Raw genomic sequence first — 113,128 nt, forward strand, 5'->3', positions numbered from 1 at the left:
GGTCGTTACCGGTTTTTTGGGAGCGCTGACCACCTTTTCCGCATTTTCGGCGGAAGTGGCGGCCCTGATTCAGCAAGGGCGACTGCTCTGGGCCGGCGGCGCCGTGGCGCTGCATGTCTGCGGTTCTCTGGCGATGACCTTTCTGGGAATGGGAACATTCAGCCTGTTGCGCCACTGCTGGAACGCCTGGCCATAGGGCTGTCGCCTTGTCTTGCCCGCTTGGGCGCCAGATCGGCAACGCGCGTCAGGGGCAAAACCGCCCTCCTGTCTGAAAACAGGCAAACCGCGTGATCTTTCAAGTCAAGCTGGCTGCCGACCGCAGCATGTGAAAGGCTGCCGCGAAAAAAAGCGGGACGGCATTTCAGAGGAAAGCCTGTTCCGCGTTATGCGGATGAGCCTGCCGCGCCGCACGGTCGCTTTTAGGCTCAGAGCTCATTAAAAAGCGTTACGGGTTTTGCTTGTCGATAAGGGGGCGATTTTTTCGCTCGCCGTCCGAAGCGGAGCGAAGGGCGGGGGCTGTTGTCACGAATCCCAAAAAAACAGAAATTTCTTCGCTGACAAGAAAATGGCGATGTATGGAGGGAGCGCGCTCATGCGCATGACCGACAAAAATCGCCCAGCGACGCGGCCAGCGCGAAACCGGTCGCTTTTGACGGATAATCGCGGCGGAATACAAGCAGCAACGCCCCAATCAACAGCGTAGCGACAGGGACTGGCTCTAATGCCCGACCAGGGAGGGAATGCGCCACCAGTACCAGAGACTGACCAGGGTATTGTCCTGAGGCTGCCACTCGCCGCTGTGTTCAAAATGGTGAAGAATCTGTTGTTCGATGCCGCTCAGGGGGCGGTTCGGGGCCTGATGCTGTCTGAGCCGAAAGAAGATGGCAAGGCACTCAAAAAGGCTGAAACAGTCCTCATCACTGGCAATGCCCGCACACAAAAGCTTGACGAACTCCTGGTAAAAGGGATTTTCCTCAGGCACACATGCGTCAAAGTCCGCGGCATGATCCATGAGAAATTTCAGTCCCTGGCAGAACAGCATTTGGATCGGCTCCGTTGAGGCATGCGCCACGCGAGCCGAATATAATTTTTCCATGTCGTTCCGATATGTGGAAAGGGGCATAATTCCGCTCCTGTCGGCTAATTTCGTACGAGTATATGTAAACTTTTATAAAAATCCATATTTTTTATATGTCACACGATATACATAAAAAATCAAATAGTTAGTAACGTTCCGTTACCGGGGTGGCATGTCGGGGGGCGCGTCGCCGCTAATTCGGGGCGCGACGGGGTTGCAGATACTGCGGTTGAAAAAAGAGACGGTACCTTTTGACCGGGGAAAGATGCGCCGGCTTGGCCACCTGCCCTTCGATGGAGAGCGGCTTGTCGGAAAGGCCAAAGGGCTGGAGTTGAGTCGGCGAAGGGGCGGCGCGCGCAAAACCCTCTCCGGTGAGATAAATGACCGGCATGCTGCTCGCGGCGCTGCCCGCCATCAATCTTGTGCCCCCGCCTGAAGAGTGGCTTCCGCCGCTGTTTCGTGTCGCCGTAGCGTTGAGCAGACTGGGCATGCGCACATCGGTGCGCCGCAGCACTTCCAGAAAATCATTGCCCGTGCGCCCCACAAACGTCAGCAGAGAGGAGCCGTCGTCAGACACCAGCAGGCTGACGGGCACGGTGCCGCCGTGAATGCCCATGTACGCGGGGCGCGCCCCGGCGGGCATTGTCACCCAGCCGTCATCGGCGCCCATTCCGTCAAGCGAACCCGCCGCGCAGAAGGCCGGGCACAGCAGAACAAGCAGCCACAACACATGAATATGACATTTTTTCATGATGTCATATAAAATTGCAACCAGTCCCGCCAGGCGCGCTGGCGGCGTCTGGCGCAAACCTGGCTGATGGCAATGGATATGTTCGCAAACCATTTTCTGCGTGCGCTGCATGCTCTGAAAGCTTTTGTATGCAGCAGAAAGCTAGTGATTCGCATTAGCCTTGTCAAGTCGCCTGTGCGAGCTGATGCAAGCCTTCAGCGGGCGCGCCGCTGCCGCGCTTTCGGGGCGGGCGCGGCTGGGGCGGATTGCGGCCGCGTCGGCGGCGTCAGGTTCGGCGGGGGCGGGATTACCGGCAAATTGTTGCTGCCGCCCAAAAAGTGCAGAAAAAAGTCGCTCAGCGCGTCATCCATACGTTCATGGATGGCATTGCGTTCTTTCGGGCTGACGGAACGGCAGAGTTCGGGCAACTCAGCGGCCAGGGTTTCTGGACAGGGGGACATCAGCGCGCCGGTATCCGCCCCCGGCAGGCTGACGTAACGGGCTTTGCCGTTCATCAGGCGGGCGATGGCCCCGGCGTGCAGTCCGGTACGGTTCAGGGCGTCGCGCCCGGCGGCGACCAGCAGCAGCGGAGGATGAAAATAGCGGAACGAGGCATGGCTGAACAGCATGCCGAAACCGGGAGCCACAGCGGCAATCGCCTTGATGCGGGGGTCGGCCAGGCTTTTGGTCAGCGGCAGGCTTCGGCAGATGCCGTTCACCCTGTCGCGGGCCCAGCGGTTGCAATAGATATCCTGCTGTCCGGCCCTGGCGCAATAGTCCGGCCAGGAGGCGCAATCGGGCAGGGCCCCACCCAGCAGCAGCGCGGCTGCGCCGCCCGCGCCGAAGCCCAGCAGGCCGATGCGGTTTGCGTCAATGCTGGCGGCAAGTTCCGCCTCATTCAGCAAAAGGTCGATAACGCCCGAAAGTTCTCTGGTTCTGCTTTCCAGCTGCTTCCAGGTGAAAAGCAGGCTCATGTCGTTCATGCAGTCCTGAATATGGGTGGGCGCGGCTACCACAAAGCCGTAAGCGGCCAGCCTGGCGGCAATGTCGTGGTAGGAAAAACGCGTGCCCGGCGACGCGTGGGACAGCAGCAGAAGCGGAAAGCGCCCTTCCACCGCTTTGCCGTTACGCGCCGCCGTGATGGTCCAGGGCGCGTAATTGAGTTCACGCGGGGGGCGGATGCTGGGATACCAGATATTCACGTCCAGACGCAGGTTGGCGTCCGCCGACCATTGCCCCAGCGTGCGAAAGCCCACCTGATAGGGGTCGGTCGCCGCGGCGGCGCGTGGCGGGACAAAAAGCTGCAACAAAAACAGCAGGGCGAACGTGATAAAACGTATGGGCATAGGCGTTGTTGTGCCACAAGCCGGCTTGCGGTACAAGGGTCGGGCCGCAACGCGGCCGCCCGCCGTGAAAGCCGGCGCGCAAGGAGAAAGCCTGGATGGAAATGATCAGCTATTTTCTGGATTTTGTGCTGCACATCGACGTGCATCTGTTTGAACTGGTGGAGCAGTACGGGCTTTGGGTCTACGCCATTCTGTTCATTATCGTTTTTTGTGAAACCGGTCTGGTGGTCACCCCCTTTCTGCCGGGGGATTCCCTGCTTTTCGCTTCCGGCGTGGTGGCGGGCGCGGGGCTCATGGGCTACGGCGAAATCATGCTGACGCTGCTGGCCGCCGGCATTCTGGGCGACGCCGCCAACTACTGCATAGGGCGGCATGTGGGGCCAGCCATCTTCGCCCGTGAGAGTCGCTTCATCAAAAAGGAGCATCTGCTCAGGGCCCACCATTTTTACGAGCGTCATGGCGGCAAGGCCATTGTGCTGGCGCGCTTTGTGCCCGTGGTGCGCACCTTTGCGCCCTTTGTGGCCGGCATAGCCCTGATGTGCCCCACCACATTCTTTTTTTTCAATATCACGGGCTGCATCCTCTGGGTGGGCGGCCTCGTGTCCGCGGGCTTTTTTCTGGGCAATCTGGCCTGGGTGCGCGAAAATTTCAGCAGTATTGTCTATCTTATCATTCTTATTTCGGTGTTGCCGGTGTTCATTGAACTTCTTCGAAGCAAATGGAGCGGCGGAAAAAAGAACGGGCGGGCCTGAGAGGGCGGGGCGGCGGGTCAGCGCAGAACCGTCAGACGCCCGTGTTCCATGCGCGCCTCGCGGTTGATGCAGAGGGGGACATCCTCCCTGTGATGCGTGACAAAGACCAGATGCGCGCTCAGCCCTGCGTCTGCCGCCGGCGCGGCAAGGCGATCCAGCAGGGCCAGGTAGCGGGCGCGGCTTTCCGCGTCCAGGCCGGAGCAGGGTTCGTCCAGCAGCAGAATGTCAGGACGCCCCACCAGGGCGCGGGCCAGAAACAGACGGCGCAACTGCCCGCTGGAAAGCCGGCGGATGGATGTTTCCGCCACGCGGGCCGCGCCCCCTTCAGGAAAAAGCCCGGCCATGACCCGCCGGGCCTCATCCCGCTCCGCTGCCGTAACATCCCGGTACAGCCCTATGCTGTTGTCAAAGCCGGAGCAAACCAGCTCCAGGCCATTGAGCGTGAAACCGTAAAGAGCCTGCGACAGATCTGACACCAGCCGCACGCCCTTGCGCACATCGGCCAGCATTTCCACAGGGCCGTCCCGGCCCGGCAGCCAGCGGCGGACGCTTCCCCCGGCGGCCGCAAATTCGTCCCCGGCCAGCAGGCGCAGCAGGGTGGACTTGCCCGAACCGTTGGCCCCGGCAATATGCCAGTGCTCGCCTTCGTGCAGACTCCAGACGATATCGTGCAGAACTTTGCGGCGGTTGATGAAGACCGAGGCATGCTCCAGCGCAAGCAGCATGCGGCCCGCGGCGTTGCGCGCCGGCCGCCTGGCCCCGACGCGCGCGGGAGCGCCCGCCCCGGCGGCGCGGGCGGACGGGGCCTGGGGCGGCGCGTCCAGCAGGCGGCCTGCCCTGACATGGCGACGTTCCGCGCACCAGGGGGGCAGGCTGTCGTCACGGTGCGCGGTAAAAATCACGGTGCAGCGCTCGGCGTATTCCCCCAGCAGGTCAAAAAAGAGTTTTTTATGGGGCGCGTCCAGGCCGTCGGCGCATTCGTCCAGCAGGAGCAGCGCGGGCGCGTGCAGCAGCGCCCTGGCCAGCAGCAGCAAGCGCAACTGGCCCTGCGAAAGCGTGGGCACAGGGCGCGCCATCAGGTTCCGCGCCCGCAGACGACCGGCCAGGGCCTCCACGGCGTCTTCTCCCGCGCCGGGCCGCTTGCGGAGCGTGGGCGCGTCATTCAGGCCGGCGAGCAGCAGGTCGCGGCCCGTAATATCCCAGGCCTGACGCTGAAAATTCTCCTGCTGCGCCGGGGAAACCAGCGCGCTCATGGCCCGGCCGGCCAGGGGGGATTCCTCCGCCCCGTCCGGGGTATGCCAGTAAATATGCCCCTGAGCGGGCCAGAGTTCGCCGCGCAAGAGGCGCAGCAAGGTGGATTTGCCTGAGCCGTTGGGGCCCAGCAGGGCGCAGTGACGCCCGCGTTCCACCCGCCAGTTGATATGGTGCAGAACCGTTTCCTGACGGGAATCGCCGGGCAGAAACAGGCTGACGTCGTCTACCGTGATCAGGGGGGCGGGACGGACGAGCGGCTGGCTGCGCGAAGACATGCGGCGGCTCTTCTTTATTACAGGGGCAGGGCCGTCATGCGGCCCCTGTCGAAAAACACATATTCCCTGAAGCCAAAGGCCCTGGCGTAGGAGGCCAGCCGCGCGAAGCCGTACGCCACATCGTCGGTGGCGTGGGCGTCCGAGGCGAAGCTGACGGGCAAGCCCAGCTCGGCGGCCAGGGCCATGATCGGCGGGGCGGGGTAGATTTCGCGGCAGGCTTTGCGCAGCCCGGCCGAGGATACTTCCATCGCCATGCCCGCGTCGCGCAGGGCCGTGAGGCAACGGCGAATCCGCCCCCGGCTTTCCGGCCTGGCCAGCCAGATGTGAAACTGGTCCACAGAGAAGATTTTGATCAGATCCGGGTGGGCCGCAATATGGAACAGGCCGGAGCGGATCATGGCCTCCCAGGCTGTGAAATAGGCCGTATAGCGGCTTTCGCATTCCTCCTGGGAGGCGTCTTTCCAGGGCTCCGCGCCGTCGTCGAAGCCCCAGCGCCCGAGAAAATGCACACTGCCCAGCAGGTAGTCGAAATCATAGGCCCTGCAGGCGGCGCGGGTAAAGTCCTCCTGCCCGTCCAGCCAGTCCATCTCCATGCCGAAAAGCACCCGGCAGGGGCCGTGCGCCCCTTCGCGCGGCGCGGCCTTGAGGGCCAGCACCTCGCGGGCATAGTCCGGCAGATGGCGGCTGAGTTGCTCCCGGTATTCGTGCCGGTAGTCAAAGCCCCGCGGACGCGGCGAGTGCTCGGAAAAACCCAGCAGGCTCAAACCCTGGGCCAGAGCCGCGGCGTACATTGCCGCGGGCGTGTCGGCCCCGTGGGAGTATCTGGTATGGATGTGCAGATCGCTTGTTATCATGTTTGGCCGTCCAGAGTGCGGCATGCGGAAAAGGGTAATGACATGTGTGGGAGAGGAGGCGCGCTCCTCTCCCACACTCAGAGTCGTCGTGCCCGCCGGCGCGTTGTGCCGGGGCAGAAACGCGGCGTCAGGCAAGCAGCCTTTTGACGATTTCCTGACCGGCCTTGCGCCCCGCGCCCATGGCCAGAATGACCGTGGCCGCGCCGGTGACGATGTCGCCCCCGGCAAAGACGTTGGGTATGGAGGTTTCGCCTGTTTCCTCACTGGTCTGGATGTAGCCCCATTTATTCTGCTCCAGATCGGGCGTGGCGTCCAGCAGAATGGGGTTGGAGCGGGTGCCCAGGGCCACGATGGCCAGGTCTGTGGGCAGGTCGTACACTTCGCCCTCCACAGGCACGGGACGGCGGCGGCCTGAGGCGTCAGGCTCGCCCAGTTCCATTTTTTGCAGGGTTACGGATTGCAGGCGCATTTCGGCGTCGCCGTTGAAGTGCAGGGGCGCCGCCAGCATGGCGAATTTCACGCCCTCTTCCTCCGCGTGTTCGATTTCTTCACGGCGGGCGGGCATTTCAGCCTTGGTGCGGCGGTAGACGATGTAGACGTTGTCCGCGCCCATGCGCAGGGCCGTGCGCGCCGCGTCCATGGCCACGTTGCCCGCGCCGAACACCGTGACGTTTTTGCCGGGAAAGGCGGGGGTGTCCTGCTTGGGGAAGTCATAGGCGCGGCCCAGGTTCACGCGGGTCAGGTATTCGTTGGCCGAGAACACGCCCACCAGGTTTTCGCCGGGCACGCCCAGAAAAACCGGCAGGCCCGCGCCCACGCCGATGAATACGGCGTCGTATTCCTTGCGCAGTTCGGCCACATCCAGCGTGCGACCGCCCACATAGTTCATGTGAAAATCCACACCGGCCTGACGCAGGCCGTTGATTTCAGTGGCGACCACGCTCTTGGGCAGACGGAAGGCCGGAATGCCGTAAATCAGCACGCCGCCCGGCTCGTGCAGGGCCTCAAAAACGTCCACCTTGAGGCCCGCGGCGGCGCAGACGCCCGCGCAGGTCAGCGAAGAGGGGCCGGAACCGATGCAGGCCACCTTTTTGTCGCAGCGGGGCGCGGCGCAGGCATTGGAGCCCGTGATCTGCTCACAGACGGTGGAGGCGATATAGGCGTCAGCCACAAAACGTTCCAGCCGGCCGATGGCGATGGGCTGGCCCTTGGCCTTCAGAATGCATTTGCCCTCGCACTGGTTTTCCTGCGGACAGACGCGACCGCAAACGGCGGGCAGGCTGTTGGTGGATTTGATGATTCTGTAGGCCGCGTCCATATTGCCGTTGGCCACTTCGCCGATGAAGTCGCGGATGGGCACTTCCACCGGGCAGCCCGATACGCAGAGCGGCTTTTTGCACTGGAGGCAGCGCGAGGCTTCCTGGATGGCCATTTCTCTGGTGTAGCCCAGGGCCACTTCCTCAAAGTTGGAACGCCGCGCTTCGGCGGGCTGACAGGGCATCTCCACCCTGGGGGCCAGCGGTTTTTTGGCTTTTTTAGTTTCCATGAGCGCACCTGCTGTAGGAGTCGAAAGAGGTTCTTTCCTGATCGCGGTAGGCGGAGAGGCGGCGACGCAGTTCGGGGAAGTCCACTTCATGCCCGTCGAACTCCGGCCCGTCCACGCAGGCGAACTTGGTTTTGCCGCCCACGCTCACGCGACAGGCGCCGCACATGCCGATGCCGTCCACCATGATGGGGTTGAGACTCACCGTGGTCTTGACGCCGAAGGGGCGGGTGGTGTCGGCCACAGCCGCCATCATGGGCACGGGGCCCACGGCCACCACCTCGAAGACGGTCTTGTCCTTTTCCAGCCGGTCGCGCAGCAGATCCGTGACAAGGCCCTTGTGCCCGTAGCTGCCGTCGTCGGTGGAGATCAGCAGCTCGTCGGCAAAGGAGGAGAGCTCCTTTTCAAAAAGCAGCAAATCCTTGCTGCGCGCGCCGATAATGCCCACCACACGGTTGCCCGCGCGGGAGTGCCCCTTGGCGATGTGATGCATGGCGGCAATGCCCGTGCCGCCGCCCACACAGATCACGGAGCCCTTTTTTTCAATATGGGTGGGGTGTCCCAGAGGGCCGCAGACATCCAGAATGCTTTCGCCTTCCTTGAGTTCTTCCAGAAGGGCGGTGCTTTTGCCAAGCACCAGATAAACGATGGTAACGGTGCCGTTGGCCGCGTCGGCATCGGCGATGGTCAGGGGAATGCGCTCGCCCGTGGGGGTCATGCGCAACATGACAAAATGGCCCGGGCGCGCCTTTTGCGCGATGTGCGGCGCGTGCAGGACCAGTTTGCTGGTTTTGCCCGGTATCAGGCTTTCCTTGTGCAGAATGGGTGTCGGCATATGCTCTCCTGTGCTTCAATTGGCCTTTGGCGGCAGACTGGCGTTGCGTCCGCGGGCCGGGATGCGGCGGGCGCGACGCAAGGCGTCGCCCTGAAGGGCGACGCGCCGTCCGAGGCGGCGGAGCGAGTCGAGAACTCGCGCCTCCGGCGAAACAATTTGTGGTATCGTAGCCGCGAATGAGCAGTGTGGCAAGCTTGCCGGGCGGATAAACTCCTTGTTCCGCATGGCGCTGACGGACGCCAGGGCACGGTTTGGTTGCATATTCAGTCAAAAAGAAAATTTTTTGCCCGCCCCTAAAGAGCGTGCCCAACGGGCCGATAAGACAAGTGTTGAGTGGGGAAAGGGGAGAACGTAACGCAAACCACAAGGAGGCGGATCGGAACCCCGTTGCAGGGAAGCAGTGATCCATTCAGGGAGGAATGGACATGTCGCTCTTATTTACTGACGCATCCCTAACGGCGAAGACCGCGCAGGATGACGCCGATCCCGAGGTCAGACAGGATATGGCCCGGCTCACGCGTTATCTTGCCATTCTGGAAGACAACAAAAAGGCCAGCCGCTTTGTCCCGGACGATGCGGCCCTGGCCCTGGATATGGCCGGTTTCGTGCGCAACCGGCTGTGCGGCGGGCGCGCCGCGCCGGAGAGTTCTCTGGCGCGACTGGCTCTGGCCCTGGCGCAGACCTGCCCTGACGCGCCGGCGCAATAACGCGCCACACCCACGCCATGCCCGCGTCACGCGCCGGCGTGGCGGAACAGCCGCGCCGCGGCATATGCCGCCGGACGGCATAACCGGAACGCATCACCTTTCCGTGACATGAAAGGGGTTGAAGCGCTGATCCGCGTTCCAGCATATCTCCACTCAGAATGGGAGGGGCCGTGGGGGCTCCTCCTTTTTTTGCGCGCGTTTTTTTCGCATGGAGCCTGCCGCGCCGCCGCGGGCAGAGGAAACGCGACGCAGAAAAGGCGCATGGCAATCGCCCGGTTCAGAGTTCATGCCCGCCTTTGCGTCGACCGTGGCTGAAGTCCGCCGCGTACAGGCGCGAGGCCGCGCCTTTTTGCAGCTCGCCGGGCAGAATCAGAAATACGGTCTGACGGGTGATGCCGCGCTCTTTGACGCAGCGCGCCAGGTCTTCCAGCCTTGTCCAGTAAAGTCGCTGATCCGGCCAGCCCACCCGGCAGGCGCAGAGCACCGGCGTTTCCGGGGGCAGGCTGCGGGCCAGTTCGGCCTGAAGCAGGGGGGCAGACTGGGCGGAAAGATAGACGGCCAGCGAAGTCTGGTGCGCGGCCAGCGCGGCCAGATGTTCATGATCCGGCATCGGGGTGCGGCCTTCCAGCCGGCTGATTATCAGACTCTGCGTCACTTCCGGCACGGTAAAGGTCACGCCCGCCGCGGCGGCGGCCGCACAGCAGGCCGTGACGCCGGGGATCACCCGCCAGGGAATGCCGTCGCCATCCAGCAGTCGGGTCTGTTCACGCAGCGCCCCGTACAGCGAGGGGTCGCCCGTATGCACGCGGGCCACGTTTTTGCCCGCCAGAGCCGCGTCGCGCATCAGAGCATGGCACTGTTCCAGAGTCAGCGGGGCGGAATCCGCCACCCGCGCGTCCGGCCGCGCGCAGGCCACCACCTCGGGAGGAACCAGAGAACCGGCGTAAAGCACCAGCCCGGCGTCTTCAATGGCCTTGCGCCCCTTGATGGTCAGCAGTTCCGGGTCGCCCGGCCCGGCCCCCACAAAAGAAACCAGACCCGCGGCCGCGCGGAGCGGCCTTGTTTTCCTGTCGCGCATGGATGTTCCTTCAGAGTATTTTGCTTTTGAAATTTGCAATTTCAAAAGCGCCGCGCCATCTGCCGACAGCGGGAGCCGATCCGCTTCAGACGCCGCCGGGCGCGGGTTTTTGCGCGGCCAGCAGAAAAACCGGATTCAGGGCCGCCAGATGCAGATCGCCGGCCAGTTCGCGGGCCTCGGAAGCCTGAATCTGCATGATTTCCAGCGGCCAGCCCAGACCCTCCAGAAAATGGCGGCAAAGGCAGAGGCTTTCCAGCAGCACGCAACTGGCCGCCAGACGTCCGCCGGGCGGCAGGCGGTGGCAGACGTGCCCCAGGATGTCCTCGGCCTCTTCGCCGGACAATCCCCCGCCGATGAAGACCCGATGCGGATCAGGCAGAGAGGGCAGACATTCCGGCGCGTGCCCCAGGCAGACATCCAGAATGGCGACACCGAAGCGGCGGCGGTTTTCCTGAATGCTCATGGCGCGTCCGGCGCTGCGTTCCACAGCCACCACCCGGCCTTCATGGGCCAGCACAGCCGCTTCCAGAGCTACGGCCCCGGAGCCGGAGCCGATATCCCAGACCACATGGCGGGGCCCCACGCGCAGAAGCGACAGGGCGGCGGCGCGCACGGGCTTTTTGGTGATCAGCCCGTCCTCCACGGCCAGTTCGCTGGCGTCCAGACCCAGATGAGGCCGGCGGGGATGCCTGTCGGGGATCAGCAGCAGCGTGCAGGCCGGACCAAAGTCGCGGCAGGCCGTTTCGGCCAGGCTCAGATGGCGCCGGGCTTCGTCGGGCGCGCCCATGCGTTCGAAAATGCGGGCCGTGAACCAGTCCACGCCCCGGTCAAGCAGGTGGCGCGCCAGCACGTCCGGGGTCATGCGGGCGTCGGTGAGGATGCACAGTGGCGCGCCTTTGCCCGCGGCCGCGTTCAGCGGGCCAAGGTCGTCGCGCCCGTGCAGGGAAAGGCAGATGACCTTGTGCCAGGGCAGGGCCAGGCGGGCGCAGGCCTGCTGCAGAGAGCTGACCGCCGGGATGAGGCGCACGGCCTCCGCGCCCAGCTGGCGCGCCAGGGTCGCCCCGATGCCGAAAAAAAGCGGATCGCCGTCAGCCAGCAGCAGAACGCGCTCGCCGGCCGCGCGCATCTGGCTCAGGCGGCTGAGCAGGGGTTCCAGCGGCAGGGTCAGCGGCAACAGGCGGGCCTTGAGGCCGTCCGCGTTTTCAAAGGACGCCAGCAGTTCACTGCCGCCGCACAGCACATCCGCCTTCTGAAGCAGGGCGCGTTGTTCGGCGGTGAGGGCCGCCGGTTCGCGCGCGTCGCCGCAGTTCAGCCCCAGCACCGTGATGGGCGCGGGTTCCGGCGTGGTCGGCTCAAAAACAAAGAGCGAATGGAGCATGTCCGCCATAGGCGGCCAGCCGTCGGCCTGCACCGCCGCATCAGCCGCAACGGGCGGCGCGTTTTCACGGCGGTGTTCGCCGTCTTCTCTGAGTCCGTCGTCCGCGGGCTCCGGTTTTTCCGTAAATGCGATGCCGGGAAGCACAACCTGTTTTTTCATAGCGCCAGCAATTCCCTGCCGTCAGTGTGAAAGAGGTGCAGAGCCACGGGGCGGCCCGCAAAATTCCGCGCGGTTCGGGCGGCCCGCCGGGCCACGGCGGCCAGCGCGTCCGGCCCGGCGGGGTCGGTCAGCAGCAGTTCCAGCGCGCGCGCGGCCGTCACGCAGGCGGCCACGGCGGGGGCGCAGGCCACGCCCGCTTTCCGGCAGAGTTCCGCCAGGGCGGCCATATCCAGCCCGGCGTCGCGGGCATGGGTATAGGCATGCCCCTGGGCCAGCTTGACGAGTTTGCCGAAAAAGCACCCCCAGATCAGCCGTTCAAATGGCAATGCGCCGGCTTCACGCAGCGAAAATTCCGCGAAATCGGCGGCCTGGACGAAACTCTGGGGCCTGAGATCCGAATAGCGGGCCATGAGCAGCTTTTCAGAACGCCGTCCGGTGGAGAGGCAGACTGTCCGGCAGCCTGTGGCCAGGGCCACGCGCAAGCCCTGCTCGATGGTGGCCCGCCAGGCCGCGTGGCTGTAAGGGCGCACTGTGCCCTGCGTGCCCAGAATGGAGATGCCGCCCACAATGCCCAGACGCGGATTGAAGGTATGCCGGGCCATGTCAGCGCCGCGCGGCACGCTGATGATGACGGTCAGGGGCGGGCAGGACGCGCCGAGGGCGGCCAGGCGCGCCGCCTCACGGCCCAGGGCGAAGCGTATTTGCTCTTGCGGCGCGGGGTTGATGGCCGCCGCGCCCACGGGCAGGGGCAGGCCGGGCAGGGTGACGCGGCCCACGCCGGGGCCGCCCTCAATGCGCGTGAAAGCCGCATCCTCCGGCGACAGAGGGCGCGCCGGGCGCTGACGCAGCACGACGCTGGCCGTTATCAGCGCGCCTGAGGTGGCGTCCGGGTCGTCGCCGCCATCTTTAAGAATGGAGGCATGCGCCGCTCTGAGCGCGCCGCGATCCGCCAGAGAGGGCGTTGGGCCTCGCGTCAGGCGCTCCCCGGCCTTCGGAAGCGGCTGATCCGCCAGTTCCGGGGCAAGGCCCGGCGCACAGCGCGCCACGGACAGCACGCGCCAGTCTCTGGCGCGACGGCCTGAAAAGGAATCTCCCCCGGCGGCGGGCGTGAAGGGCGGCAGAGGCACACGCACGCTTTGGGGGGCGCGCGCCGTGCGCAGCAAAATCAGGGCGGCCAGCGCCGCGCCCGCGGCCGCCGTGCCTGTGGTGAAGCCTTCGCGCAGGCTCTGGGGTGCAGTCCGGCTCACGTCGTCAAGCTCACGCCGCGTCGTCGGGCAGCCAGACCTGCCCCCGCGCCACCATGGAAACCGGGCCGTCCACGGCGGCCATGCTTTCCCCCCCCTCGTCGAACAGGCGCACATCCAGCGCCGAACCGCCGGGCTGCAGAATGGAAAAATCGCGCCGCCCGCCCGCGCGGAACAGGCTGAGGGCCAGAGCCAGCGCGCCGGAGCCGCAGGCGCTCTCCAGAAAAGTGGTCTGCGCGTCGCGCACATGCACCAGGGGCAGCATGTCCAGCTGGCCCTGGCGTTCGCGCCACCAGACGGCCCCCACGGCCGCTTCGCCGTCAAGGCCCAGGCGCTGGCGAAGCAGGGTCGCCGCCGTTTCGCAGTCTTCGGGGAAGGGATGCAGCGCGGCGTTGAGCAACACATGCGTGATGCCCGGCAGGCGCACCAGGGTCATGCCGTCGGCCAGAGAGCGCATGGGACAGGCCGGCAGGCGCAGCGCGGCCTCCACCCGCCAGTGGGGATGCGTGCCGCGCGCGCTCAGGCGTACCGGACTCGGCCAGCCGGAAACCCGCGCCTCATAGTGATATTCTTTTGCGGCGTCGGCGTCGCGGGCGGGCGCGGGCAGGCCCTCCAGCGCGGCCTGACGCGGGCCGGGCGCGTTTTCGCCGAAGGCCAGCAAGGCGCCGAAAGCCCGGCTGGCGTTGACGCAGAACTCTCCTCCGGCCATGCGCAATCGCCGCTGGCGAGGGTCCACAAAACCGGCCTGTTCGCCGCCCAGATGCTGCGGGTCCAGCGCCAGACGCGCCAGGCGCGCCTGTTCGGCGGCGCTTCTGCCATCCAGCGGGAAAAAAAGCGTGGTGTTGCCGCCGGGGCTCCATTTGGAAAAAGTCAATGCGGGCATGACTGCATCCTTATGTCTATCCGAAAAGTATGCCTGAGCCTCGCCTTACTGTCCAGCATGTCGCGCGTTCCGTAACGCGTGGTCTGTGTCCCGCGGGCGTTCCGGCCTGCCGCGCGTCCGGGGAGGCGTGGCGTTGGCTAATTATAGCTTGCGGTTTTTCGCGAACATGGTTATTGAAAAAACAGTTGCCGTCTCCACGCCCGTGTGGCAAGGAGCCGGCAATATTGGCGGGCAAACCGTGATTTACTGTGTTGACGGTAATCCAACGGCACAAAAAACAACTCTTTTGGGAGGCATTATGAAATCAATCCGTCTTCTTGCTCTTGCGGCCGCTCTGGTGCTGAGCTACGCCGTGGCTGCCGTCGCGGCCACGCCGGCCTGCAACAAAAAAATCGAAAGCTTCGACTTTGTTGTGGACTATTCCGGTTCCATGATGATGCAGAACAAGCAGCTTAAACAAGATAAAATCGTTGTGGCCAAAAATGTGCTGCAGCGCGTGAACGCGGCCATTCCGGCTCTGGACTACAACGGCGGCCTGCACACCATCTCGCCCAACGGCGCCGTCATCGCCCAGGGCCCGTGGGATCGCGCGGCCATGAGCGCCGGCATCAACAAGCTGCGCTCCGGTTTCCAGATTTTTGGCCGCATGACCAGCATGGGCAACGGCCTGCAGACCTATGAACCCTTCCTTTCCAGCATGAAGCGCGACGCCGCCGTCATTCTGGTGACCGACGGCGACAACAACCGCGGCACGGATGTGGTGGAAGTTGCCCGTCAGCTGTATGCCAGCCAGCGCAACCTGGTCATCCATGTCATCTCCCTCGCCGACACCCCCAACGGTGAGGCCGTTGTCAAGCAGATCGGCGCCATGAACCCCGGTTCCGTCGTGGTTCGCGCTGAAGAGCTGGCCACCAGCGACGCCGCTGTCGAACGTTTCGTGCTGGCCGTGTTCTGCCAGGATGAAGACGTGATCGTGCTGCGCGGCGTGAATTTCGCCTTTGATTCCTATACGCTTGACAGCAAGGCCATGGGCATCCTGAATGAAGCCGCCGGTCTGATCAAGGCCAACCCCAACAAGCGCGTGATCCTCAACGGCTGGACCGACTCCATCGGCAGCGACGCCTACAACAAGGTTCTGTCGCAGAACCGCGCCAACGCCGTGAAGAACTATCTGTCGAAGCAGGGCATTCCCGCCAGCCGGATGACCTCCATCGGTCGCGGCAAGTCCCACAAGTATGACAACAAGACCGAAGAAGGCCGTTACATGAACCGCCGCACCGAGATCTCCTTCGACTAGACGGAGCCTGTGGCGTAATTGCAGAGAAAGCCGGGCGGCGATTGCCGCCCGGCTTTGATTGTGAGGTTATCGCCCATGCGAATTTTTCTGGCTTTTATTCTGACCCTGGGGCTTGCGACCGGCGGCTGCGCCTGGTTCAGCGGCAGCGACAGTTCCGATACGCAAACGCCTGCGGCGCAGCCGGAAGAGCAGGCCGCCGTTGCCGCGCCCGAACCCGCCCCGGCCAAGGCGGCTCCCGCCAAGACCAGGGCCAAAGCTGAAAAGGCCGCGCCCTCCAGGAGCGGCAAGGCTTCCAAGGCATCCAAAGGCCCCAAGTCTGAAGCTGAAATCAGCGCCGAGCTGAATGCCGTGGGCCACAAGCTGGCGGCGCAGGCCGCGCGCACCGTCATGCCTTCCAAGGCCAGCAAGGAAGTGCGCAAGGATGGCAAGGGCTATGTGGCGAGCTATGTGGAGGTGGACGCCACAAACCTGACCACAGAGATGCGCCCCGGCGCCAAGGGGCAGTATGTGGGTTTTATCCGCTATCAGGAAAAGTTTTATGAGTGCCGCGGAGCCAGCAAGAAGGAGGCTCTCTCCGCTCCCTGCCAGCAGGTGCGCGCCCGCCGGCTCAATGAGCTGATCCGTTACGACGGCAAGAGCTGGCAGTTTTAGCCCGCGCAGGCTTTGGGGAGTGTTTGCGCTCTGCGGAAACAGGCTGGGGCATTGCGTGTTGGAGAACCGCGGTTCCGCGGGCGGCTTTGCCGCGTCGTAAGCGAGTGAGTTTCGTGTCTGTCAAGCCGCGCAAGCGGCCTGGACGGCGCAAATGCCGCAAAGCGGGCTTTGCCGTCAGTAACAGCGGGGTAACACCCCGCTTTTACTGTTTGCGTCACACAAAGCGGCGCGAGACGGTCAGGCGTCAGCGGTGAGCATATCCTGCGGCAGATGTTTGAGAATCCACCGGGCGCATTCGCGCGGGCTTTTATTCCGAACATCGCAACGCAGGCCCGCCCAAGCCGCGTACAGGGCCTCCCGCTCATGGTGGATGTCGGCCAGGGTTTGGCCTGGCGCAATGGCCAGCCCGCGTTGAGGGTTGCGGGCCACGCGTTCTTCAATCACAGCCAGCGGCGCGTCCAGGTGAACAACAGGCCCCAGGGCGGCAAGGTGGCGCATGGCCTCCTCGCGGTAGACCACGCTGCCGCCGGTGCCGATAACGGTGCGGTTGGCCTTGATGGCGCGGATTACGCCGCATTCCGTGTCCAGAAAGGCTTCTTTGCCCAGAGCGTCTGTCAGCTTTTGAAGGCGCGCGCCGTAAAGGGCTTCAATCAGATGGTCGCTGTCCAGAAAGGCCCAGCCCAGCTCACGCGCCAGGGCGTTGCCCACAGTGGATTTGCCCGCTCCGGCCATGCCGATGAGGATGATGCAGGGGGCCAGCCGAGCCGGTGTGGCCACGAGATCGGGCGAGGGCATATTTTCTCCTTGATTGCCGGTCGGGTCGGGATGTCGCTTATTCCCCGGAAAACATGATTTTCAGCTCAGTCACGACGTTTTGCATGCCATGCCGGATGGGGCAATGAAAAACAGGGCATGCTCCAGAATGGCATGACTTCCGTGAAAATGATTGTCAAGGAGCTTGCCCAAGCCGGGCCCGCCTGTCAAGAAGCGCGGCCTGCCGACGGCGGGCATGAAAAAGTTGGAGCGCCCCGGCGGGCGTGGTGGAGGCGTGCCGTGACTTTGCGTGGTTGCAAAAGCTGAAAGCCGATCTGCCCTAAAGTCCCGCATGACCTGGTCGATAAGCACGGTAGAGGTGTAATGTCATGCGCATGTTCATCATATTGGCTGTTTTTTTGTGCCTGGCCGCTCCGGCGCATGGTGTGGAGCCACGTTCCCTGCCGCTTTCCGCCGCGCCAGGCTATGCCGCCGCGCCGACGACGCCGCGAGTGGGCGCGCCAGTGGCGGGCGCTCCGGCGGCGCCGTTGCCGCCGCGCTTGCCCGCGCTGACGCCCTCGGGCGGCGTCAATCTGGATGAAGCCTGGATTCAGAACGGCGGGGCGCGTCTGTACTGGAACACGCTGGTGATTCCACGCCAGATACGGATGGGCGGCGCGCGCTTTGCGGATCCGGCGGCTGTGCCGGAGCTTCTTCCCTCTGACGGGCAAAAGGCTGTCCGGCCCGCGCGCAGGCGCAGCCGGCCCAAGCCCGCCGTCCCCGCGGCAACGCAGAAAAGCGCGCAGCGCACGCCGCCCGCGGGGGTCGCCTCCACCGCGCTCAGGCCGCCTGTCGCCGCGCCCGCCGCGAACCAGCCCGATGCCGGGCGAGACAAGGCCAGGCCAGACAAGGCCAATATGGCCGCCGGCGCTTCGGCGCAACAGGCCACGCCATACGGCGGGGCCGCCCCTGAGTCAGCCGCGTCCGCGCCCCTGCCGGACATGCCGGCAATTCCGACAGCCCCCAAAGCCCCGGCGGCCCCCCGTTGACCGGCGCTTGTCCGCTTTGATGGCGTTTCTGTCGCGCAAGCGGGTCGTCGCGCGGGAGTGCGCCTGATCCACGCCCCGCCTCCCGCCGCATTCCGCCTTTGCGGCCGGCGGCCTGACGCGGATCGAATTTTTTTCAGAGAACCCGCGCTGTCTGGCCGCGGGCGTTCGCCCCGTGTGCCGCGCTTGACGGGGCGGCTGCGTGCGTGTATGTAGCTTCTTCCATATTATTTACGTTCAGGGCGAAGACTGCTTTGCGCTGCGGCAAATGCCCGCCCGCCGGCGGCAAAGCGGGAAAGCCCGCAACGCCCGCCCCTGTCCCGGGCCAGAGCGCTCGGCGTGTTGAAACAGCGGGTGTGACGCATAAATCAGAGAAGGGAGCAGAGTCATGAAAAGAACATATCAACCTAGTAAAATCAGAAGAGCCCGCACCCACGGTTTTCGCGCCCGCATGGCCACCGCCAGCGGTCGGGCCATTCTGCGCCGCCGTCGCGCCAAGGGGCGCAAGCGCCTGAGCGCCTGATGTCCGGGGGCCTGAGCGCCTCTGCCGCACGCCCCGGGGGTTTTGGTGTCGCGTCTGAGCTTTCCACGGCATGTTCGCGTTCGTCGCAGGGCGGAATTCAGCGCCTGCTATGAACGCGGCAGGCGTTACCATACCGAGCATTTCCTCCTCTTTGTGCTGCCGCGAGAGCATGCCGGCGAGCTGACGCGCACGGGTATGGCTGTTTCCCGCAAGGTCGGCAATGCTGTGGTTCGCAATCGCATCAAGCGCCTGTTGCGTGAATTTTTTCGCCTGCATTCCGACCTTTTACCGGCCCATGCCGATCTGGTGGCTGTGGCGAAGCGACATGCCGGCGGCGACGCGCTGGACCTCTCCCGCGTGCGCGCCGAGTTTCTGCCGCTGCTGCGGCGCATAGTCCGACCCCGGCGAACGGTCGCGGCATGCGATTGAATCAAAAAAACGCCCATGAGCCGCGCCGGCGTTGCCTCGGCGGGCTTGTGGGCGGGCGTCTCGCCGGGAGACGCCGGGGCCTTGCCGTGCGCGGCGGCCCGAGGTGGGGTGTGATGAAAATACTGCTGCGCTGTCTTTGCGTTTTACCCATACGCGTATACCAGCGCTGCATCTCGCCCGTGTTGCCCCCCGCCTGCCGCTTTTATCCCACCTGTTCCGCCTATGCCGCGGAGGCCATTTTGCGCCACGGCATATTGCGCGGCGGCTGGCTGGCGCTGCGGCGTCTGGCCCGCTGTCACCCCTGGGGCGGTTCGGGCTATGATCCGGTTCCACCACCACGGCGTCGCCGCGGCGGCCCGCCTCTGTCTCAGGAGTAAACGTCCCCATGCAAGATAGTAAAAATCTGATTCTGGCCATTGTACTGTGTTTGGGCATTCTTTTCGGCTGGGGATACCTCGCTGAGTACATGGGGTGGGTGCAGAAGCCCGACCCGGCGGTGGTGACGCAGCAGCAGGAGGCCGCCCGCCAGGAGGCCGCCAGGGCGGAACAGCGCAGGCAGGAGGCCGCTCAGGCCGCCACGCTGCCCGTGTTTACCCCGGCTCCGGGGCGTGATCTGACTGTGGATTCCCCGCTGTACGAAGCCGTTTTTTATACCGGCGGCGGGCCCCTGCGTTCCTTCAGGCTCAAGAAATTTCAGACTGACCTCGCGCCCGATTCGCCCCTGGTGAATATGGTGGACGAGCGTACCGCCGCCGTGGCGCCGCTGGGTCTGGTGATCAACAGCCAGCCCTCGTGGAGCACCGGCCAGTGGTCGCTGGACGGCAACGAACAGGGGCTGAAGCTGAGCGCCGGGCAGGAGGCTTCGTTGCGCCTTGTGGGCGTGGTGGACAATCTGCGCGTGATCCGTGAACTGACCTTCAATGCGGATTCCTATCTCATCAGGGAAAAAATTCGCCTCATCAATGCCGGGGATCAGCCGCGCAGCGCGCGTGTGAGCTATACCGTGGCTTCCGACGCCGGCAACGCGACCGGCGGTCGTTATGACTCCATGCGTGTGGCCTGGGATAATGACGGCAGCCTTGCCGAAGAATCCTCGGGCAAAACTCTGGAAAGCACGGGCGTGCAGGTCACGGGCAAAATCTACTGGGCTGGCGCCATGAGCACATATTTTCTGGCCGCCGTGCTGCCCGGCGATGTCAATAACGTCACGGTCAAGGGCCTGCTGCAAAAAACCGTTTACCGCGCCGCCGTGGAAGAGCCTGAAAGCATGCTCGCGCCGGGGCAGGAAAAGGAACTGACGGTTTCCTACTGGCTGGGCCCCAAAGATCGCCTCCAGCTGACGGCCGTATCCGATCAGCTGGCCAAAAGCATTGATCTGGGCATGTTCAGCATCATTGCCAAGGGCCTGCTCTGGCTGCTGGAATTCTTCTACTCCTATGTGCATAACTGGGGCGTCGCCATCATTCTGCTGACCGTGGTCATCAAGGCGGTGTTCTGGCCTCTGACGGCCAAGAGCTACGCCTCCATGGAAAAGATGAAGAAGCTTCAGCCCATGATGATGAACATCCGGGAAAAGTACAAGGATAACAAGGAGCTCATGAACAAGGAAGTCATGGCTCTGTACAAGACCTACGGCGTTAACCCGGCCAGCGGCTGCGTGCCCATTCTGATTCAGCTGCCGGTCTTTTTTGGTCTGTATCAGGCCCTGCTCACGTCCATCGAGCTCAGGCATGCGCCGTTCATCACCTGTCTGCCCTTTACCGACACGATCTGGCTGGCGGACCTTTCGGCCAAGGACCCCTTTTACATCACGCCGATCATCATGGGCCTGACCATGTTTTTGCAGCAGCGCATGAGCCCGCCCGCCACAGATCCCACCCAGCAGAAGATCATGATGTTCCTGCCGTTGATCTTTACGGTGCTGTTCCTGGGCTTTCCCGCGGGTCTTGTCATCTACTGGCTGGTCAACAACATCCTTTCCATTTTCCAGCAGTGGCTGATGATGCGTAAAAACAAGCCCGGCGCGCGGGCGGCGGGCTAGCCTGACCCGTTTGCCGCGCCGGCATTGAGCCGGTTCCGTTGCGTCGTTGCGTGAGTGAGGTTTGTATGGAAGGCTTTAAGGAATTCCAGGGCAAAGACCTGGATAGCGCCATTGAGGAGGCCTGCGGCTACTTCAATACGGCGCGTGAAAAACTGGAGATCGAAATTCTGCAGGACGCCAAGTCCGGCATTTTCGGCATCGTGGGGGCGCGCAAGGCCAAGGTGCGCGCCCGCCGGGCGCATTTGCGCGAGGCTGTGGAAAGCATTCTGGGCAAAAAAGGCGGCGCGCCCGCCTGTGACGAGGAAGAAAATACCGCCCGCGCGTCCGCCCCGGACGCCACGACCGGGCAAAGCCGGCAGGCGCAGCCCAAAAACGGGCGCGAGAGGAGCCACGAGCGCGGGCGCAAAAGCGTCGCAGCCGCCGTGGATGCGGCGGCCCGCTCCTGTACGCCGGCGCGGGGCTGCGCCCGTGATGAGAACTCGCCCGATGGAACCGCCGCTGGCAACTCCTGTGTAACGGCGGAAGCCGCTGACCTCTCCGCCCCCCCGCCGTGGGAGGAAAGCCGCTCTGGAGGTCGGCGCGAGTCGGGCCGCGTCCCCGGCAGGGGCCGGGCCCGCCGCGAAGAGGGTTTGTCCCCCGCGCGGGACGGCGCGCCCGTTGACGCCCTGGATGGCGGAGAATACCTGGATGAGGCCGGAGAGGGCCTGCCCGTCACGCCGGTGGAAGAGCTGGATGCCGCGCGTCTGGAAGCCCTGGCCCAGGAGGCTGTGCGCGAGCTGGTGCGGCCCATTGTGGGCAGGAATGTGCGCCTTGATGTCGCGGTCGGCGGCGGTCGCGTTCAGGTGTGTGTGGACTGCGACGAAGATTCCGGCCTGCTCATCGGACGCGAGGGGCAAACCCTGGCCGCTTTGCAGTATCTGGCGTCGCGCGTGGTTTCGCGGGGCATGAATTCCGCCGTGCGCGTGCAACTGGACGCCGGGGAGTACCGCCGCCGCCAGGACGAGAAGTTGCGTGAAATGGCGCTGGCCCTGGCCGATAAGGTGCGCCAGAGCGGGCGTTCTTATTCCACGCGGCCCCTTTCCTCCTATCATCGGCGTATTGTCCATGTCTGCCTGCAGGATGTTGGCGACGTGCAGACCCGCAGCACCGGCGAGGGGCCCATGAAACGCGTGGTGATCATGCGGCGGAAGGCGGAGAAGGCTTAGGGGCCTCTCCAGTCCGGCTGCCGCAAAGCCGCCTTTCCATCCATGGCGTTGCAGGCGCGCATTGGCGTCGCGCGGCATGCCTGAGGGGCTCCGGCTCATGTTTGCCCTGTGGCCCGCGGATAAGGAGGATTCCATGGGACGCTTTCGGGCTGAAGATGTTTCAGCCCGCAGCGTTTCGCCGCGTAGAGGCAGAGTTTTTTCAGCAGGGCCGCAGGCCTGAAGATGCGTATAGCTTCAGACTGACCGCGCGACAGCTTCTTTTGCCGGCGCATGCAGTGAGCGCCCGGCTGTTCACAGCGCAGGGGGTTTGTGCCGTCCATGCCCACCATCGCCGCCATAGCCACGCCGCCGGGAGCCGGCGGCATCGGCATTGTGCGCCTCTCCGGCCCGCAGAGCAAAGCGTTGCTGGCGCGCATATTCCTGTCGCTGTCGCCGCGTTTTGAAAATTTCCGGCCCTGGTTCATGCACCGGGGCCGGGTGCTGGATCAGCACGGCGAAGCCCTGGACGATGTTCTGGCCGTGTTCATGCCCGGCCCGCGCACATTCACCGGTGAAGACATGGTTGAAATCCACTGCCACGGCGGGCCGCTCATTGTGCAGACCGTGCTGGAAAGTCTGTTGCGGCTGGGCGCGCGCCAGGCGGAGCGGGGCGAATTTTCACGCCGGGCCTTTGTCAACGGGCGGATGGATCTGACCCAGGCCGAGGCTGTGGCCGAACTCATCGCCGCGCCTTCGCGCGAGGCCCTGCGCTACAGTCTGAACCGTCTGGACGGTCTGCTGGGCCGCAGGGTGCTGGCCCTGCGGGAAGAGCTGGAGGCCCTGCGCGTTCAGGTTTGTCTGGCCGTGGACTTTCCCGATGAAGAGGTGGAGTGCCTCGCGCCGGCGGATTTCGGCCGGGCAGTGAGCCAGGTCGCGCATTCCGTGCGGGGACTGCTGGCCGGGCAGAAACGGGCGAAAGTCATGCAGCGGGGGGCGCTGGTCGTGCTGGCCGGGGCGGTCAATGCGGGCAAATCGAGCCTGCTCAATGCCCTGCTGGGGCGCAAGCGGGCGCTGGTTACGGATATTCCCGGCACCACCCGCGATTTTCTGGAAGAGCCTTGCGATCTGGACGGTCTGCCCGTGCGGCTTACAGACACCGCAGGCTTGCGCCCCGGCGGCAGCGGCGGGACGGACGCCGTGGAGGCTCTTGGCATGGCCTTGAGCCGGGAAAAACTGACCCAGGCGGACTGCATTTTGCTGTTGCTTGACGGCGCGCGCCTGGGCGAGGCCGGGGCCGCCGCCGAAACCTGCCCGGATGAGGCGGCCCGCCAGGTGCTGGAACTGGCCGGGAACACGCCGACGCTGCTGGTCTGGAACAAGAGCGACCTTTGCGCCCCGGCGGTCTTTCCGCCGCGCTGGTCTGGCGGCCGTTTTTGCTGTATGGTCAGCGCGCGTTCGGGCGATAATGTGGACTTTCTGGCTCAAGGCCTGCGAGAGCGGTTGCTGGCCGACGGTTGCGGCAATCCGCCTTCCGACGGTCTTGCGCCCAATGCGCGCCAGGCCCTGGCTCTGGAAGAGGCCCTGGCCGAGCTGGAGGAACTGAAGGCGGACATCCGCGCGGGCCGCCCCTATGACTGTTGCTCCGTGCGCCTGGACACGGCGGCGGCGCGGCTGGGCGAGGTGACGGGTCTTTCCAGTCCGGCGGAAGTGCTGGACCGGGTTTTTGCCCAATTCTGCATCGGCAAATAAATGCGTATGGATCTGACCCTGTTGCGCCGCCGCCTGAGCGGCGATGAAATCAACGCCATGCCCCTGCGCCACTATGAAGGGCCGGTGCATCTGATTCGCGTGCTGGAAGAGTGGAAGCAAGCTCTGCCCGACCTGCGCGCGGACGGCGTGCTGGGCTTCGACACCGAAACCCGGCCGACCTTCCGCAAAGGCAGGGTCAACGCGCCCTCCCTGATCCAGCTGGCCACCGAGCGCGCGGTCTACCTGATTCAGCTGTCGTGGCTGCCTTTTGGCCCGTATCTTGCCGAACTGCTCGCCGATCCGGCCATCATCAAGGCCGGAGTGGGCATCCGCGACGACATGCGCGAGCTGACCAAGCTGCATGCCTTCGAGCCCGCCGGGCTGGTGGACTTGGGCAATGTGGCCCGCGCGCACAAGCTTTCCAGCCAGGGCTTGCGCACGCTGGCGGCCAATTTTTTTGGCTGGCGCATTTCCAAGGGCTCGCAGTGCTCCAACTGGAGTCTGATGCAACTGAGCCAGCGCCAGATCGCCTATGCCGCCACCGATGCCTGGATCGGGCGTCTGATTTTTCTGCGCATGCGCGAGCTGGGCCTCGTCGTCCGCGCTGCGGGAAGTCCGGTCGTCTTGCCCGCCATGCCGACGCCGGAGAGCGGCGCATGAGCGACGCGGGCCAGAAAGCCGGGGCGACCTGCGCGTCTGTTCCCGTTTCCGGTCTGATTCCGGCCTTGGGGCCGCGTCTTGTTTTCTTCACCGGCGGCACGGCCCTGCGTGACCTGAGCCGCCAGTTGACCCGCTATACCCACAATTCCGTTCATCTGGTTACGCCCTTTGATTCCGGGGGCAGCTCCGCAGCGTTGCGCCGGGCCTTTGCCATGCCCGCCGTGGGCGACATCCGCAACCGTCTGCTGGCCCTGGCCGACAGTGAGCTTGTGCCGCAAAGCGTGCTGGAGTTCTGCGCCCGCCGTCTGCCCGCCCAGGGGGATGCTGACGCCCTGCGCGCGCAACTGCGGGCCCTGGGCGAGCGGGGGCATTCGCTCTGGGCCGCCATGCCGGAGATTTTCAGCGAGGCCCTGCGCCTGCACCTGGTTTTTTTTCTGGAGCGCATGCCCCGGGATTTTGATCCCCATCTGGCCAGCCTGGGCAATCTGATTCTGGCCGGCGGCTATCTGCACCACAAACGCAATTTCGGGCCTGTGCTGGCCTTTTTCAGCCGTCTGCTGCAAGCGCGCGGCGTGGTGCTGCCCATTGTGGGCGAAAGCCTGCATCTGGCGGCTGAGCTGGACGATGGTTCGCGCCTGGTGGGCCAGCACCGTTTCAGGGAGCTGACGCGGCCCGTGCGCCGGCTTTTTCTCACTGTGCATGAGCCGGAACGCCAGGGGCAGGCCGCCCCCCCCCAGACCCCCTGCCGCCCGCCTCTGGCTTCAACAGCCGCGGATTATCTGCGCTCTGCCGGGGCCATCTGCTACCCCATGGGCAGTTTTTATACCAGCGTGCTGGCTAACCTGCTGCCGCAGGGCGTGGGGCGAACCGTGGCCGCCGCGCCCTGCCCCAAGATTTTCATTCCCAATTCGGGGCATGACGCGGAGTTGCATGGCCTGTCCCTGGCCGGGCAGGCGGCCATGCTGCTGCGCCATCTGCGCGAGGACGCGCCTGAGGCGCGTACCGGCGACCTTTTGCGGCATGTGCTGGTGGACAGTCGGCACGGGCGCTATGAAGGCGGTCTGGGGCCTGATGTTCGCGCGGCTCTGGCGGATATGGGCGTGACCCTGGTGGATCGTGACATGGTGCGCGAGGATGACCCGCAACGCCATGAGCCGGAACTGACGGCGCGGGCCCTGCTGAGCCTGTTGCCCGGCGGTCGGCGGGGGGCCTAGTGCCCGCGCGCGAACTGCGTGTTGACGCCGCTCTGGCCGGGCTGCGGCTGGACCGGGCCCTGGCCGCGCTGACGCCGGAGCTGGGGCTGCGCGGTCGCCGCCGTCTGATAGCGCGTCATGCGATTCTGGTCGACGGGCGGGCCGCGCCCGCCGGTCGCCGTTTGCGCTTCGGCGAGCTTGTCACCCTGCGGGAACCGGCGTCGGAGGCCGCTTCCCGCCTGGCGGACACGCCGCGCCTGCTTGCGCGCCAGGGGGAGTACTGTTTTCTGTACAAGCCCGCCGGTCTGCACAGCACGGCTCTGGCCGGGGGCGGCGGCTCCAGCCTGGAGGCCGCTTTGCCCGCCTTGCTGGCCTCCGTGCCGGACGCCGGCGCGGCGCGGTTGCTGCAACGGCTGGATTACGGCACATCCGGCATTGTTTGCGCGGCCCTGACGCGGGGGGCGGCTCTGGCTTTCCGCCGCGCGGAACGGGAAGGCCGCTGCGAAAAGCGCTATCTGACCCTGCTGCGCGGCATACTGGCCGCGCCGGTCACCGTGAGGGCGGCTCTGGATACGGCAAATCGCCGGCGGAGCCGCGTGCTGGCGCTCACGGCTGACAGCTCGCGCTGGACGGAATTTTTGCCCCTGCATGTGTGGGAAAACGCCGCAAACCTGCCGCCGGAGCTGGCGGACGCTCTGGGAGCGGACAAGGCTCCGGCTGGCTTCCCCGCTGAGGTCGGGCTGACTTTGGCGGCCTGCCGCATTCGTTGCGGCGCTCGCCATCAGATTCGGGCGCATGCGGCGGCGCTGGGGCGTCCCCTCCGGGGTGACGGCCTGTACGGTTCCGCCATGGCGGAACCGTCGTCGGAGAGGGCGGGGCCCGCCCCGGCGTTTTTTCTGCACCACGGGGCCTTGCTGCTGCCCGACGCGTCTTGCGTGCTGCCGCCGCCCTGGCCGCTGCCCGCGCCCCAGGCGGAAGAGGTCAGAAAATGGCTTGAAAGCCCGCCTCAATAGGCTATACTGAAGCGCGGGCATAGCGCCGGTTCGGGAGCGGTTGTGACAGGATAACGGGCATCCCCGCCCGGCTTTGCCGCCATACTTATTAGGAGAGCGCATGTTTGCCGCCTTACTGCCCAAGTCCGCGCCTTTTTTCGCCATGCTGGAAGAACAGAACAGTCTGTTGCGCCGCATGGCCGGGCTGCTGGTCGAAATGCTTGAGGATACGTCCAAGATGGACGATGTTCACAAGGAAATCGCCTTTCTGGAAGAAGAGGCCGACCTTCTGCACACCCGCATCGTCCGGGCGCTTTCCCAGACCTTCATCACCCCCATTGACCGCGAGGACATTCTGCGCATCAATCAGGAGCAGGAAGAGGCCATGGACTGCCTGCAAAGCCTGAGCACCCGTCTGCATATTTTTGAGTTTGCGCGGGTGCGCTTTCCGGCGCTGCAAATGGCCCGGACTCTCAGCGCCATGCTTGACCTCACCCGGCAGATGCTGGAGGGCCTCACCCACCGGCGTGACTGCCACAAGACCCGCGCATTCCGCACCTTGCGCGGTGAAAGCGACATGCTTCTGGCCGTGGGCCTGGCCGAGTTAATGGACGAGCAGCAGGAAATCACGCCCGCCCGGATCATGCAGATTCTGAAATGGAGCCAGGCCTACGAGCGCATGAGCATGCTGCTGGAGCAGGTCAACACCCTGGCTGAAACCATTGAGGAAGCGGTGCTGAAAAATGTTTGAGGCGCCCCTTCTCCTGGCCCTCATCGTGCTGGTGGCCCTGGCTTTCGACTTTACCAACGGCGCGCACGACTGCGCCAACGCCATTGCCACCGTGGTGTCCACCAAGGTGGTCACGCCGCGTTTCGCCGTGGGGATGGCGGCTCTGCTCAATCTGGGCGGGGCGCTGCTGGGCACGGAGGTGGCCAGGACTCTGGGCGGCGGCATTGTGCTGCCGCAGGTGGTGGAAGGCAGCCATGTGCTGGTGCTGGCCGCCCTGGTGGGGGCCATCGTCTGGAACTGCGTCACATGGTATTACGGCATCCCCTCGTCCTCCTCACACGCCCTGATCGGCGGGCTGATCGGCGCGGCCGTGGCCGCCCAGGGCTTTGACGCGCTCAACGTCGGCGGCATTGTGGACAAGGTGCTGATTCCCCTGGTGGGTTCGCCTCTGGCGGGCTATGTCGCCGGTTTTCTGATCATGTGGCTGATTTACTGGATTTTTGGGCATGTGCACCGGCGCAGGGTCAACCGAACCTTTCGCCGTCTGCAACTGGTCTCCGCCGGTTTCATGGCCACCAGCCACGGTCTCAACGACGCTCAGAAAACCATGGGCGTCGTTACCCTGGCCCTGATGATTTTTGGAGAGATCGACAGCGCGGAAGTGCCCCTCTGGGTCAAACTGGCCTGCGCCGGGGCGATGGCCCTGGGCACCGCCGTGGGCGGCTGGAAAATCGTCAGAACCATGGGGCACCGCATCTTCAAGCTGGAGCCGGTGCATGGCTTTGCCGCCGAAGGCTCGGCGGCGCTGGTGATTACCGGGGCCTCCATGCTGGGCGCGCCTGTGAGCACCACGCACACCATTTCGGCGTGCATTTTTGGCGTGGGTTCCACCAAGCGGCTCTCGGCCGTACGCTGGAATGTGGCGGGCAGTCTGGTCACAGCCTGGTTTCTGACCCTGCCCGCCGCCGGGGCCGTGGGCTTTATTTCCTACAAGCTGCTGCATTGCATCTGGGGCTGACCTCCTGGGGTCAGCCCGGGATGCGGCGGCCTGCACAAAACCGCAATGCCCCAAAAAGCGGGCTTTTTCGCGCTGGCGGCGTCAGTGCGAGATGTTGCCCGGTCATGCGATTGAGCGCGCTCCCTTCAGAAAATTCCCGCTTTCTTGCAGGCAAAAAAAATGCCCGCTTCAACCGTCATAAGGCAGGAGCCCCAGCCGCAGGCGAACCCGTAAGCCGCGGATAAGGCCAGCGACGCCGCTATATGGTGAAGACGGCCATCGCCCGGTCAACTTGAAAATATTCCGCCGACGGCAAGCGCTTCAGACGCCGGAAATGCGGCCCGGCTCGCGTACGCGGCACGCGAGCCGGGCCGGGGCGTCAGCCAAAAGGACTGTCATTCGTCAGATGCGGATGCTGTCCCGCACATCTTCCAGACGGGACTTGGCAAAAAGCAGATAGGAGAGGATCAGCTCCCCGGAATTGAAGGACGAGGTGATATACAGCGGATCATAAGTGCAGATGCGGTTCAGGCTGTCCATGGCGGCGGCCATGTTCTCCTCGTTGTTTTTGGCGCGGATTTCCGGGTAGAGGCTATAGAGCGTGCTGATGAAGTCCCGCAGAACCAGGGCGATGCCCTGGACTTCGTAAATGCGGTTGTCCAGTTGATAGAAGGGCATGGATTGGGCGTTTTCCAGCAGGCCGATGGCGTAGCCCAGCATATTCTCGCCGGTCACAGTGACGAAAGAGGCGTACAAATCGTCGGTGCGGCAGTTGTAGACGCCCGTGCCGTTGTCCAGCGATTCCTTGTACTGTTCCAGCAGGCGCAGACCCTTTTTGTAGGAGCCCTCCGCCGAGGGGAACATGAAGCTGCGCGGGTCCATGGCAAAGCTGTTGATGCGCGCCTTGTACAGAAACTCGCTTTCGCGGTCGCTGGCCCCCAGCTTGGCTATCTGACTGGAATACAGATCCAGCAGGAACCTGGTGGCGTGGTAGACGCCGTACTGGCGGTAGGCGCGGTTATCCAGCATGAAGCGGTTAAAGATGATGTCGTTGAAGCTCCAGCCAAAGGTGGAATCCAGCTCGTAGCGCATCTGGCGGGTGATGGCGTCCAGCAGGATTTTGCCTTTTTCATTGTCGGGCAGTTGGGCGGCGTCGGCGGGAACGGCCGCCGGCTCAGGAAAGGTGACGGCGTCTGCCGTGGCGTACACGCGTTGCAGGCCCCAGGCCAGAACCAGAATGCCCAGCAGCAGGCAGAGCTGCGCGGCCAGGGTTTTCAGCACGACGCGAAATTTCAGAATGGTGGGCAATTCAGGCAACTTCATGAAAAATCCTCGCTTGCGGGACAGGGATATGCGCCGTTCCGGGCGGAACGGCGCTTTTTTGGTAAAATAGAGCCTTTTGGTCGAAAAGGAAGGGGAAAAATAAAAATCGTTTGAATTTTTTTGTGTTTCAGCCTTTGCGCGGTCTTCATCCTGTTGCGATGCGAGAGACGCTTCAGTGCCGGCGCGGCAAAAGCGAAAGAGACAGCGCCGGGCCCGCGGCGATGAGCCCGGCCCCGCAGACCACCGTCAGAGCGCCGCCAATACCCAGCCAGTTCAGCGGATCAGCCGGAAAAAAAGTCGGCGTGATCAGATGGAAAAACCGGGCGAAGGCCAGGGTGAACAGGGGCGTCAGCGTGAGGATGGCGCTGACCCTGGCCGTGTTCCAGCGGGACATGGCCCGGCTGAATGCGCCGTAAGCGACCAGGGTATTCAGGCAACAATAGGCCAGGCGCAGGCTCTGCGCGGTGTCCAGGCTCAGCAGGGCCTCGCCTTGCGCCCCGTGAGGCCGGCCTTGCCCGCCGGGGCTTTACCCGCCGGGGCCGGGCGGATACCATGCGGCATGAGCAACGCGAAACGCCGCGCGATTTTTCTGGATCGCGACGGCACACTCAATCAGGATACGGGCTATGTGCACCGCGCGGCGGACTGGCGCTGGCTGCCCGGCGTGCCCGACGCCCTGGCCCGCTTCAAGGCGGCGGGCTGGCTGCTGGTGGTGGTCAGCAACCAGTCGGGCATCGCGCGGGGCATGTTCGGTTCGGCGGAGCTGCATGCCCTGGAACGCTGGCTGGACGAGCAACTGACGCCGCTGGGCGCGGCCCCGGACGCCTGGCGTCATTGTCCGCATCTGCCGGAAATCACCGGCCCGTGCGATTGCCGCAAGCCCGCGCCCGGCATGCTGTTGCGGGCCGCCGAAGAAATGGGCATTGACCTTGCCGCCTCCTGGATGATCGGCGACCGGATGCGCGATGCGCGCGCCGGGCTGGCCGCCGGTTGCCGGGCCGTGCTGCTGCGTTCTGGCTGGGGAAAGCGGGAGGCGGCGGCGGTGCGGCAAAGCCTGCCCCGGACGCCCGTTCTGCCTGATCTGGCCGCCGCCTGCGCCTATATTCTGGCGCGGGACGCATGAGGCCCACGCGCTTCAGGCCGGGGCCGCGCCGCCTTCGGCGTCGATCAGCGCCAGCAGTTCGCCGGTCTTGTCCTCCAGCAGCGCGGGGTTGGCGCGGCTTTCCACATTCAGGCGCAGCAGGGGCTCGGTATTGGACATGCGCAGGTTGAAGCGCCAGTCGGCAAATTCCAGATTAACGCCGTCCAGATGATCCTCGTGCCGCGCCGCGCCGGCATAGCGGTCGCGCAGCTTTCGCATCAGGCCGGGCGCGTCGGGCACACGGCGGTTGATCTCGCCGCTGCAGGGGTAGGCGGCCATGCGCGCGCTCACCAATTCGGCCAGGGTCGCGCCCGTGCGGCTGAGCAGCGCGGCGACGAGCAGCCAGGGCAGCATGCCCGAATCGCAGTAGGCGAAATCGCGGAAGTAGTGGTGGGCGCTCATCTCGCCGCCGTAAACGGCGTCTTCGGCGCGCATCCTTTCCTTCATGAAGGCGTGGCCGGTCTTGCCCATGACCGGCGCGCCCCCGGCGGCCAGAACCGTTTCGCGCGTGTTCCAGTAGACCCGCGTGTCATGGATGATCTTGCCGCCGGGGAAGCGGCGCAGCAACTCCCCGGCCAGCAGGCCGATCAGGTAATAGCCCTCGATGAAACGGCCTTCGCTGTCGTAAAAGAAACAACGGTCAAAGTCCCCGTCCCAGGCGACGCCCAGATCCGCCCCGGCCTGGCGCACGGCCTGGGCCGTATCCCGGCGTTTTTCCGGCAACAGGGGGTTGGGCACGCCATGAGGAAAATGTCCGTCCGGTTCCATCTGGCGGCAGACAAACTCAAAGGGCAGAGCCGGGGCCAGTTGGCGCAGCGCCAGCCCGGCGCAACCGTTGCCCGCGTCGGCCACGATTTTGAGGGGGCGGGCCGTGGCGGGGCAAACGTTCGCTTTCCGCATGCCGCTGTAGTCCAGCAGCCAGTTCAGATAGTCCGGCCTGAAGCTGGCCCGGCGCACGCCGTCCGGCGCGTTTGCCGCCGCAGCGCCCCGCGCGGGGCCTTCGGCAAGCAGGCGGGCCACGCAATCCCTGACTTCGCGCAGGCCGGAATCGCCGCTCACCGGCACGGCCCCGGCGCGAACCAGCTTGAAGCCGTTTTCGTCCGCCGGATTGTGGCTGCCGGTGATCATGATGCCGGCGTCAAAGGGTTGATGGGCGGCGGCGTAGTAGATTTCTTCCGTGCCGCAGAGGCCCAGGTCAGTGACGCGCGCCCCGGCGGCCAGCAGACCCCCGGCCAGGGCGTCGCGCAGGGACGGCCCGCTCAGTCGCGCGTCGCGGCCGATGACCACGTTATGCGCGTCCAGAACTTCGGCCACGGCCCGGCCCAGGGCGCGGGCCAGATCAGGGTTGAGCGCGTCGGGCGCGCGGCCCCGGATGTCGTAGGCCTTGAAACAGGAAAGATCGTGAGTCATGGCGTCCTCGCAGACAGTGCGGCATGCCGGGGCGCAGGCCCCGGCGAGTGAGGTTTGAGGGCAAGCGGCGCGGCTTCTCAGCTTAACCCGCCCAGTTTTGCCTTCAACAGCGCCGCCCTGGCCGGGCCGATGCCCGGCAGGGCGCGAAGTTTTTCCACATCGGCCGCGCGCATGGCCTCCACACTGCCGAAGGCTTCCCAGAGCAGCCGCGCCGTGGCCGGGCCGATGCCCGGCAGGCGCATGAGCTCGCCGGAAAGCGCGGCCCCCTGCCGCGCCCGGCGGTGCCGGCCAATGGCAAAGCGGTGGGTGGCGTCGCGCACATTCTGCAAAAAGAGCAATTCCGGCCCGCCCTCACGCAAGGGCAGGGGATTGGCCCGTCCCGGCACAAAAATCCGGTCCGCCACATTGCCCGCCCGGCGGTCGGCCTGGCCGCGCTCGTCGCGCGCCTTGGCAATGGCCGCCAGGCTGAACAGACCGGTTTGCCCCGCGTCGGCCAGGGCGCGCTCCACAACGGCCAACTGGCCCCGACCGCCGTCGATCAGCAGCAGGTCGGGCCAGGGCGGGCCGCTCTCCAGCCGCCGCGCCACCCAGGCGCGCAGGGTTGCGTAATCGTCGCCGCTGTCCGGCATGGCATAGGCCCGGTAGTCGGGGCGGCTGGGCTGGCCGTCCGTAAATACCACCAGGCCCACCCTGGTCTGGCGGCCCCCGGTATGGGAAACATCCACGCATTCGATGCGTTGCGGCGGCGCGGCCAGACGCAGGGCTTTCGCCAGGCGCTCCAGGATGGGCTGTCCGTCCTGGTTCTGGCGGCGGCGGGCTTCTTCGCGGGCGTTGGACTGGGCCAGGTCAACAAGCTGATTATCCGCCGCGTTCTGCGGGGCCACAATGCGCACCGGCCCGCCCCGGCGATCCGCCAGAGCCTGCTCCAGCAGGGCCTTGCCGCCTGATGTTTCTTCAGAGCCGGCGGCCGCGTCTTCCGGCGCGCGGGGGGGCGTCGCGCCCGGCGCGGGGCTTGCGGCATCCTCCGCGCCGTCTTCGCCCCATTCCGCGTCCGGCGGCAGCCAGGGCAGCAGCACGCGCGGCGGCGGCGTGGCCTGGGCGTAGTACTGGCCCACAAAAGAACCCAAAAGTTCCGGCGCGTCCTCAAAGGTCAGGCCCGGCCAGTAAAAGGCGCGGCCATCGGTCACGGCCCCGCCGCGCACAAAAACAATGCCCAGAGCCAGCCCCTTGTCCGCCGGAAAAAGCCCCACCGCGTCCATGTCGCCGCCGCCGGGCAGAACGGCGGCCTGCCGCTCCACAGTGCGTTCCACGGCGCGAATCTGATCCCGCAGCAGCGCCGCCTTTTCAAATTCCAGCTCCTCGGCGGCCCGTTCCATCTCTTCGCGCAGGCCACGCAGCAGGGGGGCGGCGCGCCCCTGCAGCAACTCGCAGACCTTGTGCACCGCCTCATGGTAGGCCGAGGGCGTGATCAGCTCCATGCAGGGGGCCGGGCACTGGCCCATGTGGTGATACAGGCAGGGGCGCACGCGGTTTTTCATGGCCCGGTCAGAGCAGCGGCGCAGGGCAAAGGCGCGGTGAATCAGCTTCCAGGTTTCCCGCGCGGAAAGAGCCGAGGTGAACGGCCCGAAATAGCGCGCGCCGTCGCGCCGCGCCCGGCGCACGATCTCCAGACGCGGAAAGGAGTGTCTGAGGTTGAGCCGGAAGAGAACGTACTGCTTGTCGTCGCGCAGCACGATATTATAATGTGGCCGGTGTTTCTTGATCAGGCTCGCTTCCAGCAGCAGGGCCTCTTTTTCCGTGGTGGTGGTCAGATAGTCCAGACTGACCGCGTGGGCCAGCATGGCTTTGGTCTTGGCGGGCAGGCCGTCGGGCCGGAAGTAGGAGAGCACGCGCCGCCGCAGAATGCGGGCCTTGCCCACATAGATGATGCGGCCCCGGCTGTCCTTGTACAGATACACGCCGGGCGTGAGCGGTATGGTGGAAGGGTCGGGTTTTTGCACCTTTTGTTTGTACCCAAAGGGCGCGGGCCTGCCAAGCCCCGGAGCGGCCGAGGGCAGGCGCCCGCGCCCGCCCTGGGCTGGCAGGCCCGGTATTTGTCGTGATGGCCCGCAAGTAAGGCTGGTTCAGACGCGTCAGCCCTGTTTGGCACGCGCCGCCGCCTTGCGGGCGGCCTCGCCGCGTGCTAGAGTCAGGCCCCATGAATGCGCTGTCGGTCAGGGGATGAGTACACTCCCTCCAAAAAAAAATCGCCCATTTTCTTGCCGGCGCAAAAATTCCTGTTTTTTTGAGTTGTTGTGGCGACAGCCCCCGCCCGGCGCTCCGCTTCGGGCGGCGTGCGGAAAAATCTCCCTTTACCGACAAAAATCCATAACGTATTTGTTGACGAGGTTTGATCCTGGCGTCTAATTGCAAAAATTCCGCGCGGAATTCCGCGAAGAATTTTTGCGGAATCGTTGGCGAAAAAACGTGGTTTTCCGCAAATGAACCAGGCCACGCCGCCGCAGAACCCTTGCGGGTTTTGCAGTGTCTACCCTTGCAGGTAGACGCTGGCGTCAGAGGCCGGTCGGCGCGGCGTCCGCGCCGGCAAACAATGTCGCATGCAAGGAGTCTCACGCATGAAATTTTTTCTTCCGGCCCGTTGTCTCGTCCTGAGTCTGGCCCTGAGTCTGGTTCTGCTGCCCGCCTTTGCCGGCCGGGCGCGCGCCGCCGCCCCGGCATCCGACCCCGCCGTCAGGCTGGAGACGAGCCTCGGGGACATTGTGGTGCGCCTGGATGCCCGCAAGGCCCCCATCACCACGGCCAATTTCATTCGGTACGTCAAATCCGGGCATTACGACGGCGTCATTTTTCACCGCGTCATCCGCAACTTCATGATTCAGGGTGGCGGCCTGACCCCGGATATGAAAGAAAAGAGCGCCAGCGCGTCGATTCATAACGAGGCCAACAACGGGCTGCGCAACCGAAAGTACACTATCGCCATGGCCCGCACCGCCGACCCGCATTCGGCCAGCGCGCAGTTTTTCATCAATACCAGGGACAACGGCTTTCTTGACTTCAAGAGCCAGACCCCGCAGGGCTGGGGCTACGCCGTGTTCGGCAAGGTTATCAAGGGCCAGGATGTGGTGGACAAGATTGAGGCCGTGAGCACGGGCAGAAAGGGCTTTTACGAGGATGTGCCCATCACGCCTGTCATCATCAAAAAAGCTGTGGTCATTGAATAGCGGCAACAGAAGCTTTTTCGGTGAGAAGTGAAAGCGCCCGCGGCGTATTCAGGCAGGTGGGCGGCAAAAGGGGCCAGACGACGCTGCCAGCGCCGGACAGACCGCTTTTGATGAACCATCACGACAAATTACGAGCCGCCAAACGCAAGGCAGATGCGCTTTCTGCCCCGGGGCTTTGGCTGTCTTGTCAGGCTGGTTCGCCTGCGGTATGGTTTTTGAGGCTTGTGACGCGACTTCATGGTGAAGCCGTGCCGGGCCGTCAATCCGCAAGGAGAGAGTGGGATGAAAAAGCTTACGGCGTTGGCCGCGCTGCTGTTGGGCGCGGCTCTGGTTCTGCCCCAGACCCCGCAGGCCCGTCCGGCCTATGCCCCCAAGTACGAGTACAGGCTGAAAAGCGTCATGCCCGTGGCCGGTCGCCAGGGCGTGGCCTGCGACGGCAAGTACATCTATGTGAGCGACAGCAAGAAACTGTTCAAATACGATATGAACGGCAAGCTGCTGAAGCAGAATGACAACCCCTTTGAGGGCTACGCCATTCCCTCCAACCACATTGGCGACATCGACGTGTATAACGGCGAGCTGTACATCAGCGCCGAAAATTTCATGGACGGCGTGGGCAAGGATATCCAGATCGCCGTGCATGACGCGGAGACCCTGAAATTCAAGCGCACCTTCAAGTTCGAGCCCAAATCCGGCCAGATGGAAGTATCCGGCATTACCGTGGATCCGGTCAAGGGAACGGTGTGGATGTGTTCCTGGGTGGGCGAGGAAAGCGGTCGCCATCTCTATGAATACGGCCTGGACGGCAGATACCTGCGCAAGGTGCATTTGCAGCCCGTGCCACAGTGGGTGCAGGGCGTGTTCTACTATAATGGCTCGCTTTTTCTGACCGCCGACGACGGCACCGCCGACGACAATGAGCCTGACCACCTCTACCGCGTGGACGTGACCTCGGCCACCAGCGCGCCCGTGGTGTTGGAAAAGACCTTTGACGAGGCCATCAGGCAGGGCGAAATCGAGGGCCTGTGCGTGGACCCGGCCAGCGGCGACCTGCTGGTGCACATGAACCGCGGCGCGCGCATCGTGCTCGGCATGGGCAAGGGCTTCTACCCCGGCTATGACAAGGAAATTCACGAGCTGTACCGGTATTCCATGCAGCCCGCCGGTCAGCGCCCCCCGCGTCCGTAGCGAAAAAAAGCGCGGGGGAGGCCTCGCCGCGCGTTTTTTGTGATTTTCAGCGTACGGGATGCGGTTCTGCAAGGAGCCGCATCCCGGTTTTTTTAGTTGTCAGCGCCTCGCGAGAACGGCGAAGCGCCGCATGGTCAGGTGGCAGACGGCCACAGCCAGGGCGTCCGAAGTGTCCAGCGCCCAGTCCGCCTCGCGCGCGTTGAGCAGGCGTTTGACCATGAAGGCCACCTGTTCCTTTTCCGCCCGGCCCGTACCCACCAGCGTTTTTTTGACCAGAGTGGGCTCGTAATCGCTGATGCGCAGACCGCAGGCCGCGCAGGCCGCCACAGCCACGCCCCTGGCCTGGCCCAGCTTGAGGGCGCTGGTCGCGTTTTTGGCGGTGAAAACCTGCTCGATGGCCGCTTCGTCGGGCTTGCAGCGGCTGAGCGCCCTGGTCAGCTCGTGGTAAATGCGCGCCAGCCGGTCTGAAAATTCTTTGCCCGCCGGGGCGGTGCGCACCACGCCGCAGTCCACCAGGTGAAGAACTCCGGAAATTTCACGCACCACCCCCCAGCCTGTGCGCTGGGAGCCGGGGTCAATGCCGATGACTGTGACGGGCTGCATACTCTCTTGGGGTCTCGGCGCCGTCTTGCGGAACGCAATTACGGAAAGCGCTTGAAGTTTTCGCCGGCAAGACAGACGGGCGGCGCGCCTCGGAAGCACAGTCGTTCATGATGCCGGGGCGCGCCGCGAAGTTGATGCCGTCGGCGGCAAAAAAGCCAGGTTCAGAAGTCAGCCGCTTCGGGCATGAGCTAATCAGTGGGCATGTCGTCGGGAAAGTCCACATTGGCATAGACGTTCTGCACATCGTCATTGTCATCCAGCGCTTCCATCAGGCGCAGCACTTTCTGACCCATGTCCGCATCCACGGCCACCAGATTTTGGGGAACCATGGCCAGCTCGGCGGACTGCATCTCGACGCCCGTCGCTTCCAGAGAGTCGCGCACGGTCGTAAAGTCGGTCATGGCCGTCTGGATGGTCCAGACATCCTCGTCATCCAGCACATCGTCGGCCCCGGCTTCCAGGGCGGCCTCCATGATCTTGTCCTCGGCGTAGGCGGCTTTGTCCACACTTATGACGCCCTTGCGCTCGAACATCCAGCCCACGCTGCCGTTTTCGCCCATAGAGCCGCCGTGCTTGGTGAAGAGATGCCGCACCTCGGCCACGGTGCGGTTTTTGTTGTCCGTGGCCACTTCCACCATGATGGCGATGCCGCCGGGGCCATAGCCTTCGTAAAAGGCTTCCACAAGATCGCCGCCCGCGTCCTCGCCGGTGCCCTTGCGTATGGCGGCCTCAATCCTGTCTTTGGGCAGGTTTACGGCTTTGGCCGCGGCGATGGCCGCCCGCAGACGGGAATTGCCTGAGGGGTCGCCGCCGTTCTTGGCGGCGATGATGATTTCCTTGGCGGCCTTGGTGAAAACCTTGCCGCGCTTGGCGTCCTGGCGTCCCTTGCGGTGCTGGATGTTGGCCCATTTGCTGTGACCTGACATAAAACCTCCCAAAAACCGTAAAAGTATTGGATTTCCTCACCTGTACAATGATTCCGCGGCCCGCGCGCCGCGTTGCGGCGCGGATGCGCAAAAAACAGTATTTCGCCGGATGCCGCCCGGGCCGCGGGAGCTTCAGTCCAAAACCGGGGACAGCGCCGGCCCGGCGTCGCCGGCCCCGTTTGCGCCGCCGCGAAAGGACAGCGCCGTGAAAAAAGTCTCTTTGCTTTCAGCGCGCGAACTTTTGGGCTTGAAGGATTTGACTGCGCCGAAGGCCTTGCGCATGGGCGCGAGCAGTTCCTGAATATCCGGCCCCATAAAAATCTTGACCACAAAGTTGCCGCCCCGCTTCAGATGCAGGCAGGCCACGGCCAGAGCTTCCTGAGCCAGCTCCAGGGAACGGGCCTGATCCGTGAAGCGGGTGCCCGTGGTGCGCGGGGCCATGTCGCTGATGACCAGATCGAAGGGGCCCAGCTCAAGAAGCCTGGCCTCAAAGGCGGCGGAACGCTGAAAAACGTCCTCCCGCATGAAGAGCACCTGGGGGGGGAAGACCGTCTCCGTGCTCTGGATGTCGCAGGCCAGCACAAGACCCTTGGCCCCCACCTTTTCCGCCGCGCCCAGCGACCAGGAGCCGGGGGCGGCCCCCAGATCCAGCACGCGCATGCCCGGCCTGAGCAGCCGGAATTTGGCGTCCAGCTCTTTCAGCTTGTAGACCGAACGGGCCGGATAATTTTCCCGCTTGGCCTTGAGAAAGTAATGATCGCGATATTCCTTCATAAAAATACCAACACACAAACATACACTTTTTTGAGCTGCTCGCCAAGTCTTGGCGCCGGGGTGGAAACTGTCGGGCGCGTTATGCGTTTTTATTGAGCTATCCATATGAATTTTATATAAATCGGCAACGAGATTTTTCGCGCCGCGCGGCCTTGCGTTATGTGGTTTTGGGCGGCTATGCTGGCGCAACCTTTTTTTGCGAGGGATCATGCCTGACCACGCCCGAACGCCGCGGCGCGTCCGCCTGCCCGATTTCGCCGGGCGCGTTTTGAGCCTGCCTGATGCGCCCGAAGCCTGGGAGCGCCTGGGATCGGGCGCGGCGCTGCTTCTGCTGGGCCTGGGGCCGGGGCGGGCATGGGAACTGCCCTTTGCGCGCGGGACGGAGGTTTTTTGGCTGGAAGAAGCGGAAACCCTGCGGCGGCTGGAGGCTGAGCGCCCCGGAACAGAGGGGCGGCTTCCCGGGCATTGGCGGCGGATCACAGCCGAACAGGCCGTGGAGCTGGCCGGGCGTTGCAGCGTGCGCTTTTACCGCCCCGGCCTGCGGCTGGCCCCGGATTTCTGGGGGCCTCTGCTGGGCCGTCTGGGCGCGTCGCTTCTGGCTGAACACGGGGCGGCGGTGAAAACGGCGGAAGAGGGCGGGCGCGGCCCGGCGCTGCTGCCCGGCACGGAGCGGCAGCTGCTGCATCTGGAATTGCGTCAGGCCCTGGGCGAGGCCGGTTTTGAGCCCGTGCTGGAAACACTGCCGCCGCGCGGGGATGAGGCGCATCTTTTGCTTGCCTGGGAACAGTTGCTGGCCGGGCGCAGACCCGCCCTGCTGCTTTCCGTCAATCTGCGCGGGCTGGATCCGGAAGGGCGGATTTTCTATCTTTGCCGGGCCCTGGGCGTGCCGGTGGCCATCTGGTTTGTGGACAATCCCTGGCAGTTGCTTTCCAGTCTGCGTCTGCCCTGGTGGCGCGAGGCCGCGCTGTTTGTGACCGACGCGAGCTTCATCCCCGGCCTGCGGGCCGCCGGCGCGCGGCGGGTCTGGCATTTGCCGCTGGCTGTGGCCCCGCAGATGTGGCGGGACATGCCGGACGAAAAAGAGGCGGCGCGTCTGGCGCTGCATCCGCCCCTGTTCGTGGGGCGTTCGGCCTTTCCGGGGCGGGAGCGTTTTTTCGCGGCGGCCCGTGTGCCGCGCCCGGCGCAAGAGGAGGCCCTCTCTCTGCTGGAGCGGGCCTCCGGCCCGGCGGATGGCCCGCATTTTCATTGGTGGCTGCAAAAATTGGCTGCGTCTCCCTGGCCGGGGCAGGAGGCGCGTTGCGCCGGCCTGGGCGCGGAGCTGTGCTCGCAAGGCAACCGCGCCCGCTGGGTACGGGCCGGGTTGGCTGCCGGCATGCGCGTGGTGGGCGACGCGGGCTGGCGGGAACTGCTGCCCGGCTGCGATGTGCTGCCGCCTGTGGACTATTATAGGGAGCTGCCGGAATGCTATGGCCGGGCCGGGGCCGTGCTCAACGTGACCAGCCTTCTTTTGCCGCAGAGCCTGAGCCAGCGACATTTTGACGTCTGGGCCGCCGGCGGCCTGCTTTTGAGCGACGCCACGCCGGGGCTGGATATTTTTCCCAGTGCCCTGACCCGGCCCATGACGTTGCGCGACCCGGCGGATCTGCCGCGCCGGCTGGCGGTCCTGCGCGCCGACCCGGCCCAGGCTCTTGAGCTGCGCCGGAACTGGCGGGAGCGCCTGCGCGCGGCGCATACCTATGCGCACCGTGTGGCGCGCATTCGAGAAGTATTGGATGTCTGAGGAAGAGAGCGCGGGCGGAAGCGTGCGGCAGGGGTTGGAGAAAGGCTTGACACTTTGTGCCCTTTTGCCTAAAAAATTCTTTCCACAGCGTTTAACTTGTGGGGAAGTAGCTCAGCTGGGAGAGCATCGCCTTCGCAAGGCGGGGGTCGAGGGTTCAAATCCCTTCTTCTCCACCAAAGATTTCAGGGGTTGCAAGTTTTGCTTGCAACCCTGTTTTTTTGTCCCCGCGCCATTTCCCGCGCGAATTCGGAAAAACAGTTTTACACGCAGGTGTGGGCTGTCTACCGTTGCTTGCGGAATACGGCGGAGCTGACTATACTGGATAACCATAGCCCTTTAGAATTCTGCCCTTTGGTTTACCTGCTGGCGTATAAAAATATGCGCCCTTCTTCCAACGTTTCTGTCCAGAACCGCCATGCCACACAGTGATACCCGATTTTTTACCAATACGGAAAATAGTTCGCCGGTAACGCGCTTTGCGGCAACACTCAGGGAAGCGCGCTTTTTTGATGTGCTTGTCGGTTATTTCCGGGCAAGCGGCTTTCATCTTCTTTGCCATTCTCTTCAGGATGTCGAAAAAATACGCATTCTTGTCGGCCTGAATGTGGACGAACAGTTTTTTTCGGCCTCACAGGGCGCCATGCTTTCCCTGCCCGGCAATCTTCTCTCCCATCAGGAGGCGCGCAATCTTTACAGTCGCCAGGTGGTACAGGAGATGGAATCCGCTGAAGAGACGCAGACAACAGAAGAATCCGCCAGGATTTTTATGCGGTGGCTTCAGCAGGGAAAGCTTGAATTACGCGGCCATCCTAGCCGGAATATTCATGCCAAGGTGTATATTTAGCGGTATCGGGGGAATTTGCTGTACGGCAGTGTCATTACGGGTTCAAGTAATTTCTCCGCGTCAGGGCTTATGGCGCAATGCGAGTTCAATGTGGAGCTCAAGGACAGGCCGGACGTCGATTTTGCCCTGGAGCGATTTGAAAAACTCTGGCAGGAAGGAATTGCGCTCACAGATATTTTTGTTTCCACGGTGCGGCAGAAGACGTGGCTTTCAGAAAGTATCACTCCGCTGGAGCCTCGTCCCAAAGACTGGAAACCCGCGTATCCCGGTGAAAAATGGGTGGGACGCAAGGCAGGCTCATATAAGTGGTATGAAATTCAGGATAATATTGCTTATTATAAAGAATTTTTAAAGGAGAAAATTGTTGTTGCTGCCATGAGGCAAGTTTTTTTTGCTTTTTTGGATACGGGGAATACTCATGGAAATGATAAAACAACAATTATAAAAGCTATTGAAAGAATTTCTCTCTTATGTATACTCAACTCTAAATTATCCATGTTTTACATAAAAAGAGTTTGTTCAAAATGTAGTGGTGACACTTTTGAATTTAAACAACAATATTTATATCAAATCCCAATTTCAAAAAAATATATAGAGTATGCAGAAAAACTAAAAAATATCTATTATATTATAGAAAATATGCTTGCATGTGATCCAGCTGCTGATATTACGGCACAGGAACGCACGATAGACGAGCTTGTTTACGACTTGTATGGGCTATCAACGCACGAACGCGATATTATAGAAAACGATATACGGCAGAGAGGCTGACAATGACGGAAGAGACGCGACAGGATAATCACATGGCGACGGTAGTTGTCCCCGAAATGGATGCGGAGCTGGAAGGGAATGATACCAGCACGCCGCAGGAAGAAAAGGAAGAACGCATTACCCGGCCCTTTGATACGCGGGCCATCCGCATTGAGTCCAAGTCCGGCAATATGAATACCCTACTGTCCCGGCTGGAAAATGACGAGATTGACCTTGAACCAGATTTCCAGCGCCTGGGCGGTATCTGGAACAAAAAGAACCAGTCCCGTCTCATGGAATCGCTCATGCTGCGCATTCCCATTCCGGCGTTTTATTTTGACGGAACAGATGATGAAAGATGGCTTGTGGTGGACGGTCTGCAACGTCTGACGGCCATTCGCCGTTTTGTTATTGATCAGGATTTGAAGCTGTGCGATCTGGAGTACCTCAAGGAACATGAAGGCAAAACCTTTTTCGAGCTGCCGCGCCCCTTGCAGCGGGCCATCCGGGAGGCGGATATCGTCTGGTATCTCATCATGCCCGGAACGCCGGACAATGTGAAATTTGACGTTTTCCGGCGCATCAATACCGGAGGCCTGCCCCTCAGCTCGCAGGAAATCCGCCATGCCCTCAACGGCAAGCCTGTGACGGACGTTATCCGCAACCTGGCGGAAAGCGAAGAGTTCAAGCGGGCGACCGCGTACGGCCTTTCAGACAAACGCATGGACGACCGCGAATGCGTGACCCGCTTTCTGGTTTTTGCCGTGTTTCCGCCGGAGAGCTATGACAAGGACGACTTCGACGCCTTTCTGAATGCCGGCATGATGTATCTGAATGCTCACCCGGAATTGCTGGATGACTTGCAGCCACGTTTCCTGCGCGCCATGCGGGCGGCGGAACGCATCTTTGGCAATGACGCCTTTCGCAAACGCTATTACAGCAATGCCACGCGCTTTCCGGTCAATAAGGCCCTTTTCGAGAGTTGGAGCGTCAACCTGGATGCCTGCACTGATGAGGAACTGCAACTCCTGGAACAGGAAAAAGACAGTCTCAAGGGGGTCTTTATGCGCCTCATGCGCGAAGACAGCGTCTTTGAAAAGGCGGTCACACAGGGCACGGGCTCCATTTCGCGCGTCAAATGCCGTTTTAGAGAAATTCGCAAGCTGATCCAGGAGGTTCTGTATGCTTAAGGCTATGGGGCTGACAAATTTCAAGTGCTTCCAGCTGCAAAGGATCGCCTTTCGCCCGTTGACGCTGCTGACGGGCGTGAACAGCGCGGGCAAAAGCACGGTGATTCAGGCCCTGCTCCTCCTGCAACAAAATTTCGCATCCTGCGGGGAAGAGGTGGCATCCTCCTGCCCGCCAAAACAAGGTGAGGCAGGAGGGAAGCTGTTCCTGTCCGGGGGGCTGGTCAACCTCGGCCTGCCGGAGGATGTGCTTTACAGCAATGCCGATGATGATGCCTTTGGCATCGCCATTGAACGGGATGAAGCGACCTTCTCCCTGAAGGCCGTTCTTGACGGTGACGCGCTGCGCGCCGAGTGGGATATTATGGCTTGCCCGGAACTTGCGTACTTCCAGTATCTGCACGCGGATCGCCTGTGCCCGCAAACGCTTTTCCCCATGCCGAAGGCTGGGCGGCTCTCCTCTAACGCCATCGGCAATAAAGGCGAATTTGCCGCCTATCACCTGCACGCCTTTGGGCAGACAAAAATTGTTCACGCCGACACTTCCGGGCCAAACCTGCTGGCCCCTGATGCCGCCGGGGATTCCACAAGCCTGCACATACAAACCGAAGCATGGCTTTCGCAGCTGGGCGCGCCGGTACGCATCCAGACGGAACGGCCTGCAGGCACGGATGCCGTGGTGCTGCGTTTTTCCTTCCCGGATATTTCCCACAGCTACTACCGCCCCACCAATGTGGGCTTTGGCCTGACCTATGCTTTACCCGTCTTTGTCGCTGCCCTGCGCGCGCCGGCCGGCTCGCTGCTGATCGTGGAAAATCCCGAAGCCCACCTTCACCCCAGGGGACAGGCTCTCATGGGGCACTTTTTGGCACGCGCCGCCGCCTGCGGCGTTCAGGTCATCATCGAGACACACAGCGACCATGTGCTCAACGGCATTCGGGTCGCGGTCAAACAGGGCGCTATTGCGCATGACAACGTACAAGTCAATTTCTTTCACCAACAGGACGGCACAAGCTGCGTCAGTACCCCGCACATCGACAAGGACGGGCATCTTGATCTCTGGCCGGAAGATTTTTTTGACGAATGGGACAAGCGGCTTTCGGAATTGCTGTAGGGGGCGGGCATGGATCAGGTCTTCAACGAGCTGTCGCTTTCCGCTTCGCTGCCGGATAGCCATGTCGCCTACGCGGCCCTGCTGAAGCTGAAAAAAGCTTCCGACAAGCTGAATGCTTTGGGCTTTTCCCCGCAAATCCGCGTCACCGAAGATTTTGCCGCGCGCCACGTCACACCGGGCTGCACGATCCGCGATTACCTGAAAAGTCCCGCCGCCGGTAAGGACAAAACGCTGCGCCAATGGCTGTTGATGCGCTTTTCCTCTGTGCCCTATGTGGAGCAGCTTTGCGTCGATGCGGGAATGACAGTTCTTGAAGAATACGTCATAGACGAAGAACCATGCAAAGGTTTGGCATTGGCGTTCCTCTGGGACATCCCCGCGCTTTCTCTTGCCGGGGATGCCCGTTTTGTTCCTCCTCATATCACACTGACACGCAACAGCCTCAGTGAGGCTGATGCGCCTGTTTCCGAGGAGGAATGCCGTGTCGGACTTATTTGCGGGGAAGACGACATTCCTCCCCACGAGGAAAGCATCAAGGCCCTATTCTGCGAACCGGCCAACACGGGGCAGGAACTGCTGGACTATGCGCACCGCCGACTGACCCGTCTGCTTTTCAGCGCTGTAGCGGAAGGGCAACTCAAGGATATGCCGCAAGGCCATATCCGGCTGCCGCGTATCCGCAAGATACTGGAGGAGCTCCAGCGCGCCATGCAGGACGCTGTGGCGACGCGAAACTTTTGCCCCAAGGGATTCAAGTATGCCCCGGCAGAAGGGGCTACCGCTACCCAAGGCAGAAAAGGGCAAAAGCATACGTTCAGCTTTGTGGAAACCGATAAACAGGGAAACGACGCAGAACGCTCTCTGCTCTGCGAGTCCCATATGCGCATTGCCAGCGGTGATCGCGTCTACTTCTATGCCGATACCAGCAAGAAAACCGTCTATGTCGGCCACATTGGCGAACATTTGCCCGGCAAGAAGTTTGGGTAGACGAAGAAGCGTAGAGAAATGGCGAGGCGATAATGCAAATATAGCTCTTTTATTCCGGCAGGTTATCCATGCAAGTATCAGAAATGTCGTACCACATTTCTACCTACGGATATACCCACAAAATGTTTGGATGCAAGCGGACGAGGCTGGACTTCGGGAAACCGTACTGGAAAGAAAAAACAAAGAATGCCAAGGTCTTTTGGACTTTGGCATTCTTCTTTGTACCCAAATTTGGCGTCCCCAAGGGGATTTGAACCCCTGTCGACGGCGTGAAAGGCCGTTGTCCTGGGCCGGCTAGACGATGGGGACGCATGTGCTGGCTGGGCTGCAAGGACTCGAACCTTGATTAGCGGAGCCAGAATCCGCCGTCCTGCCAATTGAACGACAGCCCAACGCGAGGTGAAAACATAGATGAAGCGGTTGGGATTGTCAATTATTTTTCGTCTAAAATTCAGAAAGTTTTTCCAGCGGGGATGGTTACGGCGTTCTGACCAAAATGTCGCGAATGGGGTGATTCGCGGCTTGAAAGTGGGCATGTGGTTGTGTATAATGCTTACGGTTATTAGGCCGGATCAAAAGAGTGTTAACGGCGCTACGGCACACTCCGGCTGGTCGGACGTGTCTAAAAACAGTAGATGCTGACAGGAGGAAAGGGATGTCTCAGGAAAGTTCGGCGATTGTTGTCGACAGAGCAAAGTCGCAATGGTCCGATTTGTGGAAAAAGGAAGATTACTGGGCTATCTGGATTGGCTTCTTCATCCTGGTTGTGGCCCTTTGCACGGTCTTCGGCGGTCGGCAGGGTCTGGAGGACAAATACAACCAGTACGCGGCGGTCATGAAGACCGAGTCCGCCAAACCGTTCAAAACTGTGGCATGGTATGAGGCCTCCGCCGCTCAGAAGGGGCTTCAGGGGCAAAAACTGGCCTCTGTCAAGGCGATCATTGACCAGTTGAAAACGCCGGCCCGCTGGCAGTCCAATCCTCTGGACGCGCTGATGATGTCGAAGGCTCAGGCTGACAAGGCCAATGAAGCCGTTCAGCCGAAAGTTGACGCGGCCAAGCAGGCTGAAGCCGCCGCCCTCGCCCTGGCCAAAGAGGCTGAAGCCGCCGCCGCCGGAGCCGCGTTCGGCGACGCCACGCTGAACGCCGCCGCTGAAAAGGCCATCGGCGAGTGGCAGGCCGCCAAGAAAAAGACGGCCGACGCCGCCAAAAAGCTGGTCAAGCCCTTTAACCGCATTCCCTCGCTGATTGTGCTTGGCCTCGTGCTGGCGGTGCTGACCTCCATCGGCGCCATGTTCATGGGCTTTAACGTGGGCAAGTTCTTTGTCGGCTTCCTGGGCGTGTATCTGCTCTGCGTGCTGGCCAGCATTCTCGGCAATCAGAAAACCATGCGGCTTTACGGCCTCAACGCCGAAATCTGGTCCATCGCCATCGGCATGATTGTCGCCAACACCATTGGCACGCCCAAATGGCTCAAAGAAGGCGCGGAGGTGGAATACTTCATCAAAACCGGTCTGGTGCTGCTGGGCGCGGAAGTGCTCTTCCACAAGATCATGGCCATCGGCATCCCCGGCATTTTTGTGGCCTGGGTTGTGACGCCCATCGTGCTGATCAGCACCTATATCTTCGGCCAGAAGGTGCTGAAGATGCCTTCCAAAACCTTGAACATCGTCATTTCCGCTGACATGTCCGTCTGCGGCACTTCGGCGGCTATCGCCACGGCCGCCGCGGCGCGCGCCAAAAAAGAGGAGCTGACGCTTTCCATTGGTCTTTCGCTGACCTTCACGGCCATCATGATGGTCGCTATGCCGGCCTTCATCAAGGCCGTCGGCATGCCTGAAGTGCTTGGCGGCGCCTGGATTGGCGGCACCGTGGACGCCACGGGCGCTGTGGCCGCCGCTGGCGCGTTCATCGGCCCCAAGGCCCTTCAGGTGGCCGCTACCGTCAAGATGATTCAGAATGTGCTCATTGGCGTAACCGCTTTCTGCGTGGCCATCTACTTCTCCACCAAGGTTGAGGGACGGGCCGGCGAAAGCGTGGGCGCCATGGAAATCTGGCATCGCTTCCCCAAGTTCGTCATCGGCTTCCTGGCTGTCTCCGTCATTTTCTCGCTGATCAGCAGCGGACTCGGCGCGGACTTGAGCAAGATGCTGGTGGATAACGGCACCAACAAGATTTCCGTGCCGTTGCGCGGCTGGTTCTTTGGTCTGGCCTTTGTCGCCATCGGCCTGACCACCAACTTCCGCGAACTGGGCAAGTACTTCAAGGGCGGCAAGCCCATCATCCTGTATGTATGCGGCCAGTCCCTGAACCTGTGCCTGACGCTGCTCATGGCCTGGATCATGTTCTACAAGGTCTTCCCCGAAATCACGGCCAAGATCTAACGCTCATTGCATGAAGGGCCGCCGTGCTTCGGCGCGGCGGCCCTTTTTTATATGGGGGGGCCATGTCGCCTGTCATACGCAATCTTTTGAAAATGGGTGGCTTAGCCGTGGCCCTGTGGTTCTTTTTTGCCGTACTGACGCCGCGCCTGGTGGCTTTGTCGCCCGCCTGGCAGCGCTATGACGCGGCGCAGGAGCAATACGGTCTGGACAGTGGGGCATTGTACTACTCTAACGTGCCCGCCACCCAGGAGGCTGAAGAGGCTACGAGACGGGCTGTGCGCGAGGGCATGCGGCAGCGGCGCATGATGGCGGCGGAACACTGATGCCAGATGCGCCGCTCTATGTGGTCAGCGGCTGCCTGGCCGGTCTGGCCTGCCGTTATGACGGCGGCAGTAACCCCTGCGCGGCGGTGATCCGCCTGGTGGAAGAAGGGCGGGCTGTCCCGGTCTGCCCGGAAAGTCTGGCGGGATTATCCGTGCCCCGTCTCCCCTGCGAGCTGGCGGGAGGGCGTGTTCTTTCCCAGGACGGACGGGATTTGACAGAGAGCTTTCTGCGGGGCGCTCAACTGGCCCTGAGCGCAGCGCAACGCTGCGGCTGCACGGCGGCCATCCTTAAAAGTCGTTCCCCTTCCTGTGGTTTTGGCCAGATTTATGACGGCACGTTCAGTCGCAGATTGTGTCCCGGCGAGGGCATCTGGGCCCGGTTGCTGCGTGAGGCTGGTTTTGCCTTGTTCAGTGAGGAGCGCTTGCCGCCAGGCTTGGGCGGAAAGGATGCGACGAATCCCGGGACAGTGATCAGCCCGCATCAGGAATAGGGCGCACCCTCATAAACATTGGGGCTGTTCCGGCGTCGTTGATGCCTGCGAAATCCGCCCTTCGTGAAGCGTGCGGCGACCGCGAACATGGACGCCGACCCCTTGCCGCGCGCATGAGAACCGGCGAAGCGGCAAAGTGCCACATAGTGCAAACTATTGAGGCCCATAACGATATGCAAATGAGGGTTGAGCCTAATAGCGTTCCGGCATGAAATGCGGCGGCAGGCTGTTGTCCGGCTGTTCGGAAAGTTTTTCCCGCAACAGGCGGATGATGGCCAGAGCGCCGGCCAGTTCCCTCTCAAGCGTGTCCAGTTGAGACTGTTGGGCCGTCAGCGCCGCGTCCAGCTCTTGCAGGCGCTGTTCCTGAAAGAAACTCGCCTCTTCCAGGCGGTTCAGGCGTTGTTCCCTATCTGGCATGGTTTTCTCCCTGGCTCGTTATTTGCGTCACTTCGCACTCGAATTCGTTAATTTTGCAAAAAGTGGGGCAACACCCCGGTAAAAGCAAGGGCATTTCCACCGCCGACGCGAAAGAAATGTTGCCCGGGGGGAAGGCCTGTTTCAGCGCGGAGGCCTTTCAAAGGCTCACGCGAGCTGCGTTTCACCAGCGGAGGCGTTTCTGGCGTGGGGTTCGGGCATGCGCCACGCGCCGGGCAGGGGAGCCGCTATTTCCGCGGCATCGCCCAGATAGGGATTGAAGTAGCCGTAGCGCAGCCAGGGGCAAAGTTTTTTGAGCCGCTTCATGAAGACGGCCAGACCCATGCTCGGAGCCATGCCCAGGGCGTCGCCCGTCTCCGCGCCGCCGCTCATCAGCCGAAAATACCATTCCGGGTCAATGTTCAGGTTCCGCCACTGGATCATGCTCACGCCGTCCTCTCCCGCCAGGCGGGCCAGGGCCTCCAGTTCCTCCTCGGTATCCGTGACGCCGGGAAAAAAGAGAAGATTGAGCGAGACGAAGACGCCGCGCCGCCGCGCCTCGCGGATGGACGCGCGCACGTCGCTGAAACTGTAGTTGGCGGGGCGGTAGTAGCGCTGGTAGAGGTTTGCGCGGGCGCTGTTGCAGCTCACGCGCAGGCTGGTCAGCCCGGCTTCGGCCAGGCGGGCCACGGCTTCGGGGCTGGAAGCGTTGGTGTTGCAGTTGACTGTGCCCCGACCGCCTCCGGCGCGGAACAGGCGCACGCTTTCCACCAACAGGTCGGCGTTGGTCAGGGGGTCGCCCTCGCAGCCCTGGCCAAAGGAATAGACAGGCGTGGCCCTCTCCCGGCTCTGGTGCAGGCGCATGACCTCCACAATTTCAGAGGCGTCGGGCGTGAAGGCCAGGCGGCACTGGGGCGTCACGGCCACGGGCGAATCCTTGTCCTGGGCCGAGATGCAACCCACGCAGCGCGCGTTGCAGGCGCGCGAGGTGGGCAGAGGCGCTTCATAGCGGCCCAGGGCGAAGTTGCGCGCCGCCGGACAGTCATAGCGCAGTACGCAATTATTCAGAATATGGCGGATCAGGCGGTTGTCTGGATGTTCGCGCAACAGCCGTCGCACGTTCTGTTCAATGCGGCCGCGCGGAATGCGGCGGAACTGCTGGCGCGGGTCCTGATCCACCTTGCGGGCGCAGACGTAAAAGCGCCCGCGGGCGAAGCCCACCGCGCCGTAAGCGAAAAGGGGCAGCAGGGGCGCACCCGCTTCGCTTTCATAGGCGGGATGCGCGGAGAGCGTGTGCGCGGGCGCGGCAAAGGCGGCCACGGCCAGCTGATCCAGCGCCTCAATTTTGCCGCTTTCCGGATTCAGACCCACAGCCCGGCGGCCCGGCAGAAGAAAGAGTTCGCTTTCATCAGGCAGGGGCGTCAGTTCGTCCGGGCGCGGCAGACCCCATTGAGCCCCCCTGCGGCAGACCATCAGCAGATCGGGGTCGTCATAGATGTTGCCCTCCCCATCGGCCATGACCAGATGCGGTTCAGGACGCCGCGCTGTCATAAATCCTCCTTGCCCAAGCCGGGGTGAACGTATATAAGCGGAAAAGCGCGATACGGGCGGGCGTTCCCCGTTCGTCCGACGCGCACAGCGTTTTTGTGAGGCCCGCCATGTTTTCCATCATGTTGTTCATTTTTTTATGTTTTCTGGGCATGCTGGCTGTGCTGTTCCATATGCTGCGCAGTCAGGAGCGCCTCTGTCGCATCTTGCAGGACGAACACGCCCAGATGCGCGTCCTGCTGCGGGCCATGGAGTCGCGCCTGGATGCTCTGAGCGGCGTGGATGGCCCAGCGCCCCGGCCCACCGGCGCAGCGCCGGCCCATGACCCTCTTTTGCGTCTGAGCTTTGAGGAACCGCTTCAGCCGGGCCGTCCGGGCAAGGATGAAAAGCCCGCCACTGACCCCGCGCTGGATCTGCATTTTGATCCGCTCGCGGACGACCCCGCAAATCCCCGCTGATTCCGCCGCTGTTCAGCCCGCCAGGCCAAAGTCGCCTCTGGCCGCCGCCAGATAGGCCTGCTTGATGGCCGGCGCCGTCAGTTCCCCGGCCCAGAGCAGATAGGGCATTTTCAGACACTGCTCGCGGATGGCCTCGGCTCTGGCCTGTCGCGCGGCGATCAACGCTGTGGCGTCCTGCATCCAGAGATCACAGAGCTGATCCGTAAATGCCTGGGCCCGATGCCGCGCGCGATGCCCGGCATTGATCTCGGCCAGAGCCGTTTCACCGATATAGGTTATCAGCTCGGGGGCGTTGAGCAGCAGCCTGATGCGGAACAGCGCGTCGCCCACATCGTCCGGCGCGTAACCCACCAGATGTTCGCCGTCCACAAAAAGCCCGGCCAGGCCATGGCCCACGCGCGGCGTCAACAGGCAGCCGCCGCAGCCCATCGCCTCAAAAACCCGGAAATTCAGGTCGCCGTGCTCGCAATGATTGAGCAGGATGCGCCCCTGCGGGAAAAGCGCGCGATAGTCGCCGCGCTGCACATGCAGGCCCGGCAGGCGGCGCGCCAGATTTTGCAGAAAGGCGGCGCGCCGGGGCGTGTTTTCGTTGACCGTGCCCACGAACAGGCAATCCCAGAGTTTGGGCGCATCGGGGTTCGGCTGGTCCCCGTCCTGGGCGAAGGGGGGCGACCACCAGACCCGCCCGGGCGGCAGAAAGGGGCCGGAAAAGCGTTCCAGATGATCGCGCAGAGAAACCAGACAGGCGTCAAAAGCCTGGGCATACAGGGGCTGCCAACTGTGGATATGCGAATCCACACTGTAAAAAACCGTCAGGCAGGGAAAGCGCTCCACGCCCAGCACGAAAGGCGGGCGGCTTTTATCAGCCACCACCAGCACATCCGGCGTAAAACCGGCCAGACGCACCAGCTCCTCCCAGCAGAACACGCGGGCATCTTCAAAATTATGCAGGGCCACATCCTGCCAGCCGCAGTCGCGCAGGGCATGACAGAAAAACGGGCTGCCGATCCATAAAAGACGTTGCATAGCCCCCCAGAGGCGGCCAAAACCCGGCTGACGCCGTCCGCCGGGCTGTTGCCAAAGACGGCAAGATAAAATAGGTTTTCAACCTAGCCCTGACGCCCCGCGGCGTCAAGGCGCGGAACAGCGGGCGGCGTTTCGGCGTATTCGGCCGGGCGGGCGTTCTCCGCGTTCTTGGCGCTCAACAGCTTGAGCCGGTATCAATCATGTTTTTGAGTTCCTGCCGTACACGGCTTCTCTTGCGCATCTTTCTGGCGCTGCTGATTGGCCTGTCTGTTCTGCTGGCGACGGCCATCCATCTTTTGCAGCGCAACCCCGAAGCCCTCACCCGCCATTATCTGGACGAGCTTTCCAGACGCACCGGCCTGGTTTTTGCCGTGGAGGGCGTGGATGTGGCCCTTTTGCCCGTGCCCTCCATCGCGGTGAGCAACGCTTCGGTGGAAGGGAACGGCCTGCATTTCTCCGTGGCCTACGCCACCCTGCGCCCTGATTTCTGGGCTCTGCTGCGCGGGGCCTTTGAGCCGCGCAATGTTTCGTTGCTGCGGCCCCGGCTGCGCGGCGCGCTGCGCCTGCCCCTGGGCGACCCTGAGGCGCTGGCGGGAGGCTATGGCGGCGGGGGCGGCGCTTTGCCCGAACTGCCTGATGACTGCCGCGTGACCATTGTTCAGGGCGAGCTTGATCTGACGGGCGCGGACGGGGCGCGCCTGCAACTGGACGGCCTGCAATGCCGCCTGGATACGGAGTCTCCTGCCCGCGTCAGTGGCCGCGTGTTTCTGGGCGCGGCGCTGTTGCGGCGGCAGGGGGCGTCTCTGGTTCGTCTGGATCATTTTCTGGTTGAAGGTGAAAGCGATCTGCGCGAGCCGCTCACGGCCACGCCCAGGCTGCTGGTCAGCGGCGCGCTGCGCTGGCCGCCCCACCTGGAGCAATTCAGGCTGGCGCTCAATTTGCAGGGGGAATCCACAGGCTGGACCGCGCGCGCGGATCTGCGCGGGGCCCTGGCCAGAGATCGGGAATCGCTGCCCTTCGGGCTGGCCGGCACGGCGGCCATGCGCGGCGGCAAGCAAGGCGTCAGCCTGGAGCGCATACAGCTGGAATTTGGCCCGGACAGCGGGGAACTCAGCGGAACATTGCGTCTGCCGGGCATGGGGCAGGGCTTCAGCCTGGACGGCCGCCTGCTGCTGCACCGCGCGAGCCTGACCCAATGGCTGGGTTTTGCCCGCAACCTCGCGCCCGGCCTGCAGCTGGCCCTGGACAATCTCACCGACGGCAGTCTGGATTTTCATCTGGACGGTCAGGGCCTGAAAGTGCCGCGCATCGCGGTGCGCTGCGCCGGGGCGCGCTTTACCGGCTCGGGGGGCGTGGCCAGTTGGGCCAGACCGGAGGTGGCTCTTGACCTCAAGGCGGATCGCCTCAATCTGGGGCTGGCCATTCCCGAATCCGTGGGCAAGCCGCCGCCGGCGCCCCGTTTTTTTCACGAAGCGCTGACGCCCATGCCCGGCGAGCCCCTTCAGCCCGGCGAAACCGGCATAGGGTACGACATTCGTCTGGCCGCTGCCGGCGTGGATTACGGCCCCCTGTTCATCGAAGACGCCAGGGTGGTCATCACCCCCGGCAAGCTGGATAAAAACGGGCTGGAAGACACCCTGATCACGGCGGACGGGCGGCTTTACGGCGGCGACCTGCACGGAGAGTGCATACTGGGCGGCGGACGGGCGCACGCCTATGCCATTTCCATGCGCCTGCGTGACGTGAACGGCGCGCCCCTGGGCAGAGCCTTGCCCGTTTTGCCGGTCAAAAGCGGCCGCCTGCGGGCCAATGTGGAGATCATGAGCCAGGGGCGGGAGCTGGCGGAATTTCTGGGCAAGCTCAGGGGCGTCATAAACGTGCGCGGCGAGCGGGGCGGCCTGCGCCTGCCCGATGCCGCCGGCGATCTGGCTTTCAGCGATATGGAGGTGGAGCTCAGGGCGCGCTCCGCCGTGTGGGAAAAGGGGCGTCTGGGTCTGGACGGACAGTGGCGCGGCGCTCTGAACAGCGCGAACCTCAACGGGCGGGCCGATCTGGACGGCAGGCTCTGGTTCGGCGGCAGCGGCAATCTGGATTTCCGAAACCTGCCCGGCAATCTGAGCCTGCGCCTGAGCCCGGCGCTCAGCTCTCTGCCCGAAGGCTTGCAGGCGGATATCAGCGGCGATTTTTCCTGTCAGGGCGCGCGCGGCCTGTTTGCTGTCGGCAACGCGCACGCCAGCGCTTTGGGCGTGGAGCTTCGGGGGCAGGCCCAGATCAGCGGCGGCAAGGGCGGCCTGGCCTGGCAGGGTTCGGTTTCGGCTCTCAGCCGTAACCTGAACCGCACCCTGCGGCTGGCATTCAATACGGCGGCCAAACTGCCGCCGAGCCTGAACAGGGTCAGCCTTGAAGCGGATTTCAAGGGCGGCCCGGACGCTCTTTCGCTGAGCAATATCCGCGCCCGCCTGGATCAGAGCGTGATTGACGGTTCGCTGAGCGTCTCTCTGCGCGCGCCGCAGCCGGGGCTGCATATGGCTCTCGGCGTGGATACGGTTGACCTGAATCGTTATGTGCATGACCAAAAGGACGCACCGGCTCAGCAAAAGGGCGCTGCCGGGCCGTCAGGTGAAAAGTGGAATTTCGGCTTCATGCGCGACTTCAACGCCAGGGGCGAACTCCGCGTCAAGAATCTGATCGGCTGGCGCTTCAAAGCGCAGGAGCTCAAGCTGCCCTTCACGCTGGAGAACGGCCTGCTGCATTGCGGCCCCGGCACGGCCCGTTTTTATGGTTCAACCCTGCAAAGCCAGAGTAAAATCGACTTTACCAGGGGGCTGCGCTTTGAAAGCTCTCTGGCTGTGGCGGACTTTGATCTGGCCGCCGCCAGTCGCGACAGGGGCGGCGACGCGGTTCTGGGGGGCCGGGGCAGCCTCAGTTCCGAGGTGCGCGGCGCGCTGACCGGGCCGGGCCAGCTGCCCGCGGCGCTGGACGGGGCCTGGCGCTTTACGGTGCGGGACGGTTCCTATCAGAAACGCGGCGGCGACGGCAGGCTCAAGGGCAAGCCCACACTTTTCGGTCTGGCTTCGGCATCGGGTTCCATCACGGCGGGCGTGGTTCGCAGCCAGGACTTCATTCTTCAGGGGCCGGGCCTGAAAGTGCATGGCGGCGGCCGGATAAACCTGAACGACGAGACGCTGGACTGCAACTTTACCGTAAATATGAAAAATCTGCCTGATTTCCCCCTGCGTCTCTACGGCAGCCTGCACGACAGCAAGAGTTCCATCGGCGCGGGCAAGCTGATTCTGAACACCATCGGCGGCATCACCTCCGGCTTTGTGGACGTGCTGGGCGGCATTGTCGAAGGCGCCTGGAAGCTGTTTCGCTGAACCATGACAGGCGGCGGCAGTGCTTCATCGCGCGGCTGGTTGTGAAGCAATGCGCATGAAAGCCCCCTGCGCCGCTATTTTTTGTCGCAGCCTTTGCAGGCCGCGCCGTCGCCGCTTTTGAAAATGATCAGGGGGCAGTTTTTGCAGATATCCCCACCAGGAAAGTAATCCCCCGGCCGCGTCACGGAACTGGATCCGCTTTTTTCGATGCGCTGAAGCAGACGGCGCGCCACAGCCTCCAGATGCTCGCCGGGGATAAAGACATAGGTCTCGCCGCGTTCGGTCTTGCCCGCGTTATACGCGCCGGAGCAGGGGGGACAGTGGTTAAAGGTCTTCTGTCGCCAGCAGAAGACGGAACCGCCGCAGGCCGAGGAACTCATGGTGATCTGGGGACGCAGGGGATGCGTATCGGTGGCGGCCATGTAGTCCACGGCCAGGTGGTAGGCCTGTATGCTGTCGCAATAAAAATGAACCACATGCGGCGGCAGCGCCGCCTTGCCCAGCGGCCCCGCGGCCACAGCCCTGACGCCGTTCATGGGCAGACGCGGTTTGGAGAGAAGAAAGCGCTTGACCTGCGCCTCGTCCACGCAATACTTGAGCTGGGATTTCACTTCTTTTTCATCAATATCGCGCCAGCCGAAGCTGACCCGGGCGTTGGCGCAGGCGAGAGTTTCCGCCGTTCCCAGTACGGTTTTGCCCTGCATGCGCGCCGCCGTCTCCCACTGGCAGAAGGTCAGCGGCTTGACCGGAACCACATGCGGGGTGCTGCGCCTGAACTCTTCCACATCCTTGTCGGTAAACAGCCAGGTCACGGCTACGGGATGGTGGTAGAGGCGCAACTGCTCCATAAGAATGGATTCCATCTCCTGAAAAGACAGGGGCATGATTCCTCCTTGCGGGCAGAACTCGTGAACACGGCGTAAATGCGGCCGGAGTATTCACCAGGGGAAGCCGCGAGGCTCCCCGCGGCGCGGGATATTTCCAAGACAGCATATTCTAAAATATGCCCTGAGTAAACACGCGGCGCGATATCTCTGCCTAGGGCATAACCGGTTTGGGCCATTCCGCGTTCAGACAGAGCGGCAAAACGGAGCGACGGGGAAACACCCGGCCCGAAGGCTGAAGGGGGCGGGCCGCATCTCGCCGCCTTCCTCTCCGGTTGAGCGTGCCGGGCATGCGCATGCGGCGGGCGTGGCCTGTCTTGTCCGCACACGCCGTCCGTTCTTCGCCGCTCCCGTTGACAGGATGTTTTTTTCGGGCTAGAACCGCAGAGAGCGTGTTCTTTTTTGCACAAATCAACATCCGGTTCCGTCAAGGAGAGCAACCGTGAATATTCTGATTTTCGGTCCCAACGGCAGCGGCAAGGGTACCCAGGGCAATCTGATCAAGCAAAAGTACAATCTCGCGCACATTGAATCCGGGGCCATTTTCCGCGAACATATCGGCGGCGGCACGGAACTGGGCAAAAAAGCCAAGGCCTATATTGACCGCGGCGATCTGGTGCCCGACGACATCACCATCCCCATGGTGCTGGAAACCCTGAAAACCAAGGGCAAGGACGGCTGGCTGCTGGACGGCTTCCCGCGCAATATGGTGCAGGCCGAAAAACTGTGGGACGCCCTGCAGAAGGAAGGTCTCAAGCTCGACTATGTGGTGGAAATTCTGCTGCCGCGCGAAGTGGCCAAAAACCGCATCATGGGCCGCCGCCTCTGCAAGGAAAACAATAACCACCCCAATAATATCTTTATTGACGCCATCAAGCCCGACGGCGACAAGTGCCGCGTCTGCGGGGCGGCGCTTTCCACCCGCAGCGACGACCAGGACGAGGCGGCCATCAACAAGCGCCATGACATTTATTACAATACTGTGGACGGCACCCTGGCCGCGGCCTATTTTTTCAAGAATCTGGCCAGTCAGGGCAAGACAAAGTACATTGAGCTTAATGGCGAGGGCAGCATCGATTCCATCAAGGAAACCCTGCTTTCCAAGCTGGACTGAGCCGCAGCCGGCATGACCGCAAGCGCCCCGCAAGGGGCGCTTTTTTTGCCAAGGGGCAGGCAGCCGTCAGCAACTGCCTCATCAGCTAAAGGAGCGCTGTTCTGGCGAGAGAGCGATTGTCTTTCGCGTCAACGGCGATGCTTTTTATGAGGGCTGAACCCGGAAGGTTTTGCCTTTGAAAATGTCTGCCAGCCATGATTCCACGCGGGTTTCACGCCTCCAGCGGAGCTGACGCCGCAAGTGAGTGGCGGCCTTCGATGTGGCGCGGAGTCTCGCCCCGCCGGCTCCGTGAGCATTTCATGCGCGAAACGCTCTGGCTTCCAGTGAAAATGCCGGGAGGCGTCTGACCTGATCGGCATCTGGAGACTGGCTGGCGCAGCCCTCTGAAAGCCGAAAAGAATGTTGCATTCTGTCTGGCTGAACATTTCATAAAAATATTCTTATGAAATGTTCAGCCTATTATCGTGACAGCACAGGCCGTCATTGCAAACGCTCCGCGCCTGTCGGGAGCTGACGGCCACTGTGAGGCCCAAACGCTCCTTGCCGGCGCGAGGCTCCAATGCGGCGCGATATTGACTGTTGCACTGTGCAAGCTCAAAGCCCGCCTGTTTTAGTGATGGTGGTTGCAGCCGCCCCGGCAAAGCTGTTCAGTGCCGAACGCCTGCAGTTTGCCTTCCGCAAAAGCTCTCAGGGCATCGCCCACCGAGGCATGCCCAGCGCTGTAATACACAGTGATGCCCGCCGCCTGCATGGCGTTAAGCGGGCGCATGCCCATGCCGCCGGCCAGCAAGGCGCGCACGCCCTGCGCGGCCAGTTCCTGCACAGGCTGAAGACAATTGCCGTGTTCATGCCCACTGTTGGGCAGCACACGCACGCCACTGACAGCGCCGTTTTCCACAAAAGCCAGAGTATATGCGTCGCAGTGGCCAAAATGCGCGCTGGGCGCGGCTTCCAACCCGCCAGGCGCATCAGAGGGAACAGCCACAAAAATTTTTTCGCTCATTTGAGTTTCTCCTTGAAGATTGGTTTCCTCGGTCAAGGCGCACACGCCGCCCGCAATGCGTAACGCCCGCCCCTCAATCAGGGCTTGAGCCACACAGTGACGCGCCTTGCGCAGCAACCTGCCGAAAGTATGCCGCGAAACGCCCATGAGGGCGGCGGCCTCGTCCGTGTTCAGGCCCTGGTGATCCGCCAGCCGCACCGCTTCCAGCCCATCCACGGGCAGCACGATTTCCGCCAGTTCGCTCAGCGGAATGCCCCGGGGCTTGAAATAGACCGCTTTGGGCAAAGCGGCTATGCGGCGGCAATGGCAGGGTCTGGGCATGGCTCCTCGGTTATTTTGCTCAAATGAGCATTTAAGATGCCATCCGCGAATTGTCAAGGGCATCAAAAAATTGAGCGCTCCACCGCCTAACGCCGGTGGAGCGTTCAAATAATAATATAAGAGCGATGCCTATTGTGTTCGCCGGCCTTCTTCTCCACCAGAGATTTCAGGGGCAGATCGAGGTTGTCTCGCTCTGCCCCTTTTTTTGCATAAACCGGAATGAAGCGTGGACTAGAAGGAGTACACGAAGCTCAGGTTGACGTTCCAGGGGTCGCGCACTTCGTCGTCCTTGCCGTTCATCTTGCTGTGACCCCAGACGGACTTGGAGTGATCCATCCAGGTGGCCAGATAGGCGGCGTCCAGATACACGATGAAGTTTTCGTACATCTTGTATTCGTTGCTCAGGCCGATTTCCAGCGCGCTGTCATTGGTGGTCATGTACAGGGGGTTCATGCCCAGAGCGCCCTCGTTGGGACCATCGACAAACGAATGGTAACCGGGGCGATCCGCGCCGCTGAGATAGCGCTTGGCCATGGTCGGGCTGTTGGTGCCGCCGATGTAGTTCACGCGGAAGGTGTGCTTGAGGTCTTCCACAAAGCTTATGTCCTTCAAGCGCGCGCCAATGCCCCAGGTGCCGGACATATCGTAGCCCAGCGTGTTTTCACGGGCAATGTAGGGGTTGCCGTTGAAGGCGAAGTTGGAGAAGCCGTTATTGTTGTTGTTCACGCTCATGCTGGGCATGCGCTCGGAACCGTTGGCCGGGTTGTTGTCGTCGCCGGAAGCGTACCAGCCGTACAGGCCCGGGATAGCCCAATCCAGCTTGTATTCAAAGAGCAGCGAGGCCAGCCAGCCGGAGCGGTTCAGACGGCTGTCGTCATAATCCACAGCGCCGTAGTTGAAATCAAAGGCGATGCGGAAGGGATCCCAGTAAGTAATGTCGCCGGTCAGGCCAGCCCACCAGGCGGCGCCGTAGGCGCTCAAGCGTTTGCCATCCTTAAAGCCGTCCTTGTGACGGGCGCCGCCCACGGGGAACATGCCGGCCCTGGGGAACTTGGCGCTCGTGCCGGCAAAGTTGCCGTAATACTCGCCGTCAGTACGGAAGGCGTTGGGGCCGATGGCGGCCATCATGCCCCAGGGGGTCACTTTCACGCCGTCAAAGGACAGGGGCACCAACAGGCCGAACATGTCCACATTGTCCATGTAGTTGCCGTAAGTCTTGTTGGCGGTTTTGTAGCCATCGCTATAGCTGGCGTTGTCATTGAAGGGACGCGCCCAGAAAGCGGTGACTCCCACGTTTTCGTTGAACTGGTAGGAGGCCGCCACGGCGGCCACATCGTCATTGAAGACATTGCTGCCGGTGGTAAAGCTGGGCAGGGCCAGGCCCTGGATGCCCATGCGCACCTTCAGGTCGGTCTGCGGCGCCAGCCAGTCAATGTAGGCGTTTTTCACCTTGACGACATCGGCATTGTCAGCGCCCAGCGCGCCGCCGTTGCTTTTATCCTTGCCCCAGACCTGCGCGCCGATTTCAAAGAACACGGTGCCGGACAGGGCCTCGGAGGCCACGGCGTCCAACTGCAAACGCACGCGCTGCTTGGCCTGGAATTCGTCCTCCCCGCCATTATAGCCAGTCCGGCCGTTGCCGCCGGTGAAGTTTCCGTTTTGACCAAAATCATGATTTTATCATACTATATTGAAATAAAATAATAAAAATAAGAATAAGAAGAAAATACCCGCAACGATACCAACGCGGGAAGCGGCGCTGTGCCGGTCTGGCGACTCCATAACGGCACAGCGCCGGCTTGTTGGCTGTCAGTTCTCTGTCGACAGATCGTCGCAAGGTGAAGAAGCTCTGGCGTCGTCAGGTGCTGTCGCGTCGGCATGACCTGCCGGGCCCGCCCTCCATGCTCCGTCAGGCTTATCCCGCGAGCCCGCCGGCTGCCCCTCCTGATGCGCGTTGCGCAGGCGGTCAAGGTAGTTGGCCCATTCCTGCATCATTTTTTTGCGTTCCGGCAGGTACTGCGCATGGTTGTACGAGGCCCGCACCCGGTTTTTCTCGCAATGGGCCAGCTGACGTTCAATCAGGTCGCTTTTGTAGCCCTGTTCATTGAGCAGGGTGGAGGCCAGCGAGCGGAAACCGTGGAAGGACATCTGCTCCTTGTCATAACCCAGGCGGCGGAGCGCCTTCACCAGCGTCAGGGGGGTGATGCCGTTCTGGCTGGAACGCCGACCGGGAAAAAGAAAGAGGCCGTCGCCGTTATGGCCGCGCAACTGTTCAAGAATTTCCACAACCTGCCGGGCCAGGGGCACGATATGGGCCACGCGGTTTTTCATCCGTTCGGCGGGGATGCGCCATTCGCCCCGGTGCAGATCAAACTCCCGCCAGCGCGCCCCGGACAGTTCATTGGCGCGAACAAAAACATAAGGGGCCATCCGCAGCGCGCATTGAACCGGAAAACTGCTCCAGTAGCCGTCAAGGGCGCGAAGCAGGCGGCCGATTTCGCCGGGGTTTGTCAGTGCGGCAAGATGGCGGGAGCGCAGGGGGCGCAACGCGCCGCGCAGATCCGCGGCCACATCCCGCTCGGCCCGGCCGGTGGCGACGGCATAGCGGAAGATGCGTCCGCATTCGGACAGCAGCCTGTGCGCCTTGACCACGGAGCGGCATTCCACGCCGCGCAGAAGGTGAAGCAATTCCGGCGGGGTGATGCTCTTGATGGGGCGCGCGCCCAGCGCGGGGAGCAGGGTTTGCGTGAGGTCTCCCGCGATGGCGTTGGCGGTGCGGGGGGCCCAGTGCCCGGCGAATTTGTCCAGCCAGTCCTGGGTCACGGCTGCCAGCGTGTTGCGCGCGGCGGCCAGGGCTTCGGCTTTGGCCGCCCGTTTGGCCGCGCTGGGGTCAATATGCGCCAGCAGCATCTTTTTAGCCGCTTCGCGCCGTTGTCTGGCCTCAAGCAGGCTGAATTCCGGCCAGGGGCCGATGACCAGCAGTTTTTGCCGCCCCAGATAGCGGTAGGCCAACCGCCAGGATTTTCTCCCCTTGGGGGTGACATACAAAAAAAGCCCGCCGCCGTCGGCGTGCTTTTGAACCTTGCCGTTGGCCGCGACGGCGCGGACGGCCTTTTCCGTAAGTTTCATGCTCTTTCTCCTGCGGCCGGATGCCGCCAGGGAAGAAAAGGGCAGAAAGAGGGGAGATGCAAGATGTTATCCACCCGCAAGGCCGGGCGAAGATACCAACACTTGTACCAACAGGCGCGCGGAGGGAGAACCGCCGGGCAGCGGCAGCCTGAGCCTATTTGCTGAAAGCGCGCCAGCAATGAACGTCAGGGCAGGCCTGAATCAGATTGCCCGGGAGATTGGGCGGCTCAGGCCTGCCGGCGCAGAGAAAGCAGACCGTCCAGAATGCTCCAGGGATTGGGCGGACAGCCGGGCACGAAAACATCCGCCCGCGGGCCGTCTGCGCCCCCGGACTCTTGCAGACCGTCCATGCCGTTGCGGCATTGCGGGCTATCCCGAAACAGGCCGCCGGAAATGGCGCAGGCCCCCACAGCCACCAGCAGGCGCGGTTCCGGCGTGGCGGCCCAGGTATCCAGCAGCGCCCGGCGCATGTGCGCGCTTGCCGGGCCAGTGATCAGCAGGCCGTCGGCATGGCGTGGCGACGCCACGAATTCGATGCCGAAGCGTCCCAGATCATACGCCAGAGTGCCCAGCACATTGCAATCAGCCTCGCAGGCGGCGCAGCCCCCGGCGCTGACCTGGCGCAGCTTGAGGGAGCGGCGGAACAGCTTGTAATCGCGTGGGGGACGGGGCGGCTCATACGCCGGGGCCGAAGCGCCGGATTGCGAATCAGGAGCGGCTGAGACGAGCAGATCCTCGCGCTGGAAAACCGCCATGCGGTGTTCGCCGCTGAAACGGAAGGCCCCCTTGGAACAAGCGTCGCGGCAGGCCCCGCAGAAAATGCAGCGGCCCATGTCCAGGAGCGGCGTGCGCGCTCGTCCGTCGGGCCCGGCGGGGCCTGGCAGCAGCGCGCCCGTGGGGCAGGCGTCGAAACAGGCGCGGCAGTCGCCGCACTCCACGCTCGTGAGCGCGGGACGCCCCAAGTAGCGCGGCGAAAGCGCGGGGTTCTGCCGGGGATAGTCCAGGGTGCGATATTTCTGGTGCAGACGTTCCTTGATGATGCGCAACATGGGCATGCCTCACAAATCGTGGCCGCAGTATGAAAGATTGAAGCTCTTGTTGCAGAGGGGAAAGTCTGAAATCTGGCCGTTGCGCATGGCCAGAGCCAGACCGGGCCAGTTGTGGAAGGAGGGATCCACGATCTTGCAGGCCAGCAGCTCCCCGTCAGCGTCGGTAACAGCCAGATGACAGATCTCGCCGCGCCAGCCCTCCACCTGGGCCACAGCCAGCTTGCGGGCGGGCAGGCGGGCAGGAAGCGCGGGCGGCGGCGCGACATCCCGCGTTTCAGCACAGGCGGCCAGACGGGTCAGATCCGCCTCCAGCAGGGCCAGAGAGTCGTCCATTTCATGGCTGCGCACCAGGGCGCGGGCCAGCACGTCGCCGCCTTGTTCCAGGCGGGGCTGGTCGATGCCGCAGGGCAGATCAGACACGGGCGCGTGGAAGCGGGCGTCCAGAGGCAGGCCGCAGGCGCGCGCGGCCACGCCCACCAGCCCCAGGGCGCGGGCATCCGCGCCGCTCAGGGCGCCTGTTCCGCTCAGGCGGTCGCGCACGCTGGCCGAGTCCAGCATGATGTCAACGGCGCCGCGCGTGTCTCTTCCGGCGGCGCGCAGCCGTGTCAGCAGGTCGTCGCAGTCTTCCGGGGAAAGGTCATGGGCCGTGCCGCCGTACCGCAGCAGGCCGCGCCCGAAGCGGTTGCCGCACACGCTGGCGGTCATGTTCAGAAAATCGCCCCGGATGCGGCCATTCCAGGAAGAGGTGGGCAAAAAGCCCGTATCGCCGGCAATGGCCCCCAGATCGCCGCAGTGATTGGCCAGGCGTTCCAGCTCCAGCCCCACGCGGCGCAGAAGCCAGGCGCGTTCGGGCACATCCTGGCCGGTCAGGCGTTCCCACAGAACGCAATGGGCCGTGGCATGGGCCACGCTGGAATCCCCGGCGGCGCATTCCAGAAGCCGCAGACGGCGGGCGGCCGTCTGCGCCGCCCCATGCGCGGAAGCGGCGGCGAGCATGGCCTCCAGCCCACGATGCTGGTAGCCCAGAGCGATTTCCAAGTGCAGCACGTTTTCGCCGTAGCACTGAAAGCGAAAGTGCCCCGGCTCGATAATGCCGGCATGCACCGGCCCCACGGCCACTTCATGCACTTCGACGCCGTCAGCCCGGTAAAAGGGATAGGCCGCGCCTTCCCCCTCCTCTTCCGCGTCGGGCGTGCGCCGCACGGGCTTGAGCCAGGGATGGCCCACAGGTTCCAGGCCCCATTGTTCGTAAATTTCGCGTTCAAAATAATGGGCCTGGGGGCAGTCAGGCGTGAGAGAGGGAAACTGTTTCAGCGGGGGCGTGCGCAGGGCCGCCAGTCTGCGCGCGGCGTCATGAGCCAGAACGCAGCAAAGAGTCGCGGGCGCGCCGGCCCGCGTCGCCTCGGGCATGCCAAAAAAGGCCAGCATGCGCCAGCCGTCGTTCACGGCTTGGAGAACCCGCGCGCGCAGTTCCGCCGGGTTCAGGCGGGGCAGGCAGTCCAGGTCTGCGGGCCGCCGGTAGTCAAAAGAAAACATGTCCATGTTTCCTACCCCCCGATAAGCGCCGCGCCGCGTTGCAGAAAGCGCCACAGCCAGTCGGGCGTCCAGATGCCCAGGGTCAGCACGGCCAGGCCCAGAATCAGGGGCGACTGCACGCTCAGCAGGGTCTCGCGCCGGTTCTGCGGCATGTCCGCGGGCCGGGAGCCCTGCACCATGCGCAGCACCGCCACGGACATGCCGACGAAAATGATGGCCAAAGTCGTCAGATACACGGCGGCTACGCCGTGAGCGCCGCTTGCCAGCATGCCCTTGAGAATCAGAAACTCGCTGACAAAGATGCCGAAGGGCGGCGAACCGACTATGGCCAGAAAGCCCGCCGTCCAGAGCGCGCCGGTGACGGGCATGGTCCAGCGCAGGCCGCGCACGTCGTAGCTGGAGAATGTGTGGTACCGGGCCAGAATGTTGCCCGCCAGCAGAAAAAGCATGCATTTGGTCAGGGAATGGCAGACGGAGTGCAGCAGGGCGCCCTGGGCCGCCAGCCCGCCCAGACCCGTGCCCAGCGCCAGGATGCCCATGTGCTCCACGCTGGAATAGGCCAGCAGGCGCTTGTAGTGGCCCTGACCCACAATGAAGATGGCGGCGGTGATCAGGGAAAGCAGGCCGAAAAAGACCAGCAGGCCGCCGCTGAAGCCGCCCAGGCCCGCCGCCAGCATGATCTGGTGCCCGCGCAATATGCCCAGCAGGGCGCAGTTGAGCAGCGCGCCGGACAACAGGGCCGAAACCAGCGAAGGGGCCTGGCTGTGGGCGTCGGGCAGCCAGTTGTGCAGGGGCGCCAGGCCCATCTTGGTGCCATAGCCCACCAGCAGAAAGATGAATGCCGCCTTGAGCCAGGGTTGCGCGGCCGTTTGCGCGTGCCGGATGAACCAGCCGGTCTGATCCATGCCCCCGGTCGCCATTTCGCCGCCTCCGCTCCCGGCGGGCGCGTAAAAGGCGACGGAAAGCAGAATGTTGCCCAGCAGGGCCAGAGCGATGCCCACGGAACAGATGATCAGGTATTTCCAGGTGGCTTCCAGCGAGCGCTGGTGGCGGTGAAAATAGATCAGCGGCGCGCTGGACAGCGTGGTGGCTTCAATGCCCACCCAGAGCGCCCCCAGATGCGGCGTGGCGGTTACAAGAGTCATGGCCGCGAGAAAGAAGCAGAGACAGGCTGTGAAGCGACGCTCAGGCGCGTTGGTGAAGGGGCGGCCGTCCTGGATGCAGGTGCGTTCTTCAATGCTTTCTTCTTCGCGCAGATAGCCAAGGGCGTAGATTGAGGCCGCCAGAAAGAGCAGACTGGCCAGCGCCAGAAAGAGCGCGCCCAGCGGGTCGGGAGCCAGCAGGCCGCCCAGGGCCGCGGGTTTTTCCCCTTGAGCCACGCGCGCCGCCGTCAGCAGCGACAGGGCGGCGTGCGCCAGGCCAGTGAGGGGCAAAAGCCCCCGGCAGAAGGCGGCGTTACCCACGGCCAGCATGATCAGACCCGCGCAGAGCGGGAGAAAAAGCAGGGCTTCCAGCATGCGCGTCTAGTCCCTGAGGCTGCGAAAGCGCCCCACGTCAATGGATTCAAAGGTTTCGCCAATATGATTGATGGCAATGCCCATGACAAAAACCGCCACAAAAACGTCCAGCAGCAGGGCCAGCTCAAACCAGACCGCGCCGGAGGTCATCAGCGGCGCTCCCAGCAGAAAAATGCCGTTTTCCGCCACCAGATAACCGATGACCTGGGAAAGGGCCGTGGTTCGCCCCACCACCATAATCAGCCCGCAGAACAGGGTCGTCAGGGCCGTGGGCAGCAAAAGCGGCGGGAAAAGCCCCGGCAGAATGAGCAGCCGCGCTTCCAGCCAGAGAGAAAACACCAGCCCGGCCATGCCCGCCAGAATGCCCAGCCCCCGGTGCAGACGGGGCTTGAGGCCCGTGGCCGCGTGCAGGCCCTTTCTGGTGCGCAGCAGCAGGCCGGGAAGCAGCAGACCCTTGATCAGCAGCACGGCCCCGGCCAGCAGGGCGTGATCCAGACAGAGCAGCAGAGCCGCCAGCAGAATGCCCTGAAAGGCCGTGAGCCGGATCAGCCCCAGCAGGCGCGGTGCGCCCAGCAAAAGCAGGTTGTTGAGCAGGAGCAGAAAAAGAATGGTGGGCAGAAGTGTGGTCATGCTCTTCTCCGCGTGCCTATCGCGCCTGGGTCAGAATCAGCGCCAGAGACGCCATTGCCGCCGCGCCGCCCAGCAGGTGGGAAATGCGCGTCAGCCGCAGACGGGCCATGACTGACTCCACCACGCCCACGGCCACGGCCACGGCCAGAATTATCAGCAGGCACAGCCCGCCCTGTTGCCAGAGCGGCAGCGGCGGCGTCAGCAGCCCGGCCGTGAGTGCGGCGAAAAACCAGAGCTTGAGGGCCGCGCCGTAAACAATCATGGCCAGATTGGGGCCGGAATGATCCAGCACCATGACTTCGTGAATCATGGTCAGTTCCAGATGGGTATTGGGATCATCCATCGGGATGCGGCAGTTCTCCACCAGCAGCAGCACAAAGAAGACCGCCGGGGCCAGCAAAAGCTCCGCGCGGCCCGCCAGCCATGCCTCGGCGGCCTGTCCGCCGAACATGGCCGAGAGGGAAAAGGCCGTGGCCAGATCCACGCTCTGGTCAGTGTGGCGGCCAATATCCAGGCTCAGACTGGTCAGCGCCAGAAAGACCAGAAAGAGCACCGGTTCGGCCAGGGCCGAAAAGGCGGCTTCGCGGCTGGCGCCCATGCCCTCGAAGGACGAGCCGGTATCCAGCGCCGAGAGAACCAGGGCAAAGCGGCCCATGCCCAGCAGATAGGCGGCCAGCAGAAAATCCCCGCCAAAGCCCAGGGGCGAGGGCGCGCCGCCCAGGGGCAGCAGGGCCAGGGCGCAGAGCGTGGCTGCCAGAGCCACGCCGGGGCCCGCGACAAAAGTCCAGGTGGCTGTGCGGCCGAGCACTTCGCTTTTGCGCAGCAGACGGGCCAGATCATAGTATGTCTGGAGCAGGGGCTTGCCCCGGCGGCCCGCAAACTTGGCCTTGACCCGGTTGATGATGCCGGGCAGCAGCGGCGCCAGGGTCAGCGCCAGGAAAAGCTGAACGAGGTAAAAGACCATGCCCTGAGTCATGTGTGCAGCCCCCAGATCAGCAGGCCCACCACCGTGGCCAGAATATAGAGGATATAGAGATGTATCTTGCCGTGCTGGAGAATCTTGCAGGCATTGCACAGGCGTTCCACAGCCTCGAACAGGGGCGTGAACAGGCCGCTGCGCAGGCGGTCGGGCGCGGTCACGTTCAGGGCCGCGCGACCGGGAAAAAGGCCGCTTGCCGGGCGGCGGCAGGCCTTGAGGCCCATGACCGGGGCGAACACCTTGGCCAGAGGCTCCGAAAAAGAGGCGTCCGTATACTGGATGCGCGCCGCGCTCGCCTTTTCCGCGCGGAAGCCGCAGCCCCATGTGGGCGTCCGCCCCGCCCGCGAGGGCGGAAAGCCGCGTCGCCGCAGCAGCAGGCGGCGGCCCAGCAGCAGAACCAGCGCCAGACAAAGACCCGCCGCGCCCAACAGGGAAACCATGCGCAGACTGTCCCGCACCTGGGCCATGACCTCCAGCGCGCCGGCCATCAGCCCGTCGGGCGGGGGCGCCGCGTTCAGGGCCGTAAGCGAGGCCAGACCGAAAAAGAGCGGGGCCAGCAGGCCGCCCGCCACGCAGGCCAGGGCGGGCAGGGCCAGAGGCCAGAGCGTGCGCCAGGACACGGCATGGGCATTGGCCGCGAAGCCTGTGCGCGCCTCGCCCAGAAAGGTGATGCCGTAGGCCTTGGCATAGAGGGCGGCGGCCAGACCGCTGATCAGGGCCAGACCCGTCAATGCCAGCAAGAGGCCCATCTGCCGTTCCACACCGGGCAGCATGGGGCCGTCCAGCATGGCCAGGGCCAGCACAAATTCCCCGGCAAAGCCGCTCAGCGGCGGCAGGCAGGCAATGGACGCCGCGCCCAGGGCAAAGGCCGCGCCCAGCAGGGGCAGGCGTTTTTGCAGCCCCCCCAGCAGTTCCATGTGAACCGTGCCCGTGGCATGCAGCACTTCGCCCGCGCAGAGAAACAGCAGGCCCTTGAAGCCCGCGTGATTGAGCATGTGCAGCAGCGCGCCCGCGAAGCCCAGCAGGGCCACCCAGGCGTTGCCGGCGCTCTGGCCGATAAGCCCGGCCCCCACGCCCATGAACATGAGGCCCATGTTTTCCACACTGGAATAGGCCAGCAGGCGTTTGAGATTGCTTTGCGCCAGCGCTTTCAGAATGCCCATGAGGCCGGTGGCCAGACCCAGCAGCAGCAGACACCAGCCCCACCATTCGGGCGCCGCCCACAGGGTCGACAGCACGTTCAGGCTGCGGATCAGGCCGTAAAGGCCGGCATTGATCATGGCCCCGGACAGCAGGGCGGACACATGGCTGGGGGCGGCGGGGTGCGCTTCGGGCAGCCAGACATGCAGGGGCGCAAGGCCAGCCTTGGCCCCAAAGCCCAGCACGGCTAGAATGAACAGCGCGGCCAGAACGCCGGGGCCCGCTTCGCGCAGGGCCGCGCCGCCTTGCAGGGCCGCCAGGGAGGTGGAGCCGGCGCTCTGCCAGAGCAGGCCGAAAAAGGCGATCAGCGCCACAGCCCCCAGATGCGCGGCCACCAGATACACCCAGGAGGCGTCGCGCACCTTGCTGTCGCCGTCGTTAAAGTCGATAAGAAAAAAGGGCGCCAGAGACATGATTTCCCAGGCCAGCAAAAAGAGCACGGCGTCGCGCGCGCTCATGACCACCGCCATGCCCAGCAGAAGCAGGAGATAAAAAAACCAGTGCGCGCCCAGATTGTGTTCGCGCGGCGAGGTATGGCGCAGGGACAGGCCGCCGGAAAGGGCGCAGACCATGCCCAGGCCGAAGACCGGCAGCAGAAAGATGCGGCTCAGGGGGTCAAGGCCCAGAACCAGAGCGCCGACGGGCAGGCCCCAGGGCAGCTCCAGAATCAGGGTCGTGTCCCAGGGGCCGGCAAGCACGGCGCAAAGGCCGGTAAGGCAGCCCAGGGCCGCGCAGCCCGAGCCCAGGCAGTTGGCCGCGCGACAGTTGGCGACGCTGGGCGGGTAAAAGGCCGCCAGCGCCGCGAGCAGCGCCGTGGCCAGCGCGGCCGCCAAAAGAATCAGAAAGGCCGTGAGCAGCAGTTCCATGCGTTTTTCCGTGCCGGGCGGCTCAGGCCAGGCCCTGCTTCAGTTGGCCTTCAAAGTAGGCGATGGTTTTTTTGAGGCCGTCTTCCAGCGGCGTCACAGGTTCCCAGCCCAGCATCTTGCGGGCCAGAGAAATGTCGGGCCGGCGCTGTTTCGGGTCGTCGCCGGGCAGAGGCTCGTGGCTGATGACCGAACGGCTGCCGGTCAGGGCCACCACTTTTTCCGCCAGTTCCCTGATGGTGAACTCGCCGGGGTTGCCCATGTTCATGGGGCCGGTGAAGTCGTCGGGCGAGGCCATGAAGCGCAGCATGCATTCCACCAGATCGTCCACATAGCAGAAAGAGCGGGTCTGGCTGCCGTCGCCGTAAATGGTGATGGGCTCGTTTTTCAGGGCCTGGATGATGAAATTGGAAACCACCCGGCCGTCGTTGGGATGCATTTTGGGCCCGTAAGTATTGAAGATGCGTCCCACCTTGATGGGCAGGCCGCCCTGCCGCCGGTAGGCGAAAAAGAGGGCTTCGGCGCAACGCTTGCCTTCGTCGTAGCAGGAGCGGATGCCGTTGGGGTTTACATGGCCCCAGTAGTCCTCGGTTTGCGGATGCACTTCGGGGTCGCCGTACACTTCGCTGGTGGACGCCTGATAAATGCGCGCGCCCAGTCGCTTGGCCAGGCCCAGCATGTTGATGGCCCCGTGCACGCAGGTCTTGATGGTCTGCACCGGATCGTGCTGGTAATGCACGGGCGAGGCCGGACAGGCCAGATTGTATATTTCGTCCACCTCCACATAGAGCGGAAAGGTCACGTCATGGCGGATGAGCTCAAAACGGCGGTTGTCCATAAGGGCTTCCACATTGGCCCGCGCGCTGGAGAAAAAGTTGTCCACGCAGAGCACTTCGCGCCCCTGATCGAGCAGCCGCTCGCAGAGATGCGACCCCAGAAAGCCCGAACCGCCGGTGACCAGAACCCGTTTACGCAGATGCATGTTCCCCCCGGAAAAAGCTGAGGCGAAAGACCGCCAGCGGAAGGTCTGACGCCATACAGTGACGCTTTGTTTCAAAAAACGGAAGGATTCTAGTCCAAATGACGGCCGCTGGCAATGCCGTACTTGCCTCTCCCGCGCGCCGTTGCTATGTTTTTGCGCGAGGTACGCATGGGACATAAAAAAACGGAACGCATCGACCCCCTGACGCGGGCTTTGCCGCCGGGCGGGGTGGACAGCCATGCCCATCTGGACGGGCCGGAATTTGATTCGGACCGGGCTGAGGCGCTGGCCCGCGCTCGCGCCGCCGGCGTGTCCGGGGTGGGCAACGTCTTTCTGGGGCCGGAGGATTTCACGGCGCGCCGGGCTGTGTTTGACCGACACCCGGAAGTCTTTTTTCTGCTGGGCATCCACCCCTGCGACGGGCGGCGCTGCACGCCGGAAAGTCTGGAGGCCATGCGCGCGGCCTTTGCCGCGGAGTCGCGCCTGCGGGCCGTGGGCGAGATAGGTCTGGATTTTCACTGGCAGGACTGCCCCAGGGAATTGCAGTTCAAGGCTTTTGCCGGGCAGCTTGACCTGGCCCGCGAATTGGGCGCGCCGGTGGTCATCCATTGCCGCGAGGCAGAGGAAGATTGCCTGATGACTCTGGAGGCGCGCGGCTTTGCGGGCTACCCGCTGCTCTGGCACTGTTTTGGCGGCGGCCCGGCCCTGGCCCGGCGCATTTTGAAGAACGGCTGGCACATCTCTGTGCCCGGCCCGGTGACATACCCGGCCAATGCCGCGTTGCGCGAGGCCCTTCCCCTGATTCCGGCGGAGCGGCTGCTGCTTGAAACCGACTCCCCCTATCTTGCGCCCGCGCCCTGGCGCGGCAGACGCAACGAACCGGCCCTGACCGTGTTTACCGCCCGTGCCGTGGCCGAAGCGCGCGGCGTTGCGCCGGAGGAACTCTGGCTGACCTGCGGGGAAAACGCGCGGCGCTTTTTCGGCCTGGATGCGGCATGACAGGCGCATCTGAAAAATGGTGACTGCCCCAGCCCCGCCGGCAAAGTATTTGTCAGCGTCTGACTTCGCCCCCCCCCGGCGGGCTTCCTTCAAGCCCCAAAAACCCGGGAACGCGTCAGAGCTGACAACATGGCGCCTGCGCTTTCCCCCGCTGAAACGGCGTCATAACGCAGACGCCATGTTTTCCCCCTGGCGAAACGCGCAAAAACAAAAATTGCCTGCGGGAATGCGCCGCGTCTTTTGCCAGCCCTGGCATTTCGCAGGCAGGCACGCGCGCGTGATTTTTGGCATGTTCAAACCATCACCGGCAGGTGTATAAAGTTTTCTGACCGAAAATCCTGTATCCAGTTTTATACACAACATCTTCGGCGCATACGGGCTTTCGCCGGATCGGGGTAAACGAAAGAAGTCCTGAAATCCGCATGACGGCTTGATTCCAGGACTTCGTGGATGCAGAACTGGCGGATGGGGTGGGATTCGATTCTGACAAACTAATTATGTAAAATAATTGATTAAGCCTACTCCAGATTTCGTCAAAACTCAAATTTTATACCCTATTTTATACACACAGCCATTGAAATTCTGGAATGGCAGTGAAACCTGCGTGCAAGAGTCCATTCCAGCCCATCAACTCACTCTATCGGTATGGCCATTGGCCCATTCATTCTCCATAGCCTGCCTCGCGCTGGTGCTTGAGGGCCAGAATAAGCACGTTCTCTCCCTGCACCTCATAGAACAAGGCATAGCCGGAACCACCGAAAGGAATCAGCAATTCCCGGTGGTCCGGTTCCAGATCATCAGCGGGTCGGCCGGCATGAGGGAATTGTTCCAGAACATCCGTGGCCGCCTCAATGGCATCCAGGGCCTTTTGCGCCGCCTCGGCATCCACTTCCACCAGAAAGGCATGCGCCCGCACAAGCCCGGACAGCGCATTGTCTGTCCAGCGAACTATATATGGCATTTGGGGGCATCCGCCTGTTTACCCTGCCGGAGCAGGGCAATCCAGTCTTTGACTTCCGCCTGGGTGACGTGCAGCCCCGTTTGCTGGTAGTGCTCATGGGCGGCGAGACATTCCTGCCGGAGGGCTTCGCGCTTTTCCTCGCGTTCGACAAAGGCTGTCACCGCCTGTACCACCAGGGCATTGGTGGAACGCTGGCGCATGACGGCAAGGCCCTGCACCCGCGCTTTCAGCTCGGCAGGCAGACGGATGCTGATAGGACTCGTTTGTGCTTGCATGGCGTTTTTCTCCGTATTTGTAGCCAAAATAACTACTTGTAGCTACAAGGTCAAGAATTCTGCCAACGGAGATTTTTTACCTTATCAAGGACAAGAGCTTATCAATGACTTGTCCTTCCCTAACTGATTTGAAGAGCCACCTTTTTATACACAACATCTTCGGCGCATACGGGCTTTCGCCGGATCGGGGTAAACGAAAGAAGTCCTGAAATCCGCATGACTGCTTGATTTCAGGACTTCTTTATTTTTCTGTGGACATAAAAATGGCGGAGGGGGTGGGATTCGAACCCACGTACCGGCTGTTAACCGATAACTCGATTTCGAGTCGAGCGCGTTACGGCCACTTCGCTACCCCTCCGCAGGGAAGGCGAAACCGGAAAATTCTCTAGCCCACTTTCGCATGAAAAGCAATGTCGGGCGGAGGCTTTTTCGGCGTGCGGAGTGGCGCTTCGCCCAAGCGGCGGGGGCCGCGCCCCGCAAGGGCAAAAGGGACGCGCCGCGCGGCGCGTCCCTTTTGCCAAGTCATGAAGATGTTCCTGCTTTCTCAGCCCCAGAGCACCAGGCCGGTTTCCAGGGGCGAGCCCAGGCCCTTGTGCACGGGCGTGGCCCGGATGCCGTAACGGTAATGCCCGTTATGTGAGGGTATGTAGGTGGCGGAGTAGTTCATGCCGTCGTCGCCGTGGTCTGCCGGGCGCGGTTCAAGCCGCAGCACTTCAGGCTTGCCGATGAAATTGCCATTGACGTTGGCCTGGCCGATGACCAGTTGCACCAGAATTTCCTCAGGCCGCATCTGCCCCAGGTGCATGTGCAGACGGATGCTGACGGGTTCGCCGCAGGTCATGGTGTTGCCGTCCGCTCCGCTGATGATGATTTCCTCCATCTTCACCGTGCCGAAGCGCACGGGCAGATCGCGCTGCCAGGCTGCCAGGTCGCGGCACAGCGCCCAGTCGTTTTCGGCCAGCATGTCGCGCTGCCTGGCGCAGGGCAGATATGCCTGACGGATATAATCGTCAAGCATGCGGTTGCTGCTGTACATGGCCGTGAGGCTTTTCAGCGAACGCTTGGACATGGCTATCCAGTTGGCGGGCAAACCGGCGTCATTGGTATCGAAATAGAGCGGCAGCACGGCGTTTTCCAGCAGGGTGTACAGGCTTTCGGCGTCGTCATAGTCGTTCTGCTCGCCGCTGGGCAGTTCGGTGGCGACAACCGGCCCGATGGTCCAGCCGTTCTGGCGGTTGTAGCCTTCGCACCACCAGCCGTCTGAGATGCTCAGATTGATGCCGCCGTTGACCGGCAGTTTCATGCCGCTGGTTCCCGACGCCTCATGCGGGCGGCGCGGCGTGTTCAGCCAGACGTCGCAGCCCTGGGACAGCAGGCGGGAAACCGCCAGGCTGTAATCCTCCATAAAGAATATTTTGCCCAGAAAGCGTTCGTCGCGGCTCATGCGCAGCACTTCCTGAATCAGGATGATGCCGGCCTCGTCCGCCGGGTGTGACTTGCCGGCAAAGACCAGGCAGACAGGCCGCTGGGGGTCGTTGAGAATGCGCGCCAGGCGGTCCGGGTCGGCAAAGAGCAGGGTAGCCCGTTTGTAGGGCGCAAAACGCCGGGCAAAGCCGATAAGCAGGGTGTCCGGCCTGAGCAGGCTTTCCATGCTTCTGCGCTGGGCCCGGTTGAGCTGGAACTTTTGCGCAAAGGCCGGAATGCGCGCGCGCAGGGCGTCCAGCAGATCCTCTTTCTGGGTCATGCGGGCCGACCAGTACACATCGTCGGGGATTGCGTCCACCTTGTCCCAGATGGGGGAGTCATGCCTGGCCTGCAGCCAGTCCGGGCCCAGGTACTGATTAAGCACCCCGCGCATATGCATGCCCACATAGGAGGGGGTGTGCACTCCATTGGTGACGTAGCCTATGGGCGTTTCGGCCAGGGGCAGGCTTTTCCAGAGCTTGTTCCACATATGGCACGAAACCACGCCGTGCAGGCGGCTCACGCCGTTGGCCCTGGAGGAAAGGCGCAGGGCCAGCACCGTCATTTCAAAGGACTGGCTGTTGCCGCCTTCCATTTGGCCAAGCTGGACGAACTCAGACCAGGAAAGGCCGAGGTTGGAGGCAATGCCGCTGAAATAGCGTCCCATGAGATCCAGAGAGAAAGCCTCGTTGCCCGCGGGCACCGGCGTGTGGGTGGTGAATACGCTGTTGGAGCGCACCCGCGCCGTGGCCTCCGCATAGCTCATGCCCATGCTCATGTAGGTCTGAAGACGTTCGATGACCATGAAGGCCGAGTGACCTTCGTTCATATGAAAAACATGGGGGTCCAGCCCCAGGGCGCGGATCAGACGCATCCCGCCCATGCCCAGCAGCATTTCCTGCAGAAGGCGGATCTCGCGGTTGGCCTCGTACAGGCGATCCGTGATCTTGCGGTCCTCGTCGCTGTTGCGGCGGGTGTCCGTATCCATGAGGTAGAGGGCAACGCGCCCCACCTGCATTTTCCAGACTCTGGCAAAGAGAATCCGCCCCGGCAGTTCCAATTGCACAAAGACGGCCTCCCCGGCATCGTCGTAAACCGGCCTGACCGGCAGATGGGCAAAGTTGTTGACGGGGTACTGGGCTATCTGGCGGCCGTCAGCATCGATCTCTTGCTTGAAGTAGCCGTTTTTGTAGAGCAGACCAACGCCGAAAAGGGGCACGGCCATGTCCGAGGCGGATTTGAGATGGTCGCCGGACAGCACCCCCAGACCACCGGAATAAATGGGCACGGACTCGTTGATGCCGTATTCCGTGGAAAAATAGGCCACCGGGTGTTCCGGCGTCACATGTTCGCTGAGCGCGCGCAGGGGCTGGGCCATATAACTGTCAAATTCCGCCAGCACCTCTTTGTAGAGGTTCATGTATTCCTCATTGTGAATGAGGTAGTTGAGCCGTTCGGGATCGGCCTCTTCCAGCACCCGGATGGGATTGTGGCATTCTTCCCAGAGTTGCGGATTGAGCGCCATGAACAGGGCTTTGGCATTGTCGTGCCAGCACCACCAGAGATTGGCGGAGAGATCGCGCAGCCGGGAAAGAGCGCCGGGCACTTCGGCCACCGCCATGATGGGCCGCAAAAAGGGCGTTACCGAACAGGAGGCTGTGAGAATGCGGTTCAGGCTTTCGCGACCGTTGCCCTCATGGCTGATGCGCGTGTCGGCTTTTTCCAGAGCCAGTTGGAATACCTCGATATAGTGAGAGAAAAAGTGGCGCCAGGAGGTCTGCTCGGCCAGAGCGCGGGCATTCTTGCGCCACACGGCCAGGTCTTCGGGCGCAACGGAGGCGGCCTCCAGAACGCGTTCGTGCAGGGCCGCCGCGCTCTGCTCGAAATTCATGCCGCGACGGGGCATCACATGCACGCCGGGATGCGGCTCGGCTTCGTTCTGGGCCATCTGGCGGGCCCACATGCCAAAGCCGGAAAGATCCGTGGTGAGGGTGGGCACGGCCCAGGCCGCGCATTCCTGCGGGGTGTAGCCCCAGGGCTCGTACCAGGAGGGGAAAAAGCCCACGTCGCAGGCCGAGATGACATCCTCGTAGGGCATGTTCAGGAAGCCGTCATTGCCGTCCAGCATGGCGGGCACAAAGATGACCTTGACGTGGTTGCCGGGGGCGTTGTTCAGGCCCAGCCGGCGGCAGGCGTTGATGATGGGGTCTTGCGGGGCGTTCCAGGCGTAATGGGTGCAGATGAAGGGCTGGCCGTTGTCCGTGGCCCCGGGGTCGCCGGACGCCGCGGCCTGATTGACGCCCGTGTGCCCGCCCATGACCAGGCAGAGCGCCAGGATGGACGCGTCCGTGCCGGCCAGGTTCCGGTCAGCGCGGGCCAGAGCTTCCAGAAAGACGTCCACGCCCTTGTTGTGCATCTCGTAACGACCGGAAATGGCAAAGATGCTGGTATGTTCCGGCAACGGGCAACGCAAAAATCGTTCCGCCGCCTCCCGCACCCTGGCCCGGTTGGCCAGCGGTTTTTCGCGTTCCGTCGAAAAGTCGGGGATCACCCGCAGGTCCAGGCCGTTGACCGTGATGACATCAGGCTTGCGACCCAGAAAAACAGTGGATTCCTCGCCGGTGATGGGGCTCACGGTGGTAAAGGCGTCGGCCTCGCGCGCCGAGGCGCTTTCCATGGACCACTTGGCCGTGATGTTTTGCGCGGAGGCCTCATTGGCGGGGTTGATGTCGCGCAGGTTGCTGTAGATGTCGCGCCCGGTTCCGGCCAGGGCGCGGCCCAGCATGGTGGCGTGGGTGGTGAATACCGTGCCCACGGCCGGGGCCAGTTTTTTCACGCTCAACAGGCCGGCCCCGCACATCCATTCGTGGAAGAGGGCCACGGATCGCCCGCCCAGCGGCTGCACCAGGCTCTCATGGATGGCCGCGATCACCTCGCCGCAGGCCGTGGAGAACATGACCGGCTCGATGTAGTCCCAGCCGCCGGACAGAGAGTCCACGCCATAGTTTTTCCAGATTTCATACAGCAGTTGATTGCTGCCGTAACGCTTGGAAAAATCCACCAGAATGGCCTTGGGGCGGCCCGGTATGTTCCAGCGGCCCAGGCGGCATTTGAGGCCTTTGGCGCCAAGGGCCAGGCGCAGGGAATCCCAGATGTGTTCGTCCGTTTCTTCAAAGCCGGCGTTCTGTTGCAGGGATGGGCCCAGCAGGAAGTAGTCTTCGCCAAAAGTTTCCGTGGCCTGGAGCGCCTTGCTGCTGACCACGGAATAAATGCCCCCGACTTTGTTGCAAACTTCCCAGCTTACCTCAAAGAGCGTGACCGGGGCGCTGTTGAAATTCATGAGAGACTCCTTGTGGACCCGTTCTGCGCGGGAGTGGTCGCGGCGACGGCCTTCACGCTTCACCCGAAAAGCCGCGTCTGCCGGGCGAAGCGTGAAACATCAGCCGTGCCCGCCAGAAATCAGGCGGGTGTTTTTGGGGTTTTGGCTCCCGCCTTGGCGGCGGGAGCGGGCGTTTTGCTTTCCACATTGGTCGCGGCCCGCGCGCGGGGCCTTTTTTTCGCCGCGGTTCCGCTTGCCGTCAGTGTCTCTTCCGCCGCGGTCAGGCGCATTTCAAAGTCCGCCAGCACGTTCATATAGGTTATATACGCGTCATACGGGCTGTTAAAAGGATTGGGGCGGTCTGAGACAAAATCGGCGAACCATTTGGTCGAAATATAGCGGAAGTGATCGGACGTTTGCAAGCGCTCAAAGTCGTGCGTCAGCTCCGGCGCGTTGACCTTGCGCACGCGCGGGGCCAGGGCGTACAGGGCGTGAATGGCGTCCTTCTGCATGTCGTTGCCGAGCCAGGCTGTGAGATCGCGGCCCTCGTCGTCCCAGGACATGAATTCGGGCACGTCGATTTCACCCACGGGCCTGATTTTTTTCACCGCCTCGGCGGGCGTTGTGAAGTGGAAGCCTTTGCGGGCCAGAATGGCGGCGGGCAGGGCCTCCATGAAGTTGAAAATGCCCGTTTCGCCGCTGTGGCGCAGGCCGAAGCAATGGTAGTCGTTGAAGATGTTGATCAGCTCGGCCGAGTCGGCGAGGCTATGGCACCAGGCGGCATAGGTTTCCGCCGTGAGGGGCCACTGATTCCAGCCGTGGTCGTTGAAACGCAGGCCAATGTCCGTGGACAGGGAGACGTTGCGCAGCAGCAGGCCCAGTTTGGGTGTGGAAACCGGCCTGTACACATAGTTGGGGCTGCGCCAGCCGAGCACATGATCCGCCCCTTCGGCCAGCACGGCCTTGAAGCCCAGTTTTTCCAGAGCCGCGGGCAGATCGTTGTTGTAGACGAACTCCGTGTTGCGGAAGGTCACCGGCTTTTGGCCGAAGAGACGCCTGATCCGCGCGCAATGCTCTCTGACCTGAATGTCAAATTCATCCCTGGAGTAGAGAAAGGCCAGAGAGTGCGGGCCGGTTTCGGCCACAAATTCCACGCAGCCTGTGTCGGCCAGCGCCCTGAAGCTGTCCACCACCTCAGGGGCGTACTGCTCAAACTGGTCCAGGGCCGTGCCCGAGATGGAGAAGGCCACCTTGAAATCCTTGCCGTAGCGGCGGATCAGCTTGAGCAGCAGATCATTCATGGGCAGATAGCAGACGCGGGCGGTGTACAGCAGCATGTCGCAATTGCGGTCATCGTCTTCATAAACCGAGTTCTGCCCCATATCAAAAACGGTGTAGCGGCGAAGCCTGTACGGTTCATGCACTTCATAGCAAAGGCAGATCGCTGGCATCAGTTACCTCCGGAGACGTTGTGGTAAACGGCCATCAGTTGGTCAGCGGCATTTTCCCAGCGGATGGATTTCATTTCTTCCCGGCAGTTTTTTACCAGTTCCGCAGCCAGACAGGGATACCGCAGAACCGCGCAGATTTTGTCGGCCATGTCGCGAATATCCCAAAAGTCGGCCTTGAGCGCGTGCTCCAGAACTTCGGATACGCCGGACTGGCGCGAAAGCAGCACCGGCACGTCATACAGCATGGCCTCCAGCGGCGTGATGCCGAAAGGCTCGGATACCGAAGGCATGACATAAAGGTCGCTGAGGGCGAACATGCGGTCCACCTGTTCGCCGCGCAGAAAACCGGCGAAGTGGAAGCGATGCCCGATGCGCAGTTGCCCCGCGCGGCGGATGAGCTGGGGCAGCATGTCGCCGCTGCCGGCCATGAAAAAGCGCGCGTTGGGGATTTTTTGCAGCACCAGGCGGGCGGCCTCCATGAAATACTCCGGCCCTTTCTGAAAGGTGACCCGGCCCAGAAAGAGCACCCGCTTTTCATGCCGGATGCGCGGCGGAATCTCGTAGCGGCGCTCCACTTCATGCCGGGCCACGGCGTTGTAGACAACCACCACCTTTTCCGGCGGCACGCCATAGCGTTCAATGACCGTCTGGCGGGTCAGGCGGCTCACGGCCACCACCAGATCGGCGGCCAGCAGGCCGGCGCGTTCTATGCCGGCCACCTGCGTGTTGATGTTTTCGCCGCTGCGGTCATATTCCGTGGCGTGAATGTGGGCCACCAGGGGTTTGCCGGTCAGTGCCCTGGCCAGCATGCCCGCGGGATAGGTCATCCAGTCGTGCACATGGATCACGTCGAAGTTTTCGCGCATGGCGATGGCCGCGGCCAGGCGGCTGAAGCGGCGCACTTCGCTCATCAGGTCCGGGCCATAGCCGCCCTTGAGCCGGAAGGTGAAGGGCGCGCCGGGACGGGCGCGCGTTTCGGCGCTGTCAGGCGTGCGCTTCAGCCAGCGCAGAGACTCGGCGTAGTCCTGCGGCGTGAGGTACGGGACGAGCGGGCTGGAAACGCTCAGAAAGCGGATGTTCTCCTGCCAGATATCCTGCCCGGCCCGGAACATGCGCTCGGAGGCATCTTCACTGATGGGCGTGTCCGATGCCGATTCCAGCCGCAAAAAGTCGTTCCGCCCGCCCTCGCCGACGCGCGGCAGCACAAAGATGATCTGTGCGCCCTTTTTGGCCAGGGCCTGGGTCATGCCGTAGCAGGCCGTGCCCAGGCCGCCGCTGATATGCGGCGGAAACTCCCAGCCGAACATAAGCACTCGCATGGATGGTTCCTCTTTATTGTCGGGAGCGCGGGGCCGTCCGCCCCCGGACGCTCCTTCATTGCTCGTTACTGTCCTGACATTCCGGAACGCGTTTCATGGTTCAGCCAAGGGCCGAACTATGAAAATCATTCGCCCCAAAAATGTGGTTTCTGGTTCGTTCACGGCGCTTTTCGCGCCGCGCCGGGGCTTTTGCCCGGCGTTGGAGGTCACTTCATGCGAAGCATGAAATAACCTCCAGAAAAGCCTTACCGGGAAAGCGTCAGGGCCACCCGGCAGACTCCGGCCGTATCGCCGGATATGGGGTTGGCCAGACGGTAGGCGGCCAGTTTTTCCCAGGCCGCGTACACATTGGGCGCCGCCTGCCTGAGCCGGATCAGCATGCGCAGGCATTCCGCCACGCTCCAGGCCTGGGCAACGCAGCCGTTGGGCCGGTAGGGCGGCGAGGCGTCGAAAATTTCAGAAATGGAGGCCAGGCCCGCGTCCGCGAGATGGTCGCAGAACAGCGGCGTCACCCGGTCCAGCAGGGCCTGGACCGCGCCGTCCACATCCCAGGCCACCCGCAGCAGGGCGTCGGTGTAGTGGCCCAGCAGCCAGGGCCAGACCGTGCCCTGATGGTAGGCGGCGTCGCGCTCGTCCGGGCCGCCCTCGTAGCGGCCCCGGTAGCCGGGGTCATCGGGGGAAAGGGTGCGCAGGCCAAAGGGGGTGAGCAGTTTGTTGCGCACGCATTCCACCACCTGGGGCTGGTGCTGCTCTTCCAGCACGGGATAGGGCAGGGAGACGGCCAGAATCTGATTGGGGCGCACGCTCTGGTCCAGCAGCCCGTCGCGCCAGACGTCGCCCAGGTAGCCGCCGCCGCGCGCCACCCAGAAATGTTCAAAAAAGCTCGTGCGCAAGGCCCGCAGGGCTTTGGCGTCTTCCCATTCCGGCTCGCGGAAAAGACCGGCCAGATGATCCGCAAAGGCCAGCGTATTGTACCAGAGGGCGTTCAGCTCCACCGGGCAGCCGTGTCGCGGCGTCACCGGGCGACCGTCGGCCTGGGCGTCCATCCAGGTCAGTTGGGTGTGCTCGTTGCCCGCGTGCAGCAGGCCGTTTTCATCCACATGAATATCCATGCCCGGCCCCTGGCGGTAGCCCTCCACAATGGCCTTGAGAGCGGGCCAGGCGCGCTCGCGCACCCAGTTCAGACCGTCGGGGTTCTCCTTGAGGTAGCACTGCACGGCAAAGGCGTACCAGAGGGAGGCGTCCGCCGAATTGTAGGCGTGATTGCCGTCCTCGGCAAAGCAGTTGGGCGTGAGGCCGTTTTTCAGGCTTGCGGCCACCTGCTCCAGCACACGCAGGCCAAAGTCTGCGCGCTTGCCGTAAAACGCCAGGCCCGGCAGGGAAATCAGGGTGTCGCGGCCCCAGGCGTCAAACCAGTGGTAGCCGGCCAGCACCGCCGGACGGCCGGACGGACTTTCGATGCAGAACTGCCCGCCAGCCCGCGCCAGATGACCGGTGAGTCCGTTCCCGCCGTTTTCGCGGGAGCGGAGTAGGGCCGCGCTCTCGGTCTGCCAGAGTTCTTCCGGGTCCTGCGCGAGCGGTTCGACGCCCGCGACCAAGTAAACGCTGCCGCCTTCGGGCAGGGGCGGCAGGGGGATATCCAGAATGGCGGGCTGGAAAAGGTCTTCGCTGTAGGCAAAGCCGCGTTCGCGCTCCTGCATGTATTCCACCTGGCGAAACCAGTCCGGCGCGGGCTGGCAGCTGTGGGGGCCGCGCACCTGCACAAAAAGCTCGGGCAGGCCCTCATAGGGCGTGATGCTGAAGCCCTGCGGCAGTTGCGTGATGCGCGCGTTCAGATGAGGGTTGGCCGTGGTCAGGGCGTGGAAGTGCCGGTAGGCCAGCAGCGGCTTGATGCGCAAGGTCAGGGGAGGCAGCCTGGAAAGGCCCTGAATGGACCAGCGCAACACCAGGCGGCTTGCGCCGCGAACCAGTAGCGCCTCGCGGCGCAGGCGCACATCGCCCACCCGGTAGGTAAATTCGGGCCATTGATCCAGGCGGACGCTCTCCAGATATTCATGCCCGCGCGGATAGAGCACCCTGGGGTGCTGACGGGTGGAGAGAAAAAACTCCTTGCCGCCGCCCAGCACCGACTCTTCCAGCGCCGAGAGCAGCACATGCCGTCCCAGCGGCGTGTTGACCACAAGCAGGCCGTGGTATTTGCGGGTGTTGCAGCAGAGAACGCTGCTGCCGGCATAGTCGCCCAGTCCATTGGTCAACAGCCATTCCTTGCGCAGCGCTCTGCGTGTATTCTGGCAGGCGGCCTTGTCAAAACTGAACCGCATACCGCCTCCTTGGCGTACAGGTTTTTATGATGGCCGGGCGTCGCTGCGGGAGGTTCGGAGGGGAGAGGAGCGGAGGGCAGCGCTAAACCCGCGGAAACGGCGCGGAGATGTCCGACCGGCAACGGAACGAAAAGGGAAAGGCGTTCGCGGAAAATCCGTGGCCTTCCCGAGACTCCGCTGACTTATATGGCCCATCCTATCGCAATTCCTCTTGACTGTCGAGATTCACGACCGCGTCGCGACGGAAAAGAATTGCCTCTTTTTGACGGCCGGTCGCGCTTCGGGCCTGTTTTGACGAGGTTCGGTCGGGGGCTTTTGCTTTCTTGCGTTTTGGGGTATGCTGCTTGTTCGCTGAAACTATCGCATACCGGGATGGGGGTGTTGCATGAAAAAACCGCATTTCTGGCTGGGCGCGCTGCTGGCCCTGCTGCTGCCCGCGGCGGCTCTGGCCGCTGACGTCAAGGTGGGGCTCATGTGCCCGCTCACGGGCAAATGGGCCTCGGAAGGCCAGGATATGAAAAACATTGTCGCCCTGCTGGTGGATGAAGCCAACAGCAGGGGCGGCGTCAACGGCCGGAAGATTGAACTGGTGGTGGAAGACGACGCGGGTGATCCCCGCACGGCGGCTCTGGCCGCGCAAAAACTGGCCTCTTCGGGTGTGGCGGCTGTCATCGGCACCTATGGTTCGGCTGTGACAGAGGCCAGTCAGAGCATTCTGGATGAAGCCGGCCTGGTGCAGATAGGCACGGGCTCCACCAGCGTGCGTCTGACCGAAAAAGGTCTGCCGCTCTTCTTTCGCACCTGTCCGCGCGACGACGCCCAGGGCAAGGCCGCGGCGGCGGCCATCGTCAGGGGCGGTTACAAGGCCGTGGCCCTGCTGCACGACAATTCCTCCTACGCCAAGGGCTTGGCCGAGGAAACCCGCGCGGCTCTGGAAAAGGCCGGTGTGAAGGTTATTTTTTACGACGCCCTGACCCCCGGCGAGCGCGACTATACCGCCATTCTGACCAAGCTCAAGGCCGCCGGCCCGGATTTGGTGTTCTTCACCGGCTACTATCCCGAAACCGGCATGCTGCTGCGCCAGAAAAAGGAAATGGGCTGGAACGTGCCCATGATGGGCGGCGACGCGGCCAACCATCAGGATCTGGTCAAGATCGCGGGGCCTGAGGCCGCCGCCGGCTACTTCTTTATCAGCCCGCCCCTGCCGCAGGATATGGACACCCCGGAGGCCAGAAACTTCCTGGCCGCTTTCAAGGTCAGGCATGGCAGCGTGCCCGTGTCGGTCTGGGCCGTACTGGCCGGGGACGCCTTCAAGGCCATTGAGGCCGCGCTGGCCGCGGGCAAGAGCGACCCCGAAGAGATGGGCGCCTGGCTCAAGCGGCTTGAGAACCTGCCCGGCCTGTCCGGCGCGTTGGGCTTTGACGCCAAGGGCGACCGCGTGGGTGAATTTTACCGCACATATGTGGTGGATGATAAGGGCGTTTTTGTTCTTCAACCCAAGTAGTCCGCAATACGGCTCTCTTGTCCGCTGATCGGGCAAATGGCGCGGCCCGGCTGGCGGAGAGACGGCCGCTTCCCGCGCCGGGCGTCCTGTTTAGCGCGCCGGCGGGCAAGAGAGCCGCATTCTGCTGTGACGCATGGGCATTGCGCAATCGCCGGACGGCTTTTTACCGAGTACTGGATGGCATGGAACAGTTTTTTCAACAGCTTCTGAACGGTCTTGCCGTGGGCGGCATCTACGCGCTGGTGGCCCTGGGCTACACGATGGTTTACGGCGTGCTCAAGCTCATCAACTTTGCCCACGGCGACCTGTTCACCATCGGCGCGTATCTGGGCCTGACCCTGCTGGTGAGCTGCAATCTGTCGGGCGCGCTGCCGTTGCCCGCGGCCGTGCTGGCCGTCTTTATCATGGCGGCCCTGCTGGTGGCGCTGATCGGCTTTTTGCTGGAGCGCGCGGCCTATCGCCCTTTACGCGGCGCGGGACGTCTTTCGGCGGTGGTTTCGGCTCTGGGCGCGTCCATCTTTTTTCAGAACGCCGTCATGCTGATCTATGGCGCGCGCGTGTATGTCTACCCTGACTTTCTGCGGCCGGACTTCACGGTGCATGTCTTCGGCATGGCCGTGCCCGGCGTGCGTCTGCTGGTCATCGCGGCCAGCGTGCTGCTGATGCTCGGCCTTTCGGCCTTCATCCAGCGCACCCGCACAGGCGCGGCCATCCGCGCCGCGGCCATTGACCAGGGCGCGGCCCGGCTCATGGGCATTAATGTGGACCGGGTCATTTCCCTGGTCTTTCTGATCGGGCCGGGCCTGGGCGGCGCGGCCGGGCTGATGGTGGGCATCTACTACGGGCAGATTGACTTTACCATGGGCTGGTCCTATGGGCTCAAAGCTTTTACCGCCGCCATTCTGGGCGGCATAGGCAACATACCCGGCGCCATGCTCGGCGGCCTGCTGCTGGGCGTTATCGAAGCCATGGCGGCCGGCTATATCGCCATCGCCTGGAAAGACGCCATCGCCTTTCTGGTGCTGATTCTGATTCTGATTATCCGACCCACGGGCATTCTGGGCGAACGAACGGCGGACAAGCTATGAAGCGCATGCCTCTGTATCTGGCGCTGGGCGCGCTGCTCTGCGGGCTGCCTCTGGTCTGCAACGCCTACTGGCTGGATGTCTGCGTGATGATTGGCCTTTATGCCCTGCTGGCGCTCTCGCTGAATGTGATTCTGGGTCAGGCGGGCATCTTTCATATGGGGCACGCGGCCTTTTTCGCCGTGGGCGCGTATGTGACGGCCATACTGAACACCCTGTGCCAGTGGCCCATCTTCTGGACCATGCCCCTGGCGGGCGCGGCGGCGGCCTTTTTCGCCCTGCTGGTGGCCCGGCCCATCATTCACCTGCGCGGCGATTATCTGCTTATTGTGACCATCGGCATTGTGGAAATCGTGCGCATTGCCCTGATCAATGACATTTTCGGCCTGACCGGCGGTTCCAACGGCATTTTCGGCATCAGCCGTCCGCGTTTTTTCGGCTTCAGAATCGTCAGGAGCGTGCAGTTTTATTATCTGGTCTGGGGCATGGTGGGCGTGAGCCTGCTGCTTTTTTACGGCCTCTGGCGTTCGCGTTTCGGGCGGGCGCTGAACTGCATCAAGGAGGATGACATCGCGGCCGAAGGCTGCGGGGTCAACGTCACCCGCTACAAGCTGCTGGCCTTTGTGCTGGGGGCCTTCTGGGCGGGCATGGCGGGCACGGTCTACGCCGCCAAGATGAGCACCATCGCGCCGGAATCCTTCAATTTCATGGAATCCGTGATCATTTTCGCGGTGGTCATTCTTTCCGGCGGCAGCCAGCTGGGCGTGCTGGTCAGCTCCTTTCTGTTCATCGGCCTGCCGGAAGTGCTGCGCGAATTTTCCAACGCGCGCATGCTGATTTTCGGTCTGGCCATGATGATCATGATGATCTGGCGGCCGCAGGGCCTGCTGCCGCCAGGCCCGCGCCACTACGCCGCGCCGGGCGCTTCCGCCGCTACGCGCGCCGGGGGCGAGCCGCCTGAACGGGGGGCCGCATGAGCCTCTTGTCTCTTCAGGAAATGACCAAGGTTTTCGGCGGGCTCATCGCGGTCAACGATCTTTCCTTCGCGGTGGAGGCGGGCAGCATTGTGGGCCTGATCGGGCCCAACGGCGCGGGCAAAACCACGGTTTTCAACTGCATTACCGGCAATTACACGCCGGAGCGCGGCCGGATTTTTTTTGACGGCGAAGCCATCACCGGCCTGAAGCCCCATCGCGTGGTGGAGCTGGGCATAGCGCGCACCTTTCAGAGCATCCGCCTGTTCGGCAGGCTGTCTGTGCTGGAAAACGCGCTGGCCGGGCGACACTGCCGGATGAAGGCCGGTCTGTTCGCCTGCATGCTGCACACGCCGGGCCAGCGCCGCGAAGAAAGGGCCGCCGTGGCCCGCTGCATGGAGGAATTGCGTTTTGTGGGCCTGGCTGACCGGTGCGACGAGGCCGCCGGAGGCCTGTCATATGGCAACCAGCGCCTGCTGGAAATCGCGCGCGCCCTGGCCTCGGATCCGCGCCTGCTGATTCTGGACGAGCCAGCCGGGGGCATGAACGACCAGGAAACAGCGGTTCTGGTGGATATTATCCGCGCCATCCGCCAGCGGGGCGTTACCGTGCTGCTCATTGAGCACGACATGCGGCTGGTCATGCAGATATGTGAAAAACTGGTGGTGCTGGAACACGGCGCCCTGATCGCCGAGGGCGCGCCAGAGGCCATGCGTCGCCATCCGGCGGTGATCGAGGCCTATCTGGGCGCCGACGACGAGAAGTGGTGATATGGCTTTGCTGACTCTTTCCGATATCCGGGTGCGCTACGGCAGCGTGGAGGTTCTGCACGGCATCAACCTGCATGTGGATGAAGGCGAGATCGTCACCATCCTCGGGGCCAACGGCGCGGGCAAAAGCACCACACTGCTGTCCATCAGCGGTCTGGTGCGGCCTTTTGCGGGCGATATCATGTTTGACGGCACGCCGCTGCTGCGCCTGCCCAGCCACGAGGTGGTGGGCCTGGGCATAGCCCAGTCCCCTGAGGGCCGACGGGTGTTCGGGGCCATGAGCGTGCTGGAAAATCTGCGCCTGGGCGCGTTCTGCATCCGGGACAAGACCCGCAGCGAGCGCACCCTGGAATGGATTTTTGACCTTTTTCCGCGTCTTCTGGAGCGCAAGGAACAACTGGCGGGCACGCTTTCCGGCGGCGAGCAGCAGATGCTGGCCATTGGCCGGGCCCTGATGGCCGAACCGCGCCTGCTTCTGCTGGACGAACCCTCGCTGGGCCTGGCCCCCCTGCTGGTGCGTTCCATCTTTGAAACCGTGCGGGCCATCAACAGGCGCGGGGTCACGGTGCTGTTGGTGGAGCAGAATGCCCGCGCCGCCCTGAAGCTGGCCACGCGCGGCTATGTGCTGGAGGTGGGCAGGGTTGTCATGGAAGACCGCGCGGAAAATCTGCTGGCCGACGCCAGCGTGCGCGAGGCCTATCTGGGCGGATAGAACTTTTCTTGCGCGACAGCGAGGCCCGGAACCCTCGGGGTTCCGGGCCTTTCTCATGCCTGCCCGCGCCAGGCGGCGAACGGTGCTCCCGGCAGCCAGCCGCGCCCGCGCAGACCCCAGGCGCGGCAAGGGCCGCCGCAGTGACGGAGGCCCGGCAAAAGGCTGGCCGCACCGCCGGCGCAAGCATGGCCTGGCGGTCGGGGACGCTCATGGCCCCTCGCCACCCCGGCCCATCGACAACGGCAGACCGTCGCGCTCTGTTTCATCACTTCCGGCCCAGCGTCCAGAGCGCGCATGGCAGCCGTCGGGGAAGGGATCAGCGCGGATAGGCCAGCGGATCCGGCCCCATGCGGCCCTGGCCATCCGGCAGGCGCAGCCCGTCCAAAGCGGCCACCTGCTCCGGCGTGAGCCGAAAATCAAAGACCGCCGCATTTTCCCTGACACGTTCGGCATGAACCGATTTGGGAATGGGCAGCAGGCCCTTTTCCAGATGCCAGCGCAGCAGAATCTGGGCCGGAGTTCTGCCGAGGTCAGCGGCCAGCTCGCGCACCAGGGCGTTTTCCATTTCCCGGCCCCGGCCCAGCGGGCTCCAGGAAATAACCTGAATGCCGCATTGGGCGCAAAAACGGCAAAGCCCCGCCTGAGTGAACAGGGGATGGACCTCAATCTGGTTTACGACAGGCCAGAAGCCGAAAACGTCATGCAGTTCACTGAGCTGCTCCTCCAGAAAATTGGAGACGCCCAGGACGCGAATTTTGCCCGCCTCCTTCTGGCGCAGCAGTTGCTCGAAGGCGCGCAGCCGCCGCGCGCTGTCCAGGCCCGGCCAGTGCAGCAGATAACCATCCAGATAGTCCAGGCCCAGCAGTCTGAGGCTCGTGTCCAGGGCGCGCGCCGGCTCGTCAAAATCCGTGGGCCATATCTTGGAAAGCACAAACAGTTTTTCACGCGCAAGGCCGCTGTGCCGCAGGGCCTCACCCACTGTGTCCTCATTGTGGTAGTAAGCGGCCGTATCAACATAGCGGTAACCACAGCCAACGGCCTCGCGCACGGCCAGCGCCAGTTCCGGCCCCGAAGCCTTGTAGCAGCCGAAGCCGAAGCCGGGCATCTTCGTTCCGTCATTCAACGTCACTGCGGAGGAAATACTTTCAAGCATACTGAATCTCCCGCCGCGCCGTTCTGTCCCGCCGCGCGGGCCGCCTTGCGGCAGCGCCGTCCGCCGAGACATCGGGCCGGCATATATGACTGAGCATAGCGGGAGCGCCGGCCTCCGGCAAGAGCGTGGCGCGACATCCGCACGCTTGTTGCCTTGACAGCGCTCATTTCGGGTTTTATGAATCTGGCCCACCGTTATCCTAACCACGGAATATCACCATGCGCGCACAGTCTGACGCGCCGGACCGCACTGTCCGTCCGGCCTCTTTTTCGGCAATTCTGACCGTTCTGACCATGCTGGCCGGGTGCCTGCTCTGCCTTTGCCCCTTGTCGGTTCAGGCCGCATCCGCCGCGCAACCGGGCCGCCCCGCAGAATTGCGCGTGCTGGCGACCACCTTTCCCGTCTATCTTTTTACCCGCAATGTGACCCAGAGCCGTCCCTATGTGAAGGTGGAGCTGCTGGTTCCGGCCCAGAGCGGCTGCCCCCACGACTTTGCGCCCAGCCCCCACGACCTGCAAAAGCTGGTTCAGGCCCAGGTTCTGGTGATGAACGGCCTGGGGCTGGAAACATTTCTGACTGCCTCCCTGGAAAAAATCAACGCCAAAATTACGCTTATCGACAGCAGCGCGGGCATTACGCCGCTGCCCCTGCCGCGGGGCATGCGGCCTTCCGCGCATGCCGGGCACAGCCACGAGGCCGTCAATCCACATCTTTTCGCCGGCCCCCAACAGGCCGCGGCCATGGCCTTTAATATCGCCAGGGGCATGGCGCGGGTTGACCCGGAAGGGGCCGCCGCCTACCATGCCGCCGCCGAAGCTTATGCCGCCCGCCTGTTTTCCGTGGGGCGGCGTCTTGCCGCCGTGGGCGCAGGCGCGCGCCGCAAGGGCATAGTCCTGCAGCACGACGCCCTGGCCTATCTGGCGCATGACGCCCGTCTGGAGATCGTGGACGTGATTCAGGAAAGTGAAGACGCGCAGCCCTCGGCGGCCCGAATCATGGAGCTGGTTCGGCGCGTCCGCGCGGAAAAGCCCGTGCTCATCGCCAGCGAACCTCAGTACTCGGACAAGCCCGCTCTGGCTCTCGCCCGCGAAACCGGCGTGCCCGCGGCGTGCCTTGATCCTGTAAGCTCAGGCCCGGCTGACGCGCCCCTGGGCTATTATGAAGCGGTCATGGCCGCCAACTGCCAGATTCTTGAGCGTTATTTTGGGCAGCGCTGACCACGCCTCTCCGGCCATTGTTTTCGAGCGCCTGCGGGTGCGCCGGGGCTGCAATGTCATTCTTGATGATATTTGCGCCACGGTGCCGCACGGCGGCAACACGGTGCTGGTGGGGCCCAACGGCGCCGGCAAGACCACCCTGCTGCTCTGCCTTATCGGCGAAATTGGCTATACCGGGCGCATTCTGTCCAAAGGCGGCAGCGGCGCGCCCCGGCCGCGTCTGGGCTATGTTCCCCAGCAATTGCAGATGGACGGCGGCCTGCCCCTGCTGGTCAGCGAATTTCTGTCACTGGAGCGCCAGCGCCGCCCGCTCTGGCTGGGCCTGAAAGCCGCCGCCCGCGCCAGGGCGCGTCACCTGCTGGAACTGGTGCGGGTTGAACATCTGGAAAACCGCCGCATGGGCGATCTTTCCGGCGGCGAACTGCGGCGGGTGCTGCTGGCGGCGGCGCTGGGGCGTGAACCGGAACTGCTGGTGCTGGACGAGCCGGAAGCGGGCGTGGACTTTCAGGGCGAACGCCTGTTCTGGGAAGTGCTGGACACGGCCCGGCGCGCATATGGTTTTACCCAGCTCATGGTCAGCCACAATCTGCCTCTGGCGGCGCACTACGCCACGCATGTGATCTGCCTGAACAAGTCCGTGCGCGCCCAGGGGCCGCCGCGGAACACCCTGACCGCCGCCAACCTGCTGAACACTTTTGGCGTGCCCATCCACCTCTATCCCGACCAGTGCGGCGGCGAGGATCCGGCCTGCCCCCAATGCGGGGCATGGTACGGCCCTGATCACCCGCCATCGGATCAGGTCTCCGCGCCGTCATCGCCCGGGCAACAGCGGAACGGGCTGAAGCCCCCGCCCTGCCGGAGCTGCGCGCTGCGCATGCCAGACGCCGCCCGACCGGGGGACAGCCCACGGAGCGGGAAGCATGATTGATTTCTCCCCGCTTTACGCGCTTGTCGGCCTGCTGCCGCTGGACTGCCTCCAGCCGCGCTTCATGCGGCAGGCGCTGCTGGCCCTGTTGCTGCTCGCGCCCATGGCCGCCGTGCTGGGCGTGCAGATCATCAACTTCCGCATGGCCTTTTTTTCCGACGCCATCAGCCACTCGGCCTTTGCGGGGGTGGCTCTGGGGCTGATCCTGTCCGTGAATCCCCGGCTTTCCATGCCGCTTTTCGGTGTGCTGGCGGGTCTGGCGGTCATGGCCGTGCGCCGCAACAGCCATCTTTCGGCAGATACGGCCATCGGCATCGTCTTTTCGGCGGTGGCGGCTTTCGGCCTGGCCGTCGTCAGTCGCGCCAGCGGCGTAGCCAGAGGCATGCAGCAATTCCTTTACGGCGACATTCTGACCATCAGTGAAACCGAAATCGCCTTTCTGGGGCTGCTTTTTCTGGCCATACTGCTTTTTCAGGCCACAGGCTACAACCGGCTGACGCTCATTGCCCTCAACCCGGTCATGGCCCGCGTGCACGGGGTGCGCGTGGCCCTCTGGCAATACCTTTTCGCGGGCCTGCTGGCTTTGGTGGTCATGTTTTCGGTCTGGGCCGTGGGCGTGCTGCTGGTCACGGCCATGCTCATCGTGCCGGCGGCCACCGCCCGCAATCTGGCGCGCACCGCGGGCGGCATGTTCTGGTGGGCGCTGCTGGCGGGCGTCAGTTCCGGCTTCGTCGGGCTCACGCTCTCCGCCCAGGACTGGCTCGCCACGGCCAGCGGGGCCACCGTCATCCTGACGTCCTGCTGCTGGTTCGCGGCAAGCTGCGTGTGGGCCGCCCTGCGTGGCCATCGCCGCGTCTGAAGCCCGCGCATGTCTCCCTGGCCTGTCGTTCGCATCACCACCGCCCAGGGGCCGCGTCAGGCTGTGGCGCCACTGGTTGTCTCAGCCAGCCGGGCCACGGACATCCCGGCCTTTCACGTCCGCTGGCTTCTGGAACGGCTGCGCGCCGGCTATTGTCTCTGGCGCAATCCCTTTAACGCGGAGCAAAAGCAATACGTCACCTTCGCGCGTTGCAAGTGCCTGATTTTCTGGAGTAAAAACCCTCTGCCTCTGCTGCCGCGCCTGGCGGAAATCGACGACCTCAACTTCAGATACTACTTTCAGTTTACACTGAACAACTATGAACCGGAAAGGCTGGAACCAGGTCTGCCGCCGCTGGAACAACGCCTAGAAACCTTCTGCCGCCTCTCGGAACAAGTGGGGCGCGAGCGTGTGATCTGGCGCTGGGATCCGCTGCTTCTTGGCCCGACGCTGCCGGCGGAAGCGCTGCTGGAGCGGCTGGATGCCCTGGGCCGCAGGCTCAGCCCCTTCACGGACAAACTGGTCGTCAGTTTTCTGGATATATACAAGAAAATCAAAGGCCGTCTGGCCGCCCATGCAGCCGCGCCGCGCGCGCCTCTGGAATCGGAAATTCCGGCCCTGGCGGAAGGGCTGGCCCGCTGTAACGCCGCCTGGCCGCATCCTTTGCGGCTGGGTGCCTGCGCCGAAGCCGCGGATCTTTCGGCCTGGGGCATCGCGCATAATGCCTGCGCCGACCCGGCGCTGATCAGCCGCCTCTGCCAGGAGGATGCCGATATTCAACGCCTCTGCGGCCTGGAGCCCACACAGGCGCGCCTCTTGCCGGCAAGACCGCGCAAACCCGCCAGGGATCCCGGCCGACGCAGGCACTGCCACTGCCTGCCCGCCAAAGACATTGGAGCATACAGCTCCTGTCCCCACGGCTGCGTTTATTGCTATGCCAACCAGTCCCAGGCCGTGGTCCGGGCCCGCCTGCGCATGCAAAGAAAGGGAACGGAAAGCCTCATCTGACGTTTTTCAAGCCGCGCAAGCGGCCTGGAAGGCGCAAACACAGCAAAGCGGGCTTTGCCAATAATCTGGTGAACGGTCAGGCGTTCCCGATCGCTGATGCGGGCAGCCCCCTGAACTTTGATAGCTGCGAAAAGTCAAAAATGCACCTGTCCGTGCGGAAACGCGGGAGTCAGCGGGGCAGGGGCACGTCCGTCAGAAAGCCCGCGGCCATGGTTCTGGCAATCAGCGCGCCCGACCCGTCAAAAACCTGAACATCATAGCTTTGGACATGCTGGCCGTCACGCACCACGCGCGCTTCCGCCGTGAGCGGGCCGCTTTTGCCGGGGCGCAGAAACTCGATGGTGGCGTTCAGGCTGACCACGCCGGTTTTCCGTTCGGCATTGGCCGCCGCGCCGAAAGCCACATCGGCCAGGGAAAAGATGGCTCCGCCGTGGGCCACGCCCATGCCGTTTTTATGGTTATCGGTCAGGGGCATGCTCACCCTGGCGTATCCCCGGCTGGCGCTTTCAATGGTCATTTGCAGATGGCGCATCAGTTTATCGTTCTTGGCAACATAATTTTCCATGGGTTCTCCACAAATTCAAAAACGGGGTCGAAAGCTGCCGCTTCCGACCCCGGATCAGGATGACAAAGCCTGTCGCGCGGCGTTTCAGGCCGCCGCCGGTGTGTTTTCAGGGCGTCCGCCGGGGCGGCGCGCCCGCGTCAGGCCGGAGAAGCCGCCGACAATGCCGGCAGCCTCTGGCAATGGCGGGGGTCATTCCACTTGCTGAATGCCGTCCAGCTTCCAGACGCCGTTTGCTGAGGGGCGCATAAAATGCCAAATTTCACGCACCGAGGAGGGAGCCTGCTGATCCGGCCTCTCGCGCAGCAGCACGTCAAAGAAAACCTGGGCCCGCTGGCTGTCGCCGTCGTTTTCCACCCCCAGCAACTGGGCATTGACCAGCAGCACTTCCGTGACGCCGGGCGCGGGCTCGGCCTCAAGCTGTTCGCGTACGGCGTTCAGCACGGCGGGCGTGGCGAACTGGGCGATATCGTTCAGATCCCGCTTGTCCCATGATTGCTGCAGGCGGTTGTAGGCCATCTTGGCGCCGCGCAGAAATTCATCCACATCAAAGCCTTCGGGCACATCCACGCGCGGCGCGGCGTCAAAGCCCCGCGCCTGATCCGCGCCGCCCTGACCCGTGTCGCGCAAGGCGTCCCAGCCGGAAGCGACGCTGTCGCGGCGCATGCCGCGGGAGGCGCTGTCCTCGCGCAGATCGCCGTGCAGACCGCCCATGACGCTCCCCTGCGCTCCGGCCCCGGCCGGCGCGGGGGCCTGCCGGTTGCGGAAGCGCGCGAAGAGCTTGAGGCCGAGGAAGACCAGCAGGCCGATAAGGATGATGTCCATAAAGCCGCCGCCTGAGAAACCGTTGCCCGCAAGCAGGGAACCGAGCAGCGTGCCGGCCAGCAGACCGCCGAACAGGCCGCCCATGCCGCCGAACAGGCCGGGGCGTTGCGCGGCCTGACCGGCCTGCGCCTGATTCATGGGTTGACGTTGCGCGCCGGGCGTCTGCTGGCGCATGGCGGGCGCGGGCGCGGGCTTGCTCATGAAGGGTTTGCCGCCGAAGGAACGGCCGCCGCCCATGCGCGCGGCGTCGGCCGTTTCAGGCAGGGCAAGGGCAAAGGCGGAAAAAAGCAGAAATATTCCGGTCAGAATGGCGCTCAGTTTCATGCGAAAACTCCCGTTGCGGGGGTGGTTGAGGTGGAACGCGGCGTCACGTCTTTGCGCGTCATGAACAGAGTATGTTTTTTTGGGGAAAAAGCAAGGAGCACTTTCCATGAAAAGAAAGGCGCGTCAAACAAGGGAAGGGACATGGCGAACGCCGGGCCAGGGAAAAGAACGCGGCCGCAAATTTAGCCGCCGCAAGACATGTCGCGCCGCGCGTGCTGAAAAGCCCCCTCAAAAAAATATGCGGGCAAGCGGAAAACGGAGGGGCCGGGACGACGCTTTTTTTATGCGGCCCCCTCGCGCGGCCCCGCCTTCTGACGCCTTCACGCGAGTGCCTGCCGGAGCGCGGCCCATTGCCAAGCGCGCAAGGAATATTATATTGCATAAAAACCGGGTACTGCCGGAGCGGCCGGGCATGGTCTGATTTGACACCGGTCGCATGCAGGTAGTACTTTCCCGCTTCAGACCGGGCACGAACCCGGCATGGGCCGCGCCGCCAGGCGCGTCGAAATCGTAACGGAGGCAGCGTTGAATCAGTTCAGTCGCAACCTGATGCTGTGGGCGATTATCGTCCTGGCGATGGTCATGCTTTTCAATATGTTCCAACAGCCGCAGGCCGGTTTGCAGCGGGTGCCCTATACGGAGTTTCTGAGCAAGGTGGATGAGGGGCAGGTGCTGTCCGTGACCATCCAGGGGCATACTCTTGCGGGCAGAACAGCGGACAACAAGACCATTCAGACTTATGCCCCGCAGGATTCGGGCCTGGTCGGCAGGCTCATTGAAAAGAAGGTGGAAATCAAGGCCGAGCCGCCGGAAGAATCCCCCTGGTACATGACGTTGCTGGTGTCCTGGTTTCCCATGCTTTTGCTCGTTGGCGTCTGGATTTTCTTTATGCGCCAGATGCAGAGCGGCGGCGGCAAGGCCATGAGTTTCGGTCGTTCCAGGGCGCGCATGCTCAATCAGGAGAACGCGCGCGTCACCTTCGCCGATGTGGCGGGGGTGGACGAGGCCAAGGAAGAGCTCTCGGAAGTGGTGGAATTTCTCTCCAACCCCAAAAAGTTCACTCGCCTGGGGGGGCGCATCCCCAAGGGCGTCTTGCTGGTGGGCCCTCCGGGCACGGGCAAGACCCTGCTGGCGCGCGCCGTGGCCGGCGAAGCCGGGGTGCCGTTTTTTTCCATCTCCGGTTCGGACTTTGTGGAAATGTTCGTGGGCGTGGGCGCTTCGCGCGTGCGCGACCTTTTTGTGCAGGGCAAGAAAAACGCGCCCTGCCTGATCTTTATTGACGAAATTGATGCCGTGGGCCGCCAGCGCGGCGCCGGTCTGGGGGGCGGTCACGACGAACGCGAACAGACCCTGAATCAGCTGCTTGTGGAGATGGACGGCTTTGAAAGCAATGAGGGCGTCATCCTTATCGCGGCCACCAACCGCCCGGATGTGCTGGACCCGGCCCTGCTGCGGCCCGGGCGTTTTGACCGTCAGGTGGTGGTGCCCACGCCGGATCTGCGCGGTCGCCGCCGCATCCTTGAGGTGCATACCAAACGCACGCCTCTGGATGCGGATGTGGATCTGGAAGTGCTGGCGCGCGGCACGCCGGGCTTTTCCGGCGCGGATCTGGAAAATCTGGTCAATGAGGCGGCCCTCCAGGCGGCCAAGCTGAATCAGGACAAGCTGGACATGCGCGATTTTGAGTTTGCCAAGGATAAGGTGCTCATGGGCCGTGAACGGCGCAGCCTGATCCTCTCGGACGAGGAAAAACGAATCACCGCGTACCACGAAGGCGGTCACGCCCTGGCCGCCCGGCTGCTGCCCGGCTCAGACCCGGTGCACAAGGTCACCATCATCCCGCGCGGCCGCGCCCTGGGCGTGACCATGCAACTGCCCGAGGAAGACCGCCACGGCTACTCCCGCGGCTATCTGAAAAACAATCTGGTGGTGCTGCTGGGCGGTCGTGTGGCGGAAGAGCTGATTTTTGACGACATTACCACCGGCGCGTCCAATGATATTGAGCGCGTCACCCGCATGGCCCGCAAGATGGTCTGCGAGTGGGGCATGAGCGAGGCCGTGGGCACGCTTTCCATCGGCGAAACCGGCGAAGAGGTTTTCATCGGTCGGGAGTGGGTGCAAAACAAGAATTTCAGTGAAGACACGGCCCGACTGGTTGATTCCGAGGTCAAGCGCATTGTGGAAGAGGCCCATGCCCGTTGCCGCAAGCTCTTGCAGGACAATGAGGAAACACTGCACCGCATCGCCCGGGCCTTGCTGGAGCGTGAAACCATCACCGGCGACGATCTGGATTTGCTGATGGACAACAAGGAACTGCCGCCTCTGGACATGAACGGCAAACCCCTGAAGACCTCCCGGGCCGGCGATTCCCCGCAACGGGAGAAGGGCGGCGATTTTGTTCTGGAGCCGGATGAAGCCGACCCGGCATCTCCGGCGACTCAGGGTGCCGAACCGTCGCGTCCGGCGGCGGAGACGCCTGATCCGGGGCGGGGCGACCACGCCGGCAAGGATGCCCCGAACGCATCGACTGACCATGCGGAACAGGATAAAAAGTAACCGGCAGGGCGCATCCGTCACGGGTGCGCCCTGGTTTGTGAGCGGGGGCAGGGCCTTGACGGTTTCCGCCCCTTTCGGCGTCATGGGCATCGTCAATCTGACGCCGGATTCTTTTTACGACGGCGGCGCGCACGCCAGCCCGCGCAAGGGGCTGGCGCATGCCCTGAGCCTGCTTGAGCAGGGCGCGGATATTCTGGATCTGGGCGCGGAATCATCCCGCCCCGGCGCAACGGCGCTGGAGCCCGCCGAAGAGCTGGAGCGCCTCCTGCCCGTGCTGGCCGGGCTGCGGCGGCGCGCGTCCGGCGCGTTCATCTCGGTGGACACCTATCATGCGGCTACCGCCGCAAGGGCGCTGGAGCAGGGGGCCGCGATCATCAATGATATTTCAGCCTGCGCTTTTGACCCTGAGTTGCTTGACGTGCTGGTGCAGTACAAGCCGGGCTATGTGCTGATGCACAGCCAGGGCCGCCCGGACAGCATGCAGCATGACCCTCGCTATGATGACGCGCGCCGCGAGGTGCGGGAGTTTTTCGAGCGGGAGCTGACGCGCCTGACGGCCGCCGGGCTGCCTGAGGATCACATTGTGCTGGACCCCGGCATAGGCTTCGGCAAGACGCTGGAACACAATCTTGCCCTGCTCTCGCATCCTGAGGACTGGCTGGGCTTCGGCCGGCCGGTGCTCATGGGGCTGTCCATGAAATCCATGTTCGGCGCGCTGCTGGGTCTGCCGCCCTCTCAAAGGGGCCCGGCCACCCAGGCGGCCACGGCCCTGCTCTGGAGCCGGGGCGTTTTCTGGCATCGGGTTCATGACGTGGCCGCCGCCCGGCAAAGTCTGGCCGTGGCCGCGGCGTTGCGTTCCGGTATTTGAAACTGGTCGTCCTGCGGCAATGCTCTGGCGCGCAGAGCGGGCGCGACAGGCTTCGCAGGGCGGGCGCGCTCTCCGCCATGGCGATTCACGCGCAAGTTCCCAAGGGGGAAACCATATGTTCAGTATCAAGTGGTCATGGCGGACGCTTACTGTCTTCGTTGTCTCGCTGATTTTTTGCGGTACCGTAATCTGCTCTCTGGTGGCAAACGAGCAGGAGCAGGAAGCCATCAAGATGGAGAGAATCAGCTTCACCCAGAGCAACAAGCTTACCAACGTCCTGACCAAGCTGCTCTACAAGACGCAGACCATTTCCGCCCTGATGATTCAGGACAACGGCAATATAGAAGGTTTTGAAAAAATAGCGGCCACTCTTGTGGATGATCCGGCCATTCTCAATGTGCTGCTGGCTCCGGGCGGCGTGGTCAGCGCCGTGTATCCCCTCGAAGGCAATGAGGCCGTGCTGGGCCTGAACTTTTTTGCCGAGGGGGCGGGCAATCGGGAGGCCGCGGAGGCCAGAAACACCGGGCAGCTGGTTCTGGGCGGCCCCTTCCCGCTGAGGCAGGGCGGAGAAGCCCTGGTGGGCCGTCTGCCCGTATATGTGCGGGGGCAGTTCTGGGGCCTGGTTTCCGTAACGCTGAAATTTCCTCAGGCCCTGGACGGCGCGGGGCTGGAGCGGCTGGCCGAGCAGAATCTGGCCTACAGTCTCTGGCGAATCAGCCCGGACAGCGGCGAAAAGCAGATTATCGCGCAAAGCCCGCAGGGGGGCGGCAGCCACAGCCGGTATATGGAAACGCCCCTGAATATTCTCAACGCCGAATGGTTCCTCCGAATTTCGCCCATCAGGGCCTGGTATCAGTACCCTGAGTCCTGGCTGTATATCTGCCTGGGCATACTGTGCAGCTTTCTGCTGGCTTCGCTGGTGCAGCACAATGCCGACCTGCGCGACATCCATCAGCAACTGGACAGTATGGCCTCGCATGACGCCCTTACAGGCATACTCAACCGGCGCGGCCTGTTCAAGAAGCTGGAGACGCTGATCGGGAAGGACGGCAATTCTTTTTCGCTGTATTATATGGATTTGAACAAATTCAAGATGTTCAACGATGTCTACGGACATAACACGGGCGACCATGTATTGCGGGTCTTTGTGGAAGAAGTGCAGCGCCGCGTAAAAATGCCGCACATTTTCGCCCGTATCGGCGGGGACGAGTTTGTGGTCATCACCCAGAGCGCGGTGCGCGACAACGACATCGCGAAGTCTTTTGACGATATCCGCGCGGCGCTGCAAAGCCGGAAAATTGTGGACGATGACAGTGTGCGCGTTTCCTTCAGTCTGGGCAGGGCGGTCTATCCCCGCGACGGCGAAACCATTGACGCCCTGATCGCCCATGCGGACGGCGGAATGTACACGGAAAAGCGCAACGGCTCCGAAAAAACCGCGTGACGGCCTGAGAGAAGCATACGGTGTTTGAGCATTTTGTCTTCGACTGGCGCGACCTGCTGGATATCGCCCTGGTCAGCGCGCTGCTCTATCAGGTCATCCAGTTGTTGCGCGGTTCCCGCGCGCTGGCCGTGCTTACCGGCCTGGGGCTGCTGACCCTGCTGTACTTCATGTCCAGGACAATGGGCCTGTATACGCTCACCTGGCTGTTGCAGCATATTTTCAGCTCGTTATTCATTCTGATTGTGGTCATCTTTCAGGCCGACATTCGCCAGGCTCTGGGCGAAATGGGCGCGCACCGCCTGTTCAGGCGGCGCGGGCTCAGGCTGAGCGGGGTGGAGGAAGTGGTCATGGCCTGCGTTGAGATGGCGCGTCTGCGCGTGGGGGCGCTCATCGTCATTGAGCGCAGCATGCGCCTTGGCGACATGATCAAGCGCGAAGGCGTGCGGCTGGACGCCCAGCTCTCCCGCCAGCTGCTCATGAATATTTTTTATCCCAAGGCTCCGCTGCACGACGGCGCTGTGGTCATCAGCCGCGGGCGCATCATGGCGGCGGCCTGCATTCTGCCGCTGGCCGTGGCCAAGGGGCAGAGTTTCGGCACCCGCCACCGGGCGGCTTTGGGCATCACGCAAGAGAGTGACGCCGTGGTTGTGGTTGTGTCCGAAGAGCGCGGCGAAATTTCCGTGGCCATGAAAGGCGAGCTGGCGCGCGCGCTGGATGCGGCGCGCCTGAGGCAGGTGCTCAATGAAATCCTCTGAAGACAGCGGCGCTCTGCGGCGCGCGCCGCATCTGCTTTCGCTGCTGGTGGCGGTGCTGGCCGCCGTGGCCATGTGGTACGTGGTCAGCGTGCGGGATCGCCTGGAAGCCCAGGTGGAAGTGAATATTGATTATTACGGCATTCCGCCCAACCTGGTGGTCACCGACGGCCTGATCAGCAAGATCACGGTGCGCCTGCGCGGGCCGGAAACTCTGCTGCGCTCCATCACCCAGCAGCGGCTGACCCAGGCCGTGGACCTGTCTGACATCAAGAAGGGCGTCACAAATGTGCCGCTGGGCGGCGACAATCTGGGCCCCAACTTCCGGGCTTTTGAGCTGGTGGACATTCAGCCGCCGCGCATTGTCGTCAGGGCCGACACCCTGCTGGAACGCAGCGTGCCCCTGCGCGCCATTGTGGATTCGCCTCTGCGCGGCGGGGCCCTGACCGTGGAAAACGTCAGCGTGTCGCCGGCCACTGTGGTCTTGCGCGGCCCCGAAGACGTGCTGTCGGATATCACCAGCGTGCCGCTGACCATCATGCTTGACCCCAAGGCGGCGGGCGCCACCGTGCATCAGACCATCACCCTGGACACGCCGAGCCTGGTCACCGCCAATCCCTCGTCGGTGCGCGTGCAGTACACCATCACCAGCGGGCGCACCGTGGTGTCGCGACGTTGCAGGGTGGAACTGGCCGGGGAGAACCGCCGCCAATATACAGTGGAGCCGGAGGAAGTGACGGTGCTGGTGGAAGTGCCCGAAGCCCTGGCCACGAGCGCGCGCTATCTGGGCCAGCTGGAGGTCAGCGTCACGCCCCCCTCCCTGGAACCGGGCCAGAGCAAACAGACGGAGTTGCGCTTCCGTCTGCCTGAGGGCATGACCCTCTTGAATCCCGCCATCGAAGAAGTTACGGTTTTTCGCAAGAAAAAATAGCCTGCGCTTGCGCGCGCAAGTTCAGAAGGAGTTTTCATGGCTGAACGTCTCTTCGGCACGGACGGTCTGCGCGGCGCCGTGAATGCCGCGCCCATGACCGTGGATGTGGCCCTGCGTCTGGGGCTGGCGGCCGGGGTGCGCTTCAGGCGCGGCCCGCATCGGCATAAGGTGGTCGTCGGCAAGGATACGCGGCTTTCCGGCTACATGTTTGAGTCCGCGCTTACGGCGGGCTTGTGCGCCGCGGGCATGCACGTGATCATGACCGGCCCTCTGCCCACGCCGGCCATTTCCTTCCTGACGCGCAGCATGCGCGCCGATCTGGGCGTGGTCATCTCCGCCTCGCACAACCCTTTTTCCGACAACGGCATCAAGTTTTTCGACGCCGACGGCTATAAACTGCCGGATCAGACTGAAAACGAAATCGCCGAGATGGTTCTCAACCCGGATATGGCCTGGCCCTATCCAGACTCTCGCATGGTGGGGCGGGCCTCCAAGATTGAAGACGCCGGGGGCCGCTATATCGTCTACACCAAAAGCTGCTTTCCGACCCAGCTGACCCTGGCGGGTCTGCGCATCGTGGTGGACTGCGCCAACGGCGCCAGCTACAAGGTGGCGCCGCTGGCCCTGGAAGAACTGGGGGCCGAGGTCTTTCGCCTGGGCGCCGAGCCCAACGGCACCAATATCAATGACCATTGCGGTTCGCTCTATCCCGAAGTGGTGGCGGCCAAGGTGCGCGAGGTGCGCGCCGACGTGGGCCTGGCTCTGGACGGCGACGCCGACCGCCTGATCGTGGTGGACGAGCACGGCAACATCCTGGACGGCGACCAGCTTATGGCCCTCTGCGCCCAGGCCATGATGGCGCGCGGCGAGCTGCCGGGCAACATGCTGGCGGCCACGGTGATGAGCAACATGGCGCTGGAGATTTTCATGCGCGAGCACGGCGGCGTCCTTCTGCGCACCCAGGTGGGCGACCGCTATGTGGTGGAGGCCATGCGCCGCGAGGGGGCCATGCTTGGCGGCGAGCCGTCCGGGCATCTCATCTTCCGGGGCTACAGCACCACGGGCGACGGTCTGCTGGCGGCCCTGCAGATTTTGCGGATCATGCGCGAGAAGGAGAAACCGCTCTCCGAACTGGCGGGCCTGCTCACGCCCTTCCCGCAGAAACTCGTCAATGTGCGGGTGGAAAAACGCCTGCCCTTTGAGGAACGCCCGGCCATCGGCGAGGCCGTGGCCAGAGTGGAAAAGGAACTGGCCGGGCGGGGCCGGGTGCTGCTGCGCTATTCAGGCACCGAGGCCCTCTGCCGCATCATGGTGGAAGGCGAGGATGAAGACAGGGTCGGGCTTTACGCGACGGACCTGGCGGAGGTGGTGGCGCGCGAACTGCGCTGAGGCGCGCCGGGCGCGCGGCAACGCAACAGATCACCTTGACGGGGCGGATGCCATGCGAAAACACGCTCTTGTGGACGTGGCGCTACAGGTTTTTGGCAAGCCTTACCAGACGGCGCTGTGCCTTCTTTCGCTCATGCGCCATTGCGAGCCGTGGATCGGGACGATTTTTTCGTCATTGAAAACGCCAAGCCCAAATACGACACGGTGTCGGTGACCGCGCTGGCCGACCTGGTGCCGAAAATGCGCACCGTGTTCATGAAAAACTGGCTGGGCGTGGGCAGTGTGGACACGGCGCGCCTGCGCGAAACGGCCTACCGGCGCTCTGTCCGCTATCAGTACGCCTGGGAGGAGACCTCGCGGGATTTTCTGCTCGTCATCCACAATGACGCGTCTTTCTGCGGCGACGTTATCGCGCCCATGCTGGAAAACATCGGAGATCACATTGCCCTGGGCGAGCTTGGGCAGTGCTGGAACTGCCCCGCCGCCCGCCCGCACATTGTGGAGGCCCTGGCCATAAACGGCGGCAAGCCTTGCCAGAGGGCGCGGTACACCGATTTCAGACTGACTTTTCAGGATCTTGACGCCATGTACCGGCTCTCCCGGAATCGGGGAGAGCATATCCGCAACTTTCTCAAGGTTCCCTGGGCGGAAGAACTGCGAAAGCATCCGTGGCCCCTGCCGGAATGTCGCGTCAACGAGTGGTGCTGTCTGATCAGCATGCGTCTTGCCCGCGGGGCGACCATGCCCCTGGGCGTGGCGCGCCCTTTCGGCGCGTATGCCTCCCTGACGGATTTGGGCGTGTCCTGGTTTCGCGATGTGCACCGACAGGGCTTCCGGGCGCGCCATTTTGACCTCGGCCCCTATGTGCGTCACAGCATGGGGCATATTCATCTGTGGAATGAGGATGCCTACCGCGCGCGCGAAGCGAGCGCCGCCGCCGCTCTGCGTGAGGGCTTTCCAGAACGCGCGACCGATCTGGCCGCCAGAGGGTTGCCTGTATAAAGGCCGGAAGCGGCCTGCCCGCAGGGCTTGCGCGCGCCGTCGCGAGCCGGCCGGCAATTTGCGTTTTTTTCTTGCACTTGCCGCGCTTTTGACGGAATATGAACGTGAAGCATATTCGACGCGTTGCGGAACAGCCGCTCTTTTCAGGCGGCGCGCGCATGACGGCGCGATGACGCAAGGGCGGATTCTTTTCCAGTTATCCCGCAATGTTCCGAAGCTCTGGCTTTGTTTCGGCACTAATACATGAGCGGAGGCGCGCATGAAGGATATTCGCAAGGTGATCATTCCCGTGGCCGGTTGGGGTACGCGTTCACTGCCCGCGACCAAGAATATTCCCAAGGAAATGCTGCCCATCTATAACAAGCCTGTCATCCAGTATGTGGTGGAGGAGGCGCAGCGCGCGAAAATTCAGGACGTGATCTTCGTGACCAACCGGGACAAGAGCGTCATTGAAGATCACTTTGACTACAACCTTCAGCTGGAGGCGGTGCTGGAGCGCGCCGGCAAACTGGACAAGCTGGCCGAAGTGCGGCAGGTGGCCGAAATGGTCAACATCATGTCCGTGCGCCAGAAAAAACAGCTCGGCCTCGGGCATGCGGTGCTCTGCGCGCGCGAGCTGGTGCGTGACGACCCCTTTGCCATCATGGTGGGCGATGACCTGATGTTCGGCGGCGTGCCGGGCATCGGCCAGCTCATTGAAGTGGCGATGGCCGAAAAGATGCCGGTTATCGGCGTTATGGAAGTGCCCTGGGAAAAGGTCAGCCGCTACGGCATCATTGATGGCGAAGAAGTGGCCCCCGGCGTTTTCCGGGTGCGCGACATGGTGGAAAAGCCCAAGCGCGAGGCCGCGCCTTCGCGTCTGGCCATTGTGGGCCGCTATGTGCTCACTCCGGAAATTTTTGATTATCTGGAAAAGGTCAAACCGGGCCACGGCGGTGAAATTCAGCTTACCGACGCCCTGCAGGCCATGGCGAAAGATCGCGGCATGATGGCCGTGCGCATGTCGGGCATGCGGTTTGACGCCGGCGACTGGGCGGAATTTCTTACGGCCAATATTTACTTCGCCCTCCAGGATGAGGAATTGCGTTACGAATTGCTGGGCCTGCTCAAGAACTTCGTTCAGTTCCAGTAAAATTTACCGTAAGCTGTTCTTCACCCCTTGATTGCGTCAGGAGTCCATGACGGCGCGGCGCTGTACAAATGTACGGCAGCCGCCTGTCGTGGGCTTCTTTCTTCGGAAGGGCGTTTCCGTTTCTTGTCCGTCTGAACTGCGGTCGCCCTGTCGTCAACGCCGTGCGGCCGCGCCGAAGTATGCCTGCTGTATGTATGCCAATGTCGCTTTGCTGAGTCCCCCGTATGCCTGCCTGACCTATGCGCTGCCGCCGGAATTTCCGCCGGAGTTCTGGCGGCCCGGCCTGCGCCTGGCTGTGCCCCTGGGCAGGAGCGAACGCGGCTTTCGGGCGGCCGCGCTTTTGTCCGTCAGCGAGGCGTCGGGTCTGCCGGGCAGCGTAACCTGCAAGACTGTCTGCTGGCCGCTGGAAGATGCCCCCCTGCTGCCGCCGGATCTGCTGGCCTTATTTCGGGACATGGCCCTGCGGCAGGGCGTGGAGGCGGGGCTCATCCTGGGCCATGTGCTGCCGCAGGGGCTGCGCAGCACGCGCGTGCGGCTGCATTGTCTGGAAAGGGGACGCGCCACGGCGCTGAGCCTGTTGCAGATCAGTCAGGCGAACGCGGCGGAGCGGCAGAAACTGGCCCGGGCGCTTTGTTCCGGCGCGGCCCGCATGCTGTCGCCCGGCGCCGACGCGGCCAGTGAGGAGTTTTGCCTGTTGCGCGCCGACCCTCCCTGGCCGGTGCGCCCCTCGGCCACCCGCCAGATTGAAGTTCTGGAATATCTGCACGAGCACGGGGCCGTAAGCCGCCGCCGCCTGCTGCGCAGCCTGGGGCAGGCTGTGGCCCCCGCCCTGCAAAGTCTGCTCAGGGCCGGCCATCTGTCGCTGACGCGCGAAGAGGTCGGGGATGATGCGGAACGGGCCCTGCTGCCTCCGCCGCCCGCGCCTTTCAGCCTTAATGCTGACCAGCGGGCGGCTCTGGCCGAGCTGCGCGCGGTTCTGGACAGGGATGCGGCGGCCTCCCGCCTGCTTTACGGCGTCACAGGCAGCGGCAAGACGGCCGTCTATCTGGAGCTGGCCAGGGATTGTCTGGCGCGGGGCAAAAGTTTGCTGCTGCTGGCCCCGGAGGTGGCCCTGGCCCACAAGCTGCGCCGCGACGCCGCCTGCGCCCTGCCTGACGCGCCGCTTTTTTTCCATCACGGCTATCAGTCGCCGGCGCGGCGCGAAGCCGCCTTCCGCGCATTGGCCGCCCGGCGTGATCCCTGTCTGGTGGTGGGCACGCGCTCGGCGCTTTTTCTGCCTGTGCCGCGCCTGGGCTGCGTGGTGCTGGACGAGGAGCACGACAGCTCTTTCAAGCAGGATGAGGGGCTTTCCTACCAGGCCAAGGAAGTGGCCTGGTTTCGCATGGCCCAGGCGCGCGGTTTGTTGCTGCTGGGGTCGGCCACGCCGGACATCAAGACGTTTTACGCGGCGGAAAACGGGCAACTGCCCTTGCTGCGCCTGCCGCGCCGGGTGGGCGGCAGGCCGTTGCCGCCGGTGGAGCTGGTGGACATCAGCGCCTTGCCCCCGGCGGCGTCCTCTCTGGAGGGGGGCGGGCTGCTGGCCCCGGCGAGCGAAGCGGCCCTGCGCGAGACGCTGAAAAGGGGGGAACAGGCCGTGGTGCTGCTCAACCGGCGCGGCTACGCCCCCCTGATGTACTGTCTGGACTGCAACGCCACCCTGCGATGCCCGCAGTGCGAAATCGGCCTCGCCTACCACAAGGGGCGGGAAAAGCTGGTCTGTCACTACTGCGGCTACACCCGCCCCTTTCCCTCGCCCTGTCCGCAATGCAAGGGCATGAATTTTCTGCCGCTGGGCGAGGGCACCGAGCGCCTGGGCGAACGGCTGAGCGTGCTGGCCGGGCAGCCCGTGCTGCGTCTGGACCGCGACAGCACGCGCCGTCCGGGCCGCATGGAGGAAATACTGGCGGCCTTCGCCCGGCAGGAATCGCCTGTTCTGGTGGGCACGCAGATGCTCTCCAAGGGCCACCACTTTCCGCAAGTGACCCTGGCCGTGGTGGCCGATGGCGACCTAGGGCTGAATCTGCCCGATTACCGGGCGGCCGAGCGCACCTTTCAGCTTCTGGTGCAGTCCGCCGGACGGGCCGGACGAGGGGAAAAACCGGGCCGGGTGCTGATCCAGACCCGCGATGTCAGTCACTACTGCTGGCAATATGTGCGCGCAGGCGATTATGAGGGCTTCTATGCGGCGGAGCTGGAGCGGCGGCGCCTGCGGCTGTACCCGCCATTCGTGCGTCTGGCTCTGATCCGCATGTCCTTCGCTGTGGAGGAGAAAGGCGGGCCCGCCGCCCTGAGTGACCTGGCGGCCGCGCTGCGGCCGCGGGCGCGTGAGCTCGGCGTTCGCATGCTGGGGCCCGCGCCCGCGCCCCTGGCCCTGCTGCGAGGGCGACGGCGCTTTCATTGTCTGCTCAAGGCCGGGGACTGGCAGGCCCTGCGCCAGCTCTATTTTTTTGCCAAAAGCCGGAAAAGCGCCGCATTGCTGCGACTTTCCCTTGACCTTGATCCCGTTAATATGCTGTGATGGTCGAAATGCCTTTTGAGGAGCGGGTGGCCTTATCCGCCCCGCGTCGTTGCGCCATGTGAAACGCGTCTGGTCAGGGCCGCCGTTTTTCTGGAAGGGGAGCGCGCGACCTTGTCTGGTCTGTGGTGTACTGGAGGAGAAATGAGGGCTTTGCGTATTTTCTGTCTTGTGCTCGGCCTGCTCGCGGGCATGGCGTCAACGGTTCGGGCCGAGGGCTTCGCCCTCAATGAATGGAGCGCCAGGGGCGTGGCCCTGGCGGGCGGTATGGTGGGACGCGCCGACGACGTGTCGGCGCTGGCCTACAACGCCGCGGGCATTACCCAGTTGCCGGGCGCGCATGTCATGGGCGGATTTGCCTTCATCGCCCCTATGGGCACCATCGTCGCCGACATGGGCGGCATTGAGCAGGACACCACCACCAAACCGGCGGTCTGGACTGCGCCGCACGGCTACGCCAGCTATCAGCTTAACGACAATGTCTGGCTGGGGCTGGGCGTGTTTTCGCGCTTCGGCGTGGGCAACAGTTATGACGGCGCCTGGACGGGCCGCTACAACATTTATGACGTGGGCCTGCAAACCGTCTCCTTTGTGCCCACGGTGGCCTACAAGATCAACGACATTTTTTCCGTTTCTCTGGGGGTGGAGGCGCTGCACGCCGGCGTGTACATGGGCAGCAAAATACCCACCAGCACCGGCGGCCCGGTCTGGGACAACGACCTGCAGGTGGAGGGGCGCGGCTGGGGCGTGGGCGCGCATCTGGGCCTGCACATGCGTCTTAATGAGCAATGGTCCGTGGGCCTTGCCTACAAGAGCCAGGTCACGCTCAACATCAACGGCGATGCGGAATTCGGCCGGCAGGGGCCCAATGTGCTGGCCGACATGGCGCATCTGCCCGAAGCGCGCGACTGTTCGGCCAACGCCACGGTGCAGCTTCCCGATTCCCTGGCCCTGGGCGTCGCGTACAAGCCGCTGGACAATCTGAGCTTTGAGGTGGGGGCCGTCTGGACGCGCTGGTCCACCTATAATGCCCTGAATCTTTATCTGGACAGCGGCTACTCCTCCATCAGCAACAAGGAGTGGCGCGACGGCTGGAACTTCAACGCCAGCGTGGAGTACAAGCCTCTGGACTGGTGGAGCCTGCGAGCGGGTTTTGCCTATGAAACGCCGGTACTCAATGAAAATCACGCCGATTTCATGATGCCCACCAACGGGCGCGCCACCCTCAGCCTTGGCACGGGCGTGCGCTGGAACGACTGGACCTTGGATTTCGCCTACGCCCATCTCTGGATCAATTCCACTGACTATGACAATACCGACGCCGCGGGCATCCGCAACAATCCCTTTAACGGCGGGGTCAGGGGCGGCCACTCGGAAAACGTGGTGGCCAATATTTACATGTTCTCCGTGGGCTACACGTTTTAGCCCCGATGGGGGCGTGTGAACGCTCAAGACGACGCCATATCGGAAGGCGCTCAAACGGGCGCGGCGGTCTGCCCGGCAAACGGCCAAAGCCGTTTGCCGGGTTTTTGTTGTTATGGCGCATATTTTGCATATATTCGGGAACCCGGCAAAGAAGTGGCGTCCGCGACACGGAGGGCATGCGGCGGGCCTTGCCGGGAGGGGAAGTCAAGAATTTCTGTAGAAATTCCATTGACAATTTCAAGATTTTGCACAAATCTCAAAACTCCCTGTCAACAGAAGGGGAAAAGCACTCAGGAGGACTGTCATGAAACGCGTTATCACCGCTTTGGCGCTTGTGCTGGCGCTTGCCTTGCCCGGACTGGCCGCGGCGGAAGGCACCGGCATGTATCTGGCCCCCAAATTTCTGATGTCCATCCAAGACACCGGCACCATGGAGCGCACCAGCTCCCTTGGCGGTTCCGGCGTGGACGACTACAGCCAGTTCACCCTGGGCGGCGCCCTGGCTCTGGGCTATGATTTCTGGCCGCAGCAAATGCTGCCCCTGCGCGCTGAAATTGAATTCGCCCTGCGCGGCAACAGCGAAAAAAGCTGGAGCGACCGCGGCATCAATGTGAACAACGTCAAAGGCACCTGGAACAATTCCACGCTCTTTGCCAACCTGTTCTGGGATTTTCATAACGACACGGCCTTCACGCCTTATGTCGGCGCCGGTCTGGGGCTGGCCTTCAACTATACCGGCTATGATTTCACCACCAACGACGGCAGCAAGTTCTCGGCCGACGACCGTTTCACCAACTTCGCCTGGAATGTGGGCGTGGGCGCGTCCTACAGCTTTAACGACAATATCGCCCTGGACGCTTCCTACCGCTTTGTGGGCCTGGGATACAATGAAGTCAGCGCCTATCACAACGGCCGCAAGTACGAGATCGGCAATGATCCCTACAACAACGAGTTCATGCTGGGTCTGCGTTTCGCCTTTTAGAGCGGACGCCGTATTTGTCTGAAAAAAAGACACTCTGCGTGTTATGCCACGGAGGGCGTCTTTTCATTGTCCCTGTCAGAATGGCATAACATGTTGGCGCCATGAAGAAAGAATGCGATATGGCAAATCTGAAGAAAACATTTTGCCTTTTTGGAGGAAGCGACGTGAAGCGTATTTTGAGCATTCTGGCCCTGATGACGGTTCTGGCCCTGCCGGCTTTGGCTCAGGCCGAGGCGAACGGCCTTTATCTGGCCCCCAAGTTTCTGATGTCCATTCAGGATACGGGCGTTATTTCCCGCCCGTACAGCGACATGACGGACGAGAGCTACAGCCAGTTCACTCTGGGCGGCGCGCTGGCCGCGGGTTATGACTTTTACCCCCGGCATCAGCTTCCCCTGCGCGCTGAAATTGAATTCGCCCTGCGCGGCAACAGCGAAAAAAGCTGGGACTCCAGCTTTGACGGTGCCTTTGTGAGCACCAAGGGCCTCTGGAACACCTCCACCCTGTTCCTGAACCTCTACTACGACATCCAGACCGGCACCCCCTTTGTGCCGTACATCGGCGCGGGCGCGGGCCTGGCCTTCAATTATGCGGAATACACCCTGCACAGTGACGGGCAGAGCTATAGCGCCAGCGACAACTTCACCAATTTCGCCTGGAACGTGGGAGCGGGCGTGGCCTACAACATTAACGAAAACTTTGCCGTGGATCTGGGCTACCGCTTCATGATGATGGGCTACAATGAAGTTTCCGCGGGCGATGCCAATATCAGCAACCAACCCTATAACAACGAGTTTATGCTGGGCCTGCGCTTCACCTTCTAGTGTCTACTGTTGCAATCAGACACTGGGGCCTGTTTTTTGCCCCCAAACAGAAAATCCGCCGTCCGGCGGGTTTTCTGTTTGGGGGCAAAATGAAGCGCCTGCGCGACCGGTGTTTGCTTCTTTCTGACCCGCGCCCAGGCTTTGTTGCCAGGGCTCAAAGCCCGCCCGCTTTCGCGTCGCGTGCTTTCTGAAAACAAGGCGTTTGACAGAAAATCAGAAAAATTCTCCTGAAGAAAAAAACATTTTTTATGAATCAAAAAAATGTTTTTTCTCTTGACAAACCGCTCAGCCTTACGGTTCGGAAGCTGAGCCGTGATCGTTAAAAAATGGCGAATAACTGAAAAAAAACGAGAAAATTTTATCTACTATTGTTGAAAATAATCTGGGCATATTGTGAACAGAAGGAGGCGACAAGGCAAAAGCCTTGCTCCATAAGGGTTTAGCGGAACGCCCCATTCTTCACGATAATAAAAATAATAATATATTTCAATATATTATGTGATAATATCTTTGGGGAAAACAAAAGCGGTCACTGCCCAGAGAGCGCTTAATTCTCCATTGCCCATGCTCTCCCTTTCAGGCTACAAGGCCCCCATGCGAGATCAATGGGCCGAAATTTCTGAAAATCTCAAGAAAATGCTGGATTCCGGCATTTTTAAGGTTTGGATAGCGCCCCTGCGCGCCACGCTGGCGGATGGCGTGTTGCGCCTTGTCGCGCCCAATGCCTTTATGGCCGGCTGGCTGGAAAGCCGGATGCTTTCCACCCTGCGCGAGGCGGCCGCCCCGGTGCTGGGCCTGTCGTCCGATGCCGTGGAAATACATATTGAGATCGCCGAAAAAAGCAGTGACGCCGCGCAGGCGGCTTCCACGGCTGATCTTGCCGCGCGGGTCTTGCCGCAACGCCAGGGCGATTTGCCCATGCCCGCCGCCGCGCCCGCTTGCCGGCGGGAGACGCGCTGGCGCTATTGCTTTGAGGATTTTGTGGTGGGGCCCTGCAACAGTGTGGCCGTGGCGGCCGCGCAGGATGTCTGCCGCAGCGGCGGCGTGCGGACGCTTTTTGTAAACTCGGCTTCGGGCCTGGGCAAAACGCATCTGGCCCAGGCCGTGGGCCAGGCTCTGAGCCAGAAGGGCAATGCCGCGCGGGTGGCCTATCTTACCGCCGAGGAATTTGCCTCGCGTTTTGTGGCTTCCCTGCGCGGCCATGATGTGGAGGGCTTCAAGGCCCGCCTGCGCGAGCTGGATGTGCTTTTGCTGGAAGACGTGCATTTTTTTCAGGGCAAGGAAAAAATGCAGGATATGGCCCTGGCTGTGGTCAAAAGTCTGCAAGCCAGGGGCGGCAGGGTGATTTTCACTTCCTCATTTTCGCCGCGCGAACTTCAGCGGGTGGACAGTCAGCTCGTCTCGCATTTCTGCTCAGGCATTCTGACCAGTATGGGACGCCCCGACGAGGAGATGCGCCGCCGCATCCTCACCCGCAAGGCCAAAAGCTTTCAGGTGCTGTTGCCCGAGCCGGTCTGCGATCTGTTGGCCAGCCGGTTGCGCGGCGATGTGCGCCAGATGGAATCCTGTCTGAACAGCCTCATATTTAAGGCCCGGCTGCTCAACTGTGGCCTGAGCCCCGATCTGGCGCTGGAGGTGCTCAACCAGTACGCCGGCGTGGAATGCGGGCCTGATCTGCCCACCATTATCCGTCTTGTCTGCGAAAGCTATGGCCTGGAACAGCGCCAGCTCTGCTCCCGCTCCCGCCGCCGGGAGTGCGTGCTGGGCCGTAATACCATCTATTATCTGGCGCGCAAGCACACCGAGCTTTCTCTGGAAGAGATCGGCGAGACGTTCAATCGCCGTCATTCCACGGTTATCAAGGGCATAACCTCGGTTGAGCGCGAACTTGCCAAAGAATCCAGCCTGGGGCGGCAGATCGCCAGGGCGGTGGCGCTTATTGAGCGCAACGCGGGCCTGGGCGCTGTCTAGCGCCTCATTGCAAAAATTCTGCGCGAAAATCCGCACAGAATTTTTGCGGGATCGTTCGTGAAAAACGTGGTTTTTCGCTCACTCACGACGGCTATGTCGCCGCAAAATCCTTACGGATTTTGTAGTGTCCACTTTTGCAAGTAGACACCATGCTCAGACCTCATTAAAAAATTCGTTATGTTTTTTTGCCGGTAAAGGGAGGTTGCTCCGCTCGCCGCCGAAGCGGAGCGAAGGGCGGGGGCCGTCGTCGCAAGAATCTCAAAAATTCTTGTTTTTTGGGATTGTTGTGGCGGAACACAAGCAACAACCTAACCAACCGCGCATTACTAGGGCCGGACTCCCCAAATGGCTTTGTACAAAAAAAGGGAGCGCCGAAGCGCCCCCTGAACAAAAAACGGAATACCGCCGAAATCAGTCTTTCTTGTCCTTTTTCAG

The 113,128-nt window shown here is 63.0% G+C and carries 98 protein-coding genes, 4 tRNA genes and 1 pseudogene (1 of these 103 cut by a window edge); 56 read left to right on the top strand and 47 right to left on the bottom strand.

Annotated elements, in window-relative coordinates; genetic code table 11:
- Window positions 1-196, top strand: a 196-nt coding sequence (locus ACQRA4_RS01505) for a CrcB family protein (RefSeq protein WP_427821317.1), incomplete at its 5' end; no start/stop codon positions are given.
- A 522-nt stretch (window positions 197-718) separates the two neighbouring features.
- Here the strand turns inward: ACQRA4_RS01505 and ACQRA4_RS01510 are convergent.
- The 3 genes from ACQRA4_RS01510 to ACQRA4_RS01520 form a co-directional block, all read right to left on the bottom strand.
- Entirely contained in the window at window positions 719-1,123 is a 405-nt protein-coding gene (locus ACQRA4_RS01510) for a hypothetical protein (RefSeq protein ID WP_427821318.1), read from the bottom strand.
- A 148-nt stretch (window positions 1,124-1,271) separates the two neighbouring features.
- Complete coding sequence (locus ACQRA4_RS01515; RefSeq protein WP_427821319.1) at window positions 1,272-1,829, bottom strand: hypothetical protein; 558 nt, start codon at window positions 1,827-1,829, stop codon at window positions 1,272-1,274.
- A 194-nt stretch (window positions 1,830-2,023) separates the two neighbouring features.
- Window positions 2,024-3,154, bottom strand: a complete 1,131-nt coding sequence (locus ACQRA4_RS01520; RefSeq protein ID WP_427821320.1) for an alpha/beta hydrolase family protein — start codon at window positions 3,152-3,154, stop codon at window positions 2,024-2,026.
- 95 nt (window positions 3,155-3,249) lie between these two features.
- On the opposite strand from ACQRA4_RS01520, the gene ACQRA4_RS01525 reads away from it, so the two are divergent.
- On the top strand, window positions 3,250-3,906 hold the full coding sequence (locus ACQRA4_RS01525; RefSeq protein WP_427821321.1) for a DedA family protein: 657 nt from the start codon (window positions 3,250-3,252) through the stop codon (window positions 3,904-3,906).
- Between the two features lie 17 nt (window positions 3,907-3,923).
- Here the strand turns inward: ACQRA4_RS01525 and ACQRA4_RS01530 are convergent, their stop codons facing one another.
- The 4 genes from ACQRA4_RS01530 to ACQRA4_RS01545 all read right to left on the bottom strand — a co-directional run bounded on the left by ACQRA4_RS01530 (window position 3,924) and on the right by ACQRA4_RS01545 (window position 8,667).
- On the bottom strand, window positions 3,924-5,435 hold the full coding sequence (locus ACQRA4_RS01530) for an ATP-binding cassette domain-containing protein (RefSeq protein WP_427821322.1): 1,512 nt from the start codon (window positions 5,433-5,435) through the stop codon (window positions 3,924-3,926).
- Window positions 5,436-5,452: 17 nt separating this feature from the next.
- Window positions 5,453-6,289, bottom strand: coding sequence for a histidinol-phosphatase (locus ACQRA4_RS01535; protein ID WP_427821323.1), 837 nt, complete (start codon window positions 6,287-6,289; stop codon window positions 5,453-5,455).
- A gap of 127 nt (window positions 6,290-6,416) precedes the next feature.
- A complete protein-coding gene (gene gltA / locus ACQRA4_RS01540; RefSeq protein ID WP_427821324.1) occupies window positions 6,417-7,835 on the bottom strand; it encodes an NADPH-dependent glutamate synthase in 1,419 nt (472 codons plus the stop codon).
- Window positions 7,825-8,667, bottom strand: a complete 843-nt coding sequence (locus ACQRA4_RS01545; RefSeq protein WP_427821325.1) for a sulfide/dihydroorotate dehydrogenase-like FAD/NAD-binding protein — start codon at window positions 8,665-8,667, stop codon at window positions 7,825-7,827. The genes gltA and ACQRA4_RS01545 overlap by 11 nt, the downstream gene beginning before the upstream one ends.
- Window positions 8,668-9,092: 425 nt before the next feature.
- On the opposite strand from ACQRA4_RS01545, the gene ACQRA4_RS01550 reads away from it, so the two are divergent.
- A complete protein-coding gene (locus ACQRA4_RS01550; protein WP_427821326.1) occupies window positions 9,093-9,374 on the top strand; it encodes a hypothetical protein in 282 nt (93 codons plus the stop codon).
- A gap of 277 nt (window positions 9,375-9,651) precedes the next feature.
- Here ACQRA4_RS01550 and cobM read toward each other — a convergent pair whose 3' ends face one another.
- The 4 genes from cobM to ACQRA4_RS01570 all read right to left on the bottom strand — a co-directional run bounded on the left by cobM (window position 9,652) and on the right by ACQRA4_RS01570 (window position 14,116).
- On the bottom strand, window positions 9,652-10,452 hold the full coding sequence (cobM, locus tag ACQRA4_RS01555; protein WP_427821327.1) for a precorrin-4 C(11)-methyltransferase: 801 nt from the start codon (window positions 10,450-10,452) through the stop codon (window positions 9,652-9,654).
- An 85-nt stretch (window positions 10,453-10,537) separates the two neighbouring features.
- Complete coding sequence (gene cbiE, locus ACQRA4_RS01560) at window positions 10,538-11,989, bottom strand: precorrin-6y C5,15-methyltransferase (decarboxylating) subunit CbiE (protein WP_427821328.1); 1,452 nt, start codon at window positions 11,987-11,989, stop codon at window positions 10,538-10,540.
- A complete protein-coding gene (gene cbiD, locus ACQRA4_RS01565; protein WP_427821329.1) occupies window positions 11,986-13,236 on the bottom strand; it encodes a cobalt-precorrin-5B (C(1))-methyltransferase CbiD in 1,251 nt (416 codons plus the stop codon). Before cbiD ends, cbiE begins: the two co-directional genes overlap by 4 nt.
- Window positions 13,237-13,246: 10 nt before the next feature.
- Window positions 13,247-14,116 (bottom strand): hypothetical protein, encoded by an 870-nt coding sequence (locus ACQRA4_RS01570; protein WP_427821330.1) that lies wholly within the window; start codon window positions 14,114-14,116, stop codon window positions 13,247-13,249.
- A 298-nt stretch (window positions 14,117-14,414) separates the two neighbouring features.
- Between ACQRA4_RS01570 and ACQRA4_RS01575 the strand changes: the two genes are divergently transcribed.
- Together ACQRA4_RS01575 and ACQRA4_RS01580 are read left to right on the top strand one after the other, a co-directional pair.
- Window positions 14,415-15,413 (top strand): OmpA family protein, encoded by a 999-nt coding sequence (locus ACQRA4_RS01575; RefSeq protein WP_427821331.1) that lies wholly within the window; start codon window positions 14,415-14,417, stop codon window positions 15,411-15,413.
- 75 nt (window positions 15,414-15,488) lie between these two features.
- Complete coding sequence (locus ACQRA4_RS01580) at window positions 15,489-16,064, top strand: translation initiation factor 2 (RefSeq protein WP_427821332.1); 576 nt, start codon at window positions 15,489-15,491, stop codon at window positions 16,062-16,064.
- A gap of 237 nt (window positions 16,065-16,301) precedes the next feature.
- Here the strand turns inward: ACQRA4_RS01580 and thrB are convergent, their stop codons facing one another.
- The gene (gene thrB / locus ACQRA4_RS01585; protein ID WP_427821333.1) at window positions 16,302-16,859 is read right to left on the bottom strand and encodes a homoserine kinase; all 558 of its coding nucleotides are present in this window, start codon (window positions 16,857-16,859) and stop codon (window positions 16,302-16,304) included.
- Between the two features lie 347 nt (window positions 16,860-17,206).
- On the opposite strand from thrB, the gene ACQRA4_RS01590 reads away from it, so the two are divergent.
- The 12 genes from ACQRA4_RS01590 (at window position 17,207) to ACQRA4_RS01645 (ending at window position 28,382) form a co-directional block, all read left to right on the top strand.
- Entirely contained in the window at window positions 17,207-17,866 is a 660-nt protein-coding gene (locus tag ACQRA4_RS01590; RefSeq protein ID WP_427821334.1) for a hypothetical protein, read from the top strand.
- A 385-nt stretch (window positions 17,867-18,251) separates the two neighbouring features.
- On the top strand, window positions 18,252-18,386 hold the full coding sequence (gene rpmH / locus ACQRA4_RS01595) for a 50S ribosomal protein L34 (protein ID WP_427821335.1): 135 nt from the start codon (window positions 18,252-18,254) through the stop codon (window positions 18,384-18,386).
- A gap of 45 nt (window positions 18,387-18,431) precedes the next feature.
- Window positions 18,432-18,815, top strand: coding sequence for a ribonuclease P protein component (gene rnpA / locus ACQRA4_RS01600; RefSeq protein ID WP_427821336.1), 384 nt, complete (start codon window positions 18,432-18,434; stop codon window positions 18,813-18,815).
- Window positions 18,816-18,928: 113 nt separating this feature from the next.
- A complete protein-coding gene (gene yidD, locus ACQRA4_RS01605; protein ID WP_427821337.1) occupies window positions 18,929-19,192 on the top strand; it encodes a membrane protein insertion efficiency factor YidD in 264 nt (87 codons plus the stop codon).
- Window positions 19,193-19,200: 8 nt separating this feature from the next.
- A complete protein-coding gene (gene yidC / locus ACQRA4_RS01610) occupies window positions 19,201-20,856 on the top strand; it encodes a membrane protein insertase YidC (protein ID WP_427821338.1) in 1,656 nt (551 codons plus the stop codon).
- 65 nt (window positions 20,857-20,921) lie between these two features.
- On the top strand, window positions 20,922-22,061 hold the full coding sequence (gene jag / locus ACQRA4_RS01615) for an RNA-binding cell elongation regulator Jag/EloR (protein WP_427821339.1): 1,140 nt from the start codon (window positions 20,922-20,924) through the stop codon (window positions 22,059-22,061).
- Window positions 22,062-22,379: 318 nt separating this feature from the next.
- Complete coding sequence (gene mnmE, locus ACQRA4_RS01620; RefSeq protein WP_427821340.1) at window positions 22,380-23,789, top strand: tRNA uridine-5-carboxymethylaminomethyl(34) synthesis GTPase MnmE; 1,410 nt, start codon at window positions 22,380-22,382, stop codon at window positions 23,787-23,789.
- Between the two features lie 6 nt (window positions 23,790-23,795).
- A complete protein-coding gene (locus ACQRA4_RS01625; protein WP_427821484.1) occupies window positions 23,796-24,449 on the top strand; it encodes a 3'-5' exonuclease in 654 nt (217 codons plus the stop codon).
- On the top strand, window positions 24,446-25,663 hold the full coding sequence (locus ACQRA4_RS01630; protein ID WP_427821341.1) for a GAK system CofD-like protein: 1,218 nt from the start codon (window positions 24,446-24,448) through the stop codon (window positions 25,661-25,663). The genes ACQRA4_RS01625 and ACQRA4_RS01630 overlap by 4 nt, the downstream gene beginning before the upstream one ends.
- Window positions 25,663-26,655 (top strand): pseudouridine synthase family protein, encoded by a 993-nt coding sequence (locus ACQRA4_RS01635; protein WP_427821342.1) that lies wholly within the window; start codon window positions 25,663-25,665, stop codon window positions 26,653-26,655. The genes ACQRA4_RS01630 and ACQRA4_RS01635 overlap by 1 nt, the downstream gene beginning before the upstream one ends.
- A 100-nt stretch (window positions 26,656-26,755) precedes the next feature.
- Window positions 26,756-27,385 (top strand): DUF47 domain-containing protein, encoded by a 630-nt coding sequence (locus tag ACQRA4_RS01640; RefSeq protein WP_427821343.1) that lies wholly within the window; start codon window positions 26,756-26,758, stop codon window positions 27,383-27,385.
- Window positions 27,378-28,382: an inorganic phosphate transporter gene (locus ACQRA4_RS01645; RefSeq protein ID WP_427821344.1), complete on the top strand. Its 1,005-nt coding sequence runs from the start codon at window positions 27,378-27,380 to the stop codon at window positions 28,380-28,382. The genes ACQRA4_RS01640 and ACQRA4_RS01645 overlap by 8 nt, the downstream gene beginning before the upstream one ends.
- Before the next feature lie 381 nt (window positions 28,383-28,763).
- On the opposite strand, the gene ACQRA4_RS01650 is transcribed toward ACQRA4_RS01645, so the two are convergent.
- Window positions 28,764-29,684, bottom strand: coding sequence for a DUF2333 family protein (locus tag ACQRA4_RS01650; RefSeq protein ID WP_427821345.1), 921 nt, complete (start codon window positions 29,682-29,684; stop codon window positions 28,764-28,766).
- A gap of 172 nt (window positions 29,685-29,856) precedes the next feature.
- Complete coding sequence (locus tag ACQRA4_RS01655) at window positions 29,857-30,165, bottom strand: EamA family transporter (RefSeq protein WP_427821485.1); 309 nt, start codon at window positions 30,163-30,165, stop codon at window positions 29,857-29,859.
- A 78-nt stretch (window positions 30,166-30,243) separates the two neighbouring features.
- On the opposite strand from ACQRA4_RS01655, the gene gmhB reads away from it, so the two are divergent.
- The gene (gene gmhB / locus ACQRA4_RS01660; RefSeq protein WP_427821346.1) at window positions 30,244-30,807 is read left to right on the top strand and encodes a D-glycero-beta-D-manno-heptose 1,7-bisphosphate 7-phosphatase; all 564 of its coding nucleotides are present in this window, start codon (window positions 30,244-30,246) and stop codon (window positions 30,805-30,807) included.
- Between the two features lie 12 nt (window positions 30,808-30,819).
- Here gmhB and ACQRA4_RS01665 read toward each other — a convergent pair whose 3' ends face one another.
- From ACQRA4_RS01665 to ACQRA4_RS01675, 3 genes are all read right to left on the bottom strand, one after another.
- Window positions 30,820-32,235, bottom strand: coding sequence for a phosphomannomutase (locus tag ACQRA4_RS01665; RefSeq protein WP_427821347.1), 1,416 nt, complete (start codon window positions 32,233-32,235; stop codon window positions 30,820-30,822).
- Window positions 32,236-32,312: 77 nt separating this feature from the next.
- Window positions 32,313-34,235 carry an excinuclease ABC subunit UvrC gene (gene uvrC, locus ACQRA4_RS01670; RefSeq protein ID WP_427821348.1) on the bottom strand — a complete coding sequence of 641 codons (1,923 nt, stop codon included), beginning with the start codon at window positions 34,233-34,235 and terminating at the stop codon, window positions 32,313-32,315.
- Window positions 34,236-34,423: 188 nt separating this feature from the next.
- Window positions 34,424-34,729 carry a hypothetical protein gene (locus ACQRA4_RS01675; RefSeq protein WP_427821349.1) on the bottom strand — a complete coding sequence of 102 codons (306 nt, stop codon included), beginning with the start codon at window positions 34,727-34,729 and terminating at the stop codon, window positions 34,424-34,426.
- Window positions 34,730-34,850: 121 nt separating this feature from the next.
- Here ACQRA4_RS01675 and ACQRA4_RS01680 point away from each other — a divergent pair, with 121 nt between their 5' ends.
- On the top strand, window positions 34,851-35,456 hold the full coding sequence (locus ACQRA4_RS01680; protein ID WP_427821350.1) for a peptidylprolyl isomerase: 606 nt from the start codon (window positions 34,851-34,853) through the stop codon (window positions 35,454-35,456).
- Between the two features lie 282 nt (window positions 35,457-35,738).
- Entirely contained in the window at window positions 35,739-36,644 is a 906-nt protein-coding gene (locus ACQRA4_RS01685; protein WP_427821351.1) for a hypothetical protein, read from the top strand.
- A 99-nt stretch (window positions 36,645-36,743) separates the two neighbouring features.
- Here the strand turns inward: ACQRA4_RS01685 and ruvC are convergent, their stop codons facing one another.
- From ruvC to ACQRA4_RS01700, 3 genes are all read right to left on the bottom strand, one after another.
- Window positions 36,744-37,247, bottom strand: coding sequence for a crossover junction endodeoxyribonuclease RuvC (gene ruvC / locus ACQRA4_RS01690; protein WP_427821352.1), 504 nt, complete (start codon window positions 37,245-37,247; stop codon window positions 36,744-36,746).
- A gap of 188 nt (window positions 37,248-37,435) precedes the next feature.
- Window positions 37,436-38,173, bottom strand: coding sequence for a YebC/PmpR family DNA-binding transcriptional regulator (locus tag ACQRA4_RS01695; RefSeq protein WP_427821353.1), 738 nt, complete (start codon window positions 38,171-38,173; stop codon window positions 37,436-37,438).
- A 132-nt stretch (window positions 38,174-38,305) separates the two neighbouring features.
- Complete coding sequence (locus tag ACQRA4_RS01700) at window positions 38,306-38,947, bottom strand: RlmE family RNA methyltransferase (RefSeq protein ID WP_427821354.1); 642 nt, start codon at window positions 38,945-38,947, stop codon at window positions 38,306-38,308.
- A gap of 208 nt (window positions 38,948-39,155) precedes the next feature.
- Here ACQRA4_RS01700 and ACQRA4_RS01705 point away from each other — a divergent pair, with 208 nt between their 5' ends.
- The 7 genes from ACQRA4_RS01705 (at window position 39,156) to ACQRA4_RS01735 (ending at window position 45,609) form a co-directional block, all read left to right on the top strand.
- Window positions 39,156-40,727: a glycosyltransferase family protein gene (locus tag ACQRA4_RS01705; protein ID WP_427821355.1), complete on the top strand. Its 1,572-nt coding sequence runs from the start codon at window positions 39,156-39,158 to the stop codon at window positions 40,725-40,727.
- A 100-nt stretch (window positions 40,728-40,827) separates the two neighbouring features.
- Window positions 40,828-40,903: transfer RNA gene (locus ACQRA4_RS01710), tRNA-Ala, on the top strand.
- A gap of 239 nt (window positions 40,904-41,142) precedes the next feature.
- The gene (locus ACQRA4_RS01715; protein ID WP_427821356.1) at window positions 41,143-41,571 is read left to right on the top strand and encodes a hypothetical protein; all 429 of its coding nucleotides are present in this window, start codon (window positions 41,143-41,145) and stop codon (window positions 41,569-41,571) included.
- Window positions 41,572-41,661: 90 nt separating this feature from the next.
- Complete coding sequence (locus ACQRA4_RS01720) at window positions 41,662-42,342, top strand: TaqI-like C-terminal specificity domain-containing protein (RefSeq protein WP_427821357.1); 681 nt, start codon at window positions 41,662-41,664, stop codon at window positions 42,340-42,342.
- A gap of 32 nt (window positions 42,343-42,374) precedes the next feature.
- Window positions 42,375-43,511 (top strand): DUF262 domain-containing protein, encoded by a 1,137-nt coding sequence (locus ACQRA4_RS01725; protein ID WP_427821358.1) that lies wholly within the window; start codon window positions 42,375-42,377, stop codon window positions 43,509-43,511.
- On the top strand, window positions 43,504-44,622 hold the full coding sequence (locus ACQRA4_RS01730; protein WP_427821359.1) for an AAA family ATPase: 1,119 nt from the start codon (window positions 43,504-43,506) through the stop codon (window positions 44,620-44,622). Before ACQRA4_RS01725 ends, ACQRA4_RS01730 begins: the two co-directional genes overlap by 8 nt.
- Window positions 44,623-44,631: 9 nt before the next feature.
- On the top strand, window positions 44,632-45,609 hold the full coding sequence (locus ACQRA4_RS01735; RefSeq protein WP_427821360.1) for a hypothetical protein: 978 nt from the start codon (window positions 44,632-44,634) through the stop codon (window positions 45,607-45,609).
- Window positions 45,610-45,841: 232 nt separating this feature from the next.
- On the opposite strand, the gene ACQRA4_RS01740 is transcribed toward ACQRA4_RS01735, so the two are convergent.
- Together ACQRA4_RS01740 and ACQRA4_RS01745 are read right to left on the bottom strand one after the other, a co-directional pair.
- Window positions 45,842-45,918: transfer RNA gene (locus tag ACQRA4_RS01740), tRNA-Glu, on the bottom strand.
- A gap of 8 nt (window positions 45,919-45,926) precedes the next feature.
- Window positions 45,927-46,001: transfer RNA gene (locus tag ACQRA4_RS01745), tRNA-Gln, on the bottom strand.
- A gap of 263 nt (window positions 46,002-46,264) precedes the next feature.
- On the opposite strand from ACQRA4_RS01745, the gene ACQRA4_RS01750 reads away from it, so the two are divergent.
- The 3 genes from ACQRA4_RS01750 to ACQRA4_RS01760 all read left to right on the top strand — a co-directional run bounded on the left by ACQRA4_RS01750 (window position 46,265) and on the right by ACQRA4_RS01760 (window position 48,806).
- Entirely contained in the window at window positions 46,265-47,992 is a 1,728-nt protein-coding gene (locus ACQRA4_RS01750; RefSeq protein WP_427821361.1) for a YeiH family protein, read from the top strand.
- 62 nt (window positions 47,993-48,054) lie between these two features.
- Complete coding sequence (locus ACQRA4_RS01755; RefSeq protein WP_427821362.1) at window positions 48,055-48,315, top strand: hypothetical protein; 261 nt, start codon at window positions 48,055-48,057, stop codon at window positions 48,313-48,315.
- A complete protein-coding gene (locus ACQRA4_RS01760) occupies window positions 48,315-48,806 on the top strand; it encodes a DUF523 domain-containing protein (RefSeq protein WP_427821363.1) in 492 nt (163 codons plus the stop codon). The genes ACQRA4_RS01755 and ACQRA4_RS01760 overlap by 1 nt, the downstream gene beginning before the upstream one ends.
- A gap of 192 nt (window positions 48,807-48,998) precedes the next feature.
- Here ACQRA4_RS01760 and ACQRA4_RS01765 read toward each other — a convergent pair whose 3' ends face one another.
- On the bottom strand, window positions 48,999-49,223 hold the full coding sequence (locus ACQRA4_RS01765) for a SlyX family protein (RefSeq protein ID WP_427821364.1): 225 nt from the start codon (window positions 49,221-49,223) through the stop codon (window positions 48,999-49,001).
- Window positions 49,224-49,388: 165 nt separating this feature from the next.
- Window positions 49,389-50,771 (bottom strand): radical SAM protein, encoded by a 1,383-nt coding sequence (locus tag ACQRA4_RS01770; RefSeq protein WP_427821365.1) that lies wholly within the window; start codon window positions 50,769-50,771, stop codon window positions 49,389-49,391.
- A gap of 119 nt (window positions 50,772-50,890) precedes the next feature.
- Here ACQRA4_RS01770 and ACQRA4_RS01775 point away from each other — a divergent pair, with 119 nt between their 5' ends.
- Window positions 50,891-51,226 (top strand): hypothetical protein, encoded by a 336-nt coding sequence (locus tag ACQRA4_RS01775; protein ID WP_427821366.1) that lies wholly within the window; start codon window positions 50,891-50,893, stop codon window positions 51,224-51,226.
- 12 nt (window positions 51,227-51,238) lie between these two features.
- Here the strand turns inward: ACQRA4_RS01775 and ACQRA4_RS01780 are convergent, their stop codons facing one another.
- On the bottom strand, window positions 51,239-52,252 hold the full coding sequence (locus tag ACQRA4_RS01780; protein ID WP_427821367.1) for a glycosyltransferase family protein: 1,014 nt from the start codon (window positions 52,250-52,252) through the stop codon (window positions 51,239-51,241).
- A 200-nt stretch (window positions 52,253-52,452) separates the two neighbouring features.
- Between ACQRA4_RS01780 and ACQRA4_RS01785 the strand changes: the two genes are divergently transcribed.
- Window positions 52,453-55,629, top strand: a complete 3,177-nt coding sequence (locus ACQRA4_RS01785; RefSeq protein WP_427821368.1) for an AsmA family protein — start codon at window positions 52,453-52,455, stop codon at window positions 55,627-55,629.
- Window positions 55,630-55,703: 74 nt separating this feature from the next.
- On the opposite strand, the gene ACQRA4_RS01790 is transcribed toward ACQRA4_RS01785, so the two are convergent.
- Window positions 55,704-56,513 (bottom strand): DUF169 domain-containing protein, encoded by an 810-nt coding sequence (locus ACQRA4_RS01790; RefSeq protein ID WP_427821369.1) that lies wholly within the window; start codon window positions 56,511-56,513, stop codon window positions 55,704-55,706.
- A 442-nt stretch (window positions 56,514-56,955) separates the two neighbouring features.
- On the opposite strand from ACQRA4_RS01790, the gene ACQRA4_RS01795 reads away from it, so the two are divergent.
- Window positions 56,956-57,627 (top strand): adenylate kinase, encoded by a 672-nt coding sequence (locus tag ACQRA4_RS01795; protein WP_427821370.1) that lies wholly within the window; start codon window positions 56,956-56,958, stop codon window positions 57,625-57,627.
- A gap of 610 nt (window positions 57,628-58,237) precedes the next feature.
- Here ACQRA4_RS01795 and ACQRA4_RS01800 read toward each other — a convergent pair.
- From ACQRA4_RS01800 to ACQRA4_RS01845, 10 genes and pseudogenes are all read right to left on the bottom strand, one after another.
- Entirely contained in the window at window positions 58,238-58,951 is a 714-nt protein-coding gene (locus tag ACQRA4_RS01800) for a DUF134 domain-containing protein (RefSeq protein ID WP_427821371.1), read from the bottom strand.
- Window positions 58,952-59,182: 231 nt separating this feature from the next.
- Window positions 59,183-60,565, bottom strand: a pseudogene (locus tag ACQRA4_RS01805) (outer membrane homotrimeric porin); the annotation flags it as partial.
- A 195-nt stretch (window positions 60,566-60,760) separates the two neighbouring features.
- Window positions 60,761-62,080 carry a tyrosine-type recombinase/integrase gene (locus ACQRA4_RS01810; protein WP_427821372.1) on the bottom strand — a complete coding sequence of 440 codons (1,320 nt, stop codon included), beginning with the start codon at window positions 62,078-62,080 and terminating at the stop codon, window positions 60,761-60,763.
- A gap of 227 nt (window positions 62,081-62,307) precedes the next feature.
- The gene (locus ACQRA4_RS01815) at window positions 62,308-63,129 is read right to left on the bottom strand and encodes a 4Fe-4S dicluster domain-containing protein (protein WP_427821373.1); all 822 of its coding nucleotides are present in this window, start codon (window positions 63,127-63,129) and stop codon (window positions 62,308-62,310) included.
- A 9-nt stretch (window positions 63,130-63,138) separates the two neighbouring features.
- Complete coding sequence (locus ACQRA4_RS01820; RefSeq protein ID WP_427821374.1) at window positions 63,139-64,671, bottom strand: NADH-quinone oxidoreductase subunit C; 1,533 nt, start codon at window positions 64,669-64,671, stop codon at window positions 63,139-63,141.
- 5 nt (window positions 64,672-64,676) lie between these two features.
- A complete protein-coding gene (locus ACQRA4_RS01825) occupies window positions 64,677-66,182 on the bottom strand; it encodes a proton-conducting transporter membrane subunit (protein WP_427821375.1) in 1,506 nt (501 codons plus the stop codon).
- A 6-nt stretch (window positions 66,183-66,188) separates the two neighbouring features.
- The gene (locus ACQRA4_RS01830) at window positions 66,189-66,812 is read right to left on the bottom strand and encodes a hydrogenase-4 component E (protein ID WP_427821376.1); all 624 of its coding nucleotides are present in this window, start codon (window positions 66,810-66,812) and stop codon (window positions 66,189-66,191) included.
- Between the two features lie 16 nt (window positions 66,813-66,828).
- On the bottom strand, window positions 66,829-67,788 hold the full coding sequence (locus ACQRA4_RS01835; RefSeq protein ID WP_427821377.1) for a respiratory chain complex I subunit 1 family protein: 960 nt from the start codon (window positions 67,786-67,788) through the stop codon (window positions 66,829-66,831).
- Entirely contained in the window at window positions 67,785-69,857 is a 2,073-nt protein-coding gene (locus ACQRA4_RS01840; RefSeq protein ID WP_427821378.1) for a proton-conducting transporter membrane subunit, read from the bottom strand. Before ACQRA4_RS01840 ends, ACQRA4_RS01835 begins: the two co-directional genes overlap by 4 nt.
- Window positions 69,858-69,879: 22 nt before the next feature.
- Complete coding sequence (locus tag ACQRA4_RS01845) at window positions 69,880-70,836, bottom strand: UDP-glucuronic acid decarboxylase family protein (protein ID WP_427821379.1); 957 nt, start codon at window positions 70,834-70,836, stop codon at window positions 69,880-69,882.
- A 168-nt stretch (window positions 70,837-71,004) separates the two neighbouring features.
- Between ACQRA4_RS01845 and ACQRA4_RS01850 the strand changes: the two genes are divergently transcribed.
- Entirely contained in the window at window positions 71,005-71,835 is an 831-nt protein-coding gene (locus tag ACQRA4_RS01850) for a TatD family hydrolase (RefSeq protein WP_427821380.1), read from the top strand.
- A 661-nt stretch (window positions 71,836-72,496) separates the two neighbouring features.
- Here the strand turns inward: ACQRA4_RS01850 and ACQRA4_RS01855 are convergent.
- The 7 genes from ACQRA4_RS01855 to ACQRA4_RS01885 all read right to left on the bottom strand — a co-directional run bounded on the left by ACQRA4_RS01855 (window position 72,497) and on the right by ACQRA4_RS01885 (window position 82,945).
- Window positions 72,497-72,796: a type II toxin-antitoxin system RelE/ParE family toxin gene (locus ACQRA4_RS01855; RefSeq protein WP_427821381.1), complete on the bottom strand. Its 300-nt coding sequence runs from the start codon at window positions 72,794-72,796 to the stop codon at window positions 72,497-72,499.
- Window positions 72,784-73,071 (bottom strand): CopG family ribbon-helix-helix protein, encoded by a 288-nt coding sequence (locus tag ACQRA4_RS01860; protein ID WP_427821382.1) that lies wholly within the window; start codon window positions 73,069-73,071, stop codon window positions 72,784-72,786. Before ACQRA4_RS01860 ends, ACQRA4_RS01855 begins: the two co-directional genes overlap by 13 nt.
- Before the next feature lie 264 nt (window positions 73,072-73,335).
- A tRNA-Ser gene (locus tag ACQRA4_RS01865) sits at window positions 73,336-73,429 on the bottom strand.
- 186 nt (window positions 73,430-73,615) lie between these two features.
- Window positions 73,616-77,875: an alpha-glucan family phosphorylase gene (glgP, locus tag ACQRA4_RS01870; protein WP_427821383.1), complete on the bottom strand. Its 4,260-nt coding sequence runs from the start codon at window positions 77,873-77,875 to the stop codon at window positions 73,616-73,618.
- A gap of 119 nt (window positions 77,876-77,994) precedes the next feature.
- On the bottom strand, window positions 77,995-79,305 hold the full coding sequence (locus ACQRA4_RS01875; RefSeq protein ID WP_427821384.1) for a glycoside hydrolase family 57 protein: 1,311 nt from the start codon (window positions 79,303-79,305) through the stop codon (window positions 77,995-77,997).
- Window positions 79,305-80,624: a glycosyltransferase gene (locus ACQRA4_RS01880; protein WP_427821385.1), complete on the bottom strand. Its 1,320-nt coding sequence runs from the start codon at window positions 80,622-80,624 to the stop codon at window positions 79,305-79,307. The genes ACQRA4_RS01875 and ACQRA4_RS01880 overlap by 1 nt, the downstream gene beginning before the upstream one ends.
- 245 nt (window positions 80,625-80,869) lie before the next feature.
- Window positions 80,870-82,945 carry an amylo-alpha-1,6-glucosidase gene (locus ACQRA4_RS01885; RefSeq protein WP_427821386.1) on the bottom strand — a complete coding sequence of 692 codons (2,076 nt, stop codon included), beginning with the start codon at window positions 82,943-82,945 and terminating at the stop codon, window positions 80,870-80,872.
- 385 nt (window positions 82,946-83,330) lie between these two features.
- Here ACQRA4_RS01885 and ACQRA4_RS01890 point away from each other — a divergent pair, with 385 nt between their 5' ends.
- From ACQRA4_RS01890 to ACQRA4_RS01910, 5 genes are all read left to right on the top strand, one after another.
- Complete coding sequence (locus ACQRA4_RS01890) at window positions 83,331-84,449, top strand: branched-chain amino acid ABC transporter substrate-binding protein (protein ID WP_427821387.1); 1,119 nt, start codon at window positions 83,331-83,333, stop codon at window positions 84,447-84,449.
- A gap of 182 nt (window positions 84,450-84,631) precedes the next feature.
- Window positions 84,632-85,537 (top strand): branched-chain amino acid ABC transporter permease, encoded by a 906-nt coding sequence (locus ACQRA4_RS01895; protein ID WP_427821388.1) that lies wholly within the window; start codon window positions 84,632-84,634, stop codon window positions 85,535-85,537.
- Window positions 85,534-86,511 carry a branched-chain amino acid ABC transporter permease gene (locus ACQRA4_RS01900; RefSeq protein WP_427821389.1) on the top strand — a complete coding sequence of 326 codons (978 nt, stop codon included), beginning with the start codon at window positions 85,534-85,536 and terminating at the stop codon, window positions 86,509-86,511. The genes ACQRA4_RS01895 and ACQRA4_RS01900 overlap by 4 nt, the downstream gene beginning before the upstream one ends.
- Window positions 86,508-87,278, top strand: coding sequence for an ABC transporter ATP-binding protein (locus ACQRA4_RS01905; RefSeq protein WP_427821390.1), 771 nt, complete (start codon window positions 86,508-86,510; stop codon window positions 87,276-87,278). Before ACQRA4_RS01900 ends, ACQRA4_RS01905 begins: the two co-directional genes overlap by 4 nt.
- 1 nt (window position 87,279) lies before the next feature.
- On the top strand, window positions 87,280-87,990 hold the full coding sequence (locus ACQRA4_RS01910; protein ID WP_427821391.1) for an ABC transporter ATP-binding protein: 711 nt from the start codon (window positions 87,280-87,282) through the stop codon (window positions 87,988-87,990).
- A gap of 316 nt (window positions 87,991-88,306) precedes the next feature.
- Here the strand turns inward: ACQRA4_RS01910 and ACQRA4_RS01915 are convergent, their stop codons facing one another.
- Window positions 88,307-89,143: an aldo/keto reductase gene (locus ACQRA4_RS01915; RefSeq protein ID WP_427821392.1), complete on the bottom strand. Its 837-nt coding sequence runs from the start codon at window positions 89,141-89,143 to the stop codon at window positions 88,307-88,309.
- Window positions 89,144-89,361: 218 nt separating this feature from the next.
- Here ACQRA4_RS01915 and ACQRA4_RS01920 point away from each other — a divergent pair, with 218 nt between their 5' ends.
- The 4 genes from ACQRA4_RS01920 to ACQRA4_RS01935 are packed head-to-tail and all read left to right on the top strand — an operon-like array spanning window position 89,362 to window position 93,152.
- Window positions 89,362-90,360, top strand: coding sequence for a metal ABC transporter substrate-binding protein (locus ACQRA4_RS01920; RefSeq protein WP_427821393.1), 999 nt, complete (start codon window positions 89,362-89,364; stop codon window positions 90,358-90,360).
- Window positions 90,347-91,288, top strand: coding sequence for a metal ABC transporter ATP-binding protein (locus ACQRA4_RS01925; protein ID WP_427821394.1), 942 nt, complete (start codon window positions 90,347-90,349; stop codon window positions 91,286-91,288). The genes ACQRA4_RS01920 and ACQRA4_RS01925 overlap by 14 nt, the downstream gene beginning before the upstream one ends.
- The gene (locus ACQRA4_RS01930; RefSeq protein ID WP_427821395.1) at window positions 91,281-92,144 is read left to right on the top strand and encodes a metal ABC transporter permease; all 864 of its coding nucleotides are present in this window, start codon (window positions 91,281-91,283) and stop codon (window positions 92,142-92,144) included. The genes ACQRA4_RS01925 and ACQRA4_RS01930 overlap by 8 nt, the downstream gene beginning before the upstream one ends.
- A 9-nt stretch (window positions 92,145-92,153) precedes the next feature.
- Window positions 92,154-93,152 carry a DUF1848 domain-containing protein gene (locus ACQRA4_RS01935; protein WP_427821396.1) on the top strand — a complete coding sequence of 333 codons (999 nt, stop codon included), beginning with the start codon at window positions 92,154-92,156 and terminating at the stop codon, window positions 93,150-93,152.
- A gap of 169 nt (window positions 93,153-93,321) precedes the next feature.
- On the opposite strand, the gene ACQRA4_RS01940 is transcribed toward ACQRA4_RS01935, so the two are convergent.
- A complete protein-coding gene (locus ACQRA4_RS01940; protein ID WP_427821397.1) occupies window positions 93,322-93,717 on the bottom strand; it encodes a PaaI family thioesterase in 396 nt (131 codons plus the stop codon).
- Between the two features lie 189 nt (window positions 93,718-93,906).
- Complete coding sequence (locus ACQRA4_RS01945; RefSeq protein WP_427821398.1) at window positions 93,907-94,863, bottom strand: Tim44 domain-containing protein; 957 nt, start codon at window positions 94,861-94,863, stop codon at window positions 93,907-93,909.
- 525 nt (window positions 94,864-95,388) lie between these two features.
- Between ACQRA4_RS01945 and ftsH the strand changes: the two genes are divergently transcribed.
- The 13 genes from ftsH to ACQRA4_RS02010 all read left to right on the top strand — a co-directional run bounded on the left by ftsH (window position 95,389) and on the right by ACQRA4_RS02010 (window position 112,693).
- Complete coding sequence (gene ftsH, locus ACQRA4_RS01950; protein WP_427821399.1) at window positions 95,389-97,419, top strand: ATP-dependent zinc metalloprotease FtsH; 2,031 nt, start codon at window positions 95,389-95,391, stop codon at window positions 97,417-97,419.
- Complete coding sequence (gene folP, locus ACQRA4_RS01955) at window positions 97,397-98,287, top strand: dihydropteroate synthase (protein ID WP_427821486.1); 891 nt, start codon at window positions 97,397-97,399, stop codon at window positions 98,285-98,287. The genes ftsH and folP overlap by 23 nt, the downstream gene beginning before the upstream one ends.
- A gap of 115 nt (window positions 98,288-98,402) precedes the next feature.
- Window positions 98,403-99,731: a diguanylate cyclase gene (locus ACQRA4_RS01960; protein WP_427821400.1), complete on the top strand. Its 1,329-nt coding sequence runs from the start codon at window positions 98,403-98,405 to the stop codon at window positions 99,729-99,731.
- Window positions 99,732-99,751: 20 nt separating this feature from the next.
- Window positions 99,752-100,486, top strand: coding sequence for a diadenylate cyclase CdaA (gene cdaA, locus ACQRA4_RS01965; protein WP_427821401.1), 735 nt, complete (start codon window positions 99,752-99,754; stop codon window positions 100,484-100,486).
- Window positions 100,473-101,414 (top strand): CdaR family protein, encoded by a 942-nt coding sequence (locus tag ACQRA4_RS01970; RefSeq protein ID WP_427821402.1) that lies wholly within the window; start codon window positions 100,473-100,475, stop codon window positions 101,412-101,414. Before cdaA ends, ACQRA4_RS01970 begins: the two co-directional genes overlap by 14 nt.
- A 36-nt stretch (window positions 101,415-101,450) precedes the next feature.
- A complete protein-coding gene (gene glmM / locus ACQRA4_RS01975; protein ID WP_427821403.1) occupies window positions 101,451-102,803 on the top strand; it encodes a phosphoglucosamine mutase in 1,353 nt (450 codons plus the stop codon).
- 117 nt (window positions 102,804-102,920) lie between these two features.
- A complete protein-coding gene (locus ACQRA4_RS01980; protein WP_427821404.1) occupies window positions 102,921-103,805 on the top strand; it encodes a hypothetical protein in 885 nt (294 codons plus the stop codon).
- Between the two features lie 259 nt (window positions 103,806-104,064).
- On the top strand, window positions 104,065-104,937 hold the full coding sequence (galU, locus tag ACQRA4_RS01985; protein WP_427821405.1) for a UTP--glucose-1-phosphate uridylyltransferase GalU: 873 nt from the start codon (window positions 104,065-104,067) through the stop codon (window positions 104,935-104,937).
- Between the two features lie 190 nt (window positions 104,938-105,127).
- Window positions 105,128-107,494 (top strand): replication restart helicase PriA, encoded by a 2,367-nt coding sequence (gene priA, locus ACQRA4_RS01990; protein WP_427821406.1) that lies wholly within the window; start codon window positions 105,128-105,130, stop codon window positions 107,492-107,494.
- A 141-nt stretch (window positions 107,495-107,635) separates the two neighbouring features.
- Window positions 107,636-108,916: an OmpP1/FadL family transporter gene (locus ACQRA4_RS01995; RefSeq protein ID WP_427821407.1), complete on the top strand. Its 1,281-nt coding sequence runs from the start codon at window positions 107,636-107,638 to the stop codon at window positions 108,914-108,916.
- A gap of 304 nt (window positions 108,917-109,220) precedes the next feature.
- Complete coding sequence (locus tag ACQRA4_RS02000) at window positions 109,221-109,898, top strand: outer membrane protein (protein ID WP_427821408.1); 678 nt, start codon at window positions 109,221-109,223, stop codon at window positions 109,896-109,898.
- Window positions 109,899-110,062: 164 nt separating this feature from the next.
- Window positions 110,063-110,722 carry an outer membrane protein gene (locus ACQRA4_RS02005; RefSeq protein WP_427821409.1) on the top strand — a complete coding sequence of 220 codons (660 nt, stop codon included), beginning with the start codon at window positions 110,063-110,065 and terminating at the stop codon, window positions 110,720-110,722.
- A 594-nt stretch (window positions 110,723-111,316) separates the two neighbouring features.
- On the top strand, window positions 111,317-112,693 hold the full coding sequence (locus ACQRA4_RS02010; RefSeq protein WP_427821410.1) for a DnaA ATPase domain-containing protein: 1,377 nt from the start codon (window positions 111,317-111,319) through the stop codon (window positions 112,691-112,693).
- A 411-nt stretch (window positions 112,694-113,104) separates the two neighbouring features.
- On the opposite strand, the gene ilvC is transcribed toward ACQRA4_RS02010, so the two are convergent.
- Window positions 113,105-113,128, bottom strand: partial view of a ketol-acid reductoisomerase gene (gene ilvC / locus ACQRA4_RS02015; protein WP_427821411.1) — the end only. It continues 978 nt past the right edge of the window; the window shows 24 of its 1,002 coding nt (coding positions 979-1,002); its start codon lies off the right edge, out of view — the gene reads right to left on this strand; its stop codon occupies window positions 113,105-113,107.

Source organism: Desulfovibrio sp. SGI.169, assembly GCF_050313595.1.
Taxonomy (GTDB): Bacteria; Desulfobacterota; Desulfovibrionia; order Desulfovibrionales; family Desulfovibrionaceae; genus Desulfovibrio.

Excerpts from the sequence above, each read along its gene's own strand:
- ACQRA4_RS01580 (WP_427821332.1), top strand. The coding sequence starts at position 15,489 with ATGCGAATTTTTCTGGCTTTTATTCTGACCCTGGGGCTTGCGACCGGC.
- ACQRA4_RS01915 (WP_427821392.1), bottom strand. The coding sequence starts at position 89,143 with ATGCTTGAAAGTATTTCCTCCGCAGTGACGTTGAATGACGGAACGAAG.
- ACQRA4_RS01715 (WP_427821356.1), top strand. The coding sequence starts at position 41,143 with ATGCCACACAGTGATACCCGATTTTTTACCAATACGGAAAATAGTTCG.
- ACQRA4_RS02010 (WP_427821410.1), top strand. The coding sequence starts at position 111,317 with ATGCGAGATCAATGGGCCGAAATTTCTGAAAATCTCAAGAAAATGCTG.
- ACQRA4_RS01770 (WP_427821365.1), bottom strand. The coding sequence starts at position 50,771 with ATGACAGCGCGGCGTCCTGAACCGCATCTGGTCATGGCCGATGGGGAG.
- ACQRA4_RS02000 (WP_427821408.1), top strand. The coding sequence starts at position 109,221 with ATGAAACGCGTTATCACCGCTTTGGCGCTTGTGCTGGCGCTTGCCTTG.
- ACQRA4_RS01700 (WP_427821354.1), bottom strand. The coding sequence starts at position 38,947 with ATGAAGGAATATCGCGATCATTACTTTCTCAAGGCCAAGCGGGAAAAT.
- priA (WP_427821406.1), top strand. The coding sequence starts at position 105,128 with ATGTATGCCAATGTCGCTTTGCTGAGTCCCCCGTATGCCTGCCTGACC.
- ACQRA4_RS01890 (WP_427821387.1), top strand. The coding sequence starts at position 83,331 with ATGAAAAAACCGCATTTCTGGCTGGGCGCGCTGCTGGCCCTGCTGCTG.
- ACQRA4_RS01960 (WP_427821400.1), top strand. The coding sequence starts at position 98,403 with ATGTTCAGTATCAAGTGGTCATGGCGGACGCTTACTGTCTTCGTTGTC.
- ACQRA4_RS01685 (WP_427821351.1), top strand. The coding sequence starts at position 35,739 with ATGAAAAAGCTTACGGCGTTGGCCGCGCTGCTGTTGGGCGCGGCTCTG.
- ACQRA4_RS01800 (WP_427821371.1), bottom strand. The coding sequence starts at position 58,951 with ATGCCCAGACCCTGCCATTGCCGCCGCATAGCCGCTTTGCCCAAAGCG.
- cbiE (WP_427821328.1), bottom strand. The coding sequence starts at position 11,989 with ATGAAAAAACAGGTTGTGCTTCCCGGCATCGCATTTACGGAAAAACCG.
- ACQRA4_RS01995 (WP_427821407.1), top strand. The coding sequence starts at position 107,636 with ATGAGGGCTTTGCGTATTTTCTGTCTTGTGCTCGGCCTGCTCGCGGGC.
- rpmH (WP_427821335.1), top strand. The coding sequence starts at position 18,252 with ATGAAAAGAACATATCAACCTAGTAAAATCAGAAGAGCCCGCACCCAC.
- ACQRA4_RS01510 (WP_427821318.1), bottom strand. The coding sequence starts at position 1,123 with ATGCCCCTTTCCACATATCGGAACGACATGGAAAAATTATATTCGGCT.
- ACQRA4_RS01840 (WP_427821378.1), bottom strand. The coding sequence starts at position 69,857 with ATGGAACTGCTGCTCACGGCCTTTCTGATTCTTTTGGCGGCCGCGCTG.
- yidC (WP_427821338.1), top strand. The coding sequence starts at position 19,201 with ATGCAAGATAGTAAAAATCTGATTCTGGCCATTGTACTGTGTTTGGGC.
- ACQRA4_RS01970 (WP_427821402.1), top strand. The coding sequence starts at position 100,473 with ATGAAATCCTCTGAAGACAGCGGCGCTCTGCGGCGCGCGCCGCATCTG.
- cobM (WP_427821327.1), bottom strand. The coding sequence starts at position 10,452 with ATGCGCGACAGGAAAACAAGGCCGCTCCGCGCGGCCGCGGGTCTGGTT.
- ACQRA4_RS01790 (WP_427821369.1), bottom strand. The coding sequence starts at position 56,513 with ATGCCCCTGTCTTTTCAGGAGATGGAATCCATTCTTATGGAGCAGTTG.
- ACQRA4_RS01665 (WP_427821347.1), bottom strand. The coding sequence starts at position 32,235 with ATGACTCACGATCTTTCCTGTTTCAAGGCCTACGACATCCGGGGCCGC.
- ACQRA4_RS01520 (WP_427821320.1), bottom strand. The coding sequence starts at position 3,154 with ATGCCCATACGTTTTATCACGTTCGCCCTGCTGTTTTTGTTGCAGCTT.
- mnmE (WP_427821340.1), top strand. The coding sequence starts at position 22,380 with ATGCCCACCATCGCCGCCATAGCCACGCCGCCGGGAGCCGGCGGCATC.
- folP (WP_427821486.1), top strand. The coding sequence starts at position 97,397 with ATGCGGAACAGGATAAAAAGTAACCGGCAGGGCGCATCCGTCACGGGT.
- ACQRA4_RS01825 (WP_427821375.1), bottom strand. The coding sequence starts at position 66,182 with ATGCTGGAAGCCCTGCTTTTTCTCCCGCTCTGCGCGGGTCTGATCATG.
- ACQRA4_RS01545 (WP_427821325.1), bottom strand. The coding sequence starts at position 8,667 with ATGCCGACACCCATTCTGCACAAGGAAAGCCTGATACCGGGCAAAACC.
- ACQRA4_RS01850 (WP_427821380.1), top strand. The coding sequence starts at position 71,005 with ATGGGACATAAAAAAACGGAACGCATCGACCCCCTGACGCGGGCTTTG.
- ACQRA4_RS01515 (WP_427821319.1), bottom strand. The coding sequence starts at position 1,829 with ATGAAAAAATGTCATATTCATGTGTTGTGGCTGCTTGTTCTGCTGTGC.
- ACQRA4_RS01930 (WP_427821395.1), top strand. The coding sequence starts at position 91,281 with ATGATTGATTTCTCCCCGCTTTACGCGCTTGTCGGCCTGCTGCCGCTG.
- ACQRA4_RS01945 (WP_427821398.1), bottom strand. The coding sequence starts at position 94,863 with ATGAAACTGAGCGCCATTCTGACCGGAATATTTCTGCTTTTTTCCGCC.
- ACQRA4_RS01920 (WP_427821393.1), top strand. The coding sequence starts at position 89,362 with ATGCGCGCACAGTCTGACGCGCCGGACCGCACTGTCCGTCCGGCCTCT.
- ACQRA4_RS01835 (WP_427821377.1), bottom strand. The coding sequence starts at position 67,788 with ATGACTCAGGGCATGGTCTTTTACCTCGTTCAGCTTTTCCTGGCGCTG.
- ACQRA4_RS01765 (WP_427821364.1), bottom strand. The coding sequence starts at position 49,223 with ATGCCAGATAGGGAACAACGCCTGAACCGCCTGGAAGAGGCGAGTTTC.
- thrB (WP_427821333.1), bottom strand. The coding sequence starts at position 16,859 with ATGCCCTCGCCCGATCTCGTGGCCACACCGGCTCGGCTGGCCCCCTGC.
- ACQRA4_RS01785 (WP_427821368.1), top strand. The coding sequence starts at position 52,453 with ATGTTTTTGAGTTCCTGCCGTACACGGCTTCTCTTGCGCATCTTTCTG.
- ACQRA4_RS01760 (WP_427821363.1), top strand. The coding sequence starts at position 48,315 with ATGCCAGATGCGCCGCTCTATGTGGTCAGCGGCTGCCTGGCCGGTCTG.
- ACQRA4_RS01630 (WP_427821341.1), top strand. The coding sequence starts at position 24,446 with ATGAGCGACGCGGGCCAGAAAGCCGGGGCGACCTGCGCGTCTGTTCCC.
- ACQRA4_RS01525 (WP_427821321.1), top strand. The coding sequence starts at position 3,250 with ATGGAAATGATCAGCTATTTTCTGGATTTTGTGCTGCACATCGACGTG.
- ACQRA4_RS01735 (WP_427821360.1), top strand. The coding sequence starts at position 44,632 with ATGGATCAGGTCTTCAACGAGCTGTCGCTTTCCGCTTCGCTGCCGGAT.
- ACQRA4_RS01680 (WP_427821350.1), top strand. The coding sequence starts at position 34,851 with ATGAAATTTTTTCTTCCGGCCCGTTGTCTCGTCCTGAGTCTGGCCCTG.
- galU (WP_427821405.1), top strand. The coding sequence starts at position 104,065 with ATGAAGGATATTCGCAAGGTGATCATTCCCGTGGCCGGTTGGGGTACG.
- ACQRA4_RS01910 (WP_427821391.1), top strand. The coding sequence starts at position 87,280 with ATGGCTTTGCTGACTCTTTCCGATATCCGGGTGCGCTACGGCAGCGTG.
- ACQRA4_RS01575 (WP_427821331.1), top strand. The coding sequence starts at position 14,415 with ATGAAATCAATCCGTCTTCTTGCTCTTGCGGCCGCTCTGGTGCTGAGC.
- ACQRA4_RS01535 (WP_427821323.1), bottom strand. The coding sequence starts at position 6,289 with ATGATAACAAGCGATCTGCACATCCATACCAGATACTCCCACGGGGCC.
- ACQRA4_RS01755 (WP_427821362.1), top strand. The coding sequence starts at position 48,055 with ATGTCGCCTGTCATACGCAATCTTTTGAAAATGGGTGGCTTAGCCGTG.
- ACQRA4_RS01885 (WP_427821386.1), bottom strand. The coding sequence starts at position 82,945 with ATGCGGTTCAGTTTTGACAAGGCCGCCTGCCAGAATACACGCAGAGCG.
- ACQRA4_RS01830 (WP_427821376.1), bottom strand. The coding sequence starts at position 66,812 with ATGACCACACTTCTGCCCACCATTCTTTTTCTGCTCCTGCTCAACAAC.
- ACQRA4_RS01550 (WP_427821326.1), top strand. The coding sequence starts at position 9,093 with ATGTCGCTCTTATTTACTGACGCATCCCTAACGGCGAAGACCGCGCAG.
- ACQRA4_RS01880 (WP_427821385.1), bottom strand. The coding sequence starts at position 80,624 with ATGCGAGTGCTTATGTTCGGCTGGGAGTTTCCGCCGCATATCAGCGGC.
- ACQRA4_RS01780 (WP_427821367.1), bottom strand. The coding sequence starts at position 52,252 with ATGCAACGTCTTTTATGGATCGGCAGCCCGTTTTTCTGTCATGCCCTG.
- ACQRA4_RS01695 (WP_427821353.1), bottom strand. The coding sequence starts at position 38,173 with ATGTCAGGTCACAGCAAATGGGCCAACATCCAGCACCGCAAGGGACGC.
- ACQRA4_RS01625 (WP_427821484.1), top strand. The coding sequence starts at position 23,796 with ATGGATCTGACCCTGTTGCGCCGCCGCCTGAGCGGCGATGAAATCAAC.
- glgP (WP_427821383.1), bottom strand. The coding sequence starts at position 77,875 with ATGAATTTCAACAGCGCCCCGGTCACGCTCTTTGAGGTAAGCTGGGAA.
- ACQRA4_RS01590 (WP_427821334.1), top strand. The coding sequence starts at position 17,207 with ATGCGCATGTTCATCATATTGGCTGTTTTTTTGTGCCTGGCCGCTCCG.
- ACQRA4_RS01905 (WP_427821390.1), top strand. The coding sequence starts at position 86,508 with ATGAGCCTCTTGTCTCTTCAGGAAATGACCAAGGTTTTCGGCGGGCTC.
- gmhB (WP_427821346.1), top strand. The coding sequence starts at position 30,244 with ATGAGCAACGCGAAACGCCGCGCGATTTTTCTGGATCGCGACGGCACA.
- ACQRA4_RS01860 (WP_427821382.1), bottom strand. The coding sequence starts at position 73,071 with ATGCAAGCACAAACGAGTCCTATCAGCATCCGTCTGCCTGCCGAGCTG.
- ACQRA4_RS01815 (WP_427821373.1), bottom strand. The coding sequence starts at position 63,129 with ATGTTGCGCATCATCAAGGAACGTCTGCACCAGAAATATCGCACCCTG.
- ruvC (WP_427821352.1), bottom strand. The coding sequence starts at position 37,247 with ATGCAGCCCGTCACAGTCATCGGCATTGACCCCGGCTCCCAGCGCACA.
- ACQRA4_RS01845 (WP_427821379.1), bottom strand. The coding sequence starts at position 70,836 with ATGCATCTGCGTAAACGGGTTCTGGTCACCGGCGGTTCGGGCTTTCTG.
- ACQRA4_RS01900 (WP_427821389.1), top strand. The coding sequence starts at position 85,534 with ATGAAGCGCATGCCTCTGTATCTGGCGCTGGGCGCGCTGCTCTGCGGG.
- ACQRA4_RS01530 (WP_427821322.1), bottom strand. The coding sequence starts at position 5,435 with ATGTCTTCGCGCAGCCAGCCGCTCGTCCGTCCCGCCCCCCTGATCACG.
- ACQRA4_RS01940 (WP_427821397.1), bottom strand. The coding sequence starts at position 93,717 with ATGGAAAATTATGTTGCCAAGAACGATAAACTGATGCGCCATCTGCAA.
- gltA (WP_427821324.1), bottom strand. The coding sequence starts at position 7,835 with ATGGAAACTAAAAAAGCCAAAAAACCGCTGGCCCCCAGGGTGGAGATG.
- ACQRA4_RS01810 (WP_427821372.1), bottom strand. The coding sequence starts at position 62,080 with ATGAAACTTACGGAAAAGGCCGTCCGCGCCGTCGCGGCCAACGGCAAG.
- ACQRA4_RS01730 (WP_427821359.1), top strand. The coding sequence starts at position 43,504 with ATGCTTAAGGCTATGGGGCTGACAAATTTCAAGTGCTTCCAGCTGCAA.
- ACQRA4_RS01645 (WP_427821344.1), top strand. The coding sequence starts at position 27,378 with ATGTTTGAGGCGCCCCTTCTCCTGGCCCTCATCGTGCTGGTGGCCCTG.
- ACQRA4_RS01705 (WP_427821355.1), top strand. The coding sequence starts at position 39,156 with ATGCCTGACCACGCCCGAACGCCGCGGCGCGTCCGCCTGCCCGATTTC.
- ACQRA4_RS01820 (WP_427821374.1), bottom strand. The coding sequence starts at position 64,671 with ATGGACATGTTTTCTTTTGACTACCGGCGGCCCGCAGACCTGGACTGC.
- ACQRA4_RS01895 (WP_427821388.1), top strand. The coding sequence starts at position 84,632 with ATGGAACAGTTTTTTCAACAGCTTCTGAACGGTCTTGCCGTGGGCGGC.
- ACQRA4_RS01750 (WP_427821361.1), top strand. The coding sequence starts at position 46,265 with ATGTCTCAGGAAAGTTCGGCGATTGTTGTCGACAGAGCAAAGTCGCAA.
- ACQRA4_RS01640 (WP_427821343.1), top strand. The coding sequence starts at position 26,756 with ATGTTTGCCGCCTTACTGCCCAAGTCCGCGCCTTTTTTCGCCATGCTG.
- ACQRA4_RS01935 (WP_427821396.1), top strand. The coding sequence starts at position 92,154 with ATGTCTCCCTGGCCTGTCGTTCGCATCACCACCGCCCAGGGGCCGCGT.
- yidD (WP_427821337.1), top strand. The coding sequence starts at position 18,929 with ATGAAAATACTGCTGCGCTGTCTTTGCGTTTTACCCATACGCGTATAC.
- ACQRA4_RS01875 (WP_427821384.1), bottom strand. The coding sequence starts at position 79,305 with ATGCCAGCGATCTGCCTTTGCTATGAAGTGCATGAACCGTACAGGCTT.
- ACQRA4_RS01570 (WP_427821330.1), bottom strand. The coding sequence starts at position 14,116 with ATGCCCGCATTGACTTTTTCCAAATGGAGCCCCGGCGGCAACACCACG.
- glmM (WP_427821403.1), top strand. The coding sequence starts at position 101,451 with ATGGCTGAACGTCTCTTCGGCACGGACGGTCTGCGCGGCGCCGTGAAT.
- ACQRA4_RS01855 (WP_427821381.1), bottom strand. The coding sequence starts at position 72,796 with ATGCCATATATAGTTCGCTGGACAGACAATGCGCTGTCCGGGCTTGTG.
- ACQRA4_RS01650 (WP_427821345.1), bottom strand. The coding sequence starts at position 29,684 with ATGAAGTTGCCTGAATTGCCCACCATTCTGAAATTTCGCGTCGTGCTG.
- ACQRA4_RS01725 (WP_427821358.1), top strand. The coding sequence starts at position 42,375 with ATGGCGACGGTAGTTGTCCCCGAAATGGATGCGGAGCTGGAAGGGAAT.
- jag (WP_427821339.1), top strand. The coding sequence starts at position 20,922 with ATGGAAGGCTTTAAGGAATTCCAGGGCAAAGACCTGGATAGCGCCATT.
- ACQRA4_RS01775 (WP_427821366.1), top strand. The coding sequence starts at position 50,891 with ATGTTGTTCATTTTTTTATGTTTTCTGGGCATGCTGGCTGTGCTGTTC.